The 110252-nt window shown below is 70.2% G+C and carries 110 protein-coding genes, 2 tRNA genes, 1 other RNA gene and 2 pseudogenes (2 of these 115 cut by a window edge); 51 read left to right on the top strand and 64 right to left on the bottom strand.

Going from position 1 to position 110252, the window contains the following annotated elements; all coding sequences use genetic code 11:
* On the bottom strand, nucleotides 1–824 hold the start of the coding sequence (locus tag ACFYWJ_RS13345; protein WP_387163304.1) for an N-acetylmuramoyl-L-alanine amidase. The gene continues 904 nt to the left of window position 1, outside the view; only the first 824 of its 1728 coding nucleotides appear in the window; its start codon is at nucleotides 822–824; the stop codon falls past the left edge of the window.
* Between the two features lie 177 nt (nucleotides 825–1001).
* Nucleotides 1002–1538, bottom strand: coding sequence for a sigma-70 family RNA polymerase sigma factor (locus ACFYWJ_RS13340; RefSeq protein ID WP_355282301.1), 537 nt, complete (start codon nucleotides 1536–1538; stop codon nucleotides 1002–1004).
* Between the two features lie 215 nt (nucleotides 1539–1753).
* On the opposite strand from ACFYWJ_RS13340, the gene ACFYWJ_RS13335 reads away from it, so the two are divergent.
* Nucleotides 1754–2080, top strand: coding sequence for a hypothetical protein (locus ACFYWJ_RS13335; protein WP_355282304.1), 327 nt, complete (start codon nucleotides 1754–1756; stop codon nucleotides 2078–2080).
* A 75-nt stretch (nucleotides 2081–2155) separates the two neighbouring features.
* Here the strand turns inward: ACFYWJ_RS13335 and ACFYWJ_RS13330 are convergent, their stop codons facing one another.
* Complete coding sequence (locus ACFYWJ_RS13330; RefSeq protein WP_355282307.1) at nucleotides 2156–3139, bottom strand: YafY family protein; 984 nt, start codon at nucleotides 3137–3139, stop codon at nucleotides 2156–2158.
* A 104-nt stretch (nucleotides 3140–3243) separates the two neighbouring features.
* Here ACFYWJ_RS13330 and ACFYWJ_RS13325 point away from each other — a divergent pair, with 104 nt between their 5' ends.
* Nucleotides 3244–3642 carry a VOC family protein gene (locus ACFYWJ_RS13325; RefSeq protein ID WP_355282310.1) on the top strand — a complete coding sequence of 133 codons (399 nt, stop codon included), beginning with the start codon at nucleotides 3244–3246 and terminating at the stop codon, nucleotides 3640–3642.
* 46 nt (nucleotides 3643–3688) lie between these two features.
* Here the strand turns inward: ACFYWJ_RS13325 and ACFYWJ_RS13320 are convergent, their stop codons facing one another.
* Together ACFYWJ_RS13320 and ACFYWJ_RS13315 are read right to left on the bottom strand one after the other, a co-directional pair.
* On the bottom strand, nucleotides 3689–4069 hold the full coding sequence (locus tag ACFYWJ_RS13320; RefSeq protein WP_355282312.1) for a hypothetical protein: 381 nt from the start codon (nucleotides 4067–4069) through the stop codon (nucleotides 3689–3691).
* Between the two features lie 307 nt (nucleotides 4070–4376).
* Nucleotides 4377–5207 (bottom strand): helix-turn-helix transcriptional regulator, encoded by an 831-nt coding sequence (locus tag ACFYWJ_RS13315; protein WP_355282315.1) that lies wholly within the window; start codon nucleotides 5205–5207, stop codon nucleotides 4377–4379.
* A gap of 134 nt (nucleotides 5208–5341) precedes the next feature.
* Here ACFYWJ_RS13315 and ACFYWJ_RS13310 point away from each other — a divergent pair, with 134 nt between their 5' ends.
* Nucleotides 5342–6229 (top strand): NmrA/HSCARG family protein, encoded by an 888-nt coding sequence (locus tag ACFYWJ_RS13310; protein ID WP_355282318.1) that lies wholly within the window; start codon nucleotides 5342–5344, stop codon nucleotides 6227–6229.
* On the opposite strand, the gene ACFYWJ_RS13305 is transcribed toward ACFYWJ_RS13310, so the two are convergent.
* The 3 genes from ACFYWJ_RS13305 to ACFYWJ_RS13295 all read right to left on the bottom strand — a co-directional run bounded on the left by ACFYWJ_RS13305 (nucleotide 6210) and on the right by ACFYWJ_RS13295 (nucleotide 9518).
* Nucleotides 6210–7643 carry a nitrilase-related carbon-nitrogen hydrolase gene (locus tag ACFYWJ_RS13305; RefSeq protein ID WP_355282320.1) on the bottom strand — a complete coding sequence of 478 codons (1434 nt, stop codon included), beginning with the start codon at nucleotides 7641–7643 and terminating at the stop codon, nucleotides 6210–6212. The genes ACFYWJ_RS13310 and ACFYWJ_RS13305 overlap by 20 nt on opposite strands.
* Before the next feature lie 130 nt (nucleotides 7644–7773).
* Nucleotides 7774–8442: a response regulator transcription factor gene (locus ACFYWJ_RS13300; RefSeq protein WP_355282323.1), complete on the bottom strand. Its 669-nt coding sequence runs from the start codon at nucleotides 8440–8442 to the stop codon at nucleotides 7774–7776.
* The gene (locus ACFYWJ_RS13295; protein ID WP_355282326.1) at nucleotides 8439–9518 is read right to left on the bottom strand and encodes a histidine kinase; all 1080 of its coding nucleotides are present in this window, start codon (nucleotides 9516–9518) and stop codon (nucleotides 8439–8441) included. Before ACFYWJ_RS13295 ends, ACFYWJ_RS13300 begins: the two co-directional genes overlap by 4 nt.
* Before the next feature lie 252 nt (nucleotides 9519–9770).
* On the opposite strand from ACFYWJ_RS13295, the gene ACFYWJ_RS13290 reads away from it, so the two are divergent.
* The gene (locus tag ACFYWJ_RS13290; RefSeq protein WP_355282329.1) at nucleotides 9771–10745 is read left to right on the top strand and encodes a cation diffusion facilitator family transporter; all 975 of its coding nucleotides are present in this window, start codon (nucleotides 9771–9773) and stop codon (nucleotides 10743–10745) included.
* A gap of 506 nt (nucleotides 10746–11251) precedes the next feature.
* Here the strand turns inward: ACFYWJ_RS13290 and ACFYWJ_RS13285 are convergent.
* Together ACFYWJ_RS13285 and ACFYWJ_RS13280 are read right to left on the bottom strand one after the other, a co-directional pair.
* Nucleotides 11252–12544 carry a lipase family protein gene (locus tag ACFYWJ_RS13285; RefSeq protein ID WP_355282331.1) on the bottom strand — a complete coding sequence of 431 codons (1293 nt, stop codon included), beginning with the start codon at nucleotides 12542–12544 and terminating at the stop codon, nucleotides 11252–11254.
* Entirely contained in the window at nucleotides 12541–13701 is a 1161-nt protein-coding gene (locus tag ACFYWJ_RS13280; protein ID WP_355282333.1) for an alpha/beta fold hydrolase, read from the bottom strand. The genes ACFYWJ_RS13285 and ACFYWJ_RS13280 overlap by 4 nt, the downstream gene beginning before the upstream one ends.
* Nucleotides 13702–13897: 196 nt before the next feature.
* Between ACFYWJ_RS13280 and ACFYWJ_RS13275 the strand changes: the two genes are divergently transcribed.
* The gene (locus ACFYWJ_RS13275) at nucleotides 13898–15145 is read left to right on the top strand and encodes a helix-turn-helix domain-containing protein (RefSeq protein WP_355282335.1); all 1248 of its coding nucleotides are present in this window, start codon (nucleotides 13898–13900) and stop codon (nucleotides 15143–15145) included.
* On the opposite strand, the gene ACFYWJ_RS13270 is transcribed toward ACFYWJ_RS13275, so the two are convergent.
* Entirely contained in the window at nucleotides 15142–15594 is a 453-nt protein-coding gene (locus ACFYWJ_RS13270) for a MarR family transcriptional regulator (protein WP_355282338.1), read from the bottom strand. The two genes, ACFYWJ_RS13275 and ACFYWJ_RS13270, sit on opposite strands and share 4 nt — an antisense overlap.
* A gap of 100 nt (nucleotides 15595–15694) precedes the next feature.
* Here ACFYWJ_RS13270 and ACFYWJ_RS13265 point away from each other — a divergent pair, with 100 nt between their 5' ends.
* Complete coding sequence (locus tag ACFYWJ_RS13265; RefSeq protein ID WP_355282377.1) at nucleotides 15695–16447, top strand: class III extradiol ring-cleavage dioxygenase; 753 nt, start codon at nucleotides 15695–15697, stop codon at nucleotides 16445–16447.
* 26 nt (nucleotides 16448–16473) lie between these two features.
* Entirely contained in the window at nucleotides 16474–16968 is a 495-nt protein-coding gene (locus ACFYWJ_RS13260) for a DoxX family protein (RefSeq protein ID WP_355282340.1), read from the top strand.
* Between the two features lie 92 nt (nucleotides 16969–17060).
* Here the strand turns inward: ACFYWJ_RS13260 and ACFYWJ_RS13255 are convergent.
* The 3 genes and pseudogenes from ACFYWJ_RS13255 to ACFYWJ_RS13245 form a co-directional block, all read right to left on the bottom strand.
* Nucleotides 17061–17387, bottom strand: a pseudogene (locus ACFYWJ_RS13255) (transglycosylase family protein); the annotation flags it as partial.
* A 364-nt stretch (nucleotides 17388–17751) separates the two neighbouring features.
* The gene (locus ACFYWJ_RS13250; RefSeq protein WP_355282343.1) at nucleotides 17752–18456 is read right to left on the bottom strand and encodes a flavodoxin family protein; all 705 of its coding nucleotides are present in this window, start codon (nucleotides 18454–18456) and stop codon (nucleotides 17752–17754) included.
* Nucleotides 18457–18529: 73 nt separating this feature from the next.
* On the bottom strand, nucleotides 18530–19165 hold the full coding sequence (locus ACFYWJ_RS13245) for a TetR/AcrR family transcriptional regulator (protein ID WP_355282345.1): 636 nt from the start codon (nucleotides 19163–19165) through the stop codon (nucleotides 18530–18532).
* A gap of 135 nt (nucleotides 19166–19300) precedes the next feature.
* On the opposite strand from ACFYWJ_RS13245, the gene ACFYWJ_RS13240 reads away from it, so the two are divergent.
* Both ACFYWJ_RS13240 and ACFYWJ_RS13235 read left to right on the top strand, forming a co-directional pair.
* Entirely contained in the window at nucleotides 19301–19909 is a 609-nt protein-coding gene (locus ACFYWJ_RS13240; protein WP_355282379.1) for a CatB-related O-acetyltransferase, read from the top strand.
* Nucleotides 19910–19912: 3 nt separating this feature from the next.
* Nucleotides 19913–21070 (top strand): macrolide family glycosyltransferase, encoded by a 1158-nt coding sequence (locus tag ACFYWJ_RS13235; RefSeq protein ID WP_355282347.1) that lies wholly within the window; start codon nucleotides 19913–19915, stop codon nucleotides 21068–21070.
* On the opposite strand, the gene ACFYWJ_RS13230 is transcribed toward ACFYWJ_RS13235, so the two are convergent.
* Nucleotides 21067–21705: a sigma-70 family RNA polymerase sigma factor gene (locus ACFYWJ_RS13230; RefSeq protein ID WP_355282349.1), complete on the bottom strand. Its 639-nt coding sequence runs from the start codon at nucleotides 21703–21705 to the stop codon at nucleotides 21067–21069. The genes ACFYWJ_RS13235 and ACFYWJ_RS13230 overlap by 4 nt on opposite strands.
* A 94-nt stretch (nucleotides 21706–21799) precedes the next feature.
* On the opposite strand from ACFYWJ_RS13230, the gene ACFYWJ_RS13225 reads away from it, so the two are divergent.
* Entirely contained in the window at nucleotides 21800–22324 is a 525-nt protein-coding gene (locus tag ACFYWJ_RS13225; protein ID WP_355282351.1) for a DM13 domain-containing protein, read from the top strand.
* A gap of 5 nt (nucleotides 22325–22329) precedes the next feature.
* Here the strand turns inward: ACFYWJ_RS13225 and ACFYWJ_RS13220 are convergent, their stop codons facing one another.
* Entirely contained in the window at nucleotides 22330–22563 is a 234-nt protein-coding gene (locus ACFYWJ_RS13220) for a zf-HC2 domain-containing protein (protein ID WP_355282354.1), read from the bottom strand.
* 89 nt (nucleotides 22564–22652) lie between these two features.
* Complete coding sequence (locus tag ACFYWJ_RS13215; RefSeq protein WP_355282357.1) at nucleotides 22653–23285, bottom strand: response regulator transcription factor; 633 nt, start codon at nucleotides 23283–23285, stop codon at nucleotides 22653–22655.
* Between the two features lie 82 nt (nucleotides 23286–23367).
* On the opposite strand from ACFYWJ_RS13215, the gene ACFYWJ_RS13210 reads away from it, so the two are divergent.
* Nucleotides 23368–24027: a hypothetical protein gene (locus tag ACFYWJ_RS13210; protein ID WP_355282360.1), complete on the top strand. Its 660-nt coding sequence runs from the start codon at nucleotides 23368–23370 to the stop codon at nucleotides 24025–24027.
* 3 nt (nucleotides 24028–24030) lie between these two features.
* On the opposite strand, the gene ACFYWJ_RS13205 is transcribed toward ACFYWJ_RS13210, so the two are convergent.
* Entirely contained in the window at nucleotides 24031–25200 is a 1170-nt protein-coding gene (locus tag ACFYWJ_RS13205; RefSeq protein ID WP_355282362.1) for a sensor histidine kinase, read from the bottom strand.
* A gap of 217 nt (nucleotides 25201–25417) precedes the next feature.
* Between ACFYWJ_RS13205 and ACFYWJ_RS13200 the strand changes: the two genes are divergently transcribed.
* On the top strand, nucleotides 25418–25978 hold the full coding sequence (locus ACFYWJ_RS13200) for a heme-binding protein (RefSeq protein WP_355282365.1): 561 nt from the start codon (nucleotides 25418–25420) through the stop codon (nucleotides 25976–25978).
* Between the two features lie 59 nt (nucleotides 25979–26037).
* Here ACFYWJ_RS13200 and ACFYWJ_RS13195 read toward each other — a convergent pair whose 3' ends face one another.
* Nucleotides 26038–26991: an ATP-dependent DNA ligase gene (locus ACFYWJ_RS13195; RefSeq protein ID WP_355284988.1), complete on the bottom strand. Its 954-nt coding sequence runs from the start codon at nucleotides 26989–26991 to the stop codon at nucleotides 26038–26040.
* A gap of 782 nt (nucleotides 26992–27773) precedes the next feature.
* On the opposite strand from ACFYWJ_RS13195, the gene ACFYWJ_RS13190 reads away from it, so the two are divergent.
* The 4 genes from ACFYWJ_RS13190 (at nucleotide 27774) to ACFYWJ_RS13175 (ending at nucleotide 30248) form a co-directional block, all read left to right on the top strand.
* Complete coding sequence (locus ACFYWJ_RS13190; protein WP_355284985.1) at nucleotides 27774–28163, top strand: hypothetical protein; 390 nt, start codon at nucleotides 27774–27776, stop codon at nucleotides 28161–28163.
* Nucleotides 28164–28290: 127 nt separating this feature from the next.
* Nucleotides 28291–28363, top strand: a tRNA-Glu gene (locus ACFYWJ_RS13185).
* A 116-nt stretch (nucleotides 28364–28479) separates the two neighbouring features.
* Nucleotides 28480–29085 (top strand): QsdR family transcriptional regulator, encoded by a 606-nt coding sequence (locus ACFYWJ_RS13180; protein ID WP_355284982.1) that lies wholly within the window; start codon nucleotides 28480–28482, stop codon nucleotides 29083–29085.
* Nucleotides 29086–29102: 17 nt separating this feature from the next.
* On the top strand, nucleotides 29103–30248 hold the full coding sequence (locus ACFYWJ_RS13175) for an acyl-CoA dehydrogenase family protein (protein WP_355284980.1): 1146 nt from the start codon (nucleotides 29103–29105) through the stop codon (nucleotides 30246–30248).
* Between the two features lie 81 nt (nucleotides 30249–30329).
* On the opposite strand, the gene ACFYWJ_RS13170 is transcribed toward ACFYWJ_RS13175, so the two are convergent.
* The 7 genes from ACFYWJ_RS13170 to ACFYWJ_RS13140 all read right to left on the bottom strand — a co-directional run bounded on the left by ACFYWJ_RS13170 (nucleotide 30330) and on the right by ACFYWJ_RS13140 (nucleotide 36898).
* Complete coding sequence (locus ACFYWJ_RS13170) at nucleotides 30330–31553, bottom strand: cytochrome P450 (protein WP_355282886.1); 1224 nt, start codon at nucleotides 31551–31553, stop codon at nucleotides 30330–30332.
* The gene (locus ACFYWJ_RS13165) at nucleotides 31550–32809 is read right to left on the bottom strand and encodes a cytochrome P450 (protein WP_355282888.1); all 1260 of its coding nucleotides are present in this window, start codon (nucleotides 32807–32809) and stop codon (nucleotides 31550–31552) included. Before ACFYWJ_RS13165 ends, ACFYWJ_RS13170 begins: the two co-directional genes overlap by 4 nt.
* Nucleotides 32809–33420, bottom strand: coding sequence for an ATP/GTP-binding protein (locus ACFYWJ_RS13160; RefSeq protein ID WP_387164747.1), 612 nt, complete (start codon nucleotides 33418–33420; stop codon nucleotides 32809–32811). Before ACFYWJ_RS13160 ends, ACFYWJ_RS13165 begins: the two co-directional genes overlap by 1 nt.
* A complete protein-coding gene (locus tag ACFYWJ_RS13155) occupies nucleotides 33401–33745 on the bottom strand; it encodes a DUF742 domain-containing protein (RefSeq protein WP_355282891.1) in 345 nt (114 codons plus the stop codon). The genes ACFYWJ_RS13160 and ACFYWJ_RS13155 overlap by 20 nt, the downstream gene beginning before the upstream one ends.
* Nucleotides 33742–34152: a roadblock/LC7 domain-containing protein gene (locus ACFYWJ_RS13150; protein ID WP_218716994.1), complete on the bottom strand. Its 411-nt coding sequence runs from the start codon at nucleotides 34150–34152 to the stop codon at nucleotides 33742–33744. Before ACFYWJ_RS13150 ends, ACFYWJ_RS13155 begins: the two co-directional genes overlap by 4 nt.
* Nucleotides 34149–35627, bottom strand: a complete 1479-nt coding sequence (locus ACFYWJ_RS13145; protein WP_387208188.1) for an ATP-binding protein — start codon at nucleotides 35625–35627, stop codon at nucleotides 34149–34151. The genes ACFYWJ_RS13150 and ACFYWJ_RS13145 overlap by 4 nt, the downstream gene beginning before the upstream one ends.
* 272 nt (nucleotides 35628–35899) lie before the next feature.
* A complete protein-coding gene (locus ACFYWJ_RS13140) occupies nucleotides 35900–36898 on the bottom strand; it encodes a saccharopine dehydrogenase NADP-binding domain-containing protein (protein ID WP_355282897.1) in 999 nt (332 codons plus the stop codon).
* Between the two features lie 116 nt (nucleotides 36899–37014).
* Between ACFYWJ_RS13140 and ACFYWJ_RS13135 the strand changes: the two genes are divergently transcribed.
* Nucleotides 37015–37929, top strand: coding sequence for an AraC family transcriptional regulator (locus tag ACFYWJ_RS13135; RefSeq protein ID WP_355282900.1), 915 nt, complete (start codon nucleotides 37015–37017; stop codon nucleotides 37927–37929).
* A 4-nt stretch (nucleotides 37930–37933) separates the two neighbouring features.
* Here the strand turns inward: ACFYWJ_RS13135 and ACFYWJ_RS13130 are convergent, their stop codons facing one another.
* Nucleotides 37934–38341: a RidA family protein gene (locus ACFYWJ_RS13130; protein ID WP_355282903.1), complete on the bottom strand. Its 408-nt coding sequence runs from the start codon at nucleotides 38339–38341 to the stop codon at nucleotides 37934–37936.
* On the opposite strand from ACFYWJ_RS13130, the gene ACFYWJ_RS13125 reads away from it, so the two are divergent.
* Nucleotides 38340–38786 carry a TetR-like C-terminal domain-containing protein gene (locus ACFYWJ_RS13125; RefSeq protein WP_355282906.1) on the top strand — a complete coding sequence of 149 codons (447 nt, stop codon included), beginning with the start codon at nucleotides 38340–38342 and terminating at the stop codon, nucleotides 38784–38786. The two genes, ACFYWJ_RS13130 and ACFYWJ_RS13125, sit on opposite strands and share 2 nt — an antisense overlap.
* On the opposite strand, the gene bla is transcribed toward ACFYWJ_RS13125, so the two are convergent.
* The gene (gene bla / locus ACFYWJ_RS13120) at nucleotides 38770–39633 is read right to left on the bottom strand and encodes a class A beta-lactamase (RefSeq protein WP_387164761.1); all 864 of its coding nucleotides are present in this window, start codon (nucleotides 39631–39633) and stop codon (nucleotides 38770–38772) included. The two genes, ACFYWJ_RS13125 and bla, sit on opposite strands and share 17 nt — an antisense overlap.
* Nucleotides 39634–39843: 210 nt before the next feature.
* On the opposite strand from bla, the gene ACFYWJ_RS13115 reads away from it, so the two are divergent.
* From ACFYWJ_RS13115 to ACFYWJ_RS13100, 4 genes and pseudogenes are all read left to right on the top strand, one after another.
* Nucleotides 39844–40719, top strand: coding sequence for a LysR family transcriptional regulator (locus ACFYWJ_RS13115; protein WP_355282912.1), 876 nt, complete (start codon nucleotides 39844–39846; stop codon nucleotides 40717–40719).
* Nucleotides 40716–41603, top strand: a complete 888-nt coding sequence (locus ACFYWJ_RS13110; protein WP_355282915.1) for a serine hydrolase — start codon at nucleotides 40716–40718, stop codon at nucleotides 41601–41603. Before ACFYWJ_RS13115 ends, ACFYWJ_RS13110 begins: the two co-directional genes overlap by 4 nt.
* A gap of 76 nt (nucleotides 41604–41679) precedes the next feature.
* Nucleotides 41680–41979, top strand: a pseudogene (locus tag ACFYWJ_RS13105) (hypothetical protein); the annotation flags it as partial.
* Nucleotides 41980–42690: 711 nt separating this feature from the next.
* Nucleotides 42691–45816, top strand: coding sequence for an arabinosyltransferase domain-containing protein (locus ACFYWJ_RS13100; RefSeq protein WP_355283108.1), 3126 nt, complete (start codon nucleotides 42691–42693; stop codon nucleotides 45814–45816).
* A gap of 64 nt (nucleotides 45817–45880) precedes the next feature.
* On the opposite strand, the gene ACFYWJ_RS13095 is transcribed toward ACFYWJ_RS13100, so the two are convergent.
* The 3 genes from ACFYWJ_RS13095 to ACFYWJ_RS13085 all read right to left on the bottom strand — a co-directional run bounded on the left by ACFYWJ_RS13095 (nucleotide 45881) and on the right by ACFYWJ_RS13085 (nucleotide 49800).
* A complete protein-coding gene (locus ACFYWJ_RS13095; protein WP_355283110.1) occupies nucleotides 45881–46966 on the bottom strand; it encodes an alpha/beta hydrolase-fold protein in 1086 nt (361 codons plus the stop codon).
* Between the two features lie 243 nt (nucleotides 46967–47209).
* Nucleotides 47210–48868 carry a serine/threonine-protein kinase gene (locus ACFYWJ_RS13090; protein ID WP_355283112.1) on the bottom strand — a complete coding sequence of 553 codons (1659 nt, stop codon included), beginning with the start codon at nucleotides 48866–48868 and terminating at the stop codon, nucleotides 47210–47212.
* A 62-nt stretch (nucleotides 48869–48930) separates the two neighbouring features.
* On the bottom strand, nucleotides 48931–49800 hold the full coding sequence (locus ACFYWJ_RS13085; protein ID WP_355282918.1) for a PHB depolymerase family esterase: 870 nt from the start codon (nucleotides 49798–49800) through the stop codon (nucleotides 48931–48933).
* A 110-nt stretch (nucleotides 49801–49910) separates the two neighbouring features.
* On the opposite strand from ACFYWJ_RS13085, the gene ACFYWJ_RS13080 reads away from it, so the two are divergent.
* A complete protein-coding gene (locus tag ACFYWJ_RS13080; RefSeq protein ID WP_355282921.1) occupies nucleotides 49911–51047 on the top strand; it encodes a metallophosphoesterase in 1137 nt (378 codons plus the stop codon).
* On the opposite strand, the gene ACFYWJ_RS13075 is transcribed toward ACFYWJ_RS13080, so the two are convergent.
* Nucleotides 51044–51730 (bottom strand): LppP/LprE family lipoprotein, encoded by a 687-nt coding sequence (locus tag ACFYWJ_RS13075; RefSeq protein WP_355282924.1) that lies wholly within the window; start codon nucleotides 51728–51730, stop codon nucleotides 51044–51046. The two genes, ACFYWJ_RS13080 and ACFYWJ_RS13075, sit on opposite strands and share 4 nt — an antisense overlap.
* A 251-nt stretch (nucleotides 51731–51981) precedes the next feature.
* Nucleotides 51982–52452 (bottom strand): hypothetical protein, encoded by a 471-nt coding sequence (locus ACFYWJ_RS13070; protein WP_355282927.1) that lies wholly within the window; start codon nucleotides 52450–52452, stop codon nucleotides 51982–51984.
* A gap of 146 nt (nucleotides 52453–52598) precedes the next feature.
* Between ACFYWJ_RS13070 and ACFYWJ_RS13065 the strand changes: the two genes are divergently transcribed.
* The 3 genes from ACFYWJ_RS13065 to ACFYWJ_RS13055 all read left to right on the top strand — a co-directional run bounded on the left by ACFYWJ_RS13065 (nucleotide 52599) and on the right by ACFYWJ_RS13055 (nucleotide 57283).
* A complete protein-coding gene (locus ACFYWJ_RS13065; protein WP_355282930.1) occupies nucleotides 52599–52961 on the top strand; it encodes a PadR family transcriptional regulator in 363 nt (120 codons plus the stop codon).
* Nucleotides 52952–54307, top strand: a complete 1356-nt coding sequence (locus tag ACFYWJ_RS13060; RefSeq protein ID WP_387164740.1) for a permease prefix domain 1-containing protein — start codon at nucleotides 52952–52954, stop codon at nucleotides 54305–54307. The genes ACFYWJ_RS13065 and ACFYWJ_RS13060 overlap by 10 nt, the downstream gene beginning before the upstream one ends.
* Before the next feature lie 78 nt (nucleotides 54308–54385).
* On the top strand, nucleotides 54386–57283 hold the full coding sequence (locus ACFYWJ_RS13055) for a UPF0182 family protein (RefSeq protein WP_355282934.1): 2898 nt from the start codon (nucleotides 54386–54388) through the stop codon (nucleotides 57281–57283).
* A gap of 15 nt (nucleotides 57284–57298) precedes the next feature.
* On the opposite strand, the gene ACFYWJ_RS13050 is transcribed toward ACFYWJ_RS13055, so the two are convergent.
* Nucleotides 57299–57682: a DUF1304 domain-containing protein gene (locus ACFYWJ_RS13050; protein ID WP_355282936.1), complete on the bottom strand. Its 384-nt coding sequence runs from the start codon at nucleotides 57680–57682 to the stop codon at nucleotides 57299–57301.
* Between the two features lie 132 nt (nucleotides 57683–57814).
* On the opposite strand from ACFYWJ_RS13050, the gene ACFYWJ_RS13045 reads away from it, so the two are divergent.
* Nucleotides 57815–59191: a 3' terminal RNA ribose 2'-O-methyltransferase Hen1 gene (locus ACFYWJ_RS13045; protein WP_355282939.1), complete on the top strand. Its 1377-nt coding sequence runs from the start codon at nucleotides 57815–57817 to the stop codon at nucleotides 59189–59191.
* Nucleotides 59192–59194: 3 nt separating this feature from the next.
* Nucleotides 59195–61720, top strand: coding sequence for a polynucleotide kinase-phosphatase (locus ACFYWJ_RS13040; protein WP_355282942.1), 2526 nt, complete (start codon nucleotides 59195–59197; stop codon nucleotides 61718–61720).
* Between the two features lie 36 nt (nucleotides 61721–61756).
* Here the strand turns inward: ACFYWJ_RS13040 and ACFYWJ_RS13035 are convergent, their stop codons facing one another.
* The 6 genes from ACFYWJ_RS13035 to ACFYWJ_RS13010 all read right to left on the bottom strand — a co-directional run bounded on the left by ACFYWJ_RS13035 (nucleotide 61757) and on the right by ACFYWJ_RS13010 (nucleotide 67698).
* On the bottom strand, nucleotides 61757–62779 hold the full coding sequence (locus ACFYWJ_RS13035) for an acyl-CoA desaturase (RefSeq protein WP_355282944.1): 1023 nt from the start codon (nucleotides 62777–62779) through the stop codon (nucleotides 61757–61759).
* A gap of 61 nt (nucleotides 62780–62840) precedes the next feature.
* The gene (locus tag ACFYWJ_RS13030) at nucleotides 62841–64316 is read right to left on the bottom strand and encodes an MFS transporter (RefSeq protein ID WP_355282947.1); all 1476 of its coding nucleotides are present in this window, start codon (nucleotides 64314–64316) and stop codon (nucleotides 62841–62843) included.
* 184 nt (nucleotides 64317–64500) lie between these two features.
* Nucleotides 64501–65208 carry a class I SAM-dependent methyltransferase gene (locus ACFYWJ_RS13025; RefSeq protein ID WP_355282950.1) on the bottom strand — a complete coding sequence of 236 codons (708 nt, stop codon included), beginning with the start codon at nucleotides 65206–65208 and terminating at the stop codon, nucleotides 64501–64503.
* A 23-nt stretch (nucleotides 65209–65231) separates the two neighbouring features.
* Entirely contained in the window at nucleotides 65232–65612 is a 381-nt protein-coding gene (locus ACFYWJ_RS13020) for a DUF1801 domain-containing protein (protein ID WP_355283115.1), read from the bottom strand.
* A gap of 68 nt (nucleotides 65613–65680) precedes the next feature.
* Nucleotides 65681–66280, bottom strand: a complete 600-nt coding sequence (locus ACFYWJ_RS13015) for a Uma2 family endonuclease (protein ID WP_355282953.1) — start codon at nucleotides 66278–66280, stop codon at nucleotides 65681–65683.
* A 92-nt stretch (nucleotides 66281–66372) separates the two neighbouring features.
* Entirely contained in the window at nucleotides 66373–67698 is a 1326-nt protein-coding gene (locus ACFYWJ_RS13010) for a DUF2236 domain-containing protein (protein WP_355282956.1), read from the bottom strand.
* 88 nt (nucleotides 67699–67786) lie between these two features.
* On the opposite strand from ACFYWJ_RS13010, the gene ACFYWJ_RS13005 reads away from it, so the two are divergent.
* Nucleotides 67787–68380, top strand: a complete 594-nt coding sequence (locus tag ACFYWJ_RS13005) for a TetR/AcrR family transcriptional regulator (protein WP_355283117.1) — start codon at nucleotides 67787–67789, stop codon at nucleotides 68378–68380.
* Between the two features lie 9 nt (nucleotides 68381–68389).
* A complete protein-coding gene (locus ACFYWJ_RS13000) occupies nucleotides 68390–69409 on the top strand; it encodes an AraC family transcriptional regulator (protein ID WP_355282958.1) in 1020 nt (339 codons plus the stop codon).
* A 48-nt stretch (nucleotides 69410–69457) separates the two neighbouring features.
* On the opposite strand, the gene ACFYWJ_RS12995 is transcribed toward ACFYWJ_RS13000, so the two are convergent.
* Together ACFYWJ_RS12995 and ACFYWJ_RS12990 are read right to left on the bottom strand one after the other, a co-directional pair.
* Nucleotides 69458–70441: an NAD-dependent epimerase/dehydratase family protein gene (locus tag ACFYWJ_RS12995; protein ID WP_355282961.1), complete on the bottom strand. Its 984-nt coding sequence runs from the start codon at nucleotides 70439–70441 to the stop codon at nucleotides 69458–69460.
* Nucleotides 70438–71787 (bottom strand): NAD(P)-binding domain-containing protein, encoded by a 1350-nt coding sequence (locus ACFYWJ_RS12990; RefSeq protein ID WP_355282964.1) that lies wholly within the window; start codon nucleotides 71785–71787, stop codon nucleotides 70438–70440. The genes ACFYWJ_RS12995 and ACFYWJ_RS12990 overlap by 4 nt, the downstream gene beginning before the upstream one ends.
* Nucleotides 71788–71972: 185 nt before the next feature.
* Between ACFYWJ_RS12990 and ACFYWJ_RS12985 the strand changes: the two genes are divergently transcribed.
* Entirely contained in the window at nucleotides 71973–73748 is a 1776-nt protein-coding gene (locus tag ACFYWJ_RS12985; protein WP_355282967.1) for an FAD-binding dehydrogenase, read from the top strand.
* A gap of 44 nt (nucleotides 73749–73792) precedes the next feature.
* Here the strand turns inward: ACFYWJ_RS12985 and ACFYWJ_RS12980 are convergent, their stop codons facing one another.
* The gene (locus ACFYWJ_RS12980) at nucleotides 73793–75871 is read right to left on the bottom strand and encodes a neutral/alkaline ceramidase (protein ID WP_355282970.1); all 2079 of its coding nucleotides are present in this window, start codon (nucleotides 75869–75871) and stop codon (nucleotides 73793–73795) included.
* A gap of 248 nt (nucleotides 75872–76119) precedes the next feature.
* Between ACFYWJ_RS12980 and ACFYWJ_RS12975 the strand changes: the two genes are divergently transcribed.
* The 5 genes from ACFYWJ_RS12975 (at nucleotide 76120) to ACFYWJ_RS12955 (ending at nucleotide 79532) form a co-directional block, all read left to right on the top strand.
* The gene (locus tag ACFYWJ_RS12975) at nucleotides 76120–76857 is read left to right on the top strand and encodes a histidine phosphatase family protein (protein ID WP_355282973.1); all 738 of its coding nucleotides are present in this window, start codon (nucleotides 76120–76122) and stop codon (nucleotides 76855–76857) included.
* A gap of 302 nt (nucleotides 76858–77159) precedes the next feature.
* Nucleotides 77160–77498 carry a WXG100 family type VII secretion target gene (locus ACFYWJ_RS12970; RefSeq protein ID WP_355282976.1) on the top strand — a complete coding sequence of 113 codons (339 nt, stop codon included), beginning with the start codon at nucleotides 77160–77162 and terminating at the stop codon, nucleotides 77496–77498.
* Complete coding sequence (locus tag ACFYWJ_RS12965; RefSeq protein WP_355282979.1) at nucleotides 77498–77800, top strand: WXG100 family type VII secretion target; 303 nt, start codon at nucleotides 77498–77500, stop codon at nucleotides 77798–77800. The genes ACFYWJ_RS12970 and ACFYWJ_RS12965 overlap by 1 nt, the downstream gene beginning before the upstream one ends.
* A 5-nt stretch (nucleotides 77801–77805) precedes the next feature.
* Nucleotides 77806–79164: a hypothetical protein gene (locus ACFYWJ_RS12960; RefSeq protein ID WP_355282981.1), complete on the top strand. Its 1359-nt coding sequence runs from the start codon at nucleotides 77806–77808 to the stop codon at nucleotides 79162–79164.
* Nucleotides 79161–79532: a hypothetical protein gene (locus tag ACFYWJ_RS12955; RefSeq protein WP_355282984.1), complete on the top strand. Its 372-nt coding sequence runs from the start codon at nucleotides 79161–79163 to the stop codon at nucleotides 79530–79532. The genes ACFYWJ_RS12960 and ACFYWJ_RS12955 overlap by 4 nt, the downstream gene beginning before the upstream one ends.
* Before the next feature lie 453 nt (nucleotides 79533–79985).
* On the opposite strand, the gene ACFYWJ_RS12950 is transcribed toward ACFYWJ_RS12955, so the two are convergent.
* The 7 genes from ACFYWJ_RS12950 to ACFYWJ_RS12920 form a co-directional block, all read right to left on the bottom strand.
* Nucleotides 79986–80058, bottom strand: a tRNA-Ala gene (locus ACFYWJ_RS12950).
* 182 nt (nucleotides 80059–80240) lie between these two features.
* On the bottom strand, nucleotides 80241–80981 hold the full coding sequence (locus ACFYWJ_RS12945) for a thioredoxin domain-containing protein (protein WP_355282986.1): 741 nt from the start codon (nucleotides 80979–80981) through the stop codon (nucleotides 80241–80243).
* 70 nt (nucleotides 80982–81051) lie between these two features.
* A complete protein-coding gene (locus ACFYWJ_RS12940; protein WP_355282989.1) occupies nucleotides 81052–82386 on the bottom strand; it encodes an MFS transporter in 1335 nt (444 codons plus the stop codon).
* On the bottom strand, nucleotides 82383–84020 hold the full coding sequence (gene pgm / locus ACFYWJ_RS12935) for a phosphoglucomutase (alpha-D-glucose-1,6-bisphosphate-dependent) (RefSeq protein WP_355282992.1): 1638 nt from the start codon (nucleotides 84018–84020) through the stop codon (nucleotides 82383–82385). Before pgm ends, ACFYWJ_RS12940 begins: the two co-directional genes overlap by 4 nt.
* A gap of 47 nt (nucleotides 84021–84067) precedes the next feature.
* Nucleotides 84068–84430: a fluoride efflux transporter CrcB gene (gene crcB, locus ACFYWJ_RS12930; protein ID WP_355282995.1), complete on the bottom strand. Its 363-nt coding sequence runs from the start codon at nucleotides 84428–84430 to the stop codon at nucleotides 84068–84070.
* A gap of 63 nt (nucleotides 84431–84493) precedes the next feature.
* Nucleotides 84494–84907, bottom strand: coding sequence for a fluoride efflux transporter CrcB (gene crcB, locus ACFYWJ_RS12925; RefSeq protein ID WP_355282998.1), 414 nt, complete (start codon nucleotides 84905–84907; stop codon nucleotides 84494–84496).
* Between the two features lie 207 nt (nucleotides 84908–85114).
* Entirely contained in the window at nucleotides 85115–86614 is a 1500-nt protein-coding gene (locus ACFYWJ_RS12920; protein WP_355283002.1) for an MFS transporter, read from the bottom strand.
* 131 nt (nucleotides 86615–86745) lie between these two features.
* Between ACFYWJ_RS12920 and ACFYWJ_RS12915 the strand changes: the two genes are divergently transcribed.
* From ACFYWJ_RS12915 to ACFYWJ_RS12900, 4 genes are all read left to right on the top strand, one after another.
* Complete coding sequence (locus ACFYWJ_RS12915; RefSeq protein WP_355283005.1) at nucleotides 86746–87423, top strand: helix-turn-helix domain-containing protein; 678 nt, start codon at nucleotides 86746–86748, stop codon at nucleotides 87421–87423.
* A 60-nt stretch (nucleotides 87424–87483) separates the two neighbouring features.
* Nucleotides 87484–88785, top strand: a complete 1302-nt coding sequence (locus ACFYWJ_RS12910) for a D-arabinono-1,4-lactone oxidase (RefSeq protein ID WP_355283008.1) — start codon at nucleotides 87484–87486, stop codon at nucleotides 88783–88785.
* A 123-nt stretch (nucleotides 88786–88908) separates the two neighbouring features.
* Nucleotides 88909–89322: an arsenate reductase ArsC gene (locus ACFYWJ_RS12905; protein WP_355283010.1), complete on the top strand. Its 414-nt coding sequence runs from the start codon at nucleotides 88909–88911 to the stop codon at nucleotides 89320–89322.
* 65 nt (nucleotides 89323–89387) lie between these two features.
* A complete protein-coding gene (locus tag ACFYWJ_RS12900; RefSeq protein WP_355283013.1) occupies nucleotides 89388–89786 on the top strand; it encodes a VOC family protein in 399 nt (132 codons plus the stop codon).
* On the opposite strand, the gene ACFYWJ_RS12895 is transcribed toward ACFYWJ_RS12900, so the two are convergent.
* Nucleotides 89762–90250, bottom strand: coding sequence for an NUDIX domain-containing protein (locus ACFYWJ_RS12895; RefSeq protein WP_355283016.1), 489 nt, complete (start codon nucleotides 90248–90250; stop codon nucleotides 89762–89764). The genes ACFYWJ_RS12900 and ACFYWJ_RS12895 overlap by 25 nt on opposite strands.
* Nucleotides 90251–90373: 123 nt before the next feature.
* On the bottom strand, nucleotides 90374–91069 hold the full coding sequence (locus tag ACFYWJ_RS12890) for a helix-turn-helix domain-containing protein (RefSeq protein WP_355283019.1): 696 nt from the start codon (nucleotides 91067–91069) through the stop codon (nucleotides 90374–90376).
* A 111-nt stretch (nucleotides 91070–91180) separates the two neighbouring features.
* On the opposite strand from ACFYWJ_RS12890, the gene ACFYWJ_RS12885 reads away from it, so the two are divergent.
* Nucleotides 91181–91636: a YiiD C-terminal domain-containing protein gene (locus tag ACFYWJ_RS12885; RefSeq protein WP_355283022.1), complete on the top strand. Its 456-nt coding sequence runs from the start codon at nucleotides 91181–91183 to the stop codon at nucleotides 91634–91636.
* 59 nt (nucleotides 91637–91695) lie between these two features.
* On the opposite strand, the gene ACFYWJ_RS12880 is transcribed toward ACFYWJ_RS12885, so the two are convergent.
* Both ACFYWJ_RS12880 and ACFYWJ_RS12875 read right to left on the bottom strand, forming a co-directional pair.
* Entirely contained in the window at nucleotides 91696–92496 is an 801-nt protein-coding gene (locus ACFYWJ_RS12880) for an SGNH/GDSL hydrolase family protein (protein ID WP_355283025.1), read from the bottom strand.
* Nucleotides 92497–92500: 4 nt separating this feature from the next.
* Entirely contained in the window at nucleotides 92501–93169 is a 669-nt protein-coding gene (locus ACFYWJ_RS12875; protein ID WP_355283028.1) for a hypothetical protein, read from the bottom strand.
* Between the two features lie 70 nt (nucleotides 93170–93239).
* Between ACFYWJ_RS12875 and ACFYWJ_RS12870 the strand changes: the two genes are divergently transcribed.
* Both ACFYWJ_RS12870 and ACFYWJ_RS12865 read left to right on the top strand, forming a co-directional pair.
* Complete coding sequence (locus ACFYWJ_RS12870) at nucleotides 93240–93752, top strand: MarR family winged helix-turn-helix transcriptional regulator (protein WP_355283030.1); 513 nt, start codon at nucleotides 93240–93242, stop codon at nucleotides 93750–93752.
* A 90-nt stretch (nucleotides 93753–93842) separates the two neighbouring features.
* Nucleotides 93843–94682 carry a DUF1266 domain-containing protein gene (locus ACFYWJ_RS12865; protein ID WP_355283033.1) on the top strand — a complete coding sequence of 280 codons (840 nt, stop codon included), beginning with the start codon at nucleotides 93843–93845 and terminating at the stop codon, nucleotides 94680–94682.
* Here ACFYWJ_RS12865 and ACFYWJ_RS12860 read toward each other — a convergent pair.
* On the bottom strand, nucleotides 94660–95547 hold the full coding sequence (locus ACFYWJ_RS12860; RefSeq protein ID WP_355283036.1) for a hypothetical protein: 888 nt from the start codon (nucleotides 95545–95547) through the stop codon (nucleotides 94660–94662). The genes ACFYWJ_RS12865 and ACFYWJ_RS12860 overlap by 23 nt on opposite strands.
* 120 nt (nucleotides 95548–95667) lie before the next feature.
* Between ACFYWJ_RS12860 and ACFYWJ_RS12855 the strand changes: the two genes are divergently transcribed.
* On the top strand, nucleotides 95668–96837 hold the full coding sequence (locus ACFYWJ_RS12855; protein WP_355283039.1) for a serine hydrolase domain-containing protein: 1170 nt from the start codon (nucleotides 95668–95670) through the stop codon (nucleotides 96835–96837).
* Between the two features lie 335 nt (nucleotides 96838–97172).
* The gene (locus tag ACFYWJ_RS12850; RefSeq protein ID WP_355283041.1) at nucleotides 97173–97385 is read left to right on the top strand and encodes a DUF5302 domain-containing protein; all 213 of its coding nucleotides are present in this window, start codon (nucleotides 97173–97175) and stop codon (nucleotides 97383–97385) included.
* A 45-nt stretch (nucleotides 97386–97430) separates the two neighbouring features.
* On the opposite strand, the gene ssrA is transcribed toward ACFYWJ_RS12850, so the two are convergent.
* Nucleotides 97431–97802: a transfer-messenger RNA gene (ssrA, locus tag ACFYWJ_RS12845) on the bottom strand.
* A gap of 225 nt (nucleotides 97803–98027) precedes the next feature.
* Here ssrA and ACFYWJ_RS12840 point away from each other — a divergent pair.
* Nucleotides 98028–99320 (top strand): ABC transporter substrate-binding protein, encoded by a 1293-nt coding sequence (locus tag ACFYWJ_RS12840; RefSeq protein ID WP_355283044.1) that lies wholly within the window; start codon nucleotides 98028–98030, stop codon nucleotides 99318–99320.
* A gap of 6 nt (nucleotides 99321–99326) precedes the next feature.
* On the opposite strand, the gene ACFYWJ_RS12835 is transcribed toward ACFYWJ_RS12840, so the two are convergent.
* From ACFYWJ_RS12835 to ACFYWJ_RS12800, 8 genes are all read right to left on the bottom strand, one after another.
* Nucleotides 99327–100190 (bottom strand): EamA family transporter, encoded by an 864-nt coding sequence (locus ACFYWJ_RS12835; protein ID WP_355283047.1) that lies wholly within the window; start codon nucleotides 100188–100190, stop codon nucleotides 99327–99329.
* Nucleotides 100187–100660, bottom strand: coding sequence for an SsrA-binding protein SmpB (gene smpB, locus ACFYWJ_RS12830; protein WP_110036321.1), 474 nt, complete (start codon nucleotides 100658–100660; stop codon nucleotides 100187–100189). The genes ACFYWJ_RS12835 and smpB overlap by 4 nt, the downstream gene beginning before the upstream one ends.
* Before the next feature lie 55 nt (nucleotides 100661–100715).
* Nucleotides 100716–101660, bottom strand: coding sequence for an acyl-ACP desaturase (locus ACFYWJ_RS12825; RefSeq protein ID WP_355283051.1), 945 nt, complete (start codon nucleotides 101658–101660; stop codon nucleotides 100716–100718).
* 118 nt (nucleotides 101661–101778) lie between these two features.
* Nucleotides 101779–102396: a YdcF family protein gene (locus ACFYWJ_RS12820; RefSeq protein WP_355283054.1), complete on the bottom strand. Its 618-nt coding sequence runs from the start codon at nucleotides 102394–102396 to the stop codon at nucleotides 101779–101781.
* 193 nt (nucleotides 102397–102589) lie between these two features.
* On the bottom strand, nucleotides 102590–102826 hold the full coding sequence (locus tag ACFYWJ_RS12815) for a hypothetical protein (RefSeq protein WP_355283056.1): 237 nt from the start codon (nucleotides 102824–102826) through the stop codon (nucleotides 102590–102592).
* 51 nt (nucleotides 102827–102877) lie between these two features.
* Nucleotides 102878–104869: a DNA helicase RecQ gene (recQ, locus tag ACFYWJ_RS12810; RefSeq protein ID WP_355283059.1), complete on the bottom strand. Its 1992-nt coding sequence runs from the start codon at nucleotides 104867–104869 to the stop codon at nucleotides 102878–102880.
* A 95-nt stretch (nucleotides 104870–104964) separates the two neighbouring features.
* Nucleotides 104965–105750 (bottom strand): histidinol-phosphatase, encoded by a 786-nt coding sequence (gene hisN, locus ACFYWJ_RS12805; protein WP_355283062.1) that lies wholly within the window; start codon nucleotides 105748–105750, stop codon nucleotides 104965–104967.
* A gap of 144 nt (nucleotides 105751–105894) precedes the next feature.
* Nucleotides 105895–106485 (bottom strand): NAD(P)H-dependent oxidoreductase, encoded by a 591-nt coding sequence (locus ACFYWJ_RS12800; RefSeq protein WP_355283065.1) that lies wholly within the window; start codon nucleotides 106483–106485, stop codon nucleotides 105895–105897.
* Nucleotides 106486–106626: 141 nt separating this feature from the next.
* On the opposite strand from ACFYWJ_RS12800, the gene ACFYWJ_RS12795 reads away from it, so the two are divergent.
* The 5 genes from ACFYWJ_RS12795 to ftsE form a co-directional block, all read left to right on the top strand.
* A complete protein-coding gene (locus tag ACFYWJ_RS12795) occupies nucleotides 106627–107484 on the top strand; it encodes a helix-turn-helix transcriptional regulator (protein WP_355283068.1) in 858 nt (285 codons plus the stop codon).
* Nucleotides 107485–107550: 66 nt separating this feature from the next.
* Nucleotides 107551–108669, top strand: coding sequence for a peptide chain release factor 2 (gene prfB / locus ACFYWJ_RS12790; protein WP_355283071.1), 1119 nt, complete (start codon nucleotides 107551–107553; stop codon nucleotides 108667–108669).
* 140 nt (nucleotides 108670–108809) lie between these two features.
* A complete protein-coding gene (locus ACFYWJ_RS12785) occupies nucleotides 108810–109667 on the top strand; it encodes a mechanosensitive ion channel family protein (RefSeq protein ID WP_218717628.1) in 858 nt (285 codons plus the stop codon).
* Nucleotides 109654–109803, top strand: coding sequence for a hypothetical protein (locus ACFYWJ_RS12780; protein WP_189026920.1), 150 nt, complete (start codon nucleotides 109654–109656; stop codon nucleotides 109801–109803). The genes ACFYWJ_RS12785 and ACFYWJ_RS12780 overlap by 14 nt, the downstream gene beginning before the upstream one ends.
* Before the next feature lie 72 nt (nucleotides 109804–109875).
* Nucleotides 109876–110252, top strand: partial view of a cell division ATP-binding protein FtsE gene (gene ftsE, locus ACFYWJ_RS12775; RefSeq protein WP_218717630.1) — the 5' portion only. It continues 313 nt past the right edge of the window; only the first 377 of its 690 coding nucleotides appear in the window; the start codon lies at nucleotides 109876–109878; its stop codon lies off the right edge, out of view.

Here is a 110252-nt window from a genome sequence, read left to right as displayed (position 1 = left end):
GAGTCCGGGACGGAGGCGGGCACCGTCCCCGAGACCGGCTTGTTGAGCAGGAAACCCACCACACCCGTCGCGATCGCGACGGCGTGCTTCAGCTGACCCTCGCGCGATTCGAGCAGCGCGGCGTCCTCGGCATTGGCGCCGTTGCCCATCTCCACGAAGACCAGCGGCACCTGGGTCAGCGCGGGCCCGGCCACATCGGCCCTGGTCTGCAGCCCATTGCTGACACCGGCATAGGTGGCCGACGGGAAACCGGAGGCGAGATAGGCGTCGCGGACGGACGCCGACACGGCGCGGCCCGCACCGGCCTGCGCCTGGTCGGCGAGCGTGTCGGGGATCGGCAGCTGCGGCACGATCAGATGGAAGCCGCGCTGCTCGGCGGGGGCGCTGTCGGCGTGGATGCTCACCGCGACCGAGGCGCCGGACTGATTGGCGGCGCGGGCGCGATCGTCGACGCAGCCGCCCCAGCCGGTGTCGTCGGCGCGGCTGAGCACCACCTCGGCGCCGAGCGCCTGCAGCGAGGCCTTCACCAGCTGGGCGACCTCCCAGTTGATGGTGTGCTCGGGAATGCCGTTGAGCGAGGTCATGCCGGTGGTCTGGCAGTCCTTGGTGCCACCGCGCCCGTTGTCGACCTGGCGGCTCAGATCCTCCGCGTGCGCCGTTCCCTGATGACCCGGGTCGAGGAAGATCGTCTTGCCCGCGAGCTGATCGCTGGCGGCGGGTTCCGGCGCGGCGTGCGCCGTCGCGGGCACCAGCCCCGTCAGCGACAGGACGACCGCGGCGGAGACGGTGGAGCAGAGACCGGCCTTGATGATGTTTGGTTGCATGTTCGGTCGGTGCTCCGGAACGGAGCACCCCTCCCTTCCCATTGGTAACACCAAACCCAGTGGTTCACTCTTGCAACGTGAGCAACTACAGAGCAAGCACCGTTACCGAAATGTGACGGGAGAAAAGGGCAGGTTAGCGCTGGTCAAACGCCCAGATCATGGGCCTCGTCGACCGAATCAGGCAACGTCGGGCAATTGCCGCAGCGAGCGCAGCGCGTAGTGCACGCGGGTCTTCACCGTCCCCACCGGCACCCCGAAGTCCGCGGCCACCTCCCGGTAACCGCGATCGTGCAGGATCACCTCGACGACCGCGGCCCGCTGCGGCTCGGGCAGCCGGGCCAGCAACTGATCGACCAGCAGGCCGTCGACGAGCCCGTCGGCGAAATCCGGTCGGCCGACGCAGGCGACCTCGGTGATGTCGTCCCAGCCGACGTCACCGGGCCGGGCGGCCCGCGCCCGCACGATATCGACGACGACATTACGTTCGATCGCCAGCAACCAGGTCCGCACGCTGCCTTTGCGCACATCGAAGTCGCGACAGGACCGCCAGCCGCGCAGCAGCGTCTCCTGCACGGCGTGCTCGGCCAGGCCGGGATCGCCCAGACTGCGCATCGCCCGCCAGTGCAGCAGGCCACGGTCGGCGGCCAGCACCTCGGCCAGCCCGTCGGGGGTACACAGGCGCGCGCAGTGCGCACCGCAGGAGTTGTCCTTCATATGGGGTTATCGCCGCGCACCGCCCCGATGACAACGAGCGACGTTAAGCCGCTCTTCAGAATCCTGCTGGCCCCGGACGCGACACTCGTTTCGCGAGCCCGGCCAGGGCCTGCTCCAGGAGGGGGGAGCAGGGCCGCCGGGCTCGCTCTTTTCCACCCATTCCCTGGCGCGAGCGGGAATCGGCGACGACAATCGCGGCGAGGGAGCGAGAAAACGTGGACATCCATGCATACCCGACCGACGCGCAAACGCCGGTCGACCGGGCCGAGGCCACCCGCCTAGCGGCCGACCACCTACCACCGCCGCAGCCGGACACCGAGCGGCGCATCGTCGAATTCGCGACCGGCTTCGTCGCCTTCGAGATCAGACCACTGCACGCACCCATCGACCGGCCACTTCCGGTCGGCGGCTCGGTGTACGTCATCGACAAGGCGACCGGCGCGGTGTCGTTCTGGCCGACCTATTCCTGCGCGGCGGTCGCGGACCGATATGAAGCCGGGCAGGTGATCGTCGAGGACGCCTGGCCCGATCAGGAGGACTGATCGAGGACATCGCCATTCCTCAGTCGCTGAACAGCCCTCGCGATCCGCGGCGTTTCCGAGCGTCCCGGCTGCTACCTAGTATCGGCCGTCGGCGGCTGCGGTCAGTCGGTCGGCCAGGGCGCGGACGGCGTCGTTGAGGGTGGCGGGGTGTTCGATGATGAACGGGCGGTTCAGGCCGGCGAGGAGGGCGGGGATCCAGTCGAGTCGTTCGGCGTGGATTCGGATTCGGACCCACGGGTCGGTGTCAGCGGGCCCGGAGTCGATCTCGTGCACGGTCGCGATCGTCGCGGGGAGCAGGGGGCGGACCTGGGTGAGTGTGCCCTGGACTCGGACCGATACCTCGTGCCGGTAGGGCGCGGTGGCCAAGGCGGAAAGCAGATGAGCGGCGGGCTCGAATTCGGCTGGCGGAGCGAATGTTCCGGGCTGGGTGATTACCGCGGTGATGCGGTCCAGCCGGAATTGGCGTAGTTCCTCGCTGTTGCTGTCCATCCCGGTCAGATACCACCGGCCGGAGTGGTCGACGAGCCCGTAGGGGTGCACGGTCCGGCTGCTGGACCGTCCGTTCCGGTCGGTGTACTCGATGGCGACCGGGTGCTGCTCGCGGGTGGCCTCGGCGAGCCGGAGCAGGACGGGGGTCTCGACCGGCACTTCCGGGCGCGCGTCGGCGGTGAATTCGACGGTGTCGATCAGGGCGTCCAGCCGGGCCGTCAGGTGTGAGGGGAGGACACGGCGGAGTTTGGCCGTCGCGCTGTCGGCCGCGCGGGTGGCCGCTGTCGGCCGGTCGGCGCCGCGGCCGGTGAGGAGCCCGAGGAGCACGGCCACCGCCTCGTCGTCGGTCAGCATCAGCGGTGGCATTCGGTAGCCGGGCGCGAGCCGGTATCCCCCGTAGCGGCCCCGCACCGATCGGACCGGGATCTCCAGGTCGGTGAGATGGGTGACGTAGCGCCGCACGGTGCGTTCATCGACGCCGAGCCGTCCGGCGAGTTCGCCGACGGTATGGGTACCGCCGGTCTGCAACAGCTCGAGCAGGGCCAGCACTCGGGCGGTGGGGCGCGTCATCGGGAAATTCTCGCATCAATACCGGGCGGAAACTGTCCGGTATCGGCTCTACCGTGGCGTGCGGCGGTGGAACCCTCCCCCGCATCCGACAGCAGGAGCACACCATGAAGCTCGTCTCGATCCGTCTGATCACCGACGACATCCAGCGGCTGGTCAGTTTCTATCGCCACGTGACCGGCGTCGAACCGAACTGGGCTACACCGGATTTCGCCGAGATCGTCACACCGGCCGGCACCCTCGCGATCGGCAGCACCCGCACCGTGGCGCTGTTCGCCGCGGGCAGCGCGCACCCAGCCGAAAATCACACGGCGATCATCGAATTCCTGGTCCCCGACATCGATGCCGACTACCGGCGGTTGCGCGACACGGTCGAGGACTTCGTCAACGAGCCGACGACGATGCCGTGGGGAAACCGGTCGCTGCTGTTCCGCGATCCCGACGGCAACCTGATCAACCTCTTCACCCCGGTCACCGCGCAGGCCGCAGCCGAGTTCGCCGACTGATATCCGCTCATCGGCATTGCGAGATGCCAAGTGCGACTTGGGCGCGTCATTCGCTGACGGAGATCGCGGCGTCGAGTTCCTGGAGAGCTTTGTCGTACTGATCGCGGTCGAACAGGAATGGGCCGAGTGCGGTGTAGTCACGAGTGGTGCGGTGGGGCTGTTCGAAGCAATCCCACACGACGAGGTCGCCGGTCAGGGTTATGCGCGTCAGTAGTGGCCAGCAGCCCATTTCCCCGCAGCTGCAGGCGAGTACGGGGGCTTTCTGCCGCATGACGTAGGAGGACCCGTGGAAATGGTCTATTGCTGGCTCCAACCGGAAGAACACTGGAACGAGGCCGCCATACGCGTCACCCGCAGGCTCCATGCCGGCGCAGATTTCGAAGGTATCGATGAGATCGGTCAGGGGGATGGTGTCGATGCGGGGCATGATCTGGTGGACGTCGGTTCGTCCGGGCGGTCCTGGGCGATAGTCGAACCCGATTTCGCTGATTGTTGTCGAACGCTTGCGTCGCAGGCGCTGGCGATCTCGGGCGGTCGACCCGACACCCGCGTGGCGGCGGGCGTCTGGGGTCTGGGCCCTTTCGGGGATCATCGCCCGAGGCGCACGACGCCCTTCTCAGTGGAAAGAATCATGGCGTCAACGTATCCAGGGCTCGTCCATCCCGCAAGGTGGACGACCGCCGCGCCGCCCAGTGGCCGGGTGAACTCGAACGCGCCGCGCCACCTGATCGAGTTCACCTGTTCAGGTAGGCGTTGATTCGTTCGCGGTCGTCGTCGGTGGCCGGAAGCTGGACGACAAGTAGCAGTTCCGGGTTCTCGACCAGGCGGAATTGGAAGAGTTCCAGGTCGATCGGACCTGCATCGGGGTGGTCGATGCCGATGGTGGTCGGCTGGAAGTCCTGGACCGGGTACTCCGACCACCAGGTACGGAATTCCGCACTGGCCGTGCTCAGTTCGGTTACGACCCGGGTCAGGCGTGGGTCGCCGGGGGTGTTGCCGAGCAGGACGCGGAACTGGCTGAGGATCGCTCGGGCGGCGGGTTCCCAGCGGCGCATCATGGCGCGGTTGCGGTGGTCGGTGTACATCCACCACAGCAGATTCCGGCGGTCGGGGGGCAGGGCGGCCGGGTCGGTGCGGATCCGGCTGAACGCGGTGTTCCATGCGACGAAATCCAGTCGCGCGTCGTGCACCACGGCGGGGGTCGGAGACATTGTGTCGACAAGCCTTTGCAGGCGCGAGATTTCGTCGCCGGTCTGATACCGCACGACCGGATCGGCGAACCCCGCGAGCCTGCGGAGCTGCCGGTGCTGGGTGGCGTCCAGATGCAGCGCCCGCGCAAGCGCGTCGACCACCTGCGGGCTGGCCGCGATCTTGCGACCTTGCTCGAGCCAGGTGTACCAGCTGAGGCTGACGCCGGCCAGCTCGGCGACTTCTTCCCGCCGCAGGCCCGGGGTCCGCCGCCGCCCGGGAGTCATATCCGCGGGGAGGCCGACGTCGGAAGGCTGTAACCGGGACCGGTGTGCTTTGAGGAACTCGGCGAGTTCGGTGCGGCGATTTTCGCTCATGGCGCTCCCGTTGTCTCGGCGAACAGTGATGTTCTGGGTAGCAGTATCGGTGCCAGGACCAGTGAGCGCTGGCGACTTACCGTCGTAGACGAGAGGTGATCGCGAAAGGTCATCCCGGACAAGGGAGTACGACGATGAGTAACGACAACGAACCGGTGCTGGTGATCGGCGCTACCGGGCAGCAGGGGCGGGCGACGACGACGGCGCTGCTCGAACGGGGAGCGCGGGTCAGGGCGTTCGTGCGGGATCCGGAATCGGCGGGGGCGCTGACGCTGCGGGCCGAGGGTGCCGAGCTGGTGGTGGGTGATCTGGACGATCCGGGCAGTGTGAAGGCGGCGCTGGACGGCAGCGGCAGCGTGTTCCTGATGCTGACCATGATGGAAGGTGTCCACATCACGGCGGCCGGGATCGCCGCGGAGCAGCGGCGGGGTGAGCTGGTGATCGATCTGGCTCGCGACAGTGGGATCGAGCATCTGGTGTACAGCTCGCTGCGGGGCGCCGGGGAGGACTCGGGGGTGGAGTACTACGCCGCCAAGACGCACCTCGAGGAGTACATCGCCGCGCAGGGCGTCCCCGCGACGATCCTGCGGCCGGTGTTCTTCATGGACAACTTCCGGTCGTTCAATCGCCCCGTGCTCGACGATTCCGGCACGCTGCTGGTGAATCTCGCTGTGCGCGCGGATATTCCGATCTCGCTGATCTCGGTCCGCGATATCGGCGCGTTCGCCGCGCTCGCCCTGACCCACCGCGCCGAGTACCTGGGACGCACGGTGTCGATCGCCGGTGACCGGCTGACCCCGCCGCAGATCGCCGAGGTCTTCGGGGCGGCGGCCGGACTGCCCGCACGCAGCGTGCAGGTGCCGATCGAGGCGGTGCGCGCCTTCGACGAGCAGGTGGGCAAGATGTTCGCGTACTTCAACGAGAGCCCCGACGAGCCGCTCGACCTGGCCGCGCTGCGCACCGCCCACCCCGGGCTCCAGGACCTGGCTACCTGGGTGGCGGCTACCGGCTGGCGGCCGTGATCGGGCGGCGCCGGGCCGCGACGACTCCGAGCACCGTGAGCGTGAGCGTCAGCACGCCGAACCAGTCGCCCCAGCGGGCGTACGGCGTGCCGGCGGTGCTGGTGCCGAGATCGGTGATCGCCATGCGGGTTTCGGTGATGCCGGTCTCGACCGAGACGTCGACGCGGCCCTGCGCGTCGACGCCGAGCAGTTCGCCCAGCTGCGCGGGCCGGGCGATGGCGATGCCGGATTCGACGGCCCGCACGACGGCCATGCGGCTGTGCAGCCAATGGTCGACGGTGAAGTCCAACGCAGGAGCGAGCAGGACGGTCGCGCCGTTCGCGCGGTTCTCGCGGACGAGGTCGGGGTGGTCGAGATCGGCGCAGATCGCGAGGGCCCATGGGCGGCCGGGTACCGGCACCACGGCCCGGCCTACCTGCAAGCCTGCTTCGAGGCCGGGCACCAGATACCTTTTGGCATAGATGGTTTCGCCCGGATAGGCGATGGCGGCATTGACGGTGCCGCCCTGCTGTTCCAGTTCCAGCCCCACCACCACATGCACCCCGCGCCGCCTGGCGACGTCGTCCAGTGGCCCACTCAGCCGAGCCAGATCAGAGGACGTTGCGTGCCAAGCCTTCTCGGTCAAGACGACGACCTCGGCGCCCTGATCGGCCGCACGCTCGACCATCGTCACCGCCTCCGCGATCATCGCCGCGCCGGAAGCGGAGCCAACCGGTACGTACAGAGGCGGTTGCGCCAGCGCAACGAGGGCGACCCGGACGACGGGCCCCTCAGCGGTCGAGCACACAGCACCCGCCGCGCCGGCGCCGAGCGCCAGGACAGCCGCGATACCGATAGTCCAACGCCGCCTTATTCTTCGAACCTCATACGGTGTCCTGGAGGGGCCGTCACCTGTCCGCCACCGCGTGCTTCGCGTCCGAGGCACTGTCACAGCCACGATGACAGCGGGCACCGCGAGCAGGAGGAAGGTGATGCCCGCGACGCCGGTGACCGCCGCGATCCGCACGATCGGTCCCACCTCGGCCTGGGAGTAGCCGATGCTCCACCACGCGCCGACCCCGCCGACCAGGCGATACAGGTACTCGGCGCAGGTCCAAGCGGCGGGGAAGGCGAGTGCCGCGAGTCCGATTCGCCCGCGGGTGAGCAGCCTGCGGAACAGCAGGACGCACGCCCCGTAGGCGAGGGCGCTGCCGCCCAGCAGCACGGCGGCGGCGAGGATCGGCTGTTCCAGTGTCCGCACGAAATACGGCCAGTAGCGGGCGGTCCCGCCGAGCCAGGACAGTGCCGCCGCCGCGTACACGGCCGGGGCGGGGTAGCGCGGTGCCAGCCACAGCACCGGCAGCGGGGCGAGGAACGCGACCAAGGGAATCGGGTGCAGGCCGGTTCCCACCGCCCACAGCCCTGCTGAGATCACCGTGGCAGCGCACCAGATACCCACGTGGACAGATCTTTTCGTCGAGAGGGTCACTGCTCGATGATCGGCGGCGAGCGGTACCGCGCACATCGCCCTGGCGAGCGGTCCCGCCTCCCTCCCGCGAGGGAGATCAGCGTCCCGGCAGCCCGTTGTCGCCGGGCGCCACCATCCCGGATTCGTAGGCGAACACCACCGCCTGCGCCCGGTCGCGCAAGCCGAGCTTCGACAGCACCGAACTGACATGGGTTTTCACGGTGTGCTCGGTGACGACCAAGCGCGCGGCCAGTTCCGCGTTCGAGCGGCCCGCGGCGAGTTCGCGCAGGATGTCGCGTTCGCGGGCGGTGAGGGCCGCCAGGTGGGCGCTGGCCTCCGGGCGGCGGGTGCGGGCGATCTCGGCGATCAGGCGACGGGTCACCGAGGGGGCGAGCAGGGCCTCCCCCGCCGCGACGACGCGGACGGCGGCGACCAGTTCGGCGCGGCGGGCGTCCTTGAGCAGGAATCCGCTCGCGCCGGCGCGCAGGGCCGAGTAGACGTAGTCGTCCAGGTCGAACATGGTCAGCACCAGGACTTTCGCGTCGGACTCCGCGCAGATCCGGGCGGTCGCGGCGACGCCGTCGAGCCGGGGCATCCGGACGTCCATCACCACCACGTCGGGCCGCAGCCGTCGGGCCGCGGCCACCGCGTCGAGGCCGTCGGCGGCTTCCCCGACGACCTCGATATCGGGTTCGGCGTCCAGGATGAGGCGGAAGCCGGTGCGGAACAGTTCCTGATCGTCGACGATGAGTACCCGCATGCTCACTTCCCCTGCGCCAGTGGCAGTTCCGCGTCGACGGTGAATCCGGTGGCGGTCGGGCCAGCGCGGAGCACGCCGCCACAGGCGTGCACGCGCTCGCGCATTCCGAGCAGGCCGAATCCGGTGGCGTCCGAGCGGGACGGGCCGGTGCCGTCGTCGACGACGCTGACCCCGAGGCGGTCCGCGGACCAGCGCACCGCGACCTCGACCCGGCTCGCCCGCGCGTGCTTGCCGGTATTGGTGAGCGCCTCCTGCACGATCCGGTAGGCGGCGGCCTCGGTCTGCGGTGCGATCGGCGCGCGCGTTCCGTGTTCGGTGTAGTGCGCGGCGAGGCCGGGGCGCTCGGCCCGCGCGACGAGATCGGCGACGGCGGCCACGCCCGGCGGGTGGGGTGGGTCGTCGCCGTCGCGGAGTGCGCCGATGCTGTGCCGGAGTTCGCGCAGGGCGGCGCGGCCGTCGTCGGCGATCGCGGCGAAGGCGGCGTCGGGGTGCGCGAGCAGGGGGCCGGTCTCGGCGCGCAGGATCATGGCGCCGACGGTGTGGGCGAGCCCGTCGTGCATGTCGCGGGCGATGCGCAGCCGTTCTCTGGCCACGGCGGCGGCCCGTTCCTCGTCGAGGCGGCGGGCCCGCTCGGCGAGGACATCGATCTGGGCCTGCCGAGCCCGCACCCCGGCGCCGAGCGCCCACGCGGTCAGGAACGACATGGCGGCGTAGCCGTAGGAGTCGACGGGCTCGTTCGGCACCAGGAGCGAGACGAGAATCCCGGCCGCGACCAGCACGAACGTGATCCGGCGCTGGATCGCCGAACAGGAGGCGGCGATCGTGTACACGCACACGACGGTGCCGAACGGCAGCACGGGCATGGCGTGCGCGCAGGCCAGCGCGGTGATCGCGGGTCCGACCACGCCGAGGGTGGCCAGCGGCGCCCGGCGGCGCCAGAGCACCGGGACCGAGGCGAGCACCGACAGCCCGACGATCCACCACGGCGCACCGGCCACGGCGGCGGGTCCGACGGTCACGACCGTCACGATGGCGGCGATCAGCGCGTCGATCGGTTCCGGGGGTTTCCGAGGCAGGCCCACGACGATCCAGTCTGACCGGCGACCGCGCGCCGCGCCTCCCTCGCGAGAGTGATTCCCGCACCGCGCGGTGGTGGTTCCCCACGGCGGCGCTCGCGGGCCTAGGCTGGATCCGGACCGGATGATCGGGCGGCCACAGGCCGATGACCAGCGACGATGCCCACCCCGGACCGCGGCGAATCAAGAACGAATTGCATACATAGCGATGTATGCATACGATAGCGACCGATCGAACCGCAGGGAGAGGTGAACACGATGGGCGCAGGACACGGACACGACCACGGGGTGTCGGCCGACAGCGACAAGCGATGGCTGGCCGGCGCGCTGGCGGTGATCGTCACCTTCCTGATCGGTGAGGTGATCGTCGGCATCGTGGCCGATTCGCTGGCATTGCTCTCCGACGCGGCGCACATGACCACCGACGCCGCCTCCATCGTGCTGGCGCTGGTGGCGATCCGGCTCGCCAAGCGCCCGGCCACCGGCCGGATGACCTTCGGCTGGAAGCGGGTGGAGATCCTGTCGGCGCAGGCCAACGGCCTGACGCTGCTCCTGCTGGCGCTGTGGCTGGGCTACGAGGCGATCCGCAGGCTGTTCGAGCCGCCGGAGGTGCACGGCACCCTGGTGCTGGTGACCGCGCTGATCGGCATCGTGGTCAATGTCCTGGCGACGTGGATGATCAGCCGCGCCGACCGGACCAGCCTGAACGTCGAGGGCGCCTACCAGCACATCCTCAACGACCTGTTCGCGTTCATCGCGACCGCCGTAGCGGGCCTGGTCATCATCCTCACCGGCTGGGTGCAGGCCGACGTGGTCGCCACCCTCATCGTGGTGGCGCTGATGATCAAGGCGGGCATCGGGCTGATCCGGGCGTCGAGCCGGATCTTCCTCGAGGCCGCCCCCGACTACCTCGACCCCGAGCGGGTCGGTCGCGACATGGCCGCGCGCGACGGCGTGACCGAGGTGCACGACCTGCACATCTGGGAGATCACCTCCGGCTCCCCCGCCCTGTCGGCGCACGTGCTCGTGCAGCCGGGGCACGACTGCCACGCGGTCCGCGAGGACATCGCGCACATGCTCGACCACGAGCACCACATCGAGCACGTCACCCTGCAGGTCGACCACGCCAGGCCGGCGGTCATCGGGATCGGCGCGGTCGACGACGACAGCCACTGCGGCGAGCCGCACGGACCCAAGCACGTATCGACCGGCCGGGTGCCGCACACGCACTGACCCCACGAACGCGGGAAGGCCCCACACCTGGACAGGTGCGGGGCCTTCTCGTCGGTCACGCTGTCAGGGCGGACCCGGTCGTTTCATCGACCTGGAGGCTTGCTCAGCCGCCGAAGGAGCCGGTCCACAGGGTGTCGACCAGGCCGTGCAGGGCGGCGCCGAGGGTGTCGAAGAGGCCGTTCAGGGCGGCGCTACCGGTGTCGATGATAACGGGGATCATAATAATTCCTCTGTTTCTCGCATAGGCCCAGCCGGAGCTGGCTTACAGATGACCTATCGACGCCGAAACGCCGCGAGTTACGAAATTCCGGAATTCGTGACCCGCGTAACAACAACCCTTGTAAACCTATTACCACCTGCGGTTTTACCCGAATACCTCACGTTTCTGAGGGGATTATGAGAATCGCATGAGATTCATGTTGCGCTCATCCGATAAGGTCGAATTTCCGATGCCCCGAAAAATAGGGGCACCGATCACGAATACATAGCGGGACATATGGTCACACCTATTCGCCCGCGCTACGGATGGGTCGGCCGCCGATCATGCCCGCGACCAGGGCGAGGAAGCCGAGGTGGGCGCGCAGCGCGGTGCCGTCGCGGGCGACGGAGGCGACCGTGGCCGTCCCCGGCGTCACCGGATGACCGGCGAACCGGTCGGCCAGCCAGGCGAGCACGACCGGAACCACCAGGAACTCCAGCGGCAGATGCGAGCCGCGGCGCACGCGCAGGTATTCGACCGTGGCGCCGGCCTCGCGATAGCGCCGGACGTGGGCATCGATGTCGGCGACGGCGATCACCTCGTCGCGCACGCCCTGCACCACCAGCAGCGGAGCGGCGGGCGCCCTGGTGCCGGGCTCGATGTCGGCGAGGATGCGGCGCAGGGCCGGTTCGGCGAGCAGCCCGGCCAGCCCCTCGCGCAGGTGCCGGGCGACATCGCGGCGGGCGAACCGCCACAGCAGCGCGAAGGTGGTGCGCTGTTCGGCCTCGCCGAGCAGGGCGCGGTACCGGTCGTCGAGGTGGTCGTCCAGGACCGGATCGAGATCGGGGTAGGCGCGGCGCAGGCCGGCGACGAACGCGGCGGGGAACCCGGCGAACCAGCCACCGTTGAGGCGGACGAACGCCGCCGCCGGGTCACCGACCGGCGACCCGGCCGCAGCGCCGACGATGTTCAGCTCCGGCGCGTACTCGGCGGCCAGCTCCGCCGCCCACGCCGTCGCCAGGCCGCCGCCGGAATAGCCCCACAGGGCGACCGGGGTCGTCGGCGTCAGCCCGAGTGGCACGAAGCCGAGCGCGGCCCTGATCCCGTCCAGCGCCCGGTAGCCGGGCTCGCGGGCGGCGCCGAACCGGCCGCCGAGCCCCTCGTGGTCGGGCACCGACACCGCCCAGCCCTGCCGCAGCGCCATCGCCACGATCGGCAGTTCGAGCGGCGCGATCGAGCCGGTGGTCTGCGCGCCGAGCCGCAGCGCGTAGGAGGGAAAGCACTGCGGGGCGACGGCGTCGATCGCGCACTGGAACGAGACCAGCGGACGCGGACGCGTGGGGTCGGCGCCCCACGGCAGCAGCACCGTGGTCACCGCGACCTCGGGCGCGCCGTCGAGATCGCAGGTCCGGTACAGCAGTTGCCAGGCCGCGATCCGCTGGCGCACCAGCCCGAACAGGGCCAGCTCGACCGAACGCGAGCGCACCACCGTGCCCGGCGCGAGCAGCTCGGCGCCGGGCGGGGTGGCGTAGAACGGGTCGTCGGGCGGGAGCAGCGGTGCGGTGCTCCACTGCGTCAGCGCGAGCGGGTCGAGCCTCACAACGTGCCGCCGCCACCGAAGAACCAGGGATTGAACGTGCAGGTCAAGGCGAGACCGCCTTCCGGGTCGAGGGCCCGCAGCGCGATCGAGGCGGCGCGCGGGGAGTACATCATGGTCAGGTGGTCGGAGATGTCCTGCTCACAGCCGTCCTGCAGGGCGATGTTGTCGACGGTGGCGTCGGGCCCGGCGCGCAGGAAGGCCAGGTCGAGGGGGTTCATCACCTCGTCGTAGCGGGAACCGACGACCGTGTAGGCGACGCCGGGCACTGTGTCACCGCCCGCGTTGAGCGTGCTGTAGAACGGCGAGCCGATGGCCTGTTCGACATTGGCGACGCCGATGATCGGCCGGTAGAAGCCCAGGATGTCGATGCCGGCGTTGTTGATCATGCGGCCGAGGGTGGCGATGCCGAGCAGCGCGGTGCCGTGGTGGGTGGCGCCGAAGGTGACCAGCTTGCCGACCTTGCCCTGGCCGCCGTCGAACTTGAGGTAGTGGTTGGCGATCGTGCCGCCCTGGGAGTGGCCGACGATGTCGACCTGGTCGGCGCCGGTGGCCGCCCGCACCCGCTCGATGAACGCCGCGACCTGCTGCGCCGAGTCGGCCATCGGCCCGACGCCGTAGCGGCCGGGCAGCACGGCGCCGAGGCCGCCGCCCTCGAGCAGCCCGGACTTGCCGTAGTTCAGGGTGAACACGCAGTACCCGGCCTTCGCCAGGCGCGGCGCGAGGTAGGAGAAGGTGTCGTAGGCGTTGAGCCAGGTGCCGTGCAGGAGCACGACGGGACGCGGGTGCTGTGCGCTCGGCTTGCAGTCCCAGCGGTTGGCGCCGGGCGGCGCGGCGTCGGGGTGCAGCAGGCCGTAGGCGAAGGCGGGCAGGTAGGCCGACATCTCCGGGCCCTCGCCGACGGCATCGGACGCGCGGCTGCCCGCCGATCCGGAGCTGCTGCCCGAGGCGCTGCCGGTGTCGGCGATGGCGGTGGGCCTGCGGCCGTCGGGGGCCGTGGCCATGCCGGCGTCGAGGTATTCGGCCAGCGAGGCGATGGTCGGTTCCAGCACCGGGTCGGCACTCGCCGTGCCCGTGCCGAGAACCGAGGCCGCGGTGAGGCCCGCGGCGATACCGAGTCCGCACAGGGTGCGGCGCAGTGGCTGCGTCGTTGCAATCATGGTGGTCAGTCACTTCCGTCGAACCGCGCCGGCCAGCGTTGGCTCGGACGCGCACAGCGAATCTATGACCGGCGCCACAGCGGTGTCACTGCACCGTGCACCGAGAAAACGTCGCACTTGTTGGCGCGGGAACCAAGATCTGTGCGTTCTCGATGGGAGCTGCCCACGCCGCCCTGTTCTCGGACACAATCGGGTCATGCTCGCCGAACACCCCGTTACCGCACCACCCGCTTTGACCGCACGACTATTGACCCGCTGGCCCCAGATCGCCGAGCGGATGCTCGCCGCGGGGCTGGGTGCCACCGCCCCCGCCGAGCTGCCGCCCGGCCATTTCACCGCGGAAGTCCTGCCGACCATCTACGCCTGCGGGCGCGCCGTGCTCGAGGCGATCGCCGCCGAGCGCGAGTTCACCCAGGCCGAGGTCGCGGCCTTCGTCGGGCCGGTCGCCGAGCGCCACGCCGAGGACCGGCTGCCGCTGCCGATGCTGATCGGCGCGATCCACGGCTCGGCCCAGGCCGTGCTCGACGAGGCGTCCGCGCTGGCCGAGCCCACGGAGATGAACGACCTGATCCGGGTGGGCAGCGGGCTGCTCGAGCTGCTGCGCCACATCAACATGACCGTCGTCGAGACCTACACCGAGGTCGAGCAGTCGATCTATCACGCCGAGCGCGAGGCCCGCCGGGAACTGTGTTCGGCGCTGGTGCGCGGGCTGCCCGCCGAGGAGCTGGCCGCGCGCGCCGACACCGTGCTCGCCGACCAGTACACGGTGCTGGCGATCCACCTGAGCGAGCCCGCCCGCACCGGCAGCGCGGCGAACCTGGTGACCCGCCGCCGGATCCGGGTCCTCCAGCGCGCGCTCGACGAGCTCACTGGCACCACCACCCCGGCCACCTTCGACGGCGCGAACGGCATCGCGCTGCTGAGCAACAGCTCCGAGACCGACGTCCTCGACGCCCAGCGCTTCGACGAGCTCGCCGCCCGGCTGACCGAGCAGTACGGCGTGACGGTGTATCTGGCCGAGTTCTCCGGCGTCACCCGTGACGCCATCCCGGCCGCGGCCAAGGACGCGACCGAGCTGACCGAGCTGGCTCGGCTGCGCGGCAGGCCCGGCGGCTGCTACCGCCTCGACGACCTGCTGCTCGAATACCAGCTCACCCGCCCCGGCCCGGCCCGGGAACGCCTGGCGCAGCGGGTGATTCCGCTGCTGGGCAGCCCGCATCTGATCGAGGCGCTGGAAGCGCACCTGCGCCACGGCGCCGATCGCAAGACGGCCTCACGCAAGATCCACGTGCACCCCAACACCTTCACCTACCGGTTGCGCCGCATCGCCGAGCTCACCGGACTCGACCCGGCCGACCCGACCGATTCGCGCATGCTGGCCGCCGCGCTCACCGTGCACCGGCTCGACACCCCGCAGCGGCACGGCGAGGACCAGCAGGTCTAGCGGGTCAACCCGTCGGCGACGGCGCCGAGCCCCGCGGAGATCGCGGCGCGCTGCGCGGGCTCGAGCACGTCGACGAACACCCGGCGCACCACCTCGACGTGCCCGGGCGCCACGGCGTCGAGCTTGGCCCGGCCCGCCTCGGTGAGCACCGCGTTGACGCCGCGAACGTCGGTGTCGTCGTCGACGCGGCGCACCAGCCCGGCCTGCTCGAGCTTGCCCACCTGGTAGGTGAGTCCGCTCTTGGAGGTGTAGCTGGCGGCGGCGAGGTCGGTCATCCGCATGGCGCCGTCGGCCTCGGCGGCGAGCCGGACCAGCACCTCGTACTGGGTGTGCGTGAGCCCCTCCCCCTTGAGGTGCTGGTCCACCGCGCGGTCGACCAGCGCGCCCGCGGCCAGGAACCTGACCCACAGCCGCATCTCCTCGGCATCGAGCCACCTGGGTTCTTCCATGCCGCAAACCCTAATCACTTCGGCGGAATAGCTGCGCATCGCGTATTGTTCAAATTTGAACATACCCAGTTCACCCGATCCGAAGGAGCCGACCGTGACCATGCCGGTGCTCTACCTCTCGCACGGCGCTCCGCCGCTGATCGACCACGCCACCTGGCCCGCCGAACTCGCCGCCTGGGCGACAGACCTGCCCAGGCCGCGCGCGATCCTGATCGTGTCCGCGCACTGGGAGTCGGCCCCGATCACCCTCGGCGCGACCACCACCGTGCCGCTGGTCTACGACTTCAGCGGCTTCGCCCCGCGCTACTACGACCAGCGCTACGCCGCCCCCGGCGCGCCCGCGCTCGCCGCCCGGGTGCGCGAACTGCTCGGCGGCGCGGTCGCCGACGCCCCCGATCGCGGCCTCGACCACGGCGCCTACGTCCCGCTGAGCCAGATGTACCCCGACGCCGACATCCCGGTGCTGCAACTGTCGATCCCTACACTGGATCCGCAGGACCTGATGGAGTTCGGCCGCGCGCTCGCCCCGCTGCGCGCCGAAGGTGTGCTCATCATCGGCAGCGGGTTCTTCACCCACAACCTGCGCGCGCTGACCGCCGACGACCACCACGTGCACTCGTTCACCGCCGAGTTCGACGACTGGGGCCGCCGGGCACTCGACGACCGCGATATCGACACGCTGCTCGACTTCGAGCACACCGCCCCCGCACCGCGGCTGGCCCACCCGCGCACCGAGCACTTCGCCCCGCTGTTCCTCACCCTCGGCGCGGGCGCCGAGGACATCGACTCCCTGCGCACCGTCATCGACGGTTACTGGTTCGGGATGGCACGACGCTCGGTTCAGATCGGCTGACCGGGCGCAACGGAAAGGACATCGCCATGACGACATCGACCACCCCCACCGACGCCGGACTCCTCGTGCTGCGCCTCGGCGTCGGCGCGACCATGGCCGCGCACGGCACCCAGAAGCTGTTCGGCTGGTTCGACGGCGGCGGCCTGTCCGGCACCGAGAAATTCTTCGCCGCGAGCGGCTATCCGTCGGCGAAAGCCTTCGCAGTGGTGGCCGGGCTGAGCGAGACGCTCGGCGGCATCGGCCTGATTCTCGGCCTGCTCACCCCGCTGGCCGCGGCGGCGATCCTGGGCACGATGCTCAACGCGATCGCGGTGAAGTGGGGCGGCTTCTTCTCGCCCAAGGGTGTCGAATACGAGGTGATCCTGGCGGTCGCGGCGACGAGCCTGGCGCTCAGTGGCGCAGGCGCTTTCGGGCTCGACCGGTTCGTCCCCGGCCTGCGCAACTACAAGCTCGCCTACGGCGTGGGGGCCATTGCCCTGGCCGTGCTCGTCGGCGGAATAACGCTGCTCGTCCGGAATTGAAATTCAACGAAAAAACCCGCTATTCGACGTGTGCATCGAATAGCGGGTTATTCGTTTCCCGACAAGGAAAGTCTGAAATTCAGCGCGCTTTACAGGTAGGCGCTGCACACCGGCCAGGCGCCGGGACCCTGCGCGGCCAGCACGTTCTCCGCGATGCGGATCTGCTCCTCGCGGCTGGCGTTGTCGGCGGTGCCGGTGCCACCGTAGGCCTCCCAGGTGCTCTGCGAGAACTGCAGGCCGCCGTAGTAGCCGTTACCGGTGTTGATGTTCCAGTTGCCCGTGCTCTCGCACTGCGCCACGGCGTCCCAGTTGTTCGCCGAGGCGGTCGCGGTGGTCAGACCGGCCGGAACGGCGATCATGGCGCCGGCGACAGCGGCGAAACCGAGGGCACGAGTGGTGAACTTGCGATTGAAAGACATAAGGATTCCTGCCTGCGCCCACCGGCTCGGTGAAGTAATCCACCGCGTCCCTGCCCCTCAGTAATGTCGGGGATCCTCGAAATCGCGGGGCAGGCTTTCCGGTGTTCTGCGATTCGATTCGGCTCGGGTTGTTGTTCAAGCCGTGACCGAATGTAGCCGGAATGCGAGCTGAGATCACGTCCGGATCACGGACGCTTCTGTACCGGACATTGTCCAAAGGAACAGTGTTCCGCGCAGGTCCACCGTGACAAATCCGTAATCACAATACTGTCGTTATACCGCCGTTATGTGACCGGGATCACCCGTATATAGCGACCCCGGTCACGTTTCCGATCCGGCAATTCGGGCATCGCGCCCGCGCGGGTCAGCGGTATTCGGGGTTCTCGAAGCCGAACCGGCAGCCCGCGTCCCACTCCGAGCGCTGGTTGCCGTGGACCGGGATGCCGCCGACATCGCGCAGGATCCGGGCCAGATGCAGCAGATTCCAGGTCATGAAGGTGGTGTTGCGGTTGGTGAAGTCGTTGTCCGGGCCGCCCGAACCCGGGTCGAGATAGGACGGCCCCGGCCCCGCCTCACCGATCCAGCCCGCGTCGGCCTGCGGCGGAATGGTGTAGCCCAGGTGCTGCAGGCTGTAGAGGATGTTCATCGCGCAGTGCTTGACGCCGTCCTCGTTCCCGGTGATCACACAGCCGCCCACCTTGCCGTAGTAGGCGTACTGCCCCGCCGCGTTGAGCTGCGACGAGTTGCCGTAGAGCCGCTCGATCACCCGCTTGGTGACCGAACTGTTGTCACCGAGCCAGATCGGCCCCGCGATCACCAGGATGTCGGCGGCCATGACCTGCTCCTGCAGCGCGGGCCAGGCGTCGGTGGCCCAGCCGTGCTCGGTCATATCGGGCCAGACGCCGGTGGCGATGTCGTGGTCGACGGCGCGGATGTGCGAGACGGCGACGCCGTTCTCCGCCATGATGTGCGCGCTGACGTCGATCAGCCCCTGCGTATTGCTCGGTTCCGGCGAACGCTTGAGCGTGCAGTTGATGAACAGCGCCGACAGATCGTCATAGGTCGCCATGGTCGTTCGGCCTCCTCGGTGGATGACGCGGCGATCCCCGCCGCGCAGTACCGTGCCCGCACCGGCCGTGACGTTACGGCGGCGAGGTCACATCCGAGGGCGCCGCGGGAGCACAGCACGATGTCGACGACTCCCCGGCCACCGCGCTCTCGGCCGCCCGGCGCGGCAGCTCCGGATCGGGTTCCAGCCGGAGCAGGACCAACCGGTGGTAGACCGGGGCGGTCGCGGTGATCAGCAGGGCGCGCGCGTCGACAGCGGGCGCGAGCTCACCGCGCGCTACCGCCCGTCGTACGACGACCTCCGACTGGCGGTAGCGGTCGGCCCACAGCTGCCGCAGGGCGTCGGCGGCCTCCGCGGAGCGGAACGACACCGCGATGAGTGCCACCGCGATCGAGTTCGGCTCGCCCAGCGAGTCCTGGATCTCCTGGTTGAGCGCGGTCAGGTCGCCCACCAGCGACCCGGTGTCGCGGGGCTGCCAGTCGATGTCTCCCGCCGCGGTGAACAGGTCGGCGATCAATCCCCCGGTATCGCGCCAGCGGCGGTACACGGTGGCCCGGTGCACGCCCGCGCGGGCCGCGACGGCGTCCACGGTGACCGCGTCGTAGCCGTTCTCGGCCAGTTCGGCGCGGACCGCGTCGAGGACCTGGGTGCGGATCCGGGCGGTCCGGCCGCCGGGGCGGGTCCGGGGTGTCGGCGAGGGGGAACTCATATCGGTTATCCGGTTGCTCGGTGGGACGGGGTCTGGCACCATCCTAACGCGATAGTTGTCGCACTAATACCGGAGGAGTTCACTGTGCCCGAGACATCGACGCTCGAACCTCCGGATCCGGCCACGCTGCATCCCATGGCGGGCCAGCCGCGGGTGGTGCTGCTGAAACCGCTGGTCACCTCGCCGCTGATCGAGGTCGGCGAATTCACCTACTACGACGACCCCGACGACGCGACCGCGTTCGAGACCCGCAACGTGCTCTATCACTACGGGCCGGAGAAGCTGATCATCGGGAAGTTCTGCGCCCTGGCCACCGGCGTCCGGTTCCTCATGAACGGCGCCAACCACCGCATGGACGGACCGTCGACCTTCCCGTTCCCCACCATGGGCGGCGCCTGGTCGGCGCATCTCGACCTGCTCACCGACCTGCCGAACCGGGGCGACACGGTCGTCGGCAACGACGTGTGGATCGGCAACGGCGCGACGATCATGCCCGGCGTCCGCATCGGGCACGGCGCGATCGTCGCCGCCGGATCCGTGGTCACCCGGGACGTCCCCGACTACGGCATCGTCGGCGGCAATCCGGCCCGGCTCCTGCGCACCCGCTACGACGACAACGACATCGCCCGGCTCCTAGCCCTCGCCTGGTGGGACTGGCCGACCACCCACCTCACCGAGCACGTGCGCACGATCATGAGCGGCACCGTCGCCGACCTGGAAGCCGCCGCCCCGACCGGAAAGTGAGCGATGCCCCACCACCTCGCGATGATCGGCATCCCGATCGTCAGCCACGTCCTGCCGAGCCTGGCGGTCATCCGGGAACTGGTGGCTCGCGGCCACCGGGTGACCTACGCCAACGACCCGGCTGTCGCCGACCTCATCACCGGCACCGGCGCCGACTTCGTGCCGTGCGCCTCGCTGCTCCCGGTCGCCGACAACGCCTGGCCGGACGACCCCATCGCCGCGCAGAACCTGTTCCTGGACAACGCGATCCACGCACTCCCCCAACTTCGCGCCGCCTATGACCACAACCCCGCCGACCACTACCTGTACGACATCGGCGCCTACGCCGCCCGCGCACTCGCCGAAGCCCAGCAGCGGCCCCTGCTCCAGCTGTCGCCGACCTTCGTGGCCTGGCAGGGCTATGAGCAGGACGTCGCGGTGCACCTGCGTGGCCTGCCGGGCGCCGCCGCCTACCGCGAGAAGTTCGCCGGGTGGCTGCGTGGGTGCGGTGCGACGACCACCGATGTGGACGCGTTCGCCGGTCCACCCGACCGCGCGCTGGCCCTGATTCCCCGGGCCATGCAACCGCAGGCCGACCGGGTCGACAGCGACATCGTCACTTTCGTCGGCCCGTGCTTCGCCGCCGACGCGACCACCTGGACCCGGCCGACGGCGGACAAGGTCCTGCTGATCTCGCTGGGTTCGGCCTACACCCGCCGACCGGAGTTCTATCGCCGGTGCCTGGCGGCCTTCGGCGACCTGCCGGGCTGGCATGTCGTCCTGCAGATCGGCAAGCACACCGAGGCGAGCGAACTCGGTGCCATTCCCGCGAACATCGAAGTGCACTCATGGATCCCGCAGCGCGCGATCCTGGAACAGGCCGACGCTTTCGTCACCCATGCCGGGATGGGCGGGTGCGGCGAGGGACTGCTCTCGGGTATCCCGATGATCGCCGTGCCGCAGGGCGCCGAGCAGTTCATGAACGCGGACCGCCTGGTCGAACTGGGTGTGGCCCGCCGGATCGACACCGCCGACGCCACCGCCGAGAACCTGCGGTCGGCCCTGTTCGAGCTCGTTGGCGATCCCGAGGTCGCGCGTCGCTCGGCCGCGCTTCGCACCGAGGCCAGGGCCGAGGGCGGCACGCACCGCGCCGCCGACCTCGTCGAATCGCTGCTCGCCTAGCGCTGGAAGTACTGCTCGAGCCGCGCCCGCACGGTCGACCTGGCGCGGTGCAGCAGCACGCGCTGATTGCCCGCCGAGATGTCGAGCAGCGCGCAGACCTCGTCGGCGGAGTAGCCCTCGATATCGCGCAGGGTGAGGACGGTGCGGTGACGGGCGGGCAGGGCGGACACCGCGGCGGCGAGCAGGTGGGCCACCTCGGCGCGTTCGACGGCGTCCTCGGGTTCGGACCACGGACGCGGCTTGGCGCCGATCGCCCAGTGGCCCGGGTACTGGTCACCGGGCGGGCGGAACCGGCCCGGATCGACAGCGGGCCCCTCGTCCTCGGGCATCAGCGTGGCGAACGGGACGGTGCGATGCTCCTTGATCCCGCGCTTCTTGGCGGTGTTCACCAGGATCCGATACACCCAGGTCTTGAGCGAGGACCGGCCTTCGAACCGGTCGACACCGCGCACCACGGCCAGCCACGCCTCCTGGACCACTTCCTCGGCCGAGGCGTCGGTGGAGACGAACGAGCGCGCCAGGCGCAGCATCGAGCCGGACCAGGCATCGACGACCAGCGCGAACGTCGCGTCGACGCCCGCTCGCAGCTCGGCGACGAGCACGTCGTCGGCGGGCAGGGCGCCGTCGTGTCCCACCGGGTCTCCTCGCTGTCACCACTCGCGTCGCTGGCAGCACAGTACCGCCGCGCGGCGGTGTAACGCGCGGGACCGGTCCGGGAACGGAGAACGCATGCGAGAGAAGGAGAAGACCATGCCACACCGCCGTATCCGCCGTACCGTCCTCAGCGTGCTGGCGGTGGGGTTCGTCGCCGCGCTGGTCGTGGGCCTCTACCTGTTCCAGCCGTGGCGGCTGTTCACCACGACGACCGTCGACGAAGCGCCGATCACCGTCATGGGCGACGCGCCGGTGTCGGTGATCGCGTCCGGCGAATTCCTCTCCCACGAACACGACACGACCGGCTCGGCGCAGCTCCAGCGCCTGCCCGACGGCACGCTGGTCCTGCGGATCACCGACCTGCGCACCTCCGACGGACCCGCGCTGCACGTGTGGCTCACCGATCAGCCGGTGATCGGCGACGACTGGCACAACTTCGACGACGGCACGCACGTCGACCTGGGCGCGCTCAAGGGCAACGAGGGCAATCAGAACTACACGCTGCCCGCCGGCACGGACCTGTCGGCCATCGAGTCGGTGAGCATCTGGTGCGCCCGCTTCCATGTGTCGTTCGGGGCGGCCACGCTGACGCCGGCCTGAGCCGGTCAGGCGGGGCGGTGCCAGTCGCGGAACGCCGCGAGCAAAGTGGTGCGCGCCGGGCCGGAGAGCTGCTCGGGCGCGAGCCCGCCGAGGTCGCGGGTGGTGCGGCGGATCTGTTCGAGGTAGACCTCGCAGCCGTCGCACTCGGCGAGATGGGCGAGGAAGCGCAGTTCGGTCGCGCTGTCGAGGGCGCCGTCGAGGAAGCTGGTGACCAGCTCGACGAATTCGTCGCAGTCCATTCGCACCGGCTCCTCTCGCTCGGCCAAGCATAGCCATCGCCGCACCCTTCAGAGCCCGCGGCGGCCCCGGCGTTACAGCCGTCGGCGGTTCAGGCGAGCAGGCGCTTCTCCGTCGCCACCGCGACGGCCGCCGCCCTGGTGTCGACGCCGAGCTTGTCGTAGATGCGGCCCAGGTGCGTCTTCACCGTCGCCTCGCTGATGTGCAGCGCGCGGGCGATCTCGCGATTGCCGAGGCCCTGGGCGAGCTGGCCGAGGATGTCGCGCTCGCGCGCGGTGAGGGTGGGGCCGGGATTGCGCATCTTGGCCATCACCTTCGCCGCGACCGGCGCGGACAGCGCGGTCTGCCCGCTCGCGGCGGCGTGGATCGCGGCGAACAGCTCCTCGGGCCGTTCGGCTTTGAGCAGGTAGCCGGTGGCGCCCGCCTCGATCGCGCGGGTGATGTCGGCGTCGGTGTCGTAGGTGGTGAGGACCAGCACGTGCGGGGTCGGCGCCGGCTGCGCGGTGATCCGCCGGGTGGCTTCGACACCGTCCATGTCGCTGCCGAGTTGCAGGTCCATCAGCACCACGTCGGGGCGCAGGCTCGCCGCCAGCGCGACCGCGGCCGGGCCGTCGGCGGCCTCGCCGATGACCTCGATATCGGGCGCGCTCGACAGCAGCGCGTGCAGTCCGGCGCGGACGACGGCGTGATCGTCGCAGATCAACAGGCGGACGGCGGGTTTCACAAGTGCCGATGCTAGCGCGCACTCCGCACCGGAACATCGTTCCCCGTTGCGCACACCGTACGGCATCCGTACAGTGTTCGACATGACGAACATCGTGCGCACACCGTCGGCTCGGGCCACCTCGACCGGCCCGGTCGCGGCCTTCGCGCGGTTCGTCGCCTGCGGCGGCGGGCTGGGCCTGGCGTCGAGCGCGGCGGTGGCGCAGCTGGCCTGCGTGCTGCCCTGGGCCGTCGCGAACGCGGTGGTCACGATCGTCTCGACGCTGCTCGGCACGGTGCTGCACGCGCTGATCACCTTCGGCGGGCGCACGCTGCCGGGGTGGCGGGAGCACTGGCAGTCGGCGGGGTCGGCCGCGGCGGCCTACGCGGTGACGAGCGCGGCGATGTTCGCGCTGTTCGCCGTGCAGGCGGCGCCGGGGGTGCTCACCGAGCAGGTCGTGTACCTGTCGGCGTCGGGCCTCGCCGGGATCGGCCGGTTCCTGGTGCTGCGCATGGTCGTCTTCGCCGATCAGCGCCCGACCATGCGGATCAGCCGCGCGGCGACCCGCGAACCGATCGCGAACACCGGCGGCATACCGGCCGAGGTCACCCGCACCGAATGGCCTGGTGGACCGGCCGAGGTCACCGCTGCGGGGTCGGCTGGCGGCCCAGCGGGGACCCGGCACCGGATGCGCCCGAGCACGACCCGGCTGGTTCTCCCCGCGCCCCGACCGCACCGGCACTGGCTGCCCGCCGCCGCGTAGCTCTCAGCCCACGGCGAGCGGAATCGCGACCGAGAGCACGGTGCCGTCGCCGGGAGCCGATTCGATCGCGCAGGTCCCACCCAGCTGACGCACCCGCGCCCGGATCGCGGGCAGGCCGTGCCCGCGATGCTCGGCCGGATCGGCCCGCTCGTCGGGATCGAACCCGCGCCCGTCGTCGGCCACATCGAGGAGGATCTGGTCGTCGAGACTGGTGAGGGTGATGGTCGCGGTCGTCGCCGCGGCGTGTTCGCGCACATTGGCGAGCGCGCCCTGCGCCACCCGCAGCAGCGTCGCCTCCACCCGCTGCGGCAGCGGGCCAGGGGTGCCTTCCAGATGACAGCGCACCGTGAGGGTGTCGCCGGACTCGCGCGCGGCGAGCGCGGTGAGCGCGGCGGCGAGCGAACCGCCGGCGGCCAGGTCGGCGGGCGCCAGGTCGTGGACGAAGCGCCGAGCCTCGGCGAGGTCGCGGTCGGCGATCTCGGCGGCCGAGCGCAGGTGATCGCGCGCCAGCCCGGGATCGCTGTCCCACACCAGATCCGCCGCCTGCAACAGCATCCGCTGGCTCGACAGACCCTGCGCGAGGGTGTCGTGGATCTCCATGGCGAGCCGTTCCCGTTCGGCGAGGGTGCCCTCGCGGCGCTCGGTCTCGGCCAGCTCCTGCCGGGTGCGGACGAGGTCGTCGATGAGCGCCGCCTGGTGTTCGGTCTGGCGGCGCATGCCGACGAACAACACGGTGGTCACCGCCGCGACCGCGGGCGGCGCGAGCACCAGATTCGGATCCAGCCAGCCCGCGATCCGCACCTGACTGAACACCACCAGCGCGGTCAGCGCGCAGACCAGCGTCACCGCGACGCGCACCGACAGAATCCGTAAACCGGTGTACACCAAGGGAACCGCGCACCACGCGAAGCTCGGTGCCAGCACCACCAGCACCGCCCAGGTCGCGACGAGCGCCGCGAACCACATCACCCGATTCGAATGCCGCAGCTCGCTCATCGCGTAGAGCACCGCGAGCAGCAGCGCCAGCGCGACGACGAGCGGGGTCGAGCGGGTGTCGGCGTGCCGGATCAGCCAGCGCATGAGCGAGGCGGCCAGCAGCACGTAGAACGCGCTGTACACGATGACCGTGAGCAGCCGCGTATCGTCGTTCCGGTCGCCGAGTGTGCTCCGCATCGGTACCTCCCGTCCGCATCAGCTGGGCAAACTCCCCCATTCTCCCCCGCGGGACGCCGTGCCCGGGTCATCCGATCGGTTGACCCCGGTGTCGCCCGATCCGGCCGCGCAAGTGCAGCCGGTTCGCCGATCCGCGCGGGCCGCCCAGCGCACAGGATGGATATCAACAGGCCACGGCACCACCGCCGGACGGCCGAGAATCCGATCAGGAGCAGCCATGAGCACCAAGTTCAGCACCCGCAACCGCCTCATCGTCGCCGGCGCCTCGGCCGCCGTCGTCGCCGCTGGCGTGGTTGGCGTGGTGACGGTGCAGGCCCAGAACCCCGACGCCGCGACCCGCACCCCCGTCGTCGCCGACGCCGCCGACGCCAACCTGACCCAGAGCACCCACCTCTCGATCGCCGCCGCCACCAAGGCCGCGCAGACCGCGCTCGACGCAGCGGCCAAGGAGAACCAGCGGGTCAGCGTCGCGGTCGTCGACCGCAACGGCAATGTCATCGTCACCCTGCGCGGCGACGGCGCGGGCCCGCAGTCCTACGACGCCGCCCAGCAGAAGGCGTTCACCGCCGTCTCCTGGAACGCCCCCACCACCGAGCTGAGCAAGCGCCTCGAGTCCGCCCCGCACCTGGCCGACATCGACGGCACCCTGTTCCTCGGCGGCGGCGCGCCGGTGAAGGCCAACGGCGCCCCGATCGCCGGCATCGGCGTGGCCGGCGCCCCCAGCGGCGACCTGGACGAGAAGTTCGCCCAGGCCGGCGTCGCCGCGATCGGCAAGTAATCCCCTCGACCACCCGGCGGCCCGATGACCTCCCCAGGTCATCGGGCCGCCGCGTCGTTTCAGCCCTCCCGTCGAGCCTTGGCCCGGCGCTTGCCCTCGTGCATGGCCTGCACCCTGGCGATCGGGATGGTGTGCCCCTCGGCGATCAGGTCGGCCGGAAGTGCCTGTGGCGCTGGCATTTCCGTGGCCCACGGATCGGTGTCGCCGAGCAGGTTCGGCGCGCTGCGGAGGGTGAAGTCGGCGGGGACGACATCGTCGATATCGTTCCAGCGCAGGGGAAACGAGACCGGGACGCCGGGGCGGATGCGCGGGCTGTAGGCCGCGATGACGGTGGCGCCGCCCGCCCTGGTCGAATCGAGGAAGACCTTGCCGTGCCGGTCTTCCCGGATGAACGCGGTGGTGCCGACGGCCGGGTCGATGCGCTCGGCGCGGGCGGCGATCGCCCGGGTCGCGGCGGCCGCGTCCTCGATCGCGATGCCGGGCACGACCGGGACGAACACGTGTAAACCCTTGGCGCCGCTGGTTTTCACGGCGCCGTCGAGCCCGTCCGCGGTGAGCGCGGCCCGGATCAGGTGGGCGCCCGCCGCGGCGTCGCGGAAGGTCTGCCCCGGCGACGGGTCGAGGTCGAGCACCAGATGGGTCGGCCCGGCGCTGTGGTCCACCGGCAGCAGGGTGGGGTGGTACTCCACGGCCCGCTGATTGCCGAACCACAGGAGTGTCCGCTCGTCGTTGCCGAGGGCGTAGGTGACCTCCCGGTGCGAGCTCTCGGCCCACACCGTCACCCGCGGCACCCACTCCGGCGTGTACTTCGGCAGGTTCTTCTGCATGAACGGTTCCTGCCCCGGCCGCACCCGCACCACCGACAGCGGGCGGTCCCGCAGCACGCGCACCAGCCGCTCCCCGGCGAACTCCAGGTAGTCCACCAGGTCTCGCTTGGTCGCCTCGGCACCGTCGAACAACGGCTGGTCGAGGTTGGACATCTCGACCCCGCCCCGCACTTCCTTGCTGGCCATCGCCCCACCCTCCCCCGTCCCGCCGGGGTGGTCAACCAGCCGCGTCGCCGAGGATTCGCCCGGAAAGGGAACATCCACCGGAACAAGAGCCGATCAATTACTCGAATTGTCGACCGCGCACAATTATCGGCAAGCGAATCCTACACAGAAACAATCCGCGCATCGAACCCGTCTTTTCCCGCCCGGAAGGACCGAGTGTGATGCGCGACACAACAGTGTCGAAACCTCTGCCGATTCACCTTTCGTTCACCTGCATAGCGCGAATGGAAACGAAGGAAATCGACAAGGTTTCACAGCGGGGTGATTCTTATCCGGTCGCGGACTTTTCACGGCCGGACCGTCGATCGACAAGACTGGAGCACCACCAGCACGCATCAACGAACAGCGTCACACCGCCGAATCGTCCGGGATTCCCCAGGTCCACTCGCCTATCGGCGATCGACATCGCGCATGACCGGCACTCGAGACGGCCACAGAATCGGTGACACAGATCACACAGGAACTTCACAGACAGGCATCTCCAAGACCCCCCGAACGCCCCCGCGATAGGCCGAATACGCCGATTCGCGCGCGTGAACCGTGACCCCGGAACAAAACCCCGCTGTGACCCAAATCATTCGGCAATCCAGATCCCCAGGTCACCGAAAGGAATCCACCCCATTTATCGGAGCGCCGTTTCCGCATTGTTCAACATTGCGACTGCGACCGCCTCGTCCGGTCTGCTATCAATTAGCTCTCGCCGGCCGATTCGGGCGGGTGAGAGAAACTTCAGGAGATCAACTATGCGCACCCTGCGTATCCTCGGCGTCGCCGCTGTCGCGGCGGGAATCGTCCTGAGCGGCACCGGATTCGCGTCGGCCGCCGCCCCCGAGCCCATCGCCGACCCGCCCGTCTCGGGCTCGGCCGTCCTGGTCAAGGGCCTCGAGGCGCTGGGTTCCGGCTCGGCCACCGCTCCGAAGATCGTCGCCGACCCGCCCATCTCGGGCTCGGCCGTGCTGCTCAAGGGCCTCGAGGCGCTCACCTCGGGCTCGGCCCTGCCGTCCGCCTTCGGCCAGCTGGGCGTCGCCCCGCAGCCGATCGCCGACCCGCCGATCTCCGGCTCGGCCGTGCTGCTCAAGGGCCTCGAGGCCCTCGCGACCGGCTCCAGCGCCGCGCCGAAGCCCACCAGCTAGTCGCCGACCGTCCGGACAGGGCCCGCCCTGTCGGCCCGGCCGGGCAGCCGACCAGCCGTTTTGGTTGATTGCCCGGTCGTCGGCTATCGTATGTTCCGCGCGGTTCACCCCGGTGAATCGTAGTTCTGGCCCCGTCGTCTAGCGGCCTAGGACGCCGCCCTCTCAAGGCGGTAGCGCGGGTTCAAATCCCGTCGGGGCTACAGCGAACTCCCCGGTCATCGCGACCGGGGAGTTTTTTCATGCCCCGATCCGTGCAACAGATTGACAGACGTTGCACAGTCCATACACTGAGGGAGATGTTGCACCCGGAGGTGACGTGACCGAGCAGACCGCGCTGAGCAAGCGACTCGACGATCTCGCCGCCCGGCCCGACGCCCTCACCGCCTTCAAGGCGGCCAGATCCGGGTTCCTGGCGGGCCGCAGGCTGGAGATGAAGGAGCTCGCCGTCGAGCTCGGCGTCAACCGGGCCACCCTGTTCCGCTGGGTCGGCGGCCGCGACGAATTGCTCGCCGAGGTGATCTGGTCGGTGGCCGAACCCACGCTGCGCCGCGCCGCCACCGCCAATACCGCGCGGGGTGCCCGCCGGATCGCCCGCGTGCTGGGCGATTTCGCCGAAGCGGTCAACACCTCCGACGCCTTCCGCCAGTTCCTGCGCCGCGAACCCGAACGCGCGCTGCGCCTGCTCACCACCCGCGCCGGTTCCGTGCAGCGACGCTTCGTCGACGTCATCGCCGGCCTGCTCACCGAGGAGATCTCGGCCGGCACCCTCGATCCGCCGCTGCCGGTGCCGGAACTGGCGCTGCTGCTCGCGCGGATCACCGAGACCTTCATCTACGCCGACGTGATCAGCGGCGAGGAACCCGACGCGGCCAAGGTGGTCCAGGCGTCGCTGGTTCTGCTGGGCGTACGGCCCGAACAGTAGGAAGCGAAAGGAAAACCATGCAGCGCACCATCTACTCCGAGGACCACGAGGCGTTCCGCGCGTCCGTCGCCGAGTTCGTCAAGCGCTCGATCGAGCCCAACGCCGAGCGCTTCGCCGAGGAGCGCGCGATCGACCGCGCGACCTGGCTGACCGCCGGTGAACTCGGCTACCTCGGCCTCGGCGTGCCGGAGGAGTTCGGCGGCAGCGACGCGGGCGACTACCGGTTCGCCGCGGTCCTCGGCGAGGAGCTCGCCAAAGCCGGTGCGGCGCTGTCGTCCTCGTTCGGCATCCACTACGACGTGTGCGCGCCCTACCTGGTGGAACTGACCACCGACGAGCAGAAGCGGCGCTGGCTGCCCAAGTTCTGCACCGGCGAGATCGTCACCGCCATCGGCATGACCGAGCCCTCGGGCGGTTCGGACCTGGCCGCGCTCAAGACCACCGCGGTGCGCGACGGCGACGACTGGATCATCAACGGCTCGAAGACCTTCATCACCAACGGTTTCAACGCCGACCTGGTCATCGTCGCCGCCCGCACCAGCCCGGAGAAGAAGGCCAAGGGCATCACGCTGTTCGCGGTCGAGAACGGCATGGAGGGCTTCACCCGCGGCCGCAAGCTCGACAAGGTGGGCCAGCCCGAATCCGACACCGCCGAACTGTTCTTCGACAACGTCCGAGTGCCCGACGCCAACCGGATCGGCGAGGTCGACCGCGGCTTCATCGCCATGATGGAGCGGCTGCCGCAGGAGCGCATCGGCGCCGCGATCTCCAATATCGCCCACGCCGCGGCCATCCTGGACGAGACGCTGACCTACGCCAAGGAGCGCAAGGCGTTCGGGCAGCAGATCGGCAGCTTCCAGTACAACAAGTTCCTCTTCGCCGAGCTGGTCACCAAAGTCGAAGTGACGCAGGCGTTCGTCGACCAGGGCATCGCCGCGCACGCCGCGGGCACGCTGTCCGCGGTCGACGCCGCGAAGGCGAAGTGGTGGTCGGCGCAGGTGCAGAACGAGGTGCTCGACGCCTGCGTGCAGCTGCACGGCGGCTACGGCTACATGCGCGAGTACCGGGTCGCGCGGGCCTGGATGGACGCCAGGGTCACCAAGATCTGGGCGGGCTCCAACGAGATCATGAAGGAGCTCATCGGCCGCGATCTGGGCCTGTAGGGCGCCGAGAGGTAGAGCGTCGGGGGGGGGGGGGGGGGGGGGGGCGGGGCCCCCCCCCCCCCCCCCCCCCCGCGACGCCGGTCAGTTCAGGATGATCGGCAGCGCGGCCAGATCGTTCTGCGTGAGCACCGGCAGGTTGCCGAGTTCACTGTCGGGCACGGCCAGCCGCAGCTCGGGGAAGCGGGCGAACAGCGCGGGCAGCGCGATCGCGGCCTCCAGCCGGGACAGCGCGGCGCCGGGGCAGATGTGCGGGCCGTAGCCGAAGGCGAGGTGACGGTTCGCGGTCGGGCGGGTCACGTCGAACTCGTCGGCGGTCTCGCCGTGCACCGCGGTGTCGCGGCCGATGGCACGGTAGGACATCACCACGCCCTCGCCCTTGGCGATCACGGTGTCGCCGACGGTGATGTCCTCGGTGGCGAAGCGCATCAGCAGGTGCGAGACCGGCCCGTCCCAGCGCAGCGACTCCTCGATGACCTGCTTCCAGTCCACGTCGCCCGCCAGCACCTTCGCCAGCTGCTCGGGCTCGTTGAGCAGCGCGCGCACCGTGTTGACGATCAGGCTGACGGTGGTCTCGTGCCCGGCGGCGACGAGCGCCTTGATGTTGCCGATCGCCTCCTCCTCGGTGAGCGGCTCGCCGCCCTCCTCGTCGGCGACGACGAACGCCGAGGTCAGATCGTCGCCGGGGTTCGCGATCTTCTGGCGCACCTGGTCGGTGAAGTACACGTCGAGCTCGCCGATCACGCGCAGGCGCTCGTCCTGCGGGGTCATCACCGAGAAGAACTTCTTGTACCAGTCGAGCAGCTGCGCGTGGTCCTCGCGCGCGACGCCCATCAGGTCGCCGACCACCCGCATCGGCAGCGGGTAGGCGAAGACGGCCTTGAGGTCGACCGGCGTGCCGTCGGCGCCCGCCGCGGCGAGGTCGTCGAGCAGTTCGAGGGTGAGCCGCTCGATCACCGGCCGCAGTTCCTCGAGCCGGCGCGGCGCCAGCGCCTGCGCGGTCTTGAGCCGCAGCCTGCGGTGCTCGGCGCCGTCGACGTTGAACATCGACCGGTCGACATCCACCATGCCGATCAGCGGCCACTGGTTGGTCACCACGCCGTCGGTCCACAGCTTCCACGCGTGGATGTCCTTGACCAGGCGGGAGTCGGTGGTCAGCTGCCGGGCGACGGCGTGATCGGTGACGGTCCAGGCGGGCACACCGAGCAGGTCGATCCGGGTGAGCGGACCTTCGGCGCGCAGTCGGGCGGTCTCTCCGTTGAGGTCACCGACCATGGGATCGATGGCGAAAGGGCACTGGGAACTCACGACGAACCTCCGACGGGTCTGACTGGTGTGAAACGAACGGGCAGTGCGGTCATGCCCCGAAGGAAAGCCGAAGGCCGCCGGGTGAGTTGCTCGGCGGGCACGGCCAGGTCGACATCGGGGAGCCGGTCGAGCAGCACCTCGATCCCGGTCCTGGCGATGATCTCGGCGATCTGCTGCGCCGGGAAGGGGCAGCGGTATTCGCCGTAGCTGAACGCGAAGTGCGCGTTGTTGCCGGTCGGCACCGTGTCACCGTCGGTGAACGACTGGCGGATGTGCGGGTCGAGATTGGCCGCGGCCAAGCCGAGCAGCAGCATGTCGCCCGCCCGGATGGTCTGATCGGCCAGGCGGGTGTCGCGGGCGGCCCAGCGCCCGGCCAGGATCGAGGTCGGGCCCTCTTCCCAGAGCACCTCGTTCATGGCCTGGCCGACGCTGCGCCTGCCGCCACCGAGCGCGGCCGCGAACCGGTCGTCGACGAGCATCAGCCGCATGGAGCTGCCCAGCCAGTCGGCCGTGGTGAGGTGGCCCGCGGCGGTGATCGCCATCAGGTCGTTGATGTATTCCTCGTCGGTGAACGGTTGCGGGTCGGCCAGCATCAGCGACACCAGATCGCCTGCGGGCCTTGCCTTCTTGGCCGCGAGCAGCCGGGCCATGTGCTCACCGAAGCGGGCGTGCCCGGCCTGGGCGTCGGCGCCGCCGTCGGCGAGCAGCTTCATGGTGAGGGCCAGGTCGGCGGCGTCGCTGTCGGGCAGGCCGAGGATGCGGCCCAGCGCCAGCACCGGCAGCGGTTCGGCGAACTCGGCCACCAGGTCCGCGCTGCCGCGGCCGCAGAATCCGTCGACCAGGCGATCGGCGAGTTCCTCACAGGCCCGGCGCAATTCGAAGTGGTCGACGGCGTCGAGCGCGGGCTCCACCATCGCCAGATGCCTGCGGTGCTCGGCACCGGCGGTGAAGTAGATCGAGGGCATCGGCCTGCCGACCATCGGCAGCAGCGGCCAGTCCTCGGGGACCCGGCCCCACTGGTTCCACAGCGACACATCGCGCGGGAACAGCAGCGGATCGCTGGTCACCTGGTGCAGTTCGCGGTAGCCGATGACCAGCCACGCGGGGAACCCGCCGGGCAGCTCGACCGCGACCACCGGGCCGTGGTCGCGCCGCATCCTGCGGTAGACCTCGTGCGGCTCGATGTGGAATTCGGGACCGCTCAGCGGCACCGCGCCGGTGATCGGGCAGGCACCGGTGCCGGTGGGTGTGCTCATCAGACGGTCTCCCCCTGCGGGACAGCGGAATACAAGTGCTCGACCAGGGCGATCAGCACCTGTTTGCTCGATTCGCGCGAGCGCGCGTCACACATCACCAGCGGTACCGCGGGATCGAGGTCCAGCGCGTCGCGCACCGCCTGCGGCTGGTGCGAGCCACCGAAGTCGTTGCAGGCCACCACGAACGGGGTGCCCTGGTGTTCGAGCCGGTCGATCGCGTACCAGGAGTCCTCGATCCGGCGCTGATCGACCAGCACGATCGCGCCGAGCGCGCCGGTGAACAGCCGGTCCCACAGGAACCAGAACCGTTGCTGGCCCGGCGCGCCGAACAGGTACAGCACGTGCTCGGCGTCGAGGGTGATCCGGCCGAAGTCGAAGGCCACCGTGGTGGTCGACTTGCCGGGAACGCCGGTGGCGTCGTCGATCCCGACGCCGACGTCGGTCATCGTCGCCTCGGTGTCGAGCGGCCTGATCTCGCTCACCGAGCGCACCAGGGTCGTCTTGCCGACGCCGAATCCGCCGATGACGACGATCTTCAGCCCGTGCTTGGCCGTGCTGTGCAGCGGTGCCAGCGACCGCTCGGGCGCGGATTCAGAGCTTGCGAAGTCCAACGAGCACCTTCTCGAGGGTGGAGGCATCCAGCGACATCGCCGCCGAGAGCGGCGGCCGAACGGTGATCTTCCCCGCGTGCAGCAGGTCCCCCAGCAGGACCGTGGCGACGCCGACCGGCAACCGCAGTTCCGCCGCGATCTCCACGACCGCGGTCGGCGCCCGGCACATGTCCAGGATCGCGACCTGCTCGGAGGTCATCCCCGCCGACGGCGCCGATTCGCTGACCACCAGGGTCACCAGGTCGAAATCCTCGGTGGCCGGGGCCCGTCCGCCGGTGAGCGTGTAGAACCGGTCCGGATCCTCGTCGCGGACCGATCTGCTCAATTCGGCGCTCCGCGTCTGGGCTGGGCGGCCATATGCTCACCGAGCTGTTCGACCAGCTCGTGCATGGTGTGCCCGACCAGCCCCGCGTCGGCGTCCTCGGCGGCCACCACCGCTAAATGCGCGCCGCGTCCCGCCTCGACCACGAACAGGATGCCGCCGTAGAACTCGGTCATCGACTGGCGGACACCGCCACGCCCGTCACCGAACTCGACGGAAGCCCCGTGCGACAGGCTCTGGAACCCGGCGGCGATCGCGGCCAGCTGATCGGCGCGGTCGACGTCGAGTTCCGGTGTGTGGCAGATCTTCAGGCCGTCCCCGGACAGCAGCAGCGCGTGCCGGGTGCGTGGGGTGCGGGCGAGCAGTTTCTCGAGCAGCCAGCCGAGATTCGTCGGGGCGGTGGTGGTCATCGGTCCTCCATGGGGTCGGGAGCAGTGGCGGCGCTGCCTGGGTGGTGGCCGGACCGATCCGCCGCCCGACCGGGCGCGGACCGCTGGAACGCGCCGAGCGCGGCCGGCTTGGCCGGTGCGGTGTCGGCGACCGGCGAGCCGGTCAGGCCGTCGGGATGGACTTTGGCCAGGGTGTCGCCGCGGCGCCGCTTAGGCAGCGCGGGCGAGGTGGACACCGTGGGAGTCGGCGGCTCGGCCGGAATCCGGTGGGCGGGCTGCCCGACGGTCTCGGCCCAGCCCAGTTCGTCGGTGGTCCTGGCGTGCTGGGCCCGCGGGGTGGGAGCGTCGAACTGGCCGAGGGTGGTGAGCTGGGGTTCGGTGCGCCGCGGGGTGGGCGCGGCGAGCTGGGCGGCGGGGCGGCTGCGGCGTTCCGCGCGGGCGGTGAGCTCGCGCGGCACGACAACGACCACCGCCGTGCCGCCGATCGCCGACGGCCGATACGACACGGTGAGTTCGTGTTTGCGGGCCAGGTGGCCGACGACGGCCAGACCGAGCCGGGTGCCCGAGAGCGAGGCCAGGTCGGCGCCCTTGTGATCGCGCCCGCTCACCGCGGCCTCGGCCCGGCGCAGCGCCGAATCGCTCATCACCAGGCCGCTGTCCTCGATCGTGATCACCACGCCCGCGGGCACTTCCGCGGCGTAGACGTGCACCTCGGTGGTGGGCGGGGAGAAGTTGCAGGCGTTGTCGAGCAGTTCGGCCAGGGTGTGCATCACGCCCTCGGCGGCGTGCCCGGCGATGCCGACGTCGGCGACGGCGCGCAGCCGCACGCGCTGGTACCCGGCGACCCGGCCCATCGCGCCGCGCAGGATCGATTCCATCGCAATCGGTTTCGCCCAGCGGCGGCCGGTGCGAGCACCGCTGAGCACCGCGATGCTGTCGGCGAGCCGACCGGTCTGCGCGGTGCGGTGGTCGATGTGGAGCAGGTCGGTGAGCACGCGCGGGTCGGCGTGCCGGTGTTCCATCTCGCGCAGTTCGGCCAGCATCGAGGTGGTCATGGCCTGGATGCGGCCCGCGGCGCCGGCGAAGGCGGCCAGCGCGGCCGCGCCACGGCGGCCGTTCTCCTGTGCCTCCCAGGCGTAGTGGGTGGCGTGGTCCTCGGCGGTGGTGATCCGCTGGGTCGCCTCGGCGACGGCCGCGGCCAGCTGCTGTTCGGCCCGCTCGGCGGCGGCCGTTGCGGCGCGCGCCCGCGCGTGCTGACGCAGGGCGACGAACACCGCGGGGCAGGCGATCAGGGCGACGGCGAGCGACGCGGCGAGCACCGGAATCCCGATGGCGGTCGGCGTGAACACCGCGACCACGGCGCCGATCGCGGCCAGCACCACCCCGGCGCCGAGCACCACGTAACCGGCAGCCCCCGCGGTCGCCCCGCGGGCGGTGCCCTCCCCCGGCGACACAGTCGTCGACTGTGCCATCGGCCCGACTTCCGCAGTACTCACAGGCCCCCAACCACCAATCGGCACACCGAACGCGCAGCACGACAGCCCGTTTCGATAACGCAGGCGAGCATATCGAGCCCTCGCCCCGCCTGCCACCCGAGCGAGGAGGGTTCATCACGAGTTCGTCTGCGATTCGTTACCGAATCGGGATGTCCTCGATCCGTCGACCTGCGGAGATACCGGTTCCGGGCGGTGCCGACCGTGGCGACCGTCACGCGCGGGGCGTGACGGCCGAAACCCACTGAGACAGTTGCCCGGCCGGGCACCACCGGTCAGTCGAGGGTCCACGTCATGCCGAACGCGGCCAGCGCGTCGAGGAATTCGGCGGGCTCGAACAGTTCGGCGGGAGCCTGCGCGCCCGGCGTGCCCGCGCCGGCGGCGATCCGGGTGGCGACCTCGACCGCGAGCTGGGCGCTGTTGCGGTAGGCGTCGGGTCCGCTGCCGATGCCGCGCAGGGTGCGTCCCTCGTGGCGGACGTCGACGACCACCGAGTACGCGGCGGGCGCCGACGGCGTCTCCGGCGCGGCCGCCAGATCGGCCTCGGTGACGGTGCCGATGATCTCGAAGATCGACGTCGCCAGCACACCTTCGACCGAGCCCGCCTGCGTGTGCCGCGGGATCGTCACCACCGACGGCTGCGGGAACTTGCGCACGGCAATGGGTTCGGTGGTGCCGGGAACCAGGAAGGTGTCGCGACGAGGCTGGGGACCGGTGCGGAACTCGCCGTCCGACCAGGACAACCCACCACTGGTGAAGACGTCCAGGTTCTTCAGGACCGTGTGCATGCTGCCGCGCGACCCCTCCCCGCCCGGCAAGGCGACATGACTCAGCACGATCTCGTCGGCACCGCCGAGCCGCTGCGCCCCGAGGTGGGCGAGCAGATCACCGAAGATGCCCGCCTCGGTGGTGGCGGTGGCCAGGGTGACCCCCGCCGCGGCCGCGAGCGGACCGTACTCGGTGAACACCCGCTGGACGAAGAGCTGTTCGCCCGCGACGTCGACGTAGTGGGCACCCGCCGCGATGGCGGCGCGCAGCACCCCGGCCCCGTTGCCGGTGTAGTCGGGCAGGGTGCTGATCACGACGTCGATCCCGGTGAAGGCGTCGACCAGGGCGGTGTGATCGTCGGCGGCGGCCACCCGGGCCACCCCGCCGACCTCGGCGAGCCGCTCCGCGTCGCGGCCGACCACCACCGGGTCGATGCCACGCCCGCGCAGCTCGGCCACCGCGAATCGGCCGACGTGTCCGGTGGCTCCGTAGACGGCGATCTTCATGTCGTTCTCCTTGTTCATCGGGATGATGAACTCAGGTTATGCGCCGTGATCGAGACAGAAAATCATCCAGAATCTTTCGCAGATATCCCATCGTCTCGTGACGTAGGCTTTCCGACATGGACCTGCTCAGCGACGTTCTCGCCACCGCGCGGACCGGCACCCCCGCCTCCGGGATGTTCGTGCGGCACGGCACGTGGGGCAGGCGATATCCGCACATCGACGGCGCGGGCTTCCACGTCGTCCTCCAGGGGTCGTGCTGGCTGACCCGGCCCGGGGTGGAACCGCTCGCGCTCGGCGCGGGCGACGCGGTGTTCCTGCCGCGCGGCATCGCCCACGATCTGCTCGACCAGCTCGACAGTCCCATCACCGAAACCGCCGGACCGGGCGACATCCGGCTCATCGAGGGACCGGGCGCGCCCGCGACGCTGCTGTGCGGGTCGTATCACCTCGCCGTCGACCGCACCCATCCCCTGCTGACCGAGCTGCCCGAGGTGGTGCACGCCCCGGCCCGGCTGGGCACCCATCCGGCGCTGCGCGCCGCCGTCGAACTGCTCGCCGCCGAACTCACCGACGCCGGACCCGGCTCCGACGCGGCGATTCCCCCACTGCTGGATCTGCTGCTGCTCTATCTGCTGCGGGCTCATCTCGCCGAGGCCGCGACGTCCTCGGGCTGGGCTGCCGCGGTCGCCGACGCCGACATCTCCCGATCCCTGCGCGCCATCCACGACGACCCGGCGCACGGCTGGACCGTCGAATCCCTCGGCGCCACCGCGGGTCTGAGCCGCGCCGCCTTCGCCCGCCGGTTCGCCGAGCTCGTCGGCGAACCGCCGCTGACCTACCTCACCCGCTGGCGGATGCTCACCGCCGCCCGGCTCCTCCGCGACACCGATCATCCGCTGGCGACGGTGGCCCGGCGCAGCGGCTACGGCTCCGAATACGCCTTCGGCAAGGCGTTCAAGCGGGCGTTCGGCACCGCCCCCGGCCGTTATCGCGCGGCCGGGACGCCGGTGCTCGTCGCGGGCGCGAGCTGATCGGTCAGGCGAGGACGGCGGTGGCCTCGACCTCGACGAGCAGATCGGGCTCACCCAACGCCGCGACGCCGAGCAGGGTGATCGGCTTGACCGGGTCGACGCCTAGTTTCGCCGCGGCGCGGGCGACCCCCTCACCCAGCAGCGGGTACTTGTCCGGGCCCCAGTCCACGACATAGATGGTCAGCTTGGCGACATCGTCGAACGAGCCGCCGATCGCGGCCAGCGCGGTGCCGATATTGAGGTACGCCTGTTCGACCTGCGCCGCGAAATCGCCTGTACCGACCGGGTTTCCGTCGGCGTCGCGCGCCACCTGCCCGGCCAGGAAGACCAGCCGCGACCCGGTCGCGATCGAGAGCTGCCGATAGACCTCGGGCTTGGGCAGCCCGTCGGGATTCACCAGTTCCACTGCCATGTTCTCTCCCACCATCCGAGGGTCGACTGCCGACAACATAACGCCCGTCACCGACGATCCGGAGCGCGATCTGGCCGCTCTCGGCAGCGCGTACCTGGCCAACGCGCTCGCGAGTCCCGACCTCTACCGGGTGATGTTCGACGCCGGGTTCGCCCTCGAGGACGCCACGGCCGCCGACGCCACCCTGGACCGCCTGGTGACGGCGGCCGCCGCGGCCCGCGCCGCCGGCCGCTTCCACGCCGAGGTCGACCCGCTCGAACTGGCCACCCAGAGCTGGACTTTCGGCCACGGACTGGCCGGGCTCGTCGCCACCGGCCCGCTGCCACCGGCCACGCTGGACTCCGGAATCCCGGTCCTCACCGCGCTTTTCGTCGCGGCGGGCGATGAACCGGCGCGCTGCGCGGCATCGGTGGCGGCGGGCTGGCACGTCACTCCAGTTCGGTGACCGCCTGTTTGGCCGCCGCGGCGACCAGGGCGTTGGCGGGCTCGGCGTCCTGCTGCGGCTTGGTGGTGAGCACGGCGAGCACGAGCGGCGCGCGTCCCGGCGGCCACGCGACGGCGACATCGAGCGCGGACCCGTAGGCCGGGGTGCCGGTCTTGTCGCCGACGATCCAGTCCGTGGGCAACCCCGCCTTGATCCGCTTGGCGCCGGTGGTACTGGCCTTCAGCCAGGCGGCGAGCTGGGCGCGCTCGGGCTCGGCCAGCGCGGTCCCGACGACGAGGGCCCGATAGTCGGCCGCCAGCGCGGCGGCCGTGGTGGTGTCGCGTTCGTCGCCCGGGATCGCGGTGTTCAGCTCGGGTTCCCAGCGATCCAGGCGCGACACCGAGTCGCCGAGGGTGCGCAGGAAGGCGGTGAAACCTTCCGGGCCACCGAGTAACCGGAGCAGCAGGTTGCCCGCGGTGTTGTCGGACTGGGTGATCGCGGCAGCGCAGAGCGCGGCGACTGTCATGCCGGTGTCGATGTGCCGCTCGGTCTCCGGGGAGTTCACGACGATATCGGCGGCGGTGTACCGGATGACCTGGTCGAAGTAGCCGCTCGCGAGCGGGTGCGCCTGGAGCAGGGCGCCGCAGGCCAAGCCCTTGAAGGTCGAGGCCATCGGGAAACGCTCGTCGGCCCGGTACGCGACGGTGCGGCCGGTGCCGGTGTCGACCACCGACAAGCCGAGGCGCGCGCCGTATTCCGTCTCCAGCGCGGCGAACGAGAGCGCCACCGACGCGGTCGACGAGGTGGCGGGGGTGGTCGCCTCGGAGGCGTTCGAGCAGGCCGGGACGGCGACGGCGGCGAGCGCCAGCGCGGCGGCGGCGAGCCGCCAGCGGAGGGTGGTGGTCACGAAGGAAGTCACCACCGCACCCCATCACCGCCGCCGGTGCGCGAGCCAATACCCGACACGGCCGCCGCCGAGTCGGCATCGATATCGGCGCAGGTCGTTCCCGGCCGGATCGGGTGAACGGTCGAGCACCCGTGGCCGATCCGGGGTGGCCGTGTGCCGGGCGCTGGTTCAATGGCCGACATGGATCTGCTCCGTCACCTCCGGTTCTTCGTCGCGGTCGCGGACGAGGGCCACTTCGGGCGGGCGGCCGCCGCGCTGGAGATGACGCAGCCGCCGCTGTCGCAGGGTCTGCGCCGCCTCGAACAGCACCTCGACCTCGAGCTGATCCACCGCACCAGTCAGGGCGCGATGCTCACCGCCGCGGGCAGGCAGTTGCTCCCGCGGGCCCGGCTGCTCGTCGACGACGCCGATCGGCTGCTCGCGGAATCCGAACGGATCGCCCAGCGCAGCGGCACCGTGCGGTTCGCGGCCACGACCGCGTTGCCGGACCGGCTGGTCACCGCCTGTGTCACCGCGCTGCGGGTCGCGGGCGGCACCGTCTCGACCGCGCTCGGCACGACCGCCGACCTCGCCGCCGAGGTGCGGGCCGGGATCTGCGATGTCGCGGTGATCGAGCATCCGGCCCTGGTCGACGGGCTCGACGCCGGGCCGGTCGTGAAACTGCCACGCTGGCTGGTGGTTCCGGCCGAGCATCGCACCACCACCGCCGAACGGCCGACCTTCCCGATGCTCGCCGACCTGCACTTCGCGCATCCGGCCCGCGCCGCCAATCCGCCCGCCTTCGACACCGTGCTCGACCTGCTGCGTGAGCGCGGCCTCGACACCGCGACCCTCACCGCGGCCGACGACCGGGCGGTGCTTGCCGCCGTCGCCGCGGGCACGTGTTTCGGCCTCACGGCCACCCCGCCGACACCGACTCCGGGCGTGGTCTGGCTGACGCTCGCGCCGCAGTCGGTCGCCCTGCGGGTCCGGATCATCCGCCGTCCCGACGCGGGCGACCACGCCGACGCCCTGGACCGGGTGCTCTACCGCGAGCGCCTGCGATGAGCGTGACCGACCGGATCCGCGCCGTGTTCGCCGACGCCGGGTGCAGCGGGTGGCTGCACGCCCGGCGCTGCGACGGCTCCTCCGCCGAGCTGTCCGTTGGCGGCGGCGAGCGGGTGGTCATCGCGTCGGTGTACAAGCTGTTGCTGTTCGTGGCGTTCTGCCGCCGGGTCGACGACGGGCTGCTCGACCCGGCCGCGCGGATCACCGTCGACCCCGCCGACTGCACGCCCGGACCCACCGGCCTCGCGGCGCTGCACGATCCGGTCACCCTGAGCCGCCGCGACCTGGCCACCTCCATGATGACGGTGTCCGACAACGCCGCCGCCGACGTGCTGCTCGGCGAACTCGGCCTGGCCGCGGTCACCGATCTCCTCGACGCGCTCGGCCTCACCGAGACCCGCGTCGTCGGCGGCACCGCCGATCAGCACCGCAGCCTGGTGCGCGACACCGACACCCACACCACCGCCGAGGCCTTCGCCGCGCTCGCCGACAACGACGAGGCCTGGACCGTCTCGGCCTACGACCCCGCCTACACCAGCGCGACCACCCCCGAGGAGATGACCCGGTTCCTGTCCCTGCTCTGGCGCGGTGACGTGTTGTCCACGGCGAGTACCGAATTCGCGCGCGCCGTGATGAGCAGGCAGATCTGGCCACACCGGATCGCGGCCGCCTTCCCGCACCGCGGTGTGGTCGTCGCGGGCAAGACCGGCACCATCGGCGTCATCCGCAACGAGGTCGCGGTGGTGGAGTTCCCCGGCGAAACCCCGGTCGCGGTAGCGGTTTTCACCCGCGCCGCCCGCGCCGACCCGACCCTGCCCGTCGTCGACGCCGCCATCGGCGAAGCCGCCCGCCTGGCCGTCACCGAACTCCGCCGCCCGCACTGACCCACCCCGGCCCGGCCGGATATGGCTAGCATCGTCGGCTGTGGGTGGAGATTCTTCCGGTTTCGGCCGGGTGCGGATGGTCGGGATCGTGGCGGGGGTCGTCGGGGTGGCGCTGGCGGTGGCGGCTCCGCTGCTGCCGGTGCGACAGGAACACGCGAGCCTGGACTGGCCGCAGCCCCAGTCGATGCAGCTGAGCGCGCCGCTGGTGGACTACGTGCCGCTGTCGCTGGAGCTCAGCGTGCCGTGCACGGCATTGCGGGACCTGACCGGCGCGACGGTGCTGACGACGGTGCCGCCAGAGGCGCCGCGCGCCGGATCGAAGGGACTGGTCGCGCGGATCGAGGACCGACCGGAGACCGGGCGGACCCTGGCGGTCGTCCTCCGCGATCGCCTGCTGCTGAGCGCGTCGCTGGCGGAGATCGCCGGGACGCCCGGCGGTGCGCCCGCCACCGAATCCGAATCATCCGGCAGTCGACCGCCCGGCGGCGAACCCGCAGGCAGCACCCCACCTCCCGGCGCACCCGCGCCCGGTGCCACGCCGCCTTCCGGCACCCCCGCGCCCGGCACTGCCGCGCCTGGCGATGGTCGGCAGCCTCCGGGAACACCACCCGCCGGTGCCACGCCCCCACCCGGCGCAACGCCGCCAGGTCCCGCCGCGCCTCCGTCGAACGCTCCGGCCGGATCGGCTCCCACCGGCCCGACCGCGCCAGCCGGATCAGCACCCCCGGCCCCAGGCGGATCCGCCGGGACGGCCCCCGCACCCGAGGCGCCGCCGTCCGGCGCACCCGCTGGATCAGCGCCAGGTCCTGGCACACCGCCATCAGGCGCTCCGGCCGGATCAGGCCTCGCCGGTCCGGGCGCGCCTTCCGGTGCCTCTGCCGGGGCGACACCCGCGCCCGCCGCTCCGCCGTCCGGCACGCCCGCTGGATCAGCACCAGGCCCGGGCGCACCCTCGGGCGCTCCCGCCGGATCGGCTCCCGCCGGGCCCGGCGGGACGAACCAGCCGACCGGATCACCCGGCGCATCACCGTCCACGAGGGAGCAGGGTGGTGGAAACCCCGGGGGCGCAACGCAGAACGGGCATTCGGTGGGATGCGGTGCGCTGACTGTCGTCTCGACGGCGTCGGGGACGACCGCCGAGCTCACCGGGTTGACCAAGGCCGACGGGTCGCCGCTGCGGACCACCATCGATGGCGATGTGCGTCCGCAGTTGGTCGGGGTCTACACCGAGCTGGATCGGGGGCGGGCGGGGGACGCGCGCCTGCATGCCGAGATCGATGCGCGGTTCTCGTCGAGTCCGAGCGGGTGGAAGCTCGCGGCCATCCTCGGGGCGGTGCTGTGCACGCTCATCGCACTGATCTGCCTGCATCGCGGTGACATTCGCGACGGGCGGCGGGCGCGGCGCGTGCTGCCCGCGCGCTGGTGGCGCTGCACCGGTCTGGACGCGACGGTCGCGGGCACGCTGGTGGTCTGGCATGTGATCGGCGCGAACAGCTCCGACGACGGCTACATCCTGACCATGGCGCGCGCCTCCAGGGAGGCCGGGTACACCGCCAACTACTACCGGTGGTTCCAGGTCGCCGAGGCACCGTTCGGCTGGCCCTACGAGGTGCTCGCGCAGCTGACCCGGATCAGCGAAGCCGGGCTGTGGATGCGCCTGCCCGCGCTGCTGGCCGGCCTGGTGTGCTGGCTGGTGCTCAGCCGGGAAGTGCTGCCGCGCCTGGGTTCCCGCGTCGCCGCGAGCACCGCGGCCCGCTGGACCGCGGCCCTGGTGTTCCTGTCGCTGTGGCTGCCCTACAACAACGGCTTGCGCCCGGAACCGCTGATCGCGGTCGGCGCGCTGCTCACCTGGTGCTCGATGGAGCGAGCCATCGCCACCCGCAGGCTGCTGCCCGCCGCCGTCGCGGTGGCGATCGCGGCGTTCTCTCTCGCCGCGGGCCCGACCGGCCTCATCTGCCTGGCCGCCCTGCTGGCCGGTTCGCGGCCGGTGCTCCGCACGGTCATCGCGCGCGCCACCACGGATTCGGGCCCCGCGCTGCTGCGCTACGCCGCCGTGCTGGCGCCGATCGCCGCCGCCGGCGTCCTCGTGCTCGTCGTGGTCTTCGCCGACCAGACCCTCGCGACGGTGCTGGAAGCCACCCGCGTCCGCCAGCTGGTCGGCCCCGACATGTCCTGGTTCGAGGAGCGCACCCGCTGGGATTCCCTGCTGTCGGTGAACCCCGACGGTTCCCTGGCCCGGCGCTTCGGCGTACTGGCCATGCTGCTGTCCCTGGCCGTCGGCATCCTGGTGACCCTGCGTCGCGGCGGTCGCATCCCGTCGACCGCCCGCGGCCCGGTCACCCGCATTCTCGCGGTGACCTTCCTCGCACTGCTGCTTATGATGTTCACCCCCACCAAGTGGACCCACCACTTCGGCGTCTACGCCGGTCTCGCGGGTGCGCTGGCCGCGGTCGCCGCTGTCGCGCTGAGCCGCAGCGTCATTCGAGCGCCCTACCTCCGCACCCTGTTCGCGGCGGCGGTCCTGTTCCTGCTCGCGATCTGTTGCACCGGCTCCAACGGCTACTGGTACGTCTCCGGCTACGGCGTCCCGTGGCCGGACCGCGCCCCAACCCTCGCCGGCATCGAGGTCTCCACCCTCTTCCTCGCCGCCACCGCCCTGACCCTGCTGCTCGCCCTCTGGCAGTACTACCGCGCGACCCCCGAAACCACCTCGCCCAGCACAACATCCAACGTTGGCAGCCCGCAGCGCACAGCCGCAGGCACTCCCAGGGGCGCCGGACGATTCCGGTTGCCGGTGGTCGCGCCCCTCACGGTCGCCGCGGCGGCGATGGTGCTGTTCGACGTGGGATCGCTGGCCACCGCTGCCGTCGCGCAGTACCCCGCCTATTCGGTCGCGCTGTCGAACCTTCGGACGATGACCGGGAACTCCTGCGCGATGGCCGACGCCGTCCTGGTCGAAACCAACACGGCCGACTCACTGCTGACCCCCTACACCGGCACCGTCGCCGACGGCCTGGCCGCCGAGAACACCGGCTTCACCCCGAACGGCCTCGGCAGCCTCGCCCCCGACCCGGGCCCCGGCCAATCCTCGGCACCCCCATCAGGCTCCGGCCCCGCCCCCGGCGGCCCTGGTGGCGCAGGTCCGGGCGGCGGCTCGGGCCCAGGCGGCGGCGCAGGTCCAGGCGGCGGCGCAGGCCCCAGCGGATCGGCTCCCAACGGTCCCGGCAACACCACAGGCGGTTCGGGCTCCACCACCGGCGGACCCGGCCAGAGCACTCCTGGCGGTTCTACCCAGACAGGTCCCGGTGGTACAGGTGGATCAACGCCCGGCGGCACGGCACCTGGCGGTCCCGGCGGACCTATTTCCGGCGGACCCGGCTCCACCCCCGGCGTGAACGGCAGCACCGTCGCCCTCCCCTTCGGTCTCGTCCCCGAACGCACCCCGGTCCTGGGCAGCTACTCCACCGGCGCACCGCAACGCACCCAGCTGACCACCCAGTGGTACCGCCTGGATCTCGCTGCCGCTCAGCAGGATTCGGCGTACCGGGTGCTGATCCTCACCGTGGCGGGCCGGATCGAATCCGTGGCTCCCGACGGCAGTCCGCTGCCCGGGCAGCGACTGCGGGTCGAGTTCGCCCACGCGGCGAACGGAACCTTCACCCCCACCGGTGAACTCACCCCACCCACGGTCGGTGGCGCACCGGGCTGGCGGAACCTGCCGATCGACCTGGACGAGATCCCCGCCGGAACCACGGCGGTCCGGCTCGTCGCCGCGGCGGGCGAACCGGATCCGATGCAGTGGCTGGCGGTCACGCCCCCGCGCCTGCCGAAACTCTCGTCGCTGAACACCGTGGTCGGCACCGCGGATCCGGTGCTCGGGGATTTCCATGTGGGACTGGCCTTCCCGTGCCAGCGACCGTTCGACCACGAGGCCGGGGTCGCGGAGCTGCCGATCTGGCGGATCCAGCCGGACAAGCTCAACGCGCAGGTCTCCGAGACCTGGCAGGGCGATACCGGCGGCGGGCCGCTGGGCTGGACCGGTCTGCTCATGCGGTCGCGCACCATCCCCGCCTACCTCGCCGAGGACTGGACCAGGGACTGGGGCGAACTCCAGCGCCTCACCCGCCTGGTCGCCGCACCACCGGCGGAGATCACCGTCCGCGTCGGCGACACCTGGGGCTGGACGAACGAAAGCCCCATCAGGACACGCTGACCCGGCACAAATGAAACCGCCGTTGCCTCCATGGAGGCAACGGCGGTTTCGCGCAGGGAAGAGACTACTTCGGCGGCTCGCCCGCGGGCGGCTGGCCACCGGCGGGCGGCTGACCACCCGGCGCACCGGCCGGCGGTTCCCCACCGGCGGGCGGCGCGCCCGCGGGCAGCGGCTTGCCGATATTGCGCGCCATATCCGGCATCAACCGGATGGCGACCTGCTCCCAGGTGCCCCAGTTGTGGATGCCGATATCGGGGAAGTCGTAGCTGACGTTCGTGTAACCCAGTGCGGTGATCCGCTTTTCGAACGAGCGGGTGTTGGCCAACGCGATCGCCTCGAGCGGCATGCCCTGGGTGATCGCGTCGATCGAGGACAGGTCCTGATCGGCGGGCTTGGCACTGCCCGCGGAGATGTAGAGGCGGGTGTTGTTGGCGATCAGCTTCTCGGCGAACCCGTAGGGGTCCATCCGCTTCCACTTCTCACTGCCCGCGGGCGCCATCGCCTCGATGTTGTAGCCACCGCTGGCGATCATCGCCCCGGCCAGCGCCTCGCGCATGCCCGGCATCGACATGTGCAGATAGCCCGACAGCGATCCGGCGTAGACGAACTGCTCGGGGTGGTAGGCCGCCATCAGCAGGGCCGCGCTACCGCCGCTGGACAGCCCGACCACGCCGTTGCGGGTGTCGCTGAAACCCAGCCGGGACTTCAGCGCGTCCGGCAGGGTCTCGGTGATGAAGGTTTCCCACTGATAGGTGTTGGTCTTGCCCTGGGTGTCCTCCCAGCCGCCGATGGCCGATCCGGAGTCGGCGCTGGGCAGCAGGGAACCGTCGGGGTTGACGCCGTTGAAGCTGCTCGGCTGGTCCCAGTCGGCGTAGAAGCTGGACTGGCCGCCGACCGGCATCACGACATTGATGTTGAACTTGGCGATCTGGGCGGGGATGGCGGTGTGCTTCTCCCAGCCGTTCAGGTCGTCCTCGGCACGTTCACCGTCGAGCAGGTAGACCACCCGGTCGGTGTTGCCGTCGGCCGCCCGCACGATGCGGGTGTTGATGGTGCCCATCGAGGAATCGACCGGGAAATCGATCGCCGACGGATCGGCGTCGGCCGCCGCCGGCCCGACCGCGGCCACCGACGCGCCGAACGGCAGCATGGCGGCCACCGCGGCACCCGCCAGGAGTCTGCTCGTGCGGTGTCGGCGCCCCGGCGCCCCTCCCACAGTTACGCCACGCATGATCGTGTTCGGACCTTTCCGTTGTGCGGCCACGCCGCTCCCCACTCCACCCGGCCGCGGCGCGACAGCCTGCGGACGGATCCTGCCGGGCAGCATAGCGCGCCCCCGATCCGAGGGGCACATCGAAAACCGATGTGACGCAGTTCTCTTCGGCTCGCGCGCTTACCCGGTCGTGGCGATGCGGGAGATACAGAATCCGTCGGTGCCGTGGTCGAGCGTCAGATACGCCTCCTTCGCGGCACCATCGGCGCTGGTCACCGGCGCGCTGACGATGACGACCGAACCGGTCGAACCACGCACGGTGAGCGCCTTGTCGTCGAAGCGCCGCACCCCCGACAGCGCGGTGCCCGGCTGGGCGCCGGCGCACAGCAGCGGATAGTCGGGCTCGACGTCGGCCGGGTTCACCGGGTAGCCGACCACCCGGCTCAGGTAGCGCTCGACGGTATAGCGGGCCTGTTCGTCGGTGAGCCGCGTCGCCGCCCGGTCGCTGACGATCGGGCAGCCGTAGCCGGAGCGCAGCTCGCTGGGCCGCAGGCTCACCTTCAGCACGTCGTTCTGCCAGTACGGACCGAACTGGCCGAGGATGCCGGGGCGGCGCACCGCGTCGGTGATCTGGTTCACGTCGCCGTACATGCGCGGGATCTCGACGGGTGATTGGGTCCAGCACTTGCGGATCAGCGCGTCGGTATCGCCTGCCCGCACGTCGTCGAGCCAGGGGCGCAGCACCGTCGCCGCGGTCGGGCTGTCGGGGACCGCGCCGATCTGTGCCGCCGGTGTCGGGCCCGGCGCGTTCGAATCACCCGACGAGACACGGTCTTTGGCGGTGAGCACGGCGATCGCAGTCAGCCCGGCGACGGCGGCGGCCGCACCGACGCCGACCAGGATCGCCCGCGCCCGCGACCGCGGCTTGCCCGGCGGCGCGGGCAGTTCGGCCGACCGCGACACCAGCGTCTCCGCCGACAGCGGGGTGTCGGGCATGGTCCCGGCAAGCGCCGCCACCGCCGCGTCGGCGAGCTCGCCGCAGGAGGCGAACCGGTCGCGCGGATTCTTCGCCATGGCGCGCGCGATCACCGCGTCCATGGCGGGCGGCAGCGCCGGGTTGCCCGCCGACGGGCGCGGCGGCGCCTCGATCAGGTGCGCGCTGATCATCGCGGCCGGACTGTCGCGCTGGAACGGGACGAAGCCGGTGAGCAGCTCGTAGAGGGTGCCGCCGAGCGCGTACACATCGGTGCGGACGTCGAGCGGATCGCCTTCGAGCTGCTCGGGCGCCGCGTAGGCCAGGGTGCCGAGCACCGAGCCCGCCGAGGTGAGGCTGGTCGTCTCGCCCATGCTGCGGGCGATCCCGAAATCGGTGACCAGCACCTCGTCGGCACCGTCGTCGGCGCGGGCGATCAGCAGGTTGGCCGGTTTGATGTCGCGATGCAGCAGTCCCTGCCGATGCGCGTAGTCCAGGCCCTTGGCCGCCTCGACGACGATTCGCACCGCGCGCGCGGGCGTGAGGATCGCCAGGCCGTGGCGCAGCAGCTGGGCCGCGTCGAGTCCGTCGACGAACTGCATCGCGATCCACAACCGGTCGCCGTCGACGCCGCGATCGAAGATCTGCACCACATTCGGATGCCGCAGGCGCGCGGCCAGATCGGCTTCCCGCTCGAAGCGGGCACGGAAGGTCGGTTCCACCGCGAGCCGCGCGTCGAGCACCTTCAGCGCGTCGTGGCGCGGCAGCCGGGGATGTCGCGCCAGATAGACCGCGCCCATGCCCCCACCGCCGAGCCTGCGTTCGATGCGATACCCCGCGAGGCTCGCCCCCGGCCCGAACTCCATCACCCGGTCAGGCTATCGGCTGGGCCCCGGCGCCGCCGCCGGTCGGATCACGCTGCGCCGGTTCATCGGTGGTGCGCGGCGAAGAAGTCCCAGATCACCCGGGTCGCGTCGATCGCTCCGTGCTCGTCGGCGCCGGGCCACCGGTGCCCGGCGCCCGCCACGGTGACGAGGTCGACCGCGCGTCCGTCGCGGCAGGTGGCGCGCAGGGTCGTCACCCGATCGCTCGACGTGGACACCGGTGCCGCGCACTCGTCGACCGTCCGCCAGAACCCGTTCAGCTCCGGCACCGACGGCCCGTCGATCCGCGCGACGCCGCTGCCCGGCGCACCGTCGTAGCGGATGTTCTCGTCGTCGGTGCCGTGCACATGGATCACCGAGACCGGGTCGGGCTGCGCGCAGTCGCCGAGCTGGGTGCCCGCGACCGCGCCGACGGCGGCGGCGAGCGTGGTGCGGCACGCCATCGCGTAGGCCATCATGGCGCCGTTGCTCATCCCGGTGAAGTAGATCCGCGCGCGGTCGATCGGCAGGGCGCGGGCGATCTCGTCGACCATCGCGGTCAGGAAGCCCACGTCGTCGACGCCGGTGCGGCCGGGGTTCCCACAGCAGCCGCCACCGGCGTTCCAGGCTCGGCCGACACCGTCGGGATAGGCGACGACGAACCCGGCGGCCTCGGCCACCGCGTCCCAGCCGACGCCGCGCTGCGCCAGCTCGCCGGTGCCGAGTCCGCCGTGCAGCATCACCACCAGCGGCGCGGGCTCGGACAGTGTGGCGGGCCGGTAGACGCGGTAGCTGCGGGTATTGCCGTCGTGCCCGAGTTCGTGCAGCGAGGTGCCCGCGGTCGTCGCGACCCCCGGATCGTCGCGGAGCAGCACGATGCCCGCGACGAGCAGCACCACCGTGACAGCCGCTGCGGCGAGCGTGGCGATCCGCATGGCACCAGTGAACCGGTCGACGCGCCGCCGGGCAACGGGGCGGCGCTAGTGTGGATGATCTATTCGTGGCCGCGACCGCACCCGGCGGCCCTGCGCAGGACGGGACCGGAGTGAGATTCGCTGTACGCCTGATGTTGATGCTGCTGATTCCGGCGCTGCTGTTCGCGCTGCCCTGGTGGACGCTGGTCGCGGCGCCCACCGGCGGCACCGGCCCGCTGTTCTGGGCCGGGACCGCGGTGTGTGTCCTCGGCTACCTGTGTCTGCCCGCCGCGATGTTCCTCGGCCACGGACCGGCCCAGTCCGATCCGGCGGTGATCGTCGGCGACACCCTGCTCGGGGTGCTGTGGGTGGTGTTCTCGTGGTCGGTGCTCGGCGTCTTCGTGCGGGGCGGGCTGGCCGTCGCCGGGGTGGAGGGCCCGCTCGCCGCGCGGATCGTGGCGCTCGGGGTGCTGGCGGTCTCGGTCGCGCTGGTCGCCTGGGGCGTCTACGAGGCGCGCCGGGTGCCGCGGGTCCGCACCGTCGACGTCGCCATCCGCGGCCTGGCCGCCGGCCTGGACGGGCTGCGCGTCGTGGTCGTCACCGACACCCACTACGCGGCGCTCGACCGGCAGCGCTGGTCCGAGCGGGTGGTCGACGTGGTCAATGCCCAGCGCCCCGATATCGCCTGCCACGCCGGTGATCTCGCGGACGGTTCGGTGGTGAAGCGGCGCGCCCAGGTCGACCCGCTGGCCCGCGTCGAGGCCCCGCTCGGCCGCTTCTACATCACCGGCAACCACGAGTACTTCGGTGACGCGCAGGGCTGGATCGACCACATGGCCTCGCTCGGCTGGCAGCCGCTGCACAACGCCCACCGGACCGTCGAGCGCGACGGTGCTCGCCTGGTCGTCGCCGGGATCGACGACCCCACCGGCGCCGGTCTGCCCGGCCACGGTCCCGACCTGCCCGCCGCGCTGGCAGGCGCCGACCCCGCGCTGCCGGTGATGCTGCTGGCCCATCAGCCCAAGCAGATCACCGACAGCGCCGCGGCGGGCGTGGCGCTGCAGATCTCCGGGCACACCCACGGCGGGCAGATCTGGCCGTTCCACTACCTGGTCCGGCTGGATCAGCCGGTGGTCGCCGGCCTGAGCAGGCACGCGAACAACACCCAGCTCTACACCAGCCGCGGCACCGGTTTCTGGGGTCCGCAGCTGCGGGTGTTCGCGCCCAGCGAGATCACCGTGCTGGTGCTGCACCCCGAACCGGCTTAGCGGTGCGGCTGGGTCACTTCCGTCGGCAGCGGCCCGCTCATGACGACATTCGAGCCGTTCCAGGTGTAGTGGATCGCCACCGGACCGCCCTGCGGCGCGGCGAAGGGCTCGTCGCCCGCGAGCCACTTGTACTCGACCGTCACGGTGGTGTCGGTGTAGCCGACCACCGAGGTGAACGCGTACGCCTCGGAAGTTGCTGTGCCCAGCCACTTTCCGTCATGGAAGAACAGCACGTGGATCGGCGCGCCCGCGGAGTTGCCGCCGACCGCGCGCACCCACAGCAGCTGGGCGCACTGACCCGGTAGGTCCGCCGACGCCTGCTGGGCGACCCAGTTGCCGTCGAGGCGCGCCAGCGCGTTCCGTACGCCGGTCGACTGGGGATCGATGCAGCGGCCCGGTCCGCTGAGGTCGTCGGCCGGTTTCGGTTTCGTGGTGCCGGGGGCCGCGGTGACGGGAGGCGCTTCGGTCACCACCGGTGCCTGGGTGCCGCCGGACGACCCGTTCCCACCCGGCGCCTCGGTCGCCCGCGGCTGCTCGCCCGGCGTCTGCGGCGCGCTCGCGGCGACCGTGGTCGTCGCCCGGCTCGTCGACGGCGAAGCGGCCGAACCGTTCTCCGCGTTGCAACCCGCCACCGCCGCCGCGGCGATGGCGATCAGCGCGCTCATCCGAACTGCGTTCTTCATGGTTCTCGACTCCTCGTCCGTCGCGCCGGTCGCGCGTTCTGCTGACTCCATCGGGACCCTGAACAGCCCTGTTAGGCGAAAAACGGCGATCATCACCCTAGGGTGCGAAATCATCACCCTTGCTAAGGAAATCCCGGACCGACCCCGAAATGCCGTGCGGCGGACCGTGACCGAGCGGGGCGGCGCCACGCACAGCTCCGGCCGGAGGCGCAGTGCGCCCCCGGCCGGAGTCGGGTCGATCAGATGCCGGTTCAGACGATGTCGGTGGTCCCCGAGCAGGTCACGACCGGCACCGGCACGGGTCCGGTGTTGACGACCGACAGGTCGATCCGCACCGGCCCGGTCCCGGTCGGCACGTCGGTGAAGTACACCGTGCCGCCGGTGCCGAAGAACGACGAGATGTTCGTGTGCCCGGTCAGTGAGCCCGATGCCCCGGTGGCCAGATTGGTCCAGGTGAGCGTGGGATGGGTCTGGTAGCCCCAGATGCTGGCACCGGAATGCACCGTGAACGACGGCAGCCCCGACTGGTCGTACAGGTAGGAGACGATCACCTGGTTGCTGTAGGGCACATCGACGATATTCGGACTCAGCCCGAGGCAGTTGATGCCGACCAGGCTGCTCGGCAGCGCGTTCGCCGCCCCGGCGCCCGCGACCATCGTCCCCGCCACCACCGCTACGCCCGCCGCGAGACCGGCGATCGTGGACCTCACTCGCATAGTCATACAGATCCTTCCACTCGTGTCGTATCACCCCCGTATCCGACCGGGACGCCACATTGTTACTGAATGAAAGCATCCTTCGAGGTCCGACACGCGGCATACCTAGGTCTGCTAGGTTATGACCTAGCGGTTCTAGGTATAGGAGTCCGATGCGGATCGACAAAGACCTGGTGGCAGCCTCGGCGACCCCACTGGTACTCGGGATTCTCGCCGAGGGCGAGTCGTACGGGTACGCGATTCTGGAGCAGGTGAACCACCTGTCCCGGGGCCGCATGCAGTGGACCGACGGCATGCTCTACCCCCTGCTGCACCGCCTGGAGCGGCAGGGCCACGTGACCTCGGCCTGGCGTACCGCCGACAGCGGGCGACGGCGCAAGCACTACCTGATCACCGAGTCGGGCCGGGCCGCCCTCGCCGAGCGACGCGCGCAGTGGGCCGTCGTCGCCGAGGCGCTCGACCAGGTCTGGCGCGACGCCACGACCCGCCCCAGCGTGGCGAAAGGATGGGCGTGATGGACGCCGAGACCCAGCTCCAGGCCAATATCGAGCAGTGGCGCGGCTACGTCCAGCGCCACCGCGCGATCTCGATCGCCGACGTCGACGAGATGGAAGACCATCTGCGCGAACAGGTCTCGTCCCTCCAGGACGCCGGACTGGACGCCGACGAGGCGTTCCTGGTAGCGGTGAAGCGGATGGGCAGCCTCGATGCCCTGTCCCGCGAGTTCGCGCTCGAGCATTCCGAAAGACTGTGGAAGCAGCTGGTCCTGGTGCCCGCCGAGGCCGACACGACCGGACGGCAGCGCAATCGGGAGCTGGTGGTCGTCCTGGCGCTCGCGGTCGGCGCGGCCCTGTCGCTGAAGGCCGGCTTCGCCTGGCTGCACGGGTCGGCGGTCGGCGTCAACGCCGCGCTGCTCGTACTCCCCTTCCTCGCCGCGTATTTCGCGTGGAAGCGGCAGGTGACGGCACGGGTCGCGATCGCGCTGGCCGTCCCGTTCGTGCTCGTCGCGCTGGTGCTGAACCTGTATCCCTTCGAGCCCGAGGGCGCGACGGAGGTGATCGCGGCGATCCACGCGCCGATCGCGCTGTGGTTCGTGATCGGCCTGGCGTATGTCGGCGGTGACTGGCGATCGGACCGGCGCCGCATGGATTTCATCCGGTTCACCGGCGAATGGTTCGTCTACCTGACCCTGCTGGCCCTGGGCGGCGGCGTCCTGATCGGGTTGACGGTCGGCGCGTTCGGCACGCTGGATCTGGATATCGAACCGGTCATCGAGGACTGGGTGCTGCCGTTCGGCGTCGCGGGCGCCGTGATCGTCGCGGCCTGGCTGGTCGAGGCCAAGCAGAACGTCGTGGAGAACATCGCGCCCGTGCTCACCCGGGTGTTCACCCCGCTGACCATCCTCATGCTGGTGGCCCTGCTCGCCGCGTTCGCGACGACCCGCAGCGTGATCGACGTCGACCGCACCCTGCTCATCCTGATGGACCTGATCCTGGTGCTGGTCCTCGGCCTGCTGCTGTACTCGATCTCGGCGCGCGACCCGCTGGCCCCGCCCGGCTTCTTCGACCGGGTGCAGTTGGTGCTGGTGCTGTGCGCCCTCGCCGTCGACGTGGTGATGCTGACCGCCATGCTCACCCGCATCGCCGAGTTCGGGTCATCGCCGAACAAGGTCGTCGCCCTCGGGCTGAATGTCGTGCTGCTGGTGAACCTGGCGTGGTCGGTCCGGCTCGGCCTCGGATTCCTGCGCGGCCGAGCGGGATTCGCCGACCTGGAACGCTGGCAGACCCGCTATCTCCCCGTGTACGGAGTCTGGGCCGCCTTCGTCGTGGTCACCGTTCCCCCCGTCTTCGACTTCGTCTGAGGCCGCGCCCCCGCGAGTAGACTCGGGGAATGCACGCGGCGCCGGCGTGCCCGGCGCCGCGGTCCACGGGAGTGGCGGATGAGCGCTGGTGACGGGTCCGAGCGGATACCGAGGAAGTGGCGACTGCTGCTGACGGCAGTCGCGGTGGCCTTTCTGTCCCTGTTGCTCGTGCCCCGGCTGATCGGCGTCTACGTCAACTGGCTGTGGTTCGGCGAGGTCGGCTATCGCAGCGTGTGGTCGACGGTGCTGCTCACCCGGCTCACGCTGTTCGTCGTGATCGCGACGATCCTCGGCGGCGCCCTGTTCACGGCCCTGTGGCTGGCCTACCGGTCCCGCCCGGCCTTCTTCCCCGGCGGGCGCGACGACGACCCGATCACGCCGTACCGCACGGTGGTGGGCCGCTATCCGCTGCGGTTCGGGCTCGGCATCGCCGCGGTCTTCGGCCTCATCTGCGGACTGGCCGGACAGTCACGATGGCAGACGGTGCAGCTGTTCCTGCGCGGCGGATCCTTCGGCGAGCGAGACCCCCAGTTCGATCTCGACGTGGGGTTCTACGTCTTCGACCTGCCGTTCTACCGGCTCGTGCTCAGCTGGCTGTTCGTCATCGTGTTCGTCGCGTTCCTGGCCTGCCTGGCGACCCACTATCTGTTCGGCGGGGTGCGGCTGTCCGGGAAGTCGATCGGGATCACGGTCGCGGCCCGCTGCCAGCTCGCGGTGCTGGCCGGGTTGTTCTTCGTGCTGAAGGCGGGCGCGTACTGGCTGGACCGCTACGCCCTGCTGTCGAGCGGGCGACGGGAGCCGACCTTCGCCGGCGCGGGCTACACCGACATCAACGCCGTGCTGCCCGCCCGCTTCATCATGTTCGCCATCGCGCTGATCTGCGCCGCCGCGGTGTTCTCCGCGGTGGTGGTGCGCGATCTGCGGGTGCCCGCGATGGCCGCCACCCTGCTGCTGCTGTCGTCGATCGTGGCGGGCGGGGTGTGGCCGCTGGTCGTCGAGCAGTTCTCGGTGCGCCCCAACGCCGCCGACCTGGAGAGCCCCTACATCGAGCGCAATATCGCCGCGACCAGGCAGGCCTACGGCATCGGCGAGGATCGGGTGCACTACCAGCCCTATCCCGGCGTCGGCACCGCGCCGCCGCCGGAGGTCCCCGCCGACGCCACCACGATCGCCAACCTGCGCCTGCTCGACCCGCACGTGCTCTCGCGCACCTTCACCCAGCAGCAGCAGCTCAAGAACTTCTACAGCTTCCCCGACAACCTGGACCTGGACCGCTATCGCATCGACGGACAGCTGCGCGACTACGTGGTCACCGCCAGGGAACTCACCCCCGCCGCGCTCAGCGGCAACCAGGGGCACTGGGTCAACCGGCACACCGTCTACACCCACGGCGACGGGTTCGTCGCCGCCCCGGCGAACCGGGTCAACGCGGCGGTCGTCGACGCGGCGAGCGACAGCGCCGCGGGCAACAGCGGCTACCCGATCTACGCGGTCAGCGATATCGCCACCCAGCACACCGGCCACCAGGTGATCCCGGTCGAGCAGCCCCGGATCTACTACGGCGAGGTGATCGCCAGGGGCGATCCGGACTACGCCATCGTCGGCGGCGGCACCGAACCGCGCGAATACGACACCGACAGCACCAAATACACCTACGCGGGCAAGGGCGGTGTCCCGATCGGGAACTGGCTGAACCGGCTAGCCTTCGCCACCGTCTACACCGAGCGCAACATCGTGTTCTCGACGGCGATCGGCGCCGACTCCAAGATCATCTTCCACCGCGATCCGGGCGAGCGGGTCGAGCGGGTCGCGCCCTGGCTGACCATCGACAACAATCCCTATCCCGCCGTCGTCGGCGGCCGCATCGTCTGGATCGTGGACGCCTACACCACGATCGACGGCTACCCCTACGCCGCGCGCAGCTCGCTCGAGGCCCTGTCCGTCGGCGAGGACCAGGGGCTGCGGGAGCCCGGGGAGATCTCCTACATCCGCAACTCGGTCAAGGCCACCGTCGACGCCTACGACGGCACGGTGACGCTGTACCAGGTCGACGAGCAGGACCCGATTCTGGCCGCCTGGATGCGGGTCTTCCCTGGCACCGTCCAGCCACCATCGGCGATCGGCGACGAGCTGCGCGCCCACTTCCGTTATCCCGAGGACCTTTTCGTCATCCAGCGCGACATGCTCGCCCGCTACCACGTGGACGAACCGCGAGAGTTCTTCACCAACAACGCGTTCTGGTCGGTGCCCAGCGACCCGACCGTCGAGAGCAACCCGCACCAGGCCCCGTTCTACGTGCTGGTCGGCGACCCCGGCACCGCCGACGCCTCGTTCCGGCTGGCCGGTGCGATGGTCGGCTTCCGGCGAGAGTTCCTCTCCGCCTACATCTCCGTGCATTCCGACCCGGAGAACTACGGCGAGTTCAGCATTCTCCAGCTGCCCACCGACACCCTCACCCAGGGCCCGCAGCAGATCCAGAACTCGATGATCTCCGATACCAGGGTGGCCTCCGAACGCACCCTGCTGGAACGCTCCAACCGCATCCAGTACGGCAACCTGCTCACCCTGCCGATCGCCGACGGCGGCGTGCTGTACGTGGAACCGCTGTTCACCGAACGGATCTCGACGGCGCCCAACGGGTCGACGTTCCCGCAGCTGGCCCGCGTGCTGGTGAGCTACCGCGAGCCCGGCACCGGCGGCGTCCGGGTCGGCTACGCGCCGACCCTGGCCGAGGCCCTCGACCAGGTCTACGGCCCGGCCACCGGCGATCTCGCCACCGCGCCCGGCGGCGGCCCCGGCGCCCCGCCGCCCCCTGGCCGACGTCCACCGGCGCAGGCCCCGCCGCCACCGTCGGCCACCGAAGCGCCGCTGGACGAGGAAGCCATCGCCCGCATCGAAGCCGAACTCGAGGCGGCCAGGGCCGCGCTGGAACGGCTCGAACAGCAGCTCGGCATCCTGCGCGGTCCCGGCCGGTGACCGCGCGCGCCCGGCTCAGAGCCGGGCGAGCACCAGCGCGGCACAACCGATCAGCGGCGGCACCAGCTGGATCAGCGCGGCCCGCGCCTTGTCCGGCGACGACACCAGCAGCACCACCCCCGCCGCCACCATCGACCCGGCGCCGGCCAGCACCAGCGCCAGCCCGATCCCGGCGTCGCCGAATGCGGTGAACCCCATGCCGACCGCGGCGACGATCGCGAGAAACAGGTTGTAGAACCCCTGATTGAACGCCATCTCCCTGGTCGCCTCGGCCTGCTCCGCCGTGATCCCGAACGTCGCCCTGGTCCGCGGCCGGGTCCATTGCAGCGACTCCATCACGAAGATGTACCCGTGCAACAGCACAGCGACCCCGACGAACACCAACGCCACCGCCGTCATCGCGCCACCTTCCGACCGGCCCGGCCCACACCGAGCTCGCCGCGATTATCACCCATCACCGCACCGCCGACCGGGTCGCCGGGCCGGTTCTCGCCCCGGAAAACCACTGGCCCGCCATGACAGGATCGGTATGTGCTGTTGACGATCTCCACCACCCACACACCGGCGACCGATCTCGGGTACCTGCTGGTCAAACACCCCGACCGGGTGCAGTCCTTCGCGACGACCGGTGGCACGGCACATGTCTTCTACCCGCAGTCCGACCCCGACCGCTGCACGGTGGCGCTGCTGCTCGAGGTGGACCCGGTGGAGCTGGCGCGGCCGGCCAAGGGCCACCACGGCTTCGCCCTCGGCCGCTATGTCAACGACCGGCCCTACGTGGCATCGAGCCTGCTGGCGGTGGCGCTGGGCAAGGTGTTCCGGTCGGCGCTCAACGGGACGAGCCGGGACCGCGCCGAATTGGCGGCGACGGCCATCCCGTTGGAGATCGACGTGCCCGCCGTCCCGTGCCGGGGCGGCGCCGACCTCGTCGAGCGCCTGTTCGCGCCGCTGGGCTGGACCGTCGCCACGGCGACCGCGCCGCTGGACCCGGAGTTCCCGGACTGGGGCGAGTCACCGTATGTCCACCTCCGGCTGACCGGCACGCTGCGCCTGTCCGCCGCGCTGAACCACCTCTACGTCCTGCTGCCCGTCCTCGACGACGCCAAGCACTACTGGGTGTCCGAAGACGAGGTCGACAAGCTGCTGCGCGCGGGCGACGGCTGGCTCGGCGAGCACCCGGAGCGGGAGCTGATCGCCCGCCGGTACCTGGCCGGGCGCCGCTCGCTCACCCAGACCGCACTGGAACGCCTGCGCTCGGTGGACGACCAGGTCGACGACGCGGTGCCCGACACCGACGCCGCCGAGCGCCGAGCGCCGCTGGTCCAGCTGCGCAAGGAGGCCGTCCTGGCCGCCCTCGCCGAGACCGGTGCCACCCGCGTCCTCGATCTCGGCTGCGGCCCCGGCGCGTTGCTGCTGGCGCTGGAGGCCGACCACCGCTACACCGAGATCGTCGGCGCCGATGTCTCCAGCGCCGCGCTGAGCATCGCCGAACGCCGCCTGCGCTTCGACCGGATGTCGGATCGGCAGCGCGCCCGGATCTCGGTACTCCAGTCGGCGCTGACCTACCACGACGACCGGCTGCGCGGCTTCGACGCCGCCGTCCTCATGGAGGTGATCGAGCACGTCGACGAGGCGCGCCTGCCCGCGCTCGAACGCGCCGTCTTCGGGCACGCCGCACCCGGCGCCGTCATCGTGACGACGCCGAACGTCGAGTACAACGCGCGCTACGAGACGCTCGACGGGCACCGCCACGACGATCACCGATTCGAGTGGACCCGTGCGGAATTCGCCGCCTGGACCGCCCGCGTCGCCGCCGCGTTCGGCTACACGGCCGAGCTCCGTCCCGTCGGCGACCTCGACGCCGACCTCGGCGCCCCCACCCAGCTCGCGCTCTTCCGGAAGGCCTGACCCATGCACATCGACCTTCCCGAACTGTCCCTGGTGGCGCTGATCGGCATCTCCGGTTCCGGCAAGTCCACCTTCGCCCGCGAGCACTTCGCGCCCACCGAGGTGCTGTCGTCGGACTTCTTCCGCGGCATGGTCGCCGACGACGAGAACGACCAGTCCGCGACCGCGGACGCCTTCGACGCGCTCGGCCACATCGCCGGGATCCGGTTGCGTGCCGGGCGACGGGTCGTCGTCGACGCGACGAATGTGCAGAAGCACGCGCGGGCCGCCTTGGTCGCGCTCGCACGGTCTTTCGATGTGCTGCCGGTCGCGATCGTGATCGATACGCCCGAGGCCGTCGCGTGGGAGCGCACCAAGGATCGCGACGACCGCGACTTCGGCCGCCAAGTGCTGCGGCGGCAGAGCCAGGACCTGCGCCGATCTCTGCGGCACCTCGGTCGCGAGGGCTTCCGCAAGGTGCACGTCGTCACCGATCCGGCCGACGTCACCATCACCTACGAGCGGGCCTGGAACGACCGCCGCGAGCTCACCGGGCCGTTCGACATCATCGGCGACGTGCACGGCTGCCGGTCCGAATTGGAAAGCCTGCTGGGCGAACTCGGCTGGCAACTGATCCGGGACGAGGCGGGCCGGGCCGTCGACGCCACCCACCCGGCGGGCCGCCGGGCGGTGTTCGTCGGTGACCTCGTCGATCGCGGTCCCGACTCCCCCGGTGTGCTGCGGCTGGTGATGGGGATGACCGCGAGCGGTGCCGCGCTGTGCGTTCCGGGCAATCACGAGCAGAAGCTGCTCAGGAAGCTGCGCGGGCGCGATGTCACGGTGTCGCACGGGCTGGCCGAGACGCTGGAGCAGCTGGCGGCCGAGCCGCCGGAGTTCGTCGAGTCCGCCGCGCGGTGGATCGACAAGCTGGTCAGTCACCTGCGCCTCGACGGCGGGCGGCTGGTGGTGGCGCACGCCGGACTCAAGCAGGAGTACCACGGCCGGGCCTCGAGCCGCGTCCGCGACTTCTGCCTCTACGGCGAATCCACCGGCGAGACGGACGAATACGGGCTGCCGGTGCGGTATCCGTGGGCGCGCGACTATCGCGGCTCGGCCATGGTCGTCTACGGCCACGTGCCGACCCCGAAGGTGGAGTGGATCAACAACACCGTCTGCCTGGACACCGGCGCGGTGTTCGGCGGCGAGCTCACCGCGCTGCGCTACCCGGAGAAGACGTTCGTGGCCGTGCCCGCCGAGCGGGTGCACTACGCACCGGTGAAGCCGCTGGGCGACGCCGCTACCGCCCGCGCCGGCGACACCCTCGATCTCGCCGATGTCACCGGTCGCAAGCACCTGCGCACCGACTACGGCACCGTGCTGGTCGAGGCCGAGAACGCCGCCGCCGCACTGGAGGTGATGAGCCGCTTCGCCATCGATCCGCGGCTGCTGCTGTGGCTGCCGCCGACCATGTCGCCGCCGTCGACCTCGACGGTCGAGGGCTACCTCGAATACCCCACCGAGGCGTTCGCCGACTATCGCGCGGCGGGCGTCGACCGGGTGGTGTGCGAGGAGAAGCACATGGGCTCGCGCGCGGTCGTGCTCGTCTGCCGGGATCAGGCGACGGCGGCCGACCGTTTCGGCGTCACCGACGGCTGCTCCGGCGCGATCTACACCCGCACCGGCCGGTCGTTCTTCACCGACGCGGCGCTGACCGAAGCGCTGCTAGAGCGCGTCCGGGCTGCCGCCACACCGCTTTTCGACGAACTGGACACAGGCTGGCTGCTCCTGGACTGCGAGCTCCTGCCGTGGTCGGCCAAGGCGGGCGGGCTGATCCGCACCCAGTACGCGGCGATGGGCGCGGCCGCGCGGGCGGCCCTGCCCGCGGCGGTCGACGCCCTGGACGCCGGTCTGGCCCGCGGACTCGACCTCGGTGAGCTGCGGGCCCGCACCGCCGCGCGCGCGGACACCGCGGCCGACTTCACCGCCGCCTACCGGCGATACTGCTGGCCGACCACCGATCTCGACGGCCTCCGGATCGCGCCCTTCGCGCTGCTCGCGGCCGAGGGCGCGAGTTTCGCCGGGCGCGACCACGGCTGGCACCTCGATGTCTGCGATCGACTGGTGGCCGCCGACCCGGAGACGTTCCGGCACACCGAACGCCGGGTCGTCGACCTGTCCGATCCGGTCGCCGAGGCCGAGGCCACGGCCTGGTGGCTGGCGCTGACCGAGGCGGGCGGCGAGGGCATGGTCATCAAGCCGTACGCCGGGCCGGGGCACCGGGCCAAGGGCAAGCTCGTCCAGCCCGGGATCAAATGCCGTGGCCGCGAATACCTTCGGATCATCTACGGTCCCGACTACACCGTGCCCGAACACCTCGAGCGCCTGCGCGACCGGACCCTGAGCCGCAAGCGTGGTCTGGCGATGCGCGAACACGGACTCGGGCTCGCGGCGCTCGACGCCGTGGCCGCCGGCGAGCCGCTGTGGCGCGTGCACGAACTGGTGTTCGCGATCCTGGCGGTGGAGTCCGAGCCCACCGATCCCCGGCTCTGATCGGCGCGGCCGCCCGCGCCGATCGGGTGCGGGCGGCTAGCCGACGAGGTCGACCTGGCGGCCGACCTCGTCGAGGTGGCCCAGGGCCTGGGCGTAGGACTCGAGCAGGGAGGCCTCGCAGTACGGGACACCGATCTCGGCGCAGAAGTCCGCGACGACGGGCTGGGCTCGGTGCAGGTGGGAGCGCGGCATGGACGGGAACAGATGGTGTTCGATCTGGTAGTTCAGGCCGCCCAGGGCCGTGTCGACGACGAAGCCGCCGCGGACATTGCGGGAGGTGAGGACCTGGCGCCGGAGGAAGTCGGTGTTGTCGCCCTCGGGCAGGACCTCCATCCCCTTGTGGTTGGGGGCGAAGGTGCAGCCCATGTAGAGGCCGAACAGGCCCTGCTGAACGGCGATGAACGCCAGCGCCTTCCCCGGCGAGAGCACCAGGAAGACCGTGCCGAGATACGCGCCGGCGTGCGCGGCCAGCAGCAGGCCCTCGGTCACCCGGTTCGGGATCGGCCAGCGGAAGACCGCCCGCACGCTGGCGAAGTGCAGACTGCCGCCCTCGAGCAGCAGCATCGGGAAGAACAGCCAGGCCTGATACCGGAAGACGAAGCGCCGCCAGCCTTTTCCGGCCCTGGCCCGATCCGCGGAGAACGCCAGGACACCCATGGTGTCGGGATCGGCGCCCTCGGTGTTGGGGTGGGCGTGGTGGCGATTGTGATTGCTGGTCCACCAGCCGATGCTCAGCCCGATGGCGAGGTTGCCCGCGATCAGGCCGTACAGGTAGTTGGCGCGGCGGCCCGCGAAGATCTGCTTGTGTCCCGCGTCGTGCCCGAGGAACGCGATCTGCGCGAACACCGCGGCCAGGAACACCCCGATCCCCAACGCCCACCAGGAATCTCCGACGGCCACGAGCGCCGCCCACCCGCCGACGAACGCCGCCGCGGTGAGCGCGCTCTTCCACCCGTAGTACCGCAGGTCACGGTCCAGCAGGCCGGCCGCCCTGATCCGGCGCAACAAGATCGAATACTCGCTGCCGCGCACCGGGGCGACATCAGAAACAGCTACCACCGCACCAGCATGACGGATCCAGGCCACCGCCAGGTGAACTCGGCGCATCTGCCGAGATGGACTAGGTCACGTCGGAGCGGGAACGGCCGGTATCCAGCGCCGTGAACGCCGCCGCGGCCAGGATCAGCACCGCCGACACCACCAGGGCCACGTCCAGCCCGTGATGGAACGCCACCTTGCCCTCGTTGAGCACCTCCGACACCTTCGACAGGTACTTCAGGTACGGCCCGATGTCGACGCCTTCGGGAATGCGACCGCGCTCCACCGCCTGGATGGCGTCGGGCTGCAACGAGGTGGGCAGGCCCAGCGCGTCCATCTTCTTCTTCAGATCCGCGGTGAGGAACGAGCTCACCAGCACACCGAGCACGGCGACGCCGAACGCCGAGCCGACCTGGCGCATCGTATTGGTCACCGCGGCCGCCATGCCCGAATGCTCCGCCGGGACACCCGACATCACCGCCGAGGTCAGCGGCACCACCGCGATGCCGAAGCCGAGCCCGGCCACGCCCATCGCCGCGGCGATCCACGGATCGTGCAACGTCCCCGACAGCGCCTGGCGGGTCAGCAGGATGCCGCCCGCGCCCAGCACGCACCCGAGGATCATCGGGACGCGGGCCCCGCGCCGCGACACCCAGTAGCCCGCCACCAGCGAGCCGATCACGATCGTCACGGCCATCGGCACGAAGACCGCCGCCGTGCGCGCGGCCGAATACGACTGCATCACCTGCAGATACAGCGCGGTGAAGAAGAAGATCGAGAAGATGCCGAAGTAGACGGCGAAGGCGACCACCAGCGCGCTGCGCACCGCGGGCACCTTCAGGTACCGGAAGTCGAGCAGCGGTGCGCGCACCCGTTTCTCGACGACCACGAACGCGATCAGCGCGGCACCGCCGAGCGCGAACAGGCCCAGCACCGACGGCGAGGTGTAGCCCCGGTCCTGGCCGACGGTCGCGGCGTAGACCAGCGCGCCGAACGCCGTCGCGCTGAGCACGGCACCGGCCCAATCGACGGGTTCCTGCCGCGGATCGGAACTCTCCGGGACCGCCCACAGCGCGACGATCATCGCCACCGCGCCGATCACCAGGTTGAACCAGAAGATCGACCGCCATCCGTACAGGTCGACCAGCACACCGCCGAGCACCGGTCCCGCCGCCAGCGCCAGGCCGGACACCGCCGCCCACACGCCGACCGCCTTGGCCCGCGAGCGTTCACCGGGGAAGATGTGGCGCAGCACCGACAGGGTGCCCGGCTCCGAGGCCGCGGCGCCGAGGCCCATGATCGCGCGGCCCGCGATGAGCAGCGCGACGGTGCTGGCGAGCGCGGAGACCACCGATCCGGCGCAGAAGATCACCAGGCCGACGATCATCACCTTCTTGCGCCCCCACCGGTCACCGAGCGACCCGCCCGCCAACATCAGCCCGGCGAAGACCACCGTGTAGGCGTTGACCACCCACTGCAGCAGGGTCACATCGGTACTCAACTCACGTCGGATATCGCCGAGCGCAACGCTGACCACGGTGGTGTCCAAGAAGGTCACGAACACCACTGCCACGACTGCTGCCAGAGCGACTCCCGGCCGCGCCGGTGTCCCCGGCGCTGTGTCCATCGGTCTCACGGGCACAGGTTACTGGCGAGTTCCCCCGGACGCCGACCCAACCTCGATGCCGGCGCGGACACACCGGGCTTCGACGGTTCCCGTTGGGCGAGCCGACGTCTCGCCGTCACCAGGCGTAGTACGACCGGACCGACGGCTGCCCGGTGTATCCCGGTCCCGCGGTGTCGTCGGCGCCCAGGTAGGCCGCCGGGAAGCGAGGCGAGCGCGGCCCCTCACCGCGCAGCCGGTGCGTGCGCCGGTCGAAGGTCATCCCGCTCGCGCGCAGGGCCGCGAGGACGGCGGGCCCGGCCGCGGATCCGTCGGCGCGGCGGATCTCCCCGGGGTCGAAGTCGGCGGCACACCGGCCACCGGGTGCGACCCAGCCCGCCATCGCGGTGAGCACGGCGAGTTTGTCGCCGATGTAGTGCAGGCCGTGGACGCAGGTGACCAGGTCGGCGGGGCGGTCCGGAGCCCAGCCGGTGGCCGAGGCGGTGATCAGCCGCAGGCGATCGGTGCGCGGCCGGGCGCGGAAGAAGCCGACCAGGTCGATCCCTATCAGCGTGACATCGGCCGACGGAAACTCGTGCACGAACCGCTCTTCCGCCTCGAGCAGCGCCCGCCCCTCCCCGCAGCACACATCGATCCAGGTGACCGTGGCGTCGGGGTCGGCGCGCAGCCGCTGCGCCAACCACCGGTACGGATCGAAGCCGAGTTCCCTGGCATAGCTGTTGACCCCCGACAGCCCGCGCCCGCGATTCATCGCGTTGTTCGCCACCACCGACGACAGTTCCAGCGCGGCGTCATCGAGCAGGCGGGGTACGGATTCCGTGGTCACCCCACCATTCTGCCGTTTCCCGCCTACCCCTCGTTCAGCTCGACCGCCGCCCGCACGAGCTCCTTGAACCCCGCCTCATCGAGCTCGTCCCCCTCCCGCAGATCGATCACCCGCCGCGTGTTCCCCTCCAGCCCGGAGTTGAAAACCCCACGCGGATCAGGCAACCGAGCCCCCTTGGCGAAGGTGACCTTCACGATCTCCTTGTACGTCTCCCCCGTACACACCATCCCGTCGTGGTACCACACCGGCACCCCACGCCACTTCCATTCCTCGACGATCCCCGGATCCGCCTCGTGCACCAACTCCCGAATCCGCGCCAGCACCTCCCCCCGCCAATCCCCCAACTCCGCGATCCGCTCATCGATCCGCCGCCCAGCCGAACCCTGATCACCCGTCACAGTCATCACCGGTCGCTCTCGTCGTCGTCACCCGCCTGATCCCCGAGTATCCCCCGACCCCGCCGAGATCCCGGTCAGGCCTGCTCGAGCATGTCGAACGGAATCGTCACCTCGACCGGTTCGTCGAGCAGGAGAACTCTGCGATGGACGGTGTGTGCGCGGTAGCATCGTCCGGACCAATCGAGGCGATACTCCTCGATCTCCTCGATCCGCTCCTCCTTCTGATCGAGCCTGACGATGAGGTAGCGCGGGATCCCCGCAGCCGCGTACTGGATCCGTTTGTCGGTGATGTCTGCGTCGATGGTCGATTCCGACGTCACCTCGACGACGAGCAGAAGGTGATCCCGCACAGAGTTGACGTCGTAGGGCTCGCAATCGCGGATCCAAACATCGGGATAGCGAATGTTCAACCGCCGGTCGGCTGCCGACGAATCGGCATCGGCGAACCGTGCCGCGACGTCGGAATCCACGACCATGCACGGCCCGCCGGCACGTCGACCCGCCTCCAGCAATCCCGCGAGCCGCCGCACGACCCGGCTGTGCAGCGGACTCTGCGCCATCATCCGCACAACCCGGCCGTCGACGATCTCGATGTCGCCCCACTCGTCCGCGGCTCCGTCCAGGAAGGCCTCAGCGGTCAGTCGCTGCTCACGCTGCTGATCGGGCGGGCTCATACCGCCCATCATCGCAGGCAACGAAGCAGGACGGACCGACCTGCGACGACCTGGAGGTCGACGAGCAACACGTTGCCGCCGAGCCGACGGAGTCAGGGCGCCGGGGGTGGGGTGTAGGTGTGGGGGTCGGTGGTGAATTCGGGGTTGCCGTAGGTGGCCAGGCGGTGGTGGATGAGGGTGGTGAGGTAGCGGTCGATGGTGGGGCGGAGGCGGGGGATGCGGGTGGCGCGGCGGATCAGGAGGAAGCGGCCGAGGAGGAAGGGGGCGGTCAGGGCGATGCGGGTCAGGTCGGCGAGGCCGATCGAGACGCCCATGGTGCGGGCGGCGCGGCGGTCGCCGTGGCAGAAGGCGGCGATGAAACCGGCCTTGCTGTAGCTTCTCTCGACCGCGTCGGCGATGCGGTCGACGCGGGATTCGGTGGGACGCAGGTAGGCGGCCATGGTCGAGCGGATCAGTTCACCGCAGGTGGCGTCGTCGAAATCCGCGCGCAGCAGGGCGGCGCGGGCGTGGATGACGTGCGCGATCGCCGCGGGCATGGTGGGCAGCAGGTCCTCCGGCAGGCCGAGCAGGAAGCAGCGGTAGCGGCCGAATTCCACGAGCGCGCGTTCGCGAGCGGTGAATTCGGTGCGCCCGGCACGCAGCGCCAGGGTGGCGACGAGGTAGAGGTTGATCATCCCGGCGGGCATCTGGTCGACCTGTGGAACCGGCACCCCGTAGACGGCCGGATCCCAGCGCCCGGATCGGGCCAGCGCGTTGTGGCGGACCATCGAGTGCATCAACCGGACCATGGCCGCGGCCTCGAAGCCGGGGCCGTGGCGATCCAGCGCGTCCGGCAGGGTGGTCACCGCGAAGAAATTCGCCGTCTCGTTGACCCGGCGGGCGGCTCGCCGTCCCGACAGCGCGCCGGTCAGCGCCATCGGCAGTGCCGCATAGGTATTGGTGAAGGTCGCGATGAACGCGCCCCTGGTCAGGAACGGCGCCAGCAGCGCCGCGCTGACCCGCGCTTCCCCGGCCCCCGCACGGACCAGGTCCATGTCGAGCCAGTCGGGAGCGGCTTCCATCGCGGCGATCAGGTCGACCAGTTCCGGCGGTGCGTCGGCGACGGCGTCGATGCCCTCGCGGCAGGCTCGCCGCACCATCGCGACCAGCTCGCGCACGCCATACTCGGTGCTCAGCGCGGCGAGCGGGTCCCCGACCGTGTCGCCCAGCATCGTCGCGGTGGCGATCAGCTCGGTGACCCGCGGGTCGGCCAGGATCGGCTCGCGCGGGGCGACCCACTCCGGCAGCGCGGACGCATCACCGGGCGCGACGGCCAGCCGGAACGGCGGCCGGTCGAAGTCGACGTTCCCGTAGAGATCCGGCTGCCGCTCACGCTGACCCCGGACGAGCCGGGCCAGATCTGGGTAGTAGGTCGTCATGCCATCCTCCGATAACTAACAAGTTGTGAGTAATACTCACGGATTGTTAGTTAGACTGTCAAGCATGACCCCGCAGCCGCGGCGACGGATGACCGCCGAAGCCAGACGCGAGCAGATCCTCGACATCGCGCACGCGATCGTCACCGCCGAGAGCTTCCATGCCGCGACGCCGAACCGCATCGCGGAGGAGGCGGGGATAAACCGCTCACTGCTCTATCAGCAGTTCGGCGATCTCGGCGGCCTGTTCGTCGCCCTCATCGACCGCGAAGGGGGCCGGGCCGCGGCGCAGTTCGCCGAGGCGGTCGCCACGAGCGGCGATACCGACGACCACCCCGCCCTGCGCGCCTTCGACAGCGTCCTGACCGCCATCGACGAGCACCCGGCGACCTGGCGGCTGTTCCTGTTCCCGCCCCAGGGCGCGCCACCGGAGCTCTACGCACGCCTCGCCCGCTCACAGGCCGTGGTCCGCGAGTACCTCGCCGCGCAGATGCGGCGCGCCGACCCCGACCTGGCCGACCCGGAATACACCGCCCGGGTGCTCAACGCGGCTGCCAGGGAACTGCTCCAGCTGCGTCTCACCGACCCCGAGTCGGCCACCCGTGAACGACTCCGCGCGATGATGCGCAGGCTCGGATCCGGACTCCTGTCCACGCGGCCCGTCGGCGCCCCGGCACCGAACTGAGAAGACAGCATGCGCGCATCCGCCACGAAACTGGACCTGCCGACGATCCCGCCCTCGGTCCTGAGCGGCATCGTGGAGATCGGCGTCGGGGAAGGCTGCGACGTCGACCGGTGGTTCGCCGGAACCGGCATCGCCGGGCAGGCGGCACTGTCCTCGGACTCGATCAAAGTGTCCTTCCGGCAAGCGGTCTCGGTCGTGCGGCGCGCGGTCGAGGACATGCCGGAGGCGCCGCTGGGCATGCAGGTGGGCGGCCGCGACATCCTGCTGTCGATGGGCATGCTCGGCGTGGCCATGCGCTCGGCCGCCACCGTGGGCGAGGCACTGTCGATCGGACTCGAATTGCATCAGGCGTCGGGAAGCCTGATGGACCTCGAACTCGAATGCGCCACCGAGGCCGCGGCACTACGCCTGCACGAACGGTGGCCGGAGCCGCTGATCCTGCGCTTCCTCTGCGAGGAGATCCTGTGCAGCACCATTCTTTTCGTTCGTTCGGTGGTCGGGGCGGACTGGGCGCCGGAGCGGGTGGAACTCACCTATCCCGCACCTGTGTACGCGCGGCGCTACGAGCGGTTCTTCCGGTGCCCGGTCGTGTTCGGCGCCGAGGCCAATCGCGCCGTCTTCCCCACCGCGACTCTGGCACTGCGCTTTCCGACCCGCAGCGAGCCCACCCGCGCGATCGCGGTGGACGCGTGCCGCAGGATGCTCGATGTCGGCGCGGCGGACCCCGATGTGGTGGCGATCGTCGAAACGCTACTGGCCCAGCATCTTCGGTACCCGCTGACCATGGGCGGTGTGGCCGCACGGCTGCACATCACCGAGCGCACCCTGCGGCGTCGGCTCACCGAGGCAGGCGAGAGCTTCAGCGCGGTGCGCGATCGCGTGCGCAGGCAGCGCGCCACCGCGCTGCTGCGCGAGACGGCGCTCCCGATCGCGGCCGTCGCCCACCAGGTCGGCTACAGCGATATCCGGGAGTTCCGGCGCGCCTATATCCGCTGGACCGGGCAGCCTCCGAGCGCGGAACGGCGGTAGGCGGGCCGAGGCGGCAGCGTCGGTGATGCCGCCCGGCCCACGCGATCCTCACCCCGGCAGGTGCTGGTCGTACCAGCGCGCGGCGTCGAGGATCGCGGTCTCGAGGTCACCCGGGTGGTAGCCGAGCTCGGCGACGGCCCGCGCGCTGCTCGTCGCCTGCGGCAGCGAGAGATACCGCGCCAGACCGGGGTCGAGGTCCGGCGCGGTCCCGGTGACCAGGGCGGTGAGTTCGCCGAGCGCGCCCGCGGCGGCCAGCAGCGGGCGCGGGACGCGTAGCGGCCGCTTGGCGGCGCCGACGAGTTCGGCCATCCGGGTGAACACGTCGTGGTAGCTGTGATTCGGTCCGGCGAGAATGTAACTGCCGCCGGTACTTCCGTGGTCGAGCGCGGCGATCATCCCGCGGGCCACCGCGCGCACGTCGCACCAGGAGGTGGTGCCGGGCGGAGCCGGGTAGCGCCGGCCCTGCTGCAACGCACGGATCACCCGGCCGATCTGGAGGGTGTAGTCGTACGGGCCGATCATGAACCCGGGGTAGACGACCACGGCGTCCAGACCGCGTTCGATCCGGTGCCGGACCGCGAGCTCACCGGCGAGTTTGGTGTCGGCGTAGTGATAGCCGATCCCGGTGAACAGATGATCTCCGCCGTTCTCGTCGACCGGGCGCCCGTCCGGGAAGTAGCCGAGGACATCGGTGGTGCTGGTGTGCAGGAACCGCCGCACCCCGGTATCCAGCGCGGCGTCGGCGAGCAGCGCCGGGACCACGGCGTTGACCTTGCGGCGCCGCTCGGCCAGCCCCGACCAGGTCGAGGTGTCCCCCGCGACGTGGAAGACCCAGTCGTGCCCGTCGACCAGCTCGCGGGCGACCCCCGCTTCGGTGAGGTCGGCGAGCCGGACGGTGATCGGCAACTCCTCGAGCCACCGGGTCGGCGACCCCGGCATGCCCGACGCCGTCACCTCGTGCCCCGCGTCGAGCAGCTCACGCACCAGATTGGCGCCGACGAAACCGGTCGCGCCGGTGACCAGGCACCTCATGACGCGGACCGGATCGCCTCGAAGCGGCCTGCCAGGAGGTCGTCCCACCCCATGCGCCGACGCAGTCCCGCCAGATAGCGGTGGTAGGCGCGGGCGTCGACATAGGAGCGGTGGCGCGCGGAGGCGAGAAAGTTGATGCCGCCGTCGAGTTTCGGCCGATCGGCGGCGATGAGCTGATCGAATTCGGCCGCCCGGTCGGGGCGGTGATCCTGATCGTGCAGATACTGCGCGACGACATTGCTGATGTGGTCGAACAGGGTGTACGCGCTGGAGTTGATCTCGAGGTAGCCCAGCCCGAACAGATTGTGGTGGTCGCGGCTGAACACCGACATGTACAGGTCGGGCCTGCCCTCGTTCCACTGGAAGTACTTCTCGGCGTAGGGAATCGACCAGTCGTACCCCGTCGCGTACAGCACCAGATCCACCTCCTCGCTGCTGCCGTCGACGAACCGCACCCGCGACCCGTCCAGCGCCGCGACATCGGGCCGGATCGCGACATCCCCGTGTTGCAGGTAATGGACCAGCTGACTGTTGAGCAGCGGATGCGATTCGAACAGTTTGTGATCCGGCTTCGGCAGCCCGTATTTCGTCAGATCGCCCTGGAGCACGCGCAGGACGGCCCGGAAGAACGGGCGCTCCAGCCACAGCGGTAGCTGCGGCCCGCCGTTGGCGAGTTCGTCGCTCGGGATGCCGAGAATGTGTTTGGGGATCAGGTGATAGCCGCGCCGGATGCTGACGAACGCGGCGTCGGCATTCGCGGCCGCGTCACACGCGATATCGGCGCCGGAATTGCCGAGGCCGACGATCAGCACCCGGCGCCCACGGAATTCCAGGGCGCTGCGATAGGTCGACGAATGCCGCACCTCCCCCGCGAACTCGCCCTGGTGCCGTGGCACGCGCGGTGACCAGGTCACCCCGGTCGCGCAGATGACCGCGCGGTAATGGCGCACGGTGCCGTCGGCCAGGGTGACCTCCCACGCGTCACCGTCGCGCCGCACGTCGGTGACGGCGCAGTCGAACCTGATGGCCGCGCGCAGCCCGTACGCCGCGGCGAACGAGCGCGTGTAGTCCAGGATCTGCCGGTTGCCCGGGTAGTCCGGATAGGTCTCGGGCATGGGGAAGTCGAAGAATCCCGAGGTCTTGCGCGAGGAGATGAAATGCGCGGACTCGTACATCGGCGTGCCGGGGTTGTCGAGATCCCAGATCCCGCCGACATCGGAATGCCGCTCGAACTGGTCGTAGGCGATCCCGAGCCGCTTCAACGCCCTGGCCGCGGACAATCCCGCCGGTCCGGCCCCGATAATACAAACCCGCTGCGGTGCTGCCTGCGCTTCGTTTTCTGACATTGGGGAATCGAACAGGCGCGCGCCCGGATTCGATAAGGGGGAAGACGGCAAAGCAGGGGGCAGAACCGGACAGCCTCGATCGCTGTCCGGTTCTGCCCTCTCCCGGACTGGAACGCCCCTCGCGCCGCCGACATCGCGCGACTGGAATACCGGGGATCCTGCCCCCTTCCCGCGAGGACCCCTGCATGTCTCCTGAAAACACCCTGACCCGTCGCGGCCTGTTCGCACTCGGCGGGGTCACCGCCGCCGCTGCCCTGGCGCTGCACAACGCTCGCCCCGCCCTGGCCGGACCCGGTGCCGACGCCGATGTCATCGTCATCGGCGCAGGCCTGGCCGGGCTGGTCGCCACCGCGGAACTGGTCGCCGCCGGGCGGCGCGTGCTGCTGCTCGACCAGGAACCGGAGGCGAGTTTCGGCGGCCAGGCGCACTGGTCGCTGGGCGGGCTGTTCCTGATCGATTCCGTCGAGCAGCGGCTGGCCGGGATCCGGGATTCCCTCGACCTGGCCCGCGGCGACTGGTTCCGCACCGCGGGCTGGGACCGCGGACCCGATGACGCACTCGGCGAGGACTATTGGGGAAAGCGGTGGGCCGAGGCCTACCTGAATTTCGCCGCCGGCGAGAAGCAGTCCTGGCTGCGCGGCCTCGGCATGAACTGGGTGCCGATCGTGGGCTGGGCCGAACGCGGCCAGGCCGACAACGGCGTCGGCAACTCCGTCCCCCGCTTCCACGTGACCCTCGGCACCGGCCCCGGGGTGGTCGAGCCGTTCGAGCGGCAGGCGCGCGCGGCCATGGGCCGACAGCTCACCGTCGGGTTCCGCCATCAGGTCGACGGCCTGGTGCTCACCGACGGCGCGGTCACCGGGGTGCGCGGCACCGTCCTGGAGCCCAGCGGCGCCGCCCGCGGCACCCCCAGCTCCCGGGTGCCGGTCGGCGAGTTCGCGTTCACCGCCGCGCAGGTGATCGTGACCGCGGGCGGTATCGGCGGCAATCACGAACTGGTGCGCCGCAATTGGCCCGCCCGGCTCGGGACGCCGCCGGCGCGAATGATCACCGGAGTCCCGGCCCACGTCGACGGCCGCATGATCGGCATCTCCGAAGCCGCGGGCGCCCGCCTGGTCAACCGGGATCGCATGTGGCACTACACGGAAGGGCTGAGCAATCACTCGCCGATCTGGCCCGGTCACGGCATCCGGGTGCTCGCCGCCCCGTCCTCGCTGTGGTTCGACGCCGAGGGCAACGCCTTCCCCGCACCCGGCATCCCCAGTGTGGACACCCTCGGCACCCTCGAACTGATCCAGCGGACCGGCTACGACTACTCCTGGTTCGTGCTGAATCAGCGCATCGCCGACAAGGAGTTCATCCTGTCGGGCTCCGAGCAGAATCCCGAGATCACCCGCAAGGACCTCGCCGGCTACCTCGCGATGCAGGCGCTGACCGACACACCGCCGCCGGTGCGCGCGTTCCTGGACCGGGGCGAGGATTTCGTCGTCGCCGACGATCTGGCCGGGCTCGTCGCGGGGATGAACCGCCTGACCGGCCGCGACCTCATCCGGCTCGACCCGCTGCGCGATCAGATCATCCAGCGCGACAACGAGATCGGTGATCCCGGGAGCACCGATCCCCGGGTCCTGGCCATCCGCCGTTCCCGCGACTACGTCGGCGACAGCCTGGCCCGCACCACCGAGCCGCACCGGATCCTGGACCCGGCGGCCGGGCCGCTCATCGCCATCCGGATGAACATCGTCACCCGCAAGACTCTCGGCGGCTTGCAGACCGATCTCGACGGTCGCGTCCTCGACGTCCGTGGGGAACCGATCCGTGGGCTCTACGCCGCGGGCGAGGTCGCCGGGTTCGGTGGCGGCGGCGTGCACGGCTATCGCGCGCTGGAAGGCACCTTCCTCGGTGGCTGCCTGTTCTCCGGCAGGCAGACCGGGCGCGGGGCCGCGCGGGACGGAGCTTGAGACACCGCGAGGCGGCCCGGCCGGAGGGCCGGGCCGCCTCCGCGTCAGGCGACGACGAAGTCCGGTGAAGTGCCGGTGAAGGCGGTGACCGTGGCGTTCGGGTCCCGGCTATCGCCGTGATAGACGATGCGGTAACGGCCCGGCGCGGTGTCGCCGGGAATCGTCCAGCTCACCCGGACGCGTGAGGCGGCGGGCTGTCCGTCCGGGCGCGACCAATGCAGCTCGGTACACCAATCGTTGTCGTCGAAGACCCGTCGCCACTGCCGCCCATCGCCGCACTGCACCTCGAAATAGGTTCCACCGGTGCGGAAGTCGTTGACCGGATGGGCACCGACGAACTCGACCGACACCGTCTCGCCACGCCGGGTGGTCGCCGCGGGCGGGCTCAGGACATCACCGAAGCCACACCCGTCGACGGGCACGTCCGGCGGGACCGCAGGCAGCAGATTCGGTTGCGGGCCCGAGGTCCAGTCCAGCGGGGCCGGGCCACGGCCGGGATCGATCCGGGCCGCCAGCGCCCGTGCCAGTGTGTCGAATTCCTGCATGTAGGCGGACAGCGTCCATCGCCCGAACACGGTGTGCCCGCCCTCGTACTGCTGGGAGACGTACTCCTCCGGGGTGACCGAATATCCGGTGTAGCCGTTCGCGTAACCCTGCATCAGCACGGTGTCGACGGCCACACCCAATGCCCGGGCCACCACGCGCCGGACCCGCAGTCCCGCCACGATGCTGTACTCGGCCGGACCGGCGGCCAGCACCAGCTCGCCCAGCCGCAGGATCTGGATCGGCACCACATTCGGCACCCAGGGGCGCGGCGGCATCGTCCCCAGCGGCGCCAGCACGATCTTGGGTGCCTGGATATCGCGCATCCACCCTTCGATCGGCCCGTCCAGGCCACCGAGCGCCGCCACGACGGGGTTGGTCATGCCTTCCTCGAGGATCGGGATGATGTGGTGGTAGTTGTCGGTCGACTTGTTGGCCACCAGGGTGATGCCGATCATCGCCGGTGCGGTCCTGGCCGGTCTGCCGTCGGGGGTGTAGGCACCGTCGATGGCGACCGCACCCATGTCGACGTAGCGGGTCACCGCGTCCACGCCGGTGCTCGTCATCGGCCGCGCGGTGTCGAAAGCCGCACGCGCGGCCTGATATTGGCGTTCCCCGATGAGCGCGCAGTTGAGCTGGTTGTCGTCGGTCGGCCCGGACGGGCGCCAAGGCGTGAGATTCAGGTTCGGCGACATGTCGCCCGCGTTGGTCTGCGGGAACGCGGCCAGGAACCGGGGCTGCCCGTCCTGGTAGCGCACACCGTTCTCGTCGTGCTCCCACCGGTAGCTGGCGTAGCCCTTGTGCTCGCCCGCGATCAGGCGATAGCGGTCGGACAGCGAGGTGCCGTGGGTGGCGAACCAGGCGATCGCGCCCACATCGTGTCCGCCCTGCCGCAGCCGCAGCACGGTGATCGCCGGATCGATCGCGTTCGGGAACTGCGCTTTGTCCTCGTCCGGGTTGAGTTCGAAGGCGACGCGCGCGCGATTGGCGCTCGCGTCGTGCAATTCGCCGCGCCCCAGCCACAGCTCGCCGGGCGCCAGCCGTTCGTGGGCGGCGACGATCGCGGCGACGATGCCGTTCACCTCCGCCTCGTGCGAATTCCGCTGAAAGCCGTAGGCGGCAAGGGAATACGCGTACTCCCGCGCGGTGCCACCGCACGAGCTGTGATTGTGGGTCGCGTTGATGTTCACGGTGCGCTCGGTGTACAGATCACCGAACCGCTGCGCCAGCCGGCGCATCACCTCCAGATGCACGGACTGGAACACGCACGCGATATCGACGGTCACGAAGGCCACCCGGTCACCGTTGGCCCGGTCGACGACGACGAACGCCCGCGCCCACGTCCGCATCCGCAGCCCCTCGGCGACGATCTCGACATCGGAGTACCCCATGGTGCCCTGCCCCGCGATCGCGCCGGTCGTGTCCGCGATCCCGCACCCGATCAGATACGCCTGGCCGTCCCCGGATCCCGGATCGGCCCTCGCGGTGCCGAGCAGGGTCGATCCCACCGCGGCGGCGGTGGCGGCGGCTGTTCCGGCGAACAGCGACCGACGTGAGACCGGACGATTTCCAATGACCATCCGCGTATTCAAGTCACAAACGACGGTGCGAAGGAGGGCGCGTCCGGCCCGGCAGGGGGCCCGACCGGACAGATCGAGCGCCCTCGACCGAACCGTGTCGGTCGGCGAGGTCTCGGCGCGGGGACACACGGAACGAGCGTTGACAAGGGACGTGGGAGAGGTGTCCCGGTGATCGGGAGAGCGTCGAGGAGGGGTGCCGAGCTGACCCTAGTGTCCTGGCTCACACGCATAGCCACGAAGGAGTCTCAATGCGTCTGCTGAAATCCCGTCCGTCCGCGATCCTCGGATCGATCATCGCGGTAGGGGCCCTCATCGCCGCCGGCAGCGGCAGCGCCGTCGCCGCGCCGAACACCGGCAGCTCGTTCGGCGACACCGGTGAAATGTTCCTCACCTTCGTCCGCCACGGGCAATCCGCGGGCAACACCTCCGGCCTGATCGACACGTCGGTGCCGGGGCCCGACCTGACCGCCAAGGGACGGGACCAGGCCGTCGCGGTGGCCGAGTTCCTGAGCGACTGCAAGTTCGACGGCATCTACGCGTCGACGATGGTGCGCACCCAGCAGACCGCAGCGCCGACCGCACAGCGATGCAATCAGCCCACCGTCGTGGAGGAAGGCTTCCACGAGATCGAGGCCGGCATCTACGAGGGCACCCCGGAGGCGGAAGCGCGCGAGGGCTACCTCGCCGCCCCGATCCAGTGGATCCAGGGCAATCTCGACGCCCGTATCCCGGGTTCCCTGAACGGCCACGAGTTCAAGAAGCGCATGGACGACTCCATCCGCGACGTCCAGAACCGCGGCGACAAGCGGGCCGTGATCTTCTCCCACGGTGGCGCCATCATGTTCTGGGCGCTCATGTCCGTCGAGAACCCGGACCCGAGCAAGCTGCAGACCGACCCCCTGCACAACACCGGCCGGGTGGTCGTGAAGGGCAGCCCCGCGAAGGGCTGGAAGCTCGTCTCCTGGGACGGCCATTCCGTCTCCTGACCCGGAGACCCCCGCCGACGACAGTCCGGCGAACAGCAGCGGGATCGCGCCGAAACCGGCCGCGATCCCGCTGTCGTGCCAACCCGGCCCCGAGACGCACCGGATGACCGGATCGACTGGCGGCCGATCCAGCGAATCATGTTCAGCAACAGGGCATTACAGCGAGCATCGCAGCGTCCCCACCCGCTACGACTGAGATGGGCGGCGCTGCCATAAGGGCCACGAGCGCCGCCACTCTTGCTGTTGCGTTCCGCGCCGGAGTGTCGCTACGTTGGTCTCGATACATTGAGGAGGGGGCTCACGTGTCGACTGAGTCAGGTACGCCCGGAACAGATTTCGCGATGGTTCCCAGCGAGGTAACCGATGCCGGTGTCTACATCCAGCAGGTCGCGGATTCTCTGATCAACGGACTGAGTTCGCTCGACCGCGACGTATCGAGTGTCCTGGACAAGTGGAGCGGCGCGGCGGCAGACGCATTCGGGGACGGCTGGACTACAACCAAGGAGGGCGCCGCCGACGTGTTGAACGCCCTCAACACCATGGGTGGACTCTTAGGTGTCGCAAGCAAAACCGTTGCCAACCAAGACATCTCGAATTCCGTCGACCTGAGTTCGGTCGACCTACCGGAACTGAACATGTGATGGCCGACGACGCACGCGACTTCACGTTCGACATCGACGATCTGGACCAGCTCGTCACCCGCGCCAATGGATTCATCGGATTCCTCACCGAAAGTCTCGACGGAATCAACCACCGGATCGCCACCATTCAACAAAACTGGCAGGGAGCCGCCGCCACCGCCCAGGAGGAAGCTTATCGGGAATGGGCAACCGGGGCAGCCGCGGTGGTCGAAGGAATCACTGACATGTACAACGCCGTCGTCACCGCCCGCGACGCCTACAGTGCGGCCGCGGAGATCAATTTGAGAATGAGCGGTGGCTGAACTCAGTGGGCTCGATCTCCCCGCAGTCCTATGAGAGCGCGGCCAGGGAATGCTACGACCTGTCGGAGAAATTCCAAACCGTCTACAATTCGCTGCAAACCGTCCTGTTGGAAACCAGCGCGATGGCCGGTGGCTACCAAGCGGTCAAGACGTGGTCGAAAGCCTACGACGACCGCGCCGCCGCAGTGACGCTGGTGGCGACCAGCTTCGCGTCGGCCCTGCAACACTTCGGGGACATATTGACCGCGGCCGGCTACAACTGGAAGTGCGGGGAGTACAAAGCCAACCGCGACGCCAAAAAGGGTGACCCACCGGCTTTACCCAGTGGCTTCCCCTCGGAATTACCCTATGGCGCGGGCGTAGTCACCGGCGTCGCGTCGTCGGGGACCAACAGTCGCGGACTCGAGACAGACTGGACCGAACTGCAAGAAAAAGTCACCGGCCTTGTCGCTGGTGGCGAGGTCCCTGATGGCGACACCGACAAGCTCGCGCGTGCCGCAACCGCGTGGAAGACCTTCGCTCAGTCGGACCCGGTGTACGGCGGCAAGGGACGCCTGTTGACGGTCGCCTCTGGACTGGAGCGTGGCTACGGCTCCGATGTCCCGGAAGACATCCCAAACCTCGCAGGCCACCTTCGTACGCTCGCTGCCAGCGTAGGCGAGATCGAAGCCGCCGCCCGTGACATCGCGGCCGGAGTCGACGCCCACAAGACTGCTTTGACCACGATGCGCTCGGACATGAACACTCAGTTCGCCATGGTGGTGGTCGCCACCGCCATTCAGATCGGGACTTCGATGGTGCGGGTCAAAGAGCCACCAGCGAAGCAAAAGAAGCCGAATGAGCAAAAGACACCCAGCGAACGCCAAGAAGAGATCGACTTCCTGAACCAGGCCGCCGGAGCGCTAGCTGGTCCCGCCAACACGTTCCTCACCGCGCTGAGCGGATTCACCTTCACCATGGCAGTACTGACAAAAGGTGGACTGACCGCCGTTGCCGACCTGCCGATATTGCTCACTGAAATGGATTTGGATAATGACGGAAAGCCCGATGATCCCGTACGATTTCCCCCGAAGTCCGCCACCGATAAAGTCCCGACCGAGTGGGGAGAAGGGAAACCGAACAGCAAGAAGGTCGGGCAGCGTTGGGAGGACCCCAAGGACCAGGGCAACGGTATACGGATCGACCAGGGCGACCCCACCAGTCAGTATCCGACACAACAGGTGGACCACGTCATAGTCCGATCCGGGGGCAAGGTGATAGGTCGGGATGGAAAGCCCATCGACGGAAGCATCAAGACCAACCCGGAGATGGCACATATTCCGTTGAGTGAATGGCTGACTTGGAGGAGTTGGAATCAACCATGACCGATGTTCAATATCCCGAGATGCGCGATTCCGTGATCGACGCACTCGAAGCATTCGCCGATCCGGACTATCAAAGGCGAGTCTGGATAAATCACGAATTCCCGCAAGAGAATTTTTACGACGACCTGGACGTGAACGTCAGTATCTTGTACGACGACTGCGTAGTCGTCCCCGACCCTCGCAGCAGGATCGGCACCGTGCTCGTCGACGGACCAGAGGTCGACCGACTGATCGAGTTGGACCGGGTGCTCGGTCCCATGATTGGCCGACTGGGAAACGCACCGGATGCCACATACCTCGGCGATTCAGAGTGGCCGCTGGTGGTTACAGCCGCACGTGCAGCTCTGGCCGCGATGCGGGATGTCTGACCAACGCGTCGCCTAATCCGTGCCGAAGCAGTGACACTCGGCCAACTCGAGGTTCGGGCCTCGCGTCGACCTGCGGGTCGTAGACCTCGAGGCCGACTTGGCGATCGGGCTCAGCCTCCCCAAGAGCTCGCCACAGAACTCGGCGCCGCACCGCCATCCTTGCCGTCATCGACGAACGGCCGTACGACGGTGTAGACAGCATTCGAGCCCGAGGTCGGCCGGATCTGAACCAACAAGCCGATTGAGCCTTCGGCGTCGATTCAAGATGCCGTGGCAACCGCCACGTGGCCGCACGTCCGGAGCAGCCGGGTCGTATGCCGCCAGCGTAGAACCCGACCCGCCGACGGCCCAAGCCGTATCGACGGGAAGCAGGACCAGAACGGGGAGGTAACGCGGGGCCAAACACAAAACAGGTCAGGCCCGGACTGAGTCCGGGCCTGACCTGTATTTGGGTGGAGCTAAGGGGACTCGAACCCCTGACCCCCACACTGCCAGTGTGGTGCGCTACCAGCTGCGCCATAGCCCCTTGTTCTTTTGTTTCAGCCGCTCTCGCTGCTGCCTGAATGAAGTTACACCATGCATCTCGGCGACAACAAATCGGCTGGTAGAGGGCGAAAAAGTGGGGTTTCGGGCGGGGCGGGTGTGGCTTACGTGGGGGGCGGGGAGGGTGGGGGCGGAGTAGAATGTGCCGAACCTCACGCGGGGGTGTCAGGGGGCGAGGTTCACGACCCAGTTCGGGTCGGTCCAGTCGATCTTGGTGGTGCCGTCGTAGATGGCGGGGGTGGCGGCCTTGTTGCCGGTGCGGGCGTCGAGGTCGTCGAGGTTCTTCTTGGCGGCGGCGCGGGCGGCGTCGAGCTGGGTGCCGTTGGTGATGCAGGGGCCGACCGACTCGGGGGCGCCGGATTCGATGGCCAGGGTGGCCAGGGCCGGGTTGCTCAGGTCGTCGCCGCCCTCCTCCGGCTGCTTGGTGGTGAACAGCGCCTCGTGGAACTTGCTGTAGGTGGGGCCCGAACCGGTCTGGGCGACGCAGAGATTCGCGGCGAACGCGCGGGTGGAGTAGTCCTTGCTCTTGGACTGGGTGTCCAGGAACGTCACGAAGTGGTAGTTCACCGCCAGCTTGCCCTCGTCGATCTTCTGGGCGAGTTCCTGACCGAAGGTCGTCTCCATCGCGCCGCAGGCGGGGCAGATGGGGTCTTCGAAGATGTCGACGGTCTTCGTCGCGTCGGGCTTGCCCAGGCGGATGACGCCCTCCGGCGTGGTCGTGACCTGCACGGCGGCGTCGCGCACCGCGCCGTAGCCGTCGTTGCGCACCTCGGTGGGCGCCTGCTTGGTCCACTTGAACGCGGCGAACACGAGGAACCCGATCACCACGACCGCCACCGCGGCCAGGGCGTAGGTGGTGTTGCTGGAAACGGGACGTGGATTGTGCTGAGAACCGGTGCTGCTCACCCGTCCACAATGCCTCGAGTGCCAGAAGACGCGGCGCCTGGGCGGTCGATTGCGCCGCTGACCTGGGGATCTATCGAGTCGGCGTGTCGGCGTCGAGCGGCTTGCGCGACGGGACGAGACCCGCGCGCACGACCGGAACGCCGTCGGGACAGCCGTCGCAGGTGCACTGCGGGTCGATGCCGTCGCCGGCGTGATCGGGATGCTCCGGGTCCTCGGTGTGCCGGATGCGCGACGGTTCGGGCGTCAGCAGCCAGACCGTGGCCGAGACCGCGAGCACACCGCCGGTGACCGCCATGCCGACCCCGAACGAGGTGTGCTCGGCGATCCAGCCGATCCCGATCGGCCCGAGCACCGTGCCCAGGTCGGCGGCCATCTGGAACGCCGCCAGCACCGGACCGCCGCGGGCGCGGTTGCCGATCACATCGGCCAGTGCCGCCTGCTGGGCGGGGCTGAACATGCCGGACCCGACGCCGGCCACGAACGACGCGGCCAGGAACCAGGGCAGCGAGGGGGCGTAGCCGAGCACGCCGGTGCCGAGCGCGCAGATCGCCGACCCGGCGATGAGGAAGGGTTTGCGCCCGAATCGGTCCGACAGCCGGCCCGAGACGAACAGCACGGCGGCGTTGCCCGCCGCGAAGACCGTCAGCGCCACGCCCGCCATGCCCGATTCCTGGTGCAGGATCTCCACGACCAGCAGCGGCACGAAGGCCATCCGCACGCCGAACACGGCACAGCCACCGGCGAAACTCGACAGCAGGATCGCCCGGTAGGCGGGCTCGGACCACGCGTGCCGGAAGGTGAACGCCGGACCGGCCGCGCCCTCCTCGGCCGCCAGCACCGGCGACTCGCGCAGGCCGAGGAACACGATGAGGCACACGATCAGCAGCGCGGCGGCGTAGATCAGGAACGGCGCGCGCAGCCCGAGCCCGGCCAGCCCGCCGCCGACCAGCGGACCGAGCAGCGAGCCGATCAGGAAGCTGGTGGAGTACACCCCCGAGACCCGGCCGCGCGCGGCGGGCGGCGAGACCCGGATGATCAGCGCCATCGACGACACCGTGAACATCGTCGACCCGACGCCGCCGAGCGAACGCAGCACCAGCAGTTGCCAATACGTCTGCGCCAGCGCGCACGCGCCGGTCGACAGCGCGACGATCACGATGCCGGCCAGATACACCCGCCGCTCGCCCAGCTTCTGCACCAGCCGCCCGCTGGCGGGCGCGAACAGCAACCGCATCAACGCGAACGCGCTGACGATCGCCGAAGCCGCCGCGATGCCGACGCCGAACTCGCGCGCGTACTGCGGCAGCACCGGGGCGACCAGCCCGAAACCGAGCGCGATGACGAACGCCGCCGCGATCAGGACCCAGATCTCGGCGGGTAGCCGGACCTTGGCGGGTGCGCTCACTCGCTCAGCGCCTGGGTCACCATCTCCTCGGCGGCGGCCTGCACCTGGGTCAGGTGCTCGGCGCCGAGGAACGACTCGGCGTAGATCTTGTATTTGTCCTCGGTGCCGGAGGGGCGGGCCGCGAACCAGGCGTTCTCGGTGGTGACCTTGAGCCCGCCCAGCGACGCGCCGTTGCCGCGCGCGGTGGTGAGGATGCCGGTGATCTCCTCGCCCGCGATCTCGGTGCCGGTGATGGCGTCCGGGGTCAGCGCGGCGAGCTTGGCCTTCTGCGGGCCGGTGGCCGCGGCGTCGATGCGCGCGTAGGCGGGGCTGCCGTACTGGCGTTCGAGCTCGCCGTAGCGGGCCGACGGGGTCTGCCCGGTGACGGCGGCGATCTCGGCGGCCAGCAGCGCCAGCAGGATGCCGTCCTTGTCGGTGGTCCACACGGTGCCGTCCATCCGCAGGAAGGACGCGCCCGCGCTCTCCTCGCCGCCGAATGCCAGGCTGCCGCTGAACAATCCGGGCACGAACCACTTGAACCCGACCGGGACCTCGTAGACGTCGCGGCCGAGCACGTTGACGACCCGGTCGATCATCGACGAGCTCACCACCGTCTTGCCGATCTTGGTCAGCGCGTCCCACCACATCCGGTTGGCGACCAGGTATTCGATCGCCACCGCCAGGAAGTGGTTGGGGTTCATCAGGCCACCGTCGGGGGTGACGATGCCGTGCCGGTCGGCGTCGGCGTCGTTGCCGGTGGAGATGTCGTAGTCGTCCTTGATGCCGACCAGGGCCGCCATGGCGTGCCGGGAGGACGGGTCCATCCGGATCTGCCCGTCGCTGTCGAGGGTCATGAAGCGCCAGGTCGGGTCGACGAACGGGTTGACGACCTCGAGCTCGAGATCGAACCGCTGCCCGATCTCCTCCCAGTAGTCGACGCTCGCGCCGCCCATCGGGTCGGCGCCCATCCGGATGCCCGCGCCCCGGATCGCGTCCAGGTTCAGCGCGTTCGGGAGGTCGGCGACGTAGTGGTCGAGGTAGTCGTAGCGCTCGACGTGGGTGCTCAGCGCCTGGGTCAGCGACACCCGCTTGACCCCGGCCAGGCCGCCGCGCAGCAACTCGTTGGCGCGCGCGGCGATGGCGTCGGTGGCCTTGGTGTCGGCCGGGCCGCCGTGCGGCGGGTTGTACTTGAAGCCGCCGTCGCGCGGCGGGTTGTGCGACGGGGTGACCACGATGCCGTCGGCCTGATGCTTGGTACCGCCCCGGTTGTGCCGCAGCACAGCGTGACTCAGCGCCGGGGTCGGGGTGTAGCGGTCGCGCGCGTCGACCACCGCGGTGACGTCGTTGCCGGCGAGCACCTCGAGCGCGGTGGTCCAGGCGGGCTCGCTCAGCGCGTGGGTGTCGCGCGCGAGGTAGACCGGGCCGGTGATGCCGCGGGTGGCGCGGTATTCGACGATCGCCTGGGTGATCGCCATGATGTGCGCCTCGTTGAACGCGCAATCCTCGCTCGAGCCGCGGTGTCCCGAGGTACCGAACACGACCTGCTGACTCGGTTCGGCCGGATCGGGCACGCGGCTGTAGTACGCGGTGACCAGGTGGGCGATGTCCACCAGGTCGGTCGGGCGGGCTGGCCGTCCGGCGCGATCGTGGGCCATGGTGGGTGTTCCCTTCCGTGTCGGCTGCGCGCGGCTGGTCATGAGGATCATGCGCACAACCACTGGGTGAGGGACGCGGCGGCGTACACCGCGGCCAGGCTCGCCGCGACGCTGATCACGACATTGCCCACGGCGTACACGTAGGCGCCCTCGGTCACCAGACGGATCGTCTCGTAACCGAACGTGCTGAACGTGGTCAGCGCACCACAGAAGCCGGTCCCCGCGAAGGCCAGCAGCGTACTGCCCGCACTCGCGCCGATCAGACCACCGAGCAGCGCCGAACCGACAATGTTAACGGCTAGCGTGCCCCACGGCAGCCCGGTGGGAAAGCGCGCGGAGACCGAGCGATCGACCAGGTAACGCGCCGGTGCGCCGAGCATCCCGCCCGCCAGTACGAGTGCCGTCGTCATGCCCGTCCTCCCCGTGCCAGCGCCCACATCTCGATCATCGGATGGCACCTTCCGTCGTCGGATTCATGTGGTCCGCCCCGCCACCCACCTCGTCGCGGCCATGGCCACGACGACAGCACCGAGCCCGGCGAGCATCGACAGCCCGAGATAGGCCACCGCCGTGGCCACCGCACCGGTGTCGATCAGTCTACGAAGCTCGAGGCCGAAGGTGGAGAAAGTCGTGAACCCGCCCAGCACACCGATTCCCAGGAATGGGCGCACCAGTTTCGGCGCCGCCCACAGTTCGGTGACCGTCACCATCAGCACCCCGATCGCGAAGCAGCCGACGACGTTGACAGTGAGCGTCGACCACGGGAACTCGCCCGGCCGCACCGGCCACGATTGCGCGACGCCGAAACGCGCCGTCGCCCCGAGGCCACCACCCACCGAGATCGCCGCCAGGACGGCCGGATCGAGCGCCGGGGGCCGCGATGCCATGCGCTGCCCTCCCCTGCCGATCCGATGGTGGTCGTTGCTCATGGTATCGAGACGCACCGACAGCCGGACGGGCGGTGGCCCGCAACGACGGTGGGAGCACGGCCGCGGGCAAACTCCCAGCACCCACGCGGCGGAGCCCGCCGTGGCACGGAAAACACGACGGCCCGGACCGATCTCGGTCCGGGCCGTCGTGGCGTTTCCGGCAGGTCAGTGCGCGAGCACCGGCTCACCTTCGGCCGGCGCGGGCACCGTGTTCGGCATGAGCAGGCCGATCACGATCGCACCGAGCACGAATGTGGCTGTCGCCCACCAGAAGCTGGTGGTGTAGCTCTCGATCGCGCCCTGCGCCATGGTGAGCGGGCCGGGCTGGTGCGAGGACACGTAGTCGGTCATCGCCGAGGCCGCGATGGTGCTCAGCAGCGCGGTACCGATGGAACCGCCGACCTGCTGGCTGGTGTTGACCATCGCCGAGGCGACACCGGCGTCGTCGTGGTGCACACCGGCGGTCGCGCCCTGGAACGCCACCGACATCGCGCCACCGAGGCCGAGGCCGAGCAGGATCAGCGCGGGCAGGATGTGGGTGGCGTAGCCGGTGTCGAGACCGATCCGGGTCAGCCACAGCATGCCCGCCGCGGCGACCAGGAAGCCACCGCTGATGACGACCTTCGGCCCGACCTTCGGCAGCAGCAGCGAGGGCGCGGTGGTCGAGGAGGCCACCATGCCCGCGACCATCGGCAGGAACGCGACGCCGGTCATGATCGGCGAGTAGCCCAGGGTCAGCTGCATGTAATAGGTCAGGAACAGGAAGATCGCGAACATCCCGATGCCCATGATGAACACGGTCAGGTAGGACGCGCCACGGGTGCGGTCGGCCACGATGCGCAGCGGCAGCAGCGGATGCGCGACCCGGGTCTCGATCCAGGCGAACGCGGCCAGCAACACCGTGCCACCGATCAGGAAGGCCAGCGTGGACGGCGCGGTCCAGCCCTCGGACTCGGCCTGCGAGAAGCCGTAGACGATGCCGAACAGCGCGGCGGTGACGGCGATCGTGCCCGGCCAGTCCAGCTTGGGCCGGGTGGTCGCGGTGTGCTTGGCCAGCAGCAGCACGGCGCCGACCAGGGCGACGGCGGCGAAGATCAGGTTGACGTACATCGCCCAGCGCCACGACGCCCACTCGGTGAGCGCGCCGCCGAGCAGCAGGCCGATGGCGCCACCGGCACCGGCGACCGCGCCGAAGATGCCGAAGGCCTTGGCCCGCTCGCCGGGTTCGGTGAAGGTGACCGTCAGCAGCGAGAGCGCGGCGGGCGCGAGCAGCGCGCCGAAGACACCCTGGCCGACGCGGGCCGCGACCAGCATCTCGAAGCTGGTGGCCGCGCCACCGATGGCCGAGGCCACCGCGAAGCCGATCAGGCCGATGATGAAGGTGTTGCGCCTGCCGAACAGGTCGCTGAGCCTGCCGCCGAGCAGCAGGAGGCTGCCGAAGGCCAGGGCGTAGCCGGTGATGACCCACTGCCGGTCACCGTCGCCGAAGCCGAGGTCGGCCTGGGCCGCCGGCAGGGCGATGTTCACGATCGTCGCGTCCAGCACGACCATCAGCTGGGCGATGCCGAGGACGGCAAGCACCCACCAGCGCAGGGCGTGCGACCCGCGGCGGCCGGTATCCGCGGCCGCGGGACGCTTCGTCCCGGTGTCGAGTGTGGTGGTCATAACTCCCCTTGTAGGTCGGCTGGGTCGATTTCGGGTGGCATAATCGGAGATACCGCCTCCGCTTCATTCGAAGCTACCAGAGTAACGGAGAAACCACCTCCACTTAATCCCTCGATTGGTAGGATGTACCTGTGAATCACGCCACGACGACTGCCGCACCACCCCGCCGACTGCGCGCCGACGCCGCGCGCAATCAGGCCCGCATCGTCGCCGCCGCGCGTGAACTGTTCGCCGATCACGGCCTGGAGATCACCCTCGACGACGTCGCCGAGCGCGCCGGCGTCGGTGTCGGCACCGTCTATCGCCGCTTCGCGAACAAGAAGGAATTGATCGCCGAGGTCTTCGACCAGCACATGGTCGACTTCGCCGACGCCGCCGACGCCGCCATGAACAACCCCGATCCCTGGCTGGGCCTGGTGGAGTTCTTCGAAGACGCGTGCAAGCACCTGGCGACCAATCGCGGTTTCGGCGAGGTGATGCTCGAGCTCGAGGAAGACCCGGCCCGCTTCGCCGAACTGCGCGATCGGATCCGCCCCTCGGTGACCGCGATCATCGATCGCGCGCGCGACGCGGGGGCCGTGCACCCCGATGTCACCACCACCGATTTCTTCGCCCTGATCCACATGGTGAACTCCTTCGCCGAGTTCGCCGGACCGGTGAATTCCGAAGTGTGGCAGCGCTATATGGCCATCACCCTCAACGGCGTCCGCACCGACGCCGTGCCGCGCAGGCCCCTGCTCGTCGCCCCGCTGACCGATGACGAGGTCGAGCGCGCCAAGGCGGCGGGCTGCCTCGGCCGACGCCGCTGAGCAGTACTTCTTCCCAGCACCAGTAGCGCGCGTCACAGTCCATCCTCTACAGTTGGACACATGACCAACAGCTCCTGGGTGAACTGGGCGGGCGAGCAGCGCTGCTCACCCGCCGTCGTCGCCGCACCGCGCGGCGTCGAAGAACTGGCCGAGATCGTCACCGCGTCCGCCGCCGCGGGCCGGACCGTGCGCGTCGCGGGATCGGGCCATTCGTTCACCGACGCCGTCCTCACCGACGGCACCCTGATCGATCTCGGCGGCCTGGACCGGGTGCTCGACGTCGACACCGCGACCGGCCGCGTCCGGGTCGAAGCCGGACTGACCCTGCACGCGGCGAGCCCGCTGCTGCACTCGCACGGCCTGGCCTTCCCCAACCTGGGCGATATCGACACCCAGACCATCGCGGGCGCGACCGCCACCGGCACCCACGGCACCGGCGCCAAGCTGTGCAACATCTCCGCCGCGCTGCACTCGGTGGAGATCCTGCGCGCCGACGGCACCACGGTCGAGCTCAATGAGGAGACCGATCCGGACGGCTGGCGCGCGGCGCGGGTCAGCATCGGCGCGCTGGGCATCGTCACCGCGGTGACCCTGCAGCTCGAGCCCTCGTTCGTGCTCGACCTCGTCGAGCGGCCGGTCCCGATCGCCGACGTGCTCGCGAATCTGGACGAACTCGCCGACGGCAGTGACCATTTCGAGTTCTTCGCCTTCGCGCACGCCGATGTGGCGATGACCAAGTCGAGCAACCGCAGCACCGAACCCGAGCAGCCGCGCGGCAAGGCGGGCGCCTGGCTCAACGACGTCCTGCTGTCGAATCATCTGTACGACACCATGTGCAAGCTGGGCAGGCGGGTGCCCGCCACGGTCCCGGCGATCCACCGGCTCGCGACCAAGGCGGGCAGCAACAATCGCAAGATCGACCGGTCCTACCGCGTCTTCGCGACCCCGCGCCTGGTGAAGTTCAACGAGATGGAATACGCCATCCCGCGCGAGCACGCGCGCGCCGCGATCGGCGAGATCCTCGATGTCACCAAGCGATTCGGCACCCCGATGCCGATCGAGGTGCGCTGGGTCGCCCCCGACGACGCGCTGCTGTCCCCCGCGGGCGGGCGCGAGACCTGCTACATCGCCGTGCACCAGTACGAGGGCATGGTGTGGGAGCCGTACTTCCGCGCCTGCGAGGCGGTGTTCGACCGCTACCAGGGCAGGCCGCACTGGGGTAAGCGGCATTTCCAGACCGCCGAGACGCTGCGCCCCCGCTACCCCGAATGGGACCGGTTCACCGAGGTGCGCCGCCGCTTCGATCCCACCGGCGTCTTCGCCAACGACTATGTGAACCGGGTGCTCGGGCCGCTGAGCTGACGGCGGACATCCGCCGGACAACAGTGTCGCCGGTCGCCCCCACACCCACCGGTGCGGATGGAATGATGGTCGGTGATACCCGAAGCGCCACAAGCACTTCGCCCCTGCGCCGAAAGGGCGACCATGGCCCACACTCCCAGCGTGTTGTTCGTCTGCGTCCACAATGCGGGTAGATCGCAGATGGCGGCGGGTTTCCTACGGGCGATGGCGGGCGACCGGATCGACGTGCGGACCGCGGGCAGCGACCCGGCGGCCGAGCTGAACCCCGCCGCCGTCGCGGTGATGGCCGAGATCGGCATCGACATCGCCGGGGAACGGCCCAAGCCGCTCACCGACGACGCCGTCGGAGTATCCGATGTGGTGGTCACCATGGGCTGCGGCGAGGTGTGTCCGTACTTCCCTGGGATCAGCTACCGGGACTGGGTTCTCGCCGATCCGGCCGGGCAGCCGATCGAGGTGGTCCGCAGCATTCGCGACCACCTGCAGATCCTGATCGGCAATCTGATCGCCGAACTGGTGCCGGTCCCGGCCCGCTGAGACCGGCGGCCCGGACGTCCGATTCGTTCAAGACGACACCACACGCCCGTGTCTACGCTGCGGATATGACTCCTCAGCTCGATGTCGTCTCGATCGTCGTCTCCGATATGGCCGCCTCGGTGGCCTTCTACCGCAAACTGGGGCTCGTGTTCCCCGAGGGCGCCGAATCCGAGGGCCACGCCGAAGCACAGGTCGGCGGTGGCCTGCGCCTGGCCCTGGACACCGAACAGGTGATCGCCTCGTTCACCCCCGGTTGGCAGCCGCCGACCGGGCACGGACGCAGCGGGATCGCGTTCCGCTGCGCCGACCCGGCCGAGGTCGACAAGCTCTGGGCCGAGCTCGTCGACGCCGGCTATCACGGAGAACTCGCGCCGTGGGACGCCGTCTGGGGCCAGCGCTACGCCACGCTCGCCGACCCCGACGGCCAGGGCATCGACCTCTACGCCCCGCTGCCCAGCGAATAGGCCGACCAGCCACCGGGATCGCGCTGACGCCGCTGATAGCGGCCCAGCAGCTCGCCGACCTCGTCGCTGACCGGCGGTTCGCCGGTCAGCCTGGTCCACAGGTGGGTGTCGTGATCGGTGAGCGTCACCGGTCCGGTGGCGGCGACGTCGACGACGAAGGTGAACTGCCGCGTGCGGGCACCGCGCCCGGAAAGGTAGTCGAATTCGCCCAGGTAGTCGCTGACCTCGGTGACCCGCAGGCCGGTCGCCTCGAAGACATCGCGCGCCACCGCGTCGTCGAGCGACTCCCCCGGCTGCACGACCCCACTCGGTAGCTCCCAGCGACCACTCAGCGAATCCGATCGTCGGCGGCGGAGGATGAGCACCCGGTTGTGGCGGACGACGACCGCTCCGACGACAAGTCGACGGACTTCGTCTCTTTCGGCCTCGATACGGAGCGTGGAGTACACGGATACGTCGATCATCGGGTTCACATCCTCTCGTCGGTGGTTCGGACTTGCCTGGCACATACGACGGGGCGTGCCTTGTGAGCGTAACTCGCCGGTACGACCTTGCCGAATGAGACTTTCCGGGCACGGGCGCGAGGCTCAGCCCGCTTGTAACGCGCGCACCGAGCATCCGGCCAGGTCACGGACTTCCCTGGACAGATGCGCCTGGTCCGCGAAGCCGGTGACCGCGGCGGTTTCCGCCGCCGGAAGGCCCGCGCGCACCGCCGCGAGCGCGCGCTGGAAGCGCAGAATCCGGGCCAACATCTTGGGTCCGTAGCCGAAAGCGGCCAGGGAGCGCCGGTGCAGCAAACGCGCGGACATCCCCGCCGCGGCCGCCGTGCGCGCCACGGTGGTGCCCGCGGCGATGGCGTCGACGATCCCGGCGAGCGCCGGGTCGGGTGGTGCCGCGTCGGAAGCGAATCGCAACACGATCGATTCCAAGGCCGCAACGCGGTCGGGCGCGTTGTCCACCCGGTCGACCAGCGCGCGGACCCGGCGATCGGGGAAGAGATCGGCCAGGTCGACCCGCTGATCGAGCAGTTCGACAGCGGGTATACCCAGCAGCGCGGGCGCGGTGCCCGGCGCGAACCGGATGCCGACGAACTCCGCGGCCCTGGCGGTGGGTACCTGGACGGCGCGACTGTCCGGACCGGCCACCATCAGCGTGCCCTCGGTCCAGATCAGGTCCATGCAGCCGTCGGGGAACACCGTGACCGGGCCGGCCGGTTCAGGCACCGCGCGCGTCCACACGACGGCGCGATCCAGCCGCGCCGCGCGTTCCCGGTATTCCGCCACGCCTTCGACGGTAACCCCGACCACCGACGAATCGCTCCGCCACCGGCCCGCAATCGATACCCTGGCTGGCGTCGGGACAGTGAGGTCCCGTTTCGCGAAAGGACGCGGCCCATGCCCGCAGACGACTTGGTCGACACCGTCAACAGCGTCATCGAGGTGGCCATGCCGGTGGCCGCGAAAATGGGGGTCCGGGTGCTCGAGGTGGGGCGCGGCCACGCCGTCACCACCGTGCCGATCGAGGGCAACGGCAATCACTTCGGAGCCATCTACGCGGGCGTGCAGTTCACCGTCGCCGAGGTGCTCGGCGGTGCGATCACCGCGGGCAGCTTCGACACCTCGGCCTTCTATCCGCTGGTGAAGTCCTTCGACATCGCGTTCCGGGCGATGGCCCGCACCGACCTGCGCGCCGAGGCCACGCTGAGCGAGGACGACATCACCCGGGTCGCCGCCGAGGCCGCGGCCGCGGGCAAGGCCGATTTCGTGCTCGAGGCCGTCGTCACCGACGCCGCGGGCACCACGGTCGCGACCTCGCGCGGGCTCTACCAGCTGCGGGCCTTCGGCCGCTGACTCGTCGGGTCGCGGCAGGACCGTGCCGCGTGCCGTCGTCCGGTTCGGGACACCACCGGTCAGGACAGCGCGGCGACGAACGACGCGGCCACGGCCTGCTGCCCCGCCGCCGAGGCGTGCACGCCGTCGTCGAGCAGCAGTGGCTCCTCGCCCGGCGGCATGGTCTCGTGCTCGACGTCGACGGTGAGATCCGGGAGTTCGCGCAGGATCTCGGCCGTGGCGGCGATGTCGGCCGCCGCCCAGGCGATGTCGACGCGACGGAACGGCGCGAAGGCAGCGACCCGGGATTCGTCGATGGCGGTGGGCGTCAGCCAGATCCACTCCGCCGCGCTGTTCGCGCGCAGGATGCGCAGGTTGCGTTCGGCCTCGGCGAGGCCGACCAGCCGGGGCCCGTCGAGGCCGCCGATGCGCTGCGCGTCGTTGGCGCCGAGCTGACACACCACCAGGTCGGGCCGTTGGAAATGCAGGGCGGGCAACAGGTTCAGCGTCTGGGTCGTCGTCGCGCCGGAGACCGCGAGATTGGTGAGCGTGATCTCGTCGCGGGGGCGGCGCAGGTCGAGCAGGTGGCGCAGGATCTCGAACCAGGACATCCGGTCGGCGGTGGAGCTCTCACCCAGCGCGACGACGTGCTGCCCCGGCCGCAGCGGCAGCCGGTCGACGGCGGCGGCGACCTCGGTGTCGTCGAGCAGCGCGGCGGCGGCCCAGCGGGCTTCGTCGTCGAAGGCCCGGCACAGCGCGGCGTAGTCGTCGGCGGTGAGGCCGAACAGCGGCGCGATACGGGCGGGGTCGAGGCCGGGCAGATAGGGCAGCGACCGCTCGGGGCGCTGGAAGCGGACGAGTTTTTCGGTCTGATCGCTCATGAGGTCACTCCGTTTCGGCGACAAGGGATTTCGGGACGAGAAAGCCCGCCGTGATCAGCCAGGCCAGCCCGCTGAACCGGGCCAGCGGCAGCAGCAAGGCCGCCTCGGTCCGCATCAGGGCCGCGGTCGTCGCGCAGGACACCGCGGCGATGGCCAGTCCGATCCGGGCGAGCAGCGGGCGCGTCGACAGCACGGGCAGGGCGATCCCCGCGACGAGCAGCCCGGTGCCGACGACGTTCGCCGGGCCGCCGACGACGAAGGCGAAGGTGTGCAGCGCCCGCACCAGCGCGGGTTCGGCGAGGACCTCGGGCACGCTCAGCACCCAGGTCGAGACCCCGGACAGCATCAGGAACGCCATCGCCATGGCGCCGCCGGTGAGCGCGAGGCTCGCGGCGCGCAGCCGTGCCGCGATCGCCGCGACGAACAGTGCGCCCGGGATGGCCGCCGCGAACTGCAGGGTGGCGCCGAGCCGGACGGCGGAGCGGTGGTCGGTGAAGTAGGACAGTGCGTCGGCCGGGTCGGCGAACGGCGAGGGAAAGACGGCGCCACCGGCGGCGATGGTGCCGCCGATCAGGCCACCGACGAACAGCGCGGCCGCCGCGACAGCGAAGGCGCCGGGCGGTGGACCGGCGGCGAGCGGGGCGGTGCGGACGGGAAGGGAGTGGGTTGCCACGACGGTAATCCGTTCTCTTTAGTGAATCATTCATCATGGTGAACGATTGCGGCGTGTGTACGATAACCCCGTGACGGAGTCGGAGCAAGAGGATGCGCTGCCGCGGCCGCCGGGCAGGCAGGTCGCGTTCCTGCTCGCCCAGCTCGGAGCGCACGCGGCCCAGCGATTCGCCGAACGGATCGCCGCGTTCGGCCTCACCCCGCCCGATATCGGCGTGCTGCGGATGGTGCTCGCGGCGCCGGGGCGCAGTCAGCGCGCGCTCGCGGCGGACCTGGGCGTCGTCCCGAGCCGGGTCGTCGCCCTGCTCGACAATCTCGACCGGCTCGGCCTGGTCGAACGCAGGCGCAGCGCGACCGACCGGCGCAACCACGAATTGCACCCGACCCAGGCCGCGTTCGCGTTGATGGGCGACCTCTGGCCGGTACTGCAAGCCCACGAAGCCGACCTCACCGCCGCCCTGTCACCCGCCGAACACGACCAGCTCGCCGATCTGCTCGCCCGCGTCGCCGACCAGCAGGGCCTCGATCCCGGCGTGCACCCCGGCTTCGCGCGACTGCCCGCCCGCGCGGCCGACGAGGCCTGACTGCCACCCGGCGCGGGATCGGTCGTAAGATCTGGCGGCACAACGTTTCGGCTCGGCGGAGGGGTGCGCTCCATGCAACCGGCAGGATCAGTGCGGCGACCGCGGGTCGCGGGATTTCCCGGCTCCGACATCGATGACGAACCCGATGTCTGGTCGGGCGCGGCGGTCGACGACGACCGGATCAGGGCGCTCGCCGTCGGCGCCTACTACGGGCGCAGCTGGGGCGCCTACTGCGACGCGGTCGCGTTCCTGCCCGAGGAGGACGACAGCACCGCGACCCGGCGCGAGACCGCCATCGAGGGCCTGCACGAATCGTGGGGCGTCGACAACGCCGAGGACGCGCGCGACACCATCCGCAGGCTGCTCGCCGGCATGCACGCGCCGCTGTTCGAGCTCGTCCACCCGCTGGCCGTGGCCGCGGCCACCGAGACCGGGCGGGTCGACCGCACCGGCCTGGCCGACGAGCATCGCGAGTTCCTGCACACCCTCTCGGGTTTCCGTGGCTACCGTGGGCCCGCCGGCATCGACCGCGACTACGACGCCTGGCTGCAGGCGATCAAACTCGGCATCACCGAGAGCCTGCCGACCCCGTTGCAGACCGACGCCACCGCCTGGGACCTGGCCCGGCTGGTCTTCATCGCCCGCGCCGCCTGCACCGCCGGGTATCTCACCGAGGACGAGGCGTGGGAGCACATGCTGACCGGCCTCGACCGGGCCCGGCAGCACTACCGCAACTGGCGCCAGTTCGGCGACGGCTTCCTCACCGGCGCCATCTTCTGGGCCGCCGCGCAGGATCTCTCGGCCGCCAGGACCCAGATCGCCGAACGCAGGCGGATGATCGCCGGACTGCACCTGCGACCGTCGAGCCCGTGGCGGCGGGTGGCCCTGCACCGGGGCGCGCCGGTGTTCAGCCCGGCATCGCCAGCATGATGCCGACGGCCTGACGCCGGAACGGATCGTCGGCGACCATCCCCAGCTTGCGCCGCTCCACCAGCAGCTGCCATTCGCCGAACAGGTCGGCCGAGGACGGCAGCGACGGCGAGATCGACCCGTCGACGTGCTCGATCTCGCAGGCCAGCCGCAGCGCCTCGGCGACCCGGCCGAAATCCTCGGGCTCCCAGTCGAGGAAGTCCAGGTCGCTGCCCGCGCCCGACACGCGCAGCGTCACCACCTGCCCCGGCGGGGTGCGCACCTCGGCGCCGGTGAGCACGGCGACCGGGAACTCGTAGATCGCCCACGCCGAGACGAACAGCAGCCGCAGCGTGGTGATCGCGACCAGTCCCGGCGCACCCTCGTGTCCCGCCTGAGCCAGCTCCAGCACGTATTCGTCCGGCCGGGCGCAGCCGTGCAGGATGTCGATCTCGCGGACCGAGTTGCCCGCGAAGCGCATTCGGTCCGCCGCGGCCGCGACATCGGGCCTGCGCGGACCGTTCGGGCCCGGCACCGGGCGCGGCGGCACGAGATTCGGCCGCGGCGGGAACACCCGACGCAGGCTGACCAGATCGCGTTCGACCGCCCGGACCAGCACCTGCGCCTGCTCGCGCACCCCGAGCTCGAGGAACACCGGGACCGGATGCCGGTCGGTCGCCGAGCCGTTGACGCGGAACTCCGACGACCGGAAGAACAGCAGCATCGCCAGCTGGTCGTCGTCGGTGGTCGCGAGCGCGATCCGGGCCAGCTCGGCCACGGCGACATCGAGCGCGGTCTCGTTGTCGGCCCGCAGCGGCGTCGTCACCAGCCTGCCGTCCGCGTACCGCACGGCGACGCGCGCACCCCACACCTCGATCACAGCCACATCCCTCCTGGCCCGCCCCGCCTCGCAGGATCCTACCGATGGGCTGTTCCGGCGGAAGGGGGCGGCGTAGATTCGACTGCGCTGCTCGGGTGAGTTTTCTTCCACGAAGGGATCGCCGTCATGAGCGTGTCGCCCCGGTACCGGGGGCACCGTAGCGCGTCCGCGGTGCTCGCGTTCCTGCTCGTCCTCGGCACCGCGGCCTGCGGGTCCGGCAGCGACACCGGGTCGTCGACCGCGCCGCCGGACAGTCCCGAGGCCACCGCGATCACCGACATCGTGCGCGGCAAGGTGACCGGGCTCGGGGTCAGCTCGGCCGTCTACGGCGTCTGGCGGGGCGAGGAGCAGATCGCGCTCGGCGCGTTCGGCGGATCCCCGCTGGGCGTCCCCGCGACCCCCGAGATGAAGGTGCGCGTCGGCCAGCCGATGGAACCGATGCTGTCGACCGTGCTGTGGCGGCTCGACGGCGACGGCGTGCTGAAGATGGACGAACCCATCGCCCGCTGGCTGCCCGACTTCCCGCGCGCGGACAAGATCACCCCGCGCATGCTCGCCGACAGCACCTCCGGCATCGCCGACTACGTCACCGACCCGGAGTTCCTGAAGATCTTCGCCGAGAACCCGATCCGCGAGTGGACCGCGCCCCAGCTGTTCGAACGCGCCAACGCCCGTCCACCGCTCTTCGAACCCGGCACCGACTTCGGCTACGCGCACAGCGATCTCGTCGTCCTCGGCGAGGTGCTGCAGAACGCCACCGGGAAGCCACTGGGCGAGTTGATCGCCCAGCACATCCTGATCCCGCTCGGCATGCACGACAGCAAGGTCGTCCTGAACCCGGCGATCGACGAGCCCTACCTGCACGGCTACACCAACGAGCGCAACGGCTTCGAGGACTCCACCTTCTGGAACCCCACCGCCTTCCTGCACAGCGGCAACATGAACGCCCCCGTCGCCGACCTCGGCCGCTGGGTCCGCGCCCTCGCCACCGGCGAACGCCTCACCCCCGACCAGTTCCAGCAGATGATGGGCCCCTCCACCGCGGGCCTCGGCCCGTTCACCACCGAGAAGTACTTCGCCTTCGGCGTCGTCCACCTGGCCGACTGGCTTTACATGAACCCCGCCTACGGCGGCTACAACGGCGTCGCCCTCTACGACACCAAAACCCAGACCACCATCATCGTCTACACCACCCACGGCCCCACCTCCCCCGCCACCAACAACGCCATCCCCATCGGCACCGCCCTGGCCACCCACCTCGTCCCCGACCGCCCACCCGCCGTTCCGGGGGAATGATCGACGGAATCCGTCCGGACCGGACACGACCTCCGCTCCGCTGACCTGTGGCTTTACGAATTACGCAAGAGTCACACAGCCCGACCTCCCCTAGCGTCTACCGAAAGCGTTGCGCCGCAACGTGACAACGGCCGGTGGCGATGGTTCCGCCGGGGTGGTGGGGAGAGACATGCTTGGAACTTCACCATGAATCCGCCCGCCGAGGTCGTCTGGGTATTCGACGCCGGGCTCAACACGGAACTGGGGTGCAACGGTTCCTGGGTGGCGAGCCTGACCTGACAGCGGTTGCCCGCCTGCGGATTCGACGATCGGCCGAAAGGTGGCAGGCTGTGGTGATGGCCGACGAACTAGAACCCGCCACCGAACTCACCGGTGGCGACGCAACCGAAACGCAGGAAGAAGCGACCAAGCGGAAGTTCCGCGAAGCACTCGAGCGCAAGAACGGGAAGGCCGGGCTCGGCGGCGCCGGGCAGAACGCCGCCAAGGTGCGCGGCACCCAGTCCGGGGCAGGGGGCAAGCGCACCTTCCGCCGCAGGGCCGGCGGGTAGACCGAAGCGAAAAGCCCCTCACCTGGATTCCAGGTGAGGGGCTTCGAGTGGAGCTGCCGGGAATCGAACCCGGGTCCTCCGTCGTGCCATCAGGGCTTCTCCGTGTGCAGTTCGCTCTGTCTCTACTCGGACCTCCAGGTCTCGCGAACAAGCCCGGATGACGATCCCAGTCGCTGTTAGATGTCCCGTCCGACTCCGCGACCGAGCCGAACGGTAATTCCCTCTAGCTGATGCCAGGGTCCGGATCGAGGGACGAACCCGGTCTGACAGAGACGACCTGCTACTTAGGCAGCGAGGGCGTACTCGCGCTGATTGGAATCGGCGCTTAATTGGTTGCAACGACGCTTACGGTGGTCTCTTGCCTGCACCGACACGCTTCCCCTGAATCAACGTACGCAGTCGAAACCGTTCAGCCCCGTACGTGCCCGCACCGTGCGGGCTAGTCATGTTAACACTGCCGTCGCCGCGAATCTTCCCGATATTTCTGCCAGCGCGGGGTGTCGCCGATGTGACTCGTCAGCGAACCACACTGATTCGCACCGCCGATCCGGGTAGACGCGCCGGTCGACCGGGGTACTGTTCTCGATCGGCCGGGCCGGGACGCGCGAGATCCCGTGTGCGGCTGGAACAAGGAGTTACCTCATGGCATTCACCAGTCGGCTGCGTCGGTCGGCGGCTGTGCCCGTCGTGGCCGGTCTCGTCCTCGCTGCCGCTTGCTCCGCCGGCGAATCGACCGCCGGTCCGGGTGTGACCAGCGCACCGTGTCCCGGATCACCGCACAGGGACCGGGGGTGCATCTACCTCGGCGTGCTGTCCGACCTGGCGAACGGCCCGTTCACCGCGCTCGGCGCGTCGATGAACGAGGGCCAGCTGGCGTTCTGGAACCAGGTGAACCAGGCGGGCGGCATCGGCGGCTACGACATCGACATCACCACCAACACCCGCAACACCTCCCTCGACCCGCGCACGCACCGCACCGCCTACGCCGAGATCGAGCCGAACGTGCTCGCGCTGGCGATGAGCTTCGGCACCGCCCAGACCATCGCGATGCTCAATCAGATGGACGCCGACGACATGGTCAGCGTGGCGGCCACCCAGTGGTCGGGCTGGAACTACCGCAGCGCCGACCGCAACCTGGTGCTCAGCGCGGGCTATTCCTATTGCACCGAGGCGGTGACCGGCCTGGACTGGTTCACCCGCACCCACTACGCGCCGCACAACATCGCCGTCGTCGCCTACCGCGGCAACTACGGCGGCGACTACGCCAGCGGCGCGCTGAAGTGGGCGATCGCCAACGGCGCCACCATCGCCGACCGGATCGACACCGGCCCCAACGGTGAGGTCGGCAATCAGGACGGGCCGGTCGAGGAGATCCTGGCCGCCGACCCCGACCTGGTCATGCTGGCCACCGGTCCGGCCGAGACCGCCGAGATCGTGGGCAAACTGGTGAAGTCGGGCTACACCGGCCGCTTCCTCGGCTCGCTGCCGACCTGGAACGCGGCGCTGCTGCAGACCGCCGCGGCCCCCGCGCTGACGGCGCTCTACAACTACACGACCCCGGTCGACAGCTGGAACGGCGACAGCGTCGGCGCCCGGCACGCCCGCGCCGCCATCGATCGCGAACCGGCCAACTTCGGCTATTCGCTCGGCTGGGCGATCTCCTATCCGCTCAAGGCCCTGCTCATCGCGGCGGCCGAGGAGCGGGAGCTCACCCGGGCCGGGTTGCGCCGCACGATCACGGATCTGCGCCCCGACGGTGAAGGCATGGTCGTCATCCATCCGGCGGGCGCGAACGAACCCGATCTGAGTGGCGAGTGGACCTCGGTGTTCGAGCCGGACAAGGCGGCGCCGATGGGCGCGCGGGCGATCGAGGTCGGCTACCAGGGCAGCACGCTGGAAAAGCTGAACCTGCACGAACCCTGCACCCGGCTGTAGTCGGCGTCAGCTCGCGGCGATCATGGCGACCGCCGCGAGCGCGAGCACCATGCCCACCTTCTGCGTCGTGCTGATCCGTTCGCCGAGCAGCACCATCGCCAGCAGCACGGTCGCGGCCGGATACAGCGAGCCGATCACGCTGACCACCGACAGCAACGATCCGTGGAAGGCGTACAGCAGCGCCGCGTTGGCGATCACATCGAGGACGCCGACCGCCAGCGCCAGCCGCAGCGGTTCCCCGTGCAGGCCGCGGAACTGGCCCGCGGCCAGTGCGGAGGTCCAGACGACGGCCGTCGCGGCGGCGCGCTGGCCGAGCAGCGGCCACAGCCCGGCGCTCGCGCTGGTCTCGTGCAGGAAGAAGAAGGCGAATCCGAACGCGGCACCGGAACCGACGGTCAACAGCGCGACCTGGCGGGTGAAGCGCAGTTCGCGGCCGCCGATGATCTCCTCGGTCGTCTCGTCGGGCGCTTCCCGGCTGACCAGCACGACCGCGACCAGCGCGAGCGCGATCCCCGCGATGGCCGCCGGGCCCGGCCGCTCGCCGAGGAAGAACCCGGCGACCACCGGGATCCCGGCGACCAGCACCGCGGTCACCGGCGACACCACCGACATCGGCCCGTCGGCGAGCGCGGCGTAGAACCACCACACCGCCAGCCCGCTGGCCACGCCCGCGGCCAGGCCCCACAGCATCGATGCCGCGTCCGCGTGCCCGCCGACCAGCGGCGCGATCAGCAGGACCAGCAGCACCGAGAACGGGTAGGACACGACGACCACCCGCAGGGCAGTGACCCGCCGGGCGGCGATCCCGCCGAAGAAATCGCTGACTCCGTAGCCCGCCGCCGCCACGAGGGCGAGCAGGACGGAGATCAACGCATGCCTTTGACCCGTCGACCGATCTCGCGCGTGACCTCCCGCTCGGCCTGCCTGCGGGCGAGGTCCTGGCGCTTGTCGTAGTCCTGCTTACCCTTGGCGAGCGCGAGCTCGACCTTCACCTTGCCGTCGGAGAAGTACATCGACAGCGGCACCAGCGTCTGGTTGCCCTCCCTGGACTTGCCGACCAGGTGCTCGATCTCGCGCTTGTGCAGCAGCAGCTTGCGGGTGCGCCGCGGCGAATGGTTGGTCCAGGTGCCGTGGCTGAACTCCGGAATGTGCAGGCCGCGCAGCCAGACCTCGCCGTTGTCGACGGTCGCGAAGGCGTCGACGAGGGACGCCTTACCTTCGCGCAGGCTCTTCACTTCGGTGCCGACCAGCGCGATCCCCGCCTCATAGGTGTCGAGGATCGTGTAGTTGTGCCGCGCCCGGCGGTTGGTCGCGATGACCTTCCTGCCCTTTTCCTTCATAACGGTCAACTCTAAGTGACCGCGCCAGCCGTTTATTCCAAGGTCCGCCCCGCCCTCAGCTCGCCGCGCGTTCGAGGGCGCGGGCCAGTGCCCGGTCGCGCTGTTCCTCGAAGCGGGTCGCCTTGGCCTCGAGGTCGAGCAGGTAGGCGTGCAGTTCGTCGCGGGCGCGTTCGCCCTCCTCGCCGAGGTCGGTGCGGTCGAAGACCTTCCAGGTGCGCAGCACGGGCTCGAGCACGACATCGAGGTGCTGGCGCAGGTCGTAGACGCCGTGCTTGGCGAGCAGGACCGCGTTGCGGCGGAAGTTCGGCTGGTTCAGGCCGGGCATCTGGAAGCGCAGGACGACATCGGCGATGGCGCGCATGGTCGCGTCGGGAGTGAGGTCGAGGGCGGCCGCGCAGAGCTTGCGGTAGAAGACCATGTGCAGGTTCTCGTCGGTCGCGATGCGCGCCAGCATGCGGTCGGCGATCGGGTCGTCGCACAGCCTGCCGGTGTTGCGGTGGCTGATCCTGGTGGCCAGCTCCTGGAACGTGACGTAGGCGACGCCCTTGAGGAACTGCGAGCCCTTCTCCGGCTTGGCGATGCCCGCGGTCATGTGCGCCATCCTGGCTTCCTCGAGCGCGACCGGGTCGACCGCGCGCGTCACCACCAGGTAGTCGCGCATGACGATGCCGTGCCGGTTCTCCTCGGCGGTCCAGCGCCCGACCCAGGTGCCCCAGGCGTTGTCGAAGCCGAAGGTGTCGGCCAGCTCGCGGTGGTAGGAGGGCAGGTTGTCCTCGGTGAGCAGGTTGGTGATCATCGCCGCCTTGGCCACCTCGCTGAGCCGGGACTGCTCCGGGTCCCAGTCGATGCCGCCCATCGCGGCGAAGTTGCGGCCCTCGTCCCACGGCACGTAGTCGTGCGGGTGCCAGTCCTTGGCCTTGGCCAGGTGGTCGTTCAGGTTCGCTTCGGCGGTCGGTTCGAGTTCGGCCAGGATGTCGCGGTCGGACAGCTGGAGCGTCATTGGATGTCACCTCGGAGTTGACGGACGGGAACGGCGGACCCCCTGGGCCCAACGATGGCGGGCCGACGGCGCGGCGGCGGTCACATGACGAAACACTGTGTCCGGTCACAGCGAACGGCTAACCGCGCGGTAGCGCGGGACCGAAGCGGTCGATCCGCAGCGGCAGCACCGGCCAGAGCGTGCGGTCGGGAGTGAGCTCGCCGACGACGAGCACGCCCGCGTCGTCGAAGGCCGCCCTGGCCCGGTCGACGTGGTCGCCGGAGGTCACCAGCACGGCCGCGCGCAGGTGGTGTTCGGCCATCAGCGCGGCGGTGAAGCGGGCGTTGGCCACCGTGGAATCGGCCTGCGGCTCCCGCAGGATCCGCGCCGGGTCGACACCGGCCGCGAGGAGCCAGTCGGCCATCGCGTCGGCCTCGCTCAGCCCGGCCCGCGGGTTCCCGCCGGTGACGATGATCGGCGACCACGGCGCGAACACCGCCTGCACCAGGCCCGCCCGTAACCGCCGGACCAGTTCCGGGCGCAGGTCGCCCTCGGGCGTCAGGCCGTAGCCGAGGATCACCACGGCGGTGTCGTCGCCGTAGGTGCCGGGCAGCGTCGGCGTCAGCATCCGATGCAGGTCCGCGACGCCGATCGGTGTCGCGGGCTCGGCGGCGCCCTCCGGTGCTGTCGCACAGACGAATCCGGTCGCGATCAGGGCAGTGCACACCCCTCGCGTCACCCAGGTCACCCACAGCATTCCCGTCGCCTCCTCGGGCCGGGACCGATCGGCTCGATCGGTCGAGGAGGCCTACAGTGCGCCGCGGGCGGAGCGGTCGGCGGGGCTATGACCTGCGGCTACCACAGGTCACAGTGCTCGGCGTCGTCTCCTGGTCCGCAGCATCGCAAAGATTCCGGAACCGCGCGGGTACCGGATCGCGAGGGCCCGGCCGTCAGCCGCCCGGACGCAGGGCCAGATAGAGGGCGAGCGCCGAGGCGAAGACGAGGATCAGGGCGACGGTCGACCAGCGTGGCCTGCCCCGGTGGACCACCGGGTGGTGGCCGCTGAGCAGGCTGGGCGCGACGACCGGGTCGGTGTGCCGGTGCGGGATCGGCGGCAGCGGAGTATCGCCGCCGCCCTGGCTCGTGCCGCCCGACGACTCGCTCTCGGAGCCTTCACCGTTCGCCATGCCTCGACAGTATCGCGCCCCGCCCCGGTTCGTCGCGGGTTCCTTCGCCGGTTACTCCTCGGTCAGCGCGGCCAGTACGCCCTCGCCGTAGCGGGCCAGTTTGTTCTCGCCGACGCCGCCGACGGTCCCGAGTTCGGCGAGCGAACCCGGTTTGCGCGCAACGATTTCGCGCAGGGTCGCGTCGTGGAACACCACGTAGGCGGGCACGCCCTGCTCCTTGGCGGTCGCCGCCCGCCACGCGCGCAGGCGTTCGAACAGCGGCAGGTCGGTCGCGGGCAGATCCACCGCCGCCTTGGCCGATTTCGCGCCGCGCGCGGGCCGGGCGGCGCGTTCGGGCTCCCGGCGCATCAGCACCTTCTTGCCCTCGAACAGCACCTCGTTGCTGGCCTCGGTGAGCGCGAGCACGCCGTACTCCCCCTGCACCGCGAGCAGTCCGCCGGCGAGCAGCTGACGCGTCACGCCGCGCCATTCGGTATCGCGCAGATCGGTGCCGATGCCGAACACCGACAGCTCGTTGTGCCGGTGCTGGGTGATCTTCGGGTTCGACTTGCCCAGCAGGATATCGACCAGATGGCCCGCGCCGAACGCTTGTCCCCGTTCGCGTTTGAGCCGCAGCACGGTCGAGAGCAGCTTCTGCGCCGGGACGGTGCCGTCCCAGGTCTCCGGCGGATTCAGGCACACATCGCAGTTGCCGCAGGCCTGGCCGGGCTGACCGAAGTAGTTCAGCAGCTGGACGCGGCGGCAGCCCACCGTCTCGCACAGGGCGAGCATGGCGTCCAGGTGCAGCTGCAACTGCCTGCGGTGCGCGGCGTCGCCCTCGCTGGAGTCGATCATCTTGCGCTGCTGGACGACATCGGCGAGGCCGTAGACCATCCACGCCGTCGACGGCTGCCCGTCGCGGCCTGCCCGACCGGTCTCCTGGTAGTAGCCCTCCACCGATTTGGGCAGATCGAGATGGGCGACGAACCGCACGTCGGGTTTGTCGATGCCCATGCCGAAGGCGATGGTGGCCACCACGATCAGGCCGTCCTCCCGCAGGAACCTGGCCTGGTTCTCGGCGCGGGTCCGGTTGTCCAGGCCCGCGTGGTACGGCACCGCGCGCACGCCGTTCTCGTTGAGCATCGCGGCGGTCTTCTCCACCGAATTGCGCGAGAGGCAGTAGACGATGCCCGCGTCGCCGGGGTGCTCGGCGCGGATGAAATCGAGCAGTTGGCGGTCGGCCCGGTTCTTCGACTCGATCCGGTACTGGATATTGGGCCGGTCGAAGCTGGAGACGAACTGCTTCGCCGACCCCAGGTCGAGCCGCTCGACGATCTCGGCGCGGGTCTTCTCGGTGGCGGTCGCGGTGAGCGCGATGCGCGGGACATCGGGCCAGCGCTCGTGCAGCAGCGACAGCGCGAGATAGTCGGGCCGGAAGTCGTGGCCCCACTGCGACACACAGTGCGCCTCGTCGATCGCGAACAGCGCCACGGTGCCGCGGTCGAGCAGCCGCAGCGTGGACTCCAGGCGCAGGCGCTCCGGCGCGAGATAGAGCAGGTCGAGTTCACCGGCGACGAACTGCGCTTCCACCGTGCGCCGCTGATCCGGCGACTGGGTGGAGTTGAGGAACCCGGCCCGCACGCCGAGCGCGCTGAGCGCGTCGACCTGGTCCTGCATGAGCGCGATCAGTGGCGAGACGACCACGCCGACACCGGGCCGCACCAGCGAGGGCACCTGGTAGCACAGCGATTTGCCGCCACCGGTCGGCATCAGGACCAGCGCGTCACCGCCGCCGACGACCTGCGCGACGATGTCGGCCTGGTCGCCGCGGAAGGCGTCGTAGCCGAAGACCCGGCGCAGCACCTCCTCGGCGGTCTCCGCGCGGGCGGGCGCCGCCGCGCGGCCAGGGGTGGCCGGGGCGAGGTCGTCGAAGTGGAAGCCGCCGGTGTCGTCGACATCGTGCTCGGAGAGGTAGCCACCATCGGACGGGTACGCGTCGTCGGGCGGGAAGTCTTCGGGCGGGAAGTCGTCGACATCGGGGGCTGTGGCGCCGGAATTGCTCACCGGGCCATCCTACGAGCGTGGGCCGGGCGCGCAGTCCGTCCACCGGACCCGACGACGGCGTTCACCGGCCTCCGCACACATGTGGATAACCCGGATCAGCCGCGCAAACGGGCGAGGACCTCGTCCTGGAGCAGGCCGTTGCTCGCCACCGCGTCGCCACCGTGCGGGCCGGATCGACCGTCCAGGGAGGTGAACGCGCCACCGGCCTCGCGGACCAGGATGTCGAGTGCGGCCAGGTCCCACAGCGAGACCTCGGGCTCGGCGGCGATGTCGACCGCACCCTCCGCGACCAGGCAGTAGTTGAAGAAGTCGCCGTAGCCGCGGACCCGCCAGACCTCGTCGGTGAGGTCGATGAACTTCTCCCGCAGCCCGCGCTCGTGCCAGCCGGACAGGCTGGAGAAGGCCAGACTGGCCGAGTCGAGGTCGCCCACCGCCGACACCGTGATCGGCTTCGGCGCGCCGGGGTGCACCTGGGCCCACGCGCCCGAGCCCGCGGCCGCCCACCAGCGCCTGCCCAGCGCGGGCGCGCTGACCACACCGACCACCGGCACCCCGTCGACGAGCAGCGCGATCAGGCTCGCCCACACCGGCACGCCACGGACGAAGTTCTTGGTGCCGTCGATCGGGTCGACCACCCACTGCCTGCCGGTGAACTCGGCGTCGCCGCCGAATTCCTCGCCGAGCACGGCGTCGCCGGGGCGTTCGGCGGCGAGCACGCGCCGGATGACCTGCTCGACCGCCAGATCGGCATCCGAGACCGGGGTCAGGTCCGGCTTCGCGTCGACCTTCAGGTCGACGGCGCCGAAACGCACCCGCGAGATCGCGTCGGCCTCGTCGGCCAGTCGGAGGGCAAGGTCCAGGTCAGCGGAGTAGGCAGCCACGCGGGCCAGTGTATTTGGCCGCGCGGACGCGGCGACGTCGCGGCCCACGGCGTGCCGCTCGGCGCGGCGGCAGGTGTGCCCGCGGCCGCGCACGGCGGCCTTCGCCCCGGGCCGAGCACGCGGTCGGCCCGCCTGCCTCGCTCGTCAGACCGCGACCTGTGCCGACCGGGCGGCGACGAGAGCGCTTGCCCACCAGTGCAACTGATCGAGCAGGGCCTGGGCCGCCGCCGCCGGCTCCGCGGGCTCCCGCAGCTGCCCGTTCTCGTCGAAGAGCAGGTAGTAGCGCGGGAAGGACACATAGTTGCGCACGGTGTGGGCATTGAGCTCGTTGAACACCTGCCGCAGGTGCTCGATGGCCAGCAGTCCGCCGGAGCCGCCGCTGTAGCCGACGAAGCCGATCGCCTTGGCGTCCCATTGGGTGAAGTGCCAGTCGATGGCGGCCTTGAGCGCGGCCGGGTAGCTGCGGTTGTAGTCGGGCGTGACGACGACATAGGCGTCGGCGGCGGCAAGGCGCTCGGTCAGATCGCCCATCGCGGCCGGGCGGGCGGGCGCGGGGTCGAGGGCGGGCGGCACCGCGGGCAGCGCGGCGGACACGTCGGCCTCGGCCAGATCGATGATGTCGACGTCGAAACGGTCGTCGACCTGCTGTGCGAACCAGTTCGCGACCACCGGACCGAACCGGCCCTCGCGGACGCTGCCGATGATGATCGCGAGCTTCAGTGGCTGTGCGGACACCGTGTTCTCCTCTGTCGTGAGCCCGGCCCGATCGGCCGGTGTCACTACCGTCGCCGGTCGCGGAACTGTCAGGGAGACCACGCTGAGAGTGGTAGTGGCACGGCCACTCTCCGGCCCGCGCGAGTGGGTACCGTCGATCGGGTGAGCGACAACGAACTCGGGCTGTTCCTGCGTACCCGCCGCGAGGCGGTGACGCCCGCCGAGGTCGGCCTGCCCGCGGGCACGCGCAGGCGCACGCCGGGGCTGCGCCGGGCCGAGGTGGCGATGCTGGCCGGGGTCAGCGTGGAGTACCTGATCCGGCTCGAACAGGGCCGCGACCGGCATCCGTCGCCGCCGGTGCTGTCGGCGCTGGCCGACACGCTGCGGCTGAGCCCGCGCGAACGGGTGCATCTGCACCAGCTCACCAAGGGCATGTCCGGTTTCAGCTGCGGTGCCGCCGAGCACGGCCCGAACCGCACCGTCCGGCCGACCATCCGCGCCATCCTCGACCAGCTCGAACCCGCGCCCGCCGCGATCACCAACCGGTTCACCGAGGTGCTGGCCTGCACCGCGGGCTACCGCACGCTGATGTCCCCCAGCGGCCTGTTCGAGCAGGGCGAACCGGCCAATGTGGCGCGGTTCGTCTTCACCCATCCGGGCGCGCGCGAGCTGTACCCGGACTGGGACGCCGCCGCCGACAAGCTGGTGGCCTCGCTCAAGCAGGGCCCGTACCGCGCCGACCCGATGGTGGCCGCGCTGGTCGACGAGCTGACGGTCACCGCGGGCGCGCCGTTCACCGATCGGCTGGCCACGCTGCCGGGACTGCCGCCCTCGGGCGGGATCAACCGGATCAGCCATCCCGAGGCGGGCACACTGCGGCTGGCCTACGAATCACTGGATCTGTCCCTCGACGACGACCAGTCGCTCTATGTCCTGCTGCCCGCCGACGAGGCCAGTGCGACGGCCCTGGACCGGCTGCTCGGACGGCGCCCCGGCGGCCTGCGCGCCATCGCGAGCTGACCGCAGCGCGCCGTCGCGGGTGCGCGTGTTTCACCGTGTCGGAGCCGACCGGTAACCTTGGGAATCGTGCATCCTGACGTTATCGCCGATCTCGCCGAACTCGACACCACGCTCAAGACGGTCGAGTCGGTCCTCGATGTCGAGGAGCTACGCCGTCGCATCGATGAGCTCGAGCACCAGGCGGCCGATCCCGAGCTGTGGAACAACCAGGACCACGCCCAGCAGGTGACCAGCGAGCTGTCGCACGCGCAGAGCGAGCTGCGCCGCGTGGAGGAACTGCGCCAGCGCCTCGAAGACCTGCCGGTGCTCTACGAATTGGCCGAGTCCGAAGAGGGCGCGGCCGCCGCGGAGGCCACCGCCGACGCCGACACCGAGCGCGCCGCGCTGCGGGTCGACATCGAGGCGATGGAGGTGCGCACCCTGCTCTCCGGCGAGTACGACAAGCGTGACGCGCTGGTCAACATCCGTTCCGGCGCCGGTGGCGTCGACGCCGCCGACTGGGCGCAGATGCTGATGCGCATGTACATCCGCTGGGCCGAGCGGCACAAGTACGTCGTCGAGGTCTACGACACCTCCTACGCCGAAGAGGCGGGCATCAAGAGCGCCACCTTCGCGGTGAAGTCGCCCTACGCCTACGGCACACTCTCGGTGGAGATGGGCACGCACCGGCTCGTCCGGATCAGCCCGTTCGACAACCAGGGCCGCCGCCAGACCTCCTTCGCCGAGGTCGAGGTGCTGCCTGTGGTCGAGACCACCGACCACATCGAGATCCCCGAGGGCGAGGTCCGGGTGGACGTGTACCGCTCCTCGGGCCCCGGTGGTCAGAGCGTCAACACCACCGACTCCGCGGTGCGCCTGACCCACATTCCCACCGGCATCGTGGTGACCTGTCAGAACGAGAAGTCGCAGCTGCAGAACAAGATCTCGGCCATGCGCGTGCTGCAGGCCAAGCTGCTCGAGCGCAAGCGCCAGGAGGAGCGCGCGCAGATGGACGCGCTCAAGACCAACGAGGGCGCCTCGTGGGGCAACCAGATGCGTTCCTACGTGCTGCACCCGTACCAGATGGTCAAGGACCTGCGCACCAACTATGAGGTGAACAATCCCTCGGCGGTGCTCGACGGCGATATCGACGGCTTCATCGAGTCCGGAATCCGTTGGCGCATGCGGGAACAGGCCGACGCGTAGCCACCTGTTCGCTCGGCCGGTGTGACGCTGTTCGCGTTTGACCGCGCACCGTGACCCCGCTGTAACCTTTCGGGTGTGTGTTCGAGCGAACCGGAACTGTGCCAGCGCAAGCCCCGTCGACTCTCGGCCGGGGCGAGGCGATGAGCGGCGTCCTCGCGATCAACACGGCACCGGAGATCACCGCGTGGCTGCGGTCCAGCGGGCTCGAGATCGTCCTGCTGGTGGTCGGCGCGATGCTGTTCGGCCGGTTCGCCGCCTTCGTGCGCGACCGGGTGACCACCAAGATCGACGCGGGCTTCCACTCGAGCGACGCCTTGGTCCGCACCGAGGCCGCCAAGCACCGGCACGCCCTGGCCCAGGTCATCACCTGGGTGGTGCTGACCATCGTCTACGTGCTGGTCGGCATGGAGGTGCTGCGCAGGCTCGGCTTCGCGGTGACCGGTCTGGTCGCCCCGGCGGCGGTGCTCGGCGCGGCGCTCGGTTTCGGCGCGCAGCGGATCGTGCAGGACATCCTGGCCGGGTTCTTCCTGATCACCGAGCGTCAGTACGGCTTCGGTGACGTGGTGCGGATCGCGGTCACCGGATCGGCCGACGCGGCCGAGGGCACCGTGGAGGACGTGACGTTGCGCATCACCACGCTGCGCAACTCCGACGGCGAGGTCATCACCGTCCCGAACGGGCAGATCGTGAAGGTGACCAACCTGTCCAAGGACTGGGCACGTGCCGCGATCGACGTGCCGGTGTCGGCCCAGGCCGACATCACCAAGATCAACGAAATCCTGCACGAGGTGTGCACCAAGGCCTACCAGGACCGCCGCCTCAAGCCACTGCTGCTCGACGAGCCGTCCGTGATGGGTGTGGAAGATCTCTCGCTCGACGAGATGAACATCCGGATGGTTGCCCGCACATTGCCGGGCAAACAATTCGAGGTGGGGCGTGAGCTGCGCGTGCGCGTCGCGGCCGCCCTGCGTAAGGAAGGAATCAGTGAAACCACGTAAGTCGACGGCGATCCTCATGGCCACCTGGGTGTCCACGTTCGTCGTCTACCTGTTCGTCAAGCCCGCCGAAACCGCCAACACCGGCCCGGTGTCGCTGCTCAACGCCGTGCCCGCCTGGGTCGATCCGACGCCGTAGGGTTGCTCGCCGCCTCGCCGACGCCGGTCGGGGCCGGTCGCCGGGGCCGGTCGCTGGCTACACTGGCTCCCCGTGATCACCATGCGCAACGTCACCAAGTCGTACAAGACCTCGACGCGGCCGGCGCTGGACAACGTCTCCGTCGAGGTGGACAAGGGCGAATTCGTCTTCATCATCGGCCCGTCCGGTTCGGGGAAGTCGACCTTCATGCGGCTGCTACTCAAGGAGGAGTCGCCGACGGCGGGCGAGATACGGGTGGCCGATTTCCGGGTCGACCGGCTGCCGGGCCGGAAGGTGCCGAAGTTGCGGCAGCGGATCGGGTGCGTCTTCCAGGACTTCCGGCTGCTCCAGCAGAAGACCGTGGAGCAGAACGTGGCCTTCGCGCTCGAGGTGATCGGCAAGCGGCGCCAGTTCATCGAACGCACCGTGCCCGAGGTGCTCGACATGGT

It is taken from the genome of Nocardia sp. NPDC003269 (genome assembly GCF_042888005.1).
In the GTDB taxonomy this organism is placed as follows: Bacteria; Actinomycetota; Actinomycetes; order Mycobacteriales; family Mycobacteriaceae; genus Nocardia.
This window is presented reverse-complemented; position numbering and strand designations above follow the sequence as displayed.

Excerpts from the sequence above, each read along its gene's own strand:
- ACFYWJ_RS13340 (WP_355282301.1), bottom strand. The coding sequence starts at position 1,538 with ATGAAGGACAACTCCTGCGGTGCGCACTGCGCGCGCCTGTGTACCCCC.
- ACFYWJ_RS13330 (WP_355282307.1), bottom strand. The coding sequence starts at position 3,139 with ATGACGCGCCCCACCGCCCGAGTGCTGGCCCTGCTCGAGCTGTTGCAG.
- ACFYWJ_RS13325 (WP_355282310.1), top strand. The coding sequence starts at position 3,244 with ATGAAGCTCGTCTCGATCCGTCTGATCACCGACGACATCCAGCGGCTG.
- ACFYWJ_RS13320 (WP_355282312.1), bottom strand. The coding sequence starts at position 4,069 with ATGCCCCGCATCGACACCATCCCCCTGACCGATCTCATCGATACCTTC.
- ACFYWJ_RS13315 (WP_355282315.1), bottom strand. The coding sequence starts at position 5,207 with ATGAGCGAAAATCGCCGCACCGAACTCGCCGAGTTCCTCAAAGCACAC.
- ACFYWJ_RS13310 (WP_355282318.1), top strand. The coding sequence starts at position 5,342 with ATGAGTAACGACAACGAACCGGTGCTGGTGATCGGCGCTACCGGGCAG.
- ACFYWJ_RS13290 (WP_355282329.1), top strand. The coding sequence starts at position 9,771 with ATGGGCGCAGGACACGGACACGACCACGGGGTGTCGGCCGACAGCGAC.
- ACFYWJ_RS13280 (WP_355282333.1), bottom strand. The coding sequence starts at position 13,701 with ATGATTGCAACGACGCAGCCACTGCGCCGCACCCTGTGCGGACTCGGT.
- ACFYWJ_RS13275 (WP_355282335.1), top strand. The coding sequence starts at position 13,898 with ATGCTCGCCGAACACCCCGTTACCGCACCACCCGCTTTGACCGCACGA.
- ACFYWJ_RS13270 (WP_355282338.1), bottom strand. The coding sequence starts at position 15,594 with ATGGAAGAACCCAGGTGGCTCGATGCCGAGGAGATGCGGCTGTGGGTC.
- ACFYWJ_RS13265 (WP_355282377.1), top strand. The coding sequence starts at position 15,695 with ATGCCGGTGCTCTACCTCTCGCACGGCGCTCCGCCGCTGATCGACCAC.
- ACFYWJ_RS13260 (WP_355282340.1), top strand. The coding sequence starts at position 16,474 with ATGACGACATCGACCACCCCCACCGACGCCGGACTCCTCGTGCTGCGC.
- ACFYWJ_RS13250 (WP_355282343.1), bottom strand. The coding sequence starts at position 18,456 with ATGGCGACCTATGACGATCTGTCGGCGCTGTTCATCAACTGCACGCTC.
- ACFYWJ_RS13245 (WP_355282345.1), bottom strand. The coding sequence starts at position 19,165 with ATGAGTTCCCCCTCGCCGACACCCCGGACCCGCCCCGGCGGCCGGACC.
- ACFYWJ_RS13240 (WP_355282379.1), top strand. The coding sequence starts at position 19,301 with ATGGCGGGCCAGCCGCGGGTGGTGCTGCTGAAACCGCTGGTCACCTCG.
- ACFYWJ_RS13235 (WP_355282347.1), top strand. The coding sequence starts at position 19,913 with ATGCCCCACCACCTCGCGATGATCGGCATCCCGATCGTCAGCCACGTC.
- ACFYWJ_RS13225 (WP_355282351.1), top strand. The coding sequence starts at position 21,800 with ATGCGAGAGAAGGAGAAGACCATGCCACACCGCCGTATCCGCCGTACC.
- ACFYWJ_RS13220 (WP_355282354.1), bottom strand. The coding sequence starts at position 22,563 with ATGGACTGCGACGAATTCGTCGAGCTGGTCACCAGCTTCCTCGACGGC.
- ACFYWJ_RS13210 (WP_355282360.1), top strand. The coding sequence starts at position 23,368 with ATGACGAACATCGTGCGCACACCGTCGGCTCGGGCCACCTCGACCGGC.
- ACFYWJ_RS13205 (WP_355282362.1), bottom strand. The coding sequence starts at position 25,200 with ATGCGGAGCACACTCGGCGACCGGAACGACGATACGCGGCTGCTCACG.
- ACFYWJ_RS13200 (WP_355282365.1), top strand. The coding sequence starts at position 25,418 with ATGAGCACCAAGTTCAGCACCCGCAACCGCCTCATCGTCGCCGGCGCC.
- ACFYWJ_RS13195 (WP_355284988.1), bottom strand. The coding sequence starts at position 26,991 with ATGGCCAGCAAGGAAGTGCGGGGCGGGGTCGAGATGTCCAACCTCGAC.
- ACFYWJ_RS13190 (WP_355284985.1), top strand. The coding sequence starts at position 27,774 with ATGCGCACCCTGCGTATCCTCGGCGTCGCCGCTGTCGCGGCGGGAATC.
- ACFYWJ_RS13175 (WP_355284980.1), top strand. The coding sequence starts at position 29,103 with ATGCAGCGCACCATCTACTCCGAGGACCACGAGGCGTTCCGCGCGTCC.
- ACFYWJ_RS13165 (WP_355282888.1), bottom strand. The coding sequence starts at position 32,809 with ATGAGCACACCCACCGGCACCGGTGCCTGCCCGATCACCGGCGCGGTG.
- ACFYWJ_RS13150 (WP_218716994.1), bottom strand. The coding sequence starts at position 34,152 with ATGACCACCACCGCCCCGACGAATCTCGGCTGGCTGCTCGAGAAACTG.
- ACFYWJ_RS13140 (WP_355282897.1), bottom strand. The coding sequence starts at position 36,898 with ATGAAGATCGCCGTCTACGGAGCCACCGGACACGTCGGCCGATTCGCG.
- ACFYWJ_RS13135 (WP_355282900.1), top strand. The coding sequence starts at position 37,015 with ATGGACCTGCTCAGCGACGTTCTCGCCACCGCGCGGACCGGCACCCCC.
- ACFYWJ_RS13125 (WP_355282906.1), top strand. The coding sequence starts at position 38,340 with ATGTTCTCTCCCACCATCCGAGGGTCGACTGCCGACAACATAACGCCC.
- ACFYWJ_RS13130 (WP_355282903.1), bottom strand. The coding sequence starts at position 38,341 with ATGGCAGTGGAACTGGTGAATCCCGACGGGCTGCCCAAGCCCGAGGTC.
- ACFYWJ_RS13115 (WP_355282912.1), top strand. The coding sequence starts at position 39,844 with ATGGCCGACATGGATCTGCTCCGTCACCTCCGGTTCTTCGTCGCGGTC.
- ACFYWJ_RS13110 (WP_355282915.1), top strand. The coding sequence starts at position 40,716 with ATGAGCGTGACCGACCGGATCCGCGCCGTGTTCGCCGACGCCGGGTGC.
- ACFYWJ_RS13095 (WP_355283110.1), bottom strand. The coding sequence starts at position 46,966 with ATGCTGCCGTTCGGCGCGTCGGTGGCCGCGGTCGGGCCGGCGGCGGCC.
- ACFYWJ_RS13090 (WP_355283112.1), bottom strand. The coding sequence starts at position 48,868 with ATGGAGTTCGGGCCGGGGGCGAGCCTCGCGGGGTATCGCATCGAACGC.
- ACFYWJ_RS13085 (WP_355282918.1), bottom strand. The coding sequence starts at position 49,800 with ATGCGGATCGCCACGCTCGCCGCAGCGGCTGTCACGGTGGTGCTGCTC.
- ACFYWJ_RS13075 (WP_355282924.1), bottom strand. The coding sequence starts at position 51,730 with ATGAAGAACGCAGTTCGGATGAGCGCGCTGATCGCCATCGCCGCGGCG.
- ACFYWJ_RS13070 (WP_355282927.1), bottom strand. The coding sequence starts at position 52,452 with ATGACTATGCGAGTGAGGTCCACGATCGCCGGTCTCGCGGCGGGCGTA.
- ACFYWJ_RS13065 (WP_355282930.1), top strand. The coding sequence starts at position 52,599 with ATGCGGATCGACAAAGACCTGGTGGCAGCCTCGGCGACCCCACTGGTA.
- ACFYWJ_RS13060 (WP_387164740.1), top strand. The coding sequence starts at position 52,952 with ATGGGCGTGATGGACGCCGAGACCCAGCTCCAGGCCAATATCGAGCAG.
- ACFYWJ_RS13055 (WP_355282934.1), top strand. The coding sequence starts at position 54,386 with ATGAGCGCTGGTGACGGGTCCGAGCGGATACCGAGGAAGTGGCGACTG.
- ACFYWJ_RS13050 (WP_355282936.1), bottom strand. The coding sequence starts at position 57,682 with ATGACGGCGGTGGCGTTGGTGTTCGTCGGGGTCGCTGTGCTGTTGCAC.
- ACFYWJ_RS13040 (WP_355282942.1), top strand. The coding sequence starts at position 59,195 with ATGCACATCGACCTTCCCGAACTGTCCCTGGTGGCGCTGATCGGCATC.
- ACFYWJ_RS13020 (WP_355283115.1), bottom strand. The coding sequence starts at position 65,612 with ATGACTGTGACGGGTGATCAGGGTTCGGCTGGGCGGCGGATCGATGAG.
- ACFYWJ_RS13015 (WP_355282953.1), bottom strand. The coding sequence starts at position 66,280 with ATGAGCCCGCCCGATCAGCAGCGTGAGCAGCGACTGACCGCTGAGGCC.
- ACFYWJ_RS13010 (WP_355282956.1), bottom strand. The coding sequence starts at position 67,698 with ATGACGACCTACTACCCAGATCTGGCCCGGCTCGTCCGGGGTCAGCGT.
- ACFYWJ_RS13005 (WP_355283117.1), top strand. The coding sequence starts at position 67,787 with ATGACCGCCGAAGCCAGACGCGAGCAGATCCTCGACATCGCGCACGCG.
- ACFYWJ_RS13000 (WP_355282958.1), top strand. The coding sequence starts at position 68,390 with ATGCGCGCATCCGCCACGAAACTGGACCTGCCGACGATCCCGCCCTCG.
- ACFYWJ_RS12995 (WP_355282961.1), bottom strand. The coding sequence starts at position 70,441 with ATGAGGTGCCTGGTCACCGGCGCGACCGGTTTCGTCGGCGCCAATCTG.
- ACFYWJ_RS12990 (WP_355282964.1), bottom strand. The coding sequence starts at position 71,787 with ATGTCAGAAAACGAAGCGCAGGCAGCACCGCAGCGGGTTTGTATTATC.
- ACFYWJ_RS12985 (WP_355282967.1), top strand. The coding sequence starts at position 71,973 with ATGTCTCCTGAAAACACCCTGACCCGTCGCGGCCTGTTCGCACTCGGC.
- ACFYWJ_RS12980 (WP_355282970.1), bottom strand. The coding sequence starts at position 75,871 with ATGGTCATTGGAAATCGTCCGGTCTCACGTCGGTCGCTGTTCGCCGGA.
- ACFYWJ_RS12975 (WP_355282973.1), top strand. The coding sequence starts at position 76,120 with ATGCGTCTGCTGAAATCCCGTCCGTCCGCGATCCTCGGATCGATCATC.
- ACFYWJ_RS12965 (WP_355282979.1), top strand. The coding sequence starts at position 77,498 with ATGGCCGACGACGCACGCGACTTCACGTTCGACATCGACGATCTGGAC.
- ACFYWJ_RS12955 (WP_355282984.1), top strand. The coding sequence starts at position 79,161 with ATGACCGATGTTCAATATCCCGAGATGCGCGATTCCGTGATCGACGCA.
- pgm (WP_355282992.1), bottom strand. The coding sequence starts at position 84,020 with ATGGCCCACGATCGCGCCGGACGGCCAGCCCGCCCGACCGACCTGGTG.
- crcB (WP_355282995.1), bottom strand. The coding sequence starts at position 84,430 with ATGACGACGGCACTCGTACTGGCGGGCGGGATGCTCGGCGCACCGGCG.
- crcB (WP_355282998.1), bottom strand. The coding sequence starts at position 84,907 with ATGGCATCGCGGCCCCCGGCGCTCGATCCGGCCGTCCTGGCGGCGATC.
- ACFYWJ_RS12920 (WP_355283002.1), bottom strand. The coding sequence starts at position 86,614 with ATGACCACCACACTCGACACCGGGACGAAGCGTCCCGCGGCCGCGGAT.
- ACFYWJ_RS12910 (WP_355283008.1), top strand. The coding sequence starts at position 87,484 with ATGACCAACAGCTCCTGGGTGAACTGGGCGGGCGAGCAGCGCTGCTCA.
- ACFYWJ_RS12905 (WP_355283010.1), top strand. The coding sequence starts at position 88,909 with ATGGCCCACACTCCCAGCGTGTTGTTCGTCTGCGTCCACAATGCGGGT.
- ACFYWJ_RS12900 (WP_355283013.1), top strand. The coding sequence starts at position 89,388 with ATGACTCCTCAGCTCGATGTCGTCTCGATCGTCGTCTCCGATATGGCC.
- ACFYWJ_RS12895 (WP_355283016.1), bottom strand. The coding sequence starts at position 90,250 with ATGATCGACGTATCCGTGTACTCCACGCTCCGTATCGAGGCCGAAAGA.
- ACFYWJ_RS12885 (WP_355283022.1), top strand. The coding sequence starts at position 91,181 with ATGCCCGCAGACGACTTGGTCGACACCGTCAACAGCGTCATCGAGGTG.
- ACFYWJ_RS12880 (WP_355283025.1), bottom strand. The coding sequence starts at position 92,496 with ATGAGCGATCAGACCGAAAAACTCGTCCGCTTCCAGCGCCCCGAGCGG.
- ACFYWJ_RS12855 (WP_355283039.1), top strand. The coding sequence starts at position 95,668 with ATGAGCGTGTCGCCCCGGTACCGGGGGCACCGTAGCGCGTCCGCGGTG.
- ACFYWJ_RS12850 (WP_355283041.1), top strand. The coding sequence starts at position 97,173 with ATGGCCGACGAACTAGAACCCGCCACCGAACTCACCGGTGGCGACGCA.
- ACFYWJ_RS12840 (WP_355283044.1), top strand. The coding sequence starts at position 98,028 with ATGGCATTCACCAGTCGGCTGCGTCGGTCGGCGGCTGTGCCCGTCGTG.
- smpB (WP_110036321.1), bottom strand. The coding sequence starts at position 100,660 with ATGAAGGAAAAGGGCAGGAAGGTCATCGCGACCAACCGCCGGGCGCGG.
- ACFYWJ_RS12825 (WP_355283051.1), bottom strand. The coding sequence starts at position 101,660 with ATGACGCTCCAGCTGTCCGACCGCGACATCCTGGCCGAACTCGAACCG.
- ACFYWJ_RS12820 (WP_355283054.1), bottom strand. The coding sequence starts at position 102,396 with ATGCTGTGGGTGACCTGGGTGACGCGAGGGGTGTGCACTGCCCTGATC.
- ACFYWJ_RS12815 (WP_355283056.1), bottom strand. The coding sequence starts at position 102,826 with ATGGCGAACGGTGAAGGCTCCGAGAGCGAGTCGTCGGGCGGCACGAGC.
- ACFYWJ_RS12785 (WP_218717628.1), top strand. The coding sequence starts at position 108,810 with ATGAGCGGCGTCCTCGCGATCAACACGGCACCGGAGATCACCGCGTGG.